Source organism: Streptococcus sanguinis (assembly GCF_003943735.1).
GTDB classification, from domain to species: Bacteria; Bacillota; Bacilli; order Lactobacillales; family Streptococcaceae; genus Streptococcus; species Streptococcus sanguinis_E.
In genome coordinates this window covers 1-115,343 of the sequence record NZ_RJMV01000001.1, presented here as the reverse complement: position 1 = coordinate 115,343, position 115,343 = coordinate 1, and the positions used below count along the sequence as shown (strand labels likewise).

The window sequence follows — 115,343 nt, the reverse complement described above, 5'->3', positions numbered from 1 at the left end:
CGAAGATGTGATTCGTTGGGTAGCTGATTTTGCTCCGCGCCCTTTGATTTTTGGGAAGCCCAACCTCTGGTTACTGTTCGCTTTGCTTTTGGTTTTGGCTTTAATCTATGACTTTCGGAGAAAGAAAAGCTGGCTTTTATCTTTTAGTTTGCTTGCTCTTCTCTTATTTTTCCTAACAAAGCATCCGCTGCAAAATGAGATTACAGTAGTGGATATTGGTCAGGGAGATAGCATTTTTCTCCGGGAATGGCAGGGCAGGACGATTTTGATTGACGTTGGGGGACGAGTCGAGATAGGAAAGAAAGAGGCTTGGCAGGAGCGACAGACTTCATCCAATGCAGAAAAGACCTTAATTCCCTATCTCAAAAGTCGTGGTGTTGCTAGTCTGGATGTATTGGTCCTGACTCATACCGATACCGATCACATGGGAGATATGCTGGAGGTAGCTAAGCATTTTTCCATCAAGGAAATCTATGTTTCCAAAGGAAGTCTCACTCAGCCTGATTTTGTTCAAAAGCTGGAGCAGATAGAAAGTTCTGTCCATGTCGTAGAAGTGGGAGATGAGATTCCGGTATTTGACTCAGCTTTGCAGGTTCTCTATCCTAGTGGGACAGGCGACGGTGGAAATGATGATTCGATTGTACTCTACGGGGAGTTCTTTCAGACAAAATTTTTGTTTACAGGTGATTTGGAAAGGCAGGGAGAAATTGAACTGCTGCAGCGATTCCCTCAGCTGAAAGCAGATGTCTTAAAAGCAGGTCACCATGGATCCAAAGGCTCTTCCAGTCCAGAGTTTTTAGAGCAAATTCAGCCGAAGCTGGCCTTGATATCAGCCGGCCAGAATAATCGTTATCGACATCCGCATCAGGAAACTTTGCAAAGATTTGAGAAATTTAATACTGCTATCTATCGAACTGACCAGCAGGGGGCCATTCGTTTGATTGGTTGGAATTCCTGGAGGATTGAAACGGTACGCTGATATCTAGACTGAAGATGCCAACTGATACTTTTTCTCATGTCCATGTAGCTTCAGTCAGGAAGTCATATTGATTTATTTATGCATTTGTGATAAGATAATGGGTATAAAAAATTATAGAGGAGAATTTTATGTTTGCTGCATATAAAAAATTCTGGACACACTATGCTGATTTTTCAAGCCGGTCTAGCCGGTCAGACTATTGGTGGGTAGTTTTATGCCATGTTATTGTTACTGCACCGCTATTTATCATTTTTTGGGCATCTGCTTTTGGAAGTATTCTTTCAGCAGCAGTTCAAGACTCAACTTATGGATATGAATCAGATCCATCAGCAATCTTGGCTGGAGCAGGATTCGCTGTAATCTTTATTTTCATCTTAATTCTCTATGCTCTGGCAACTTTTGTACCTAATTTAGCTATCATTGTCCGTCGTTTACGTGATGCTGGTTATCATTGGGCATTTCTTTTCTTGTATGTTGGTCCTTTTTTACTATCATTTATTCCAGTTCTAAATATTATTGCAGGAATAGTATCTCTTCCATGTAGTATTGCTTTGATTGTTTTGCTTTGTCAAGGATCTAAGCCTGAAATGGTTGGAAATTCATATGGTCAGCAAAACTTCCAAGGACAACAGTTTGGCCAACAGCCATACAATCAAGGTTTGAACTATGAAAAACAACCACAACAAGGCGGTTTCCAAGGTCAGCAGTTTGGCCAACAGCCACAGCAAGGCGGTTTCCAAGGACAACAGTTTGGTCAGTCACAACAACCTGTTCAAAATCAACAGTTTGGCCAACAGCCACAGCAAGGTGGTTTCCAAGGACAACAATTTGGTCAACAACCACAGCAACCAGTCCAAAACCAATCATTTGGTCAACAACCACAACAACCAGTTCAAAATCAACAGTTTGGTCAACAGCCGCAACAAGGTGGTTTCCAAGGCCAACAGTTTGGTCAACAACCACAGCAACCAGTCCAAAACCAACCATTTGGCCAACAGCCACAGCAAGGTGGCTTCCAAGATCAGCAGTTTGGTCAACAACCACAACAACCTGTTTCTGAACAAAGCCAGGCAGTGGAGCAAGCGGAATCAGTTCAAAATCCATTTACTGCTGAAACACCTGAGCAATCAACACCTCAGGATTTTGGAACTCAAGCACCTGTTCAAGATAATCCTTTTGTTTCATCAGTTCAAGAGGAGCAGACTTCTACTCCAGCTGAAAACAGTGTAGAGGATACAACTGAAAATCATGAATAAACAAAGAAAGAGTTGGAATATTTCCAGCTCTTTTTGCTCTGTCGTTCGCAGAAAAGTTTTAACAGAACGAGGCATTGATTGCTTTTCATAACAAAGAAAAATGAAGCAAATAACAGTTTCTATTTATATAGCAGATCTATTCAAAAATTAGATTTCGTTTGCAAAGAAAAAAGCAGACTTTCCGACTCTTTTTTGTTACAATCAATACATGAATAAAATTGACAAGAAATATAAAGCAGGGGAGACTTTCGGTGTTAGCTATTGAGGAAATTAAAAAAATCACGCCAAGCAATCTTCCTGCTTTGACCATTTTGGCTGGGGATGATTTGGGGCAGTTTGAGTTGTTGAAAGAGCAGTTTCTCCGCCAGATTCAGTTTCAACCGAGTGATTTGAACACTGCTATTTTCGATATGAAAGAAGCAAACTATCAGGATGTGGAATTGGACTTGGTCAGTCTGCCTTTTTTTGCGGATGAAAAAATCGTAATTTTGGACCATTTTGCTGATTTGACAACAGCCAAGAAGCGGTATCTGACTGATGAAGAACTCAAATCTTTTGAAAATTACCTAGAAAATCCAGCGGATACAACTCATCTGGTTATCTTCGCAGAAGGTAAGTTGGATAGCAAGCGCCGTCTGGTCAAGCTACTGAAACGGGACGGGAAAATTTTTGAGGCTGCAGAACTCAAGGAAGCAGATCTACGGGCTTATTTCAGTAAGGAAGCGCAGGCAGAAGGATTACAATTTGCTACGACAGCTTTCGATCAGTTGCTGCTGAAATCAGGTTTTCAGTTCAGTGAAGTTAGTAAAAATCTAGCCTTTCTGAAAGGTTATAAAGAGTCTGGTCAGATTGGTTTAGAAGACATTGCCGAGGCCATTCCCAAGACTCTTCAGGACAATATTTTTGACCTGACCCAGCTGATTTTGCAGCAGAAGATTGATGAGGTCAGAAGTTTGGTACGAGATTTGACTCTTCAAGGTGAGGATGAAATCAAGCTTATTGCCATTATGCTGGGGCAGTTTCGTATCTTTACGCAGGTTAAGGTTTTAGCAGAAAATGGCAGAGCTGAGAGTCAGATTGTGTCTGATTTGTCTGACTATCTAGGCCGCAAGGTCAATCCTTATCAAGTCAAGTTTGCTTTAAAGGATGCTCGCTCACTGAGTTTAGCCTTTCTTAAAAGGACCATGGCCTGTCTGATTGAAACGGATTACCAGATTAAGTCGGGGCTGTATGATAAAGATTACCTGTTTGATTTGGCTCTGCTCAAGATTGCGACGGGTGACTTACAAGCAAAATAGTTGAAAAATTCTAATGATTGCGTTATCATTTTTATAATCATATAGAAAAAGAGGTCTATCAAATGGCAATTATCTTACCTGATCTTCCTTACGCTTACGATGCGTTAGAGCCTTACATTGATGAAGAAACAATGCACTTGCATCATGACAAGCACCATAATACCTATGTAACGAATGTTAATGCTGCGCTTGAAAAACATCCTGAAATTGGTGAAGACTTGGAAAAATTATTGGCTGATGTGGAGTCTATCCCAGCTGATATCCGTCAAGCAGTCATCAACAACGGTGGTGGTCATCTTAACCACGCTCTTTTCTGGGAATTGATGACACCAGCAGAAACATCACCATCTGCAGAGTTGGCAGCGGATATCGAAGCTACTTTTGGATCATTTGAAGACTTTAAAGCAGCTTTCACTGCAGCGGCTACAACTCGTTTTGGTTCTGGCTGGGCTTGGTTGGTTGTCAACAAAGAAGGTAAGTTGGAAGTAACTTCAACAGCAAATCAGGATACTCCTATTTCAGAAGGTAAAACTCCAATCTTGGGACTGGATGTTTGGGAACATGCTTACTATGTGAAATACCGCAATCTTCGTCCGAACTACATCCAAGCTTTCTTCTCAGTTATTAACTGGAAAAAGGTTGACGAACTTTACGCTGCTGCTAAATAAACAGGCAGTTTCAATAGATAAAAAGGCGAATCGATTAATGATTTGCCTTTTTTGATGCTTAAAATGCCTTTTTTCTGGGTTTCACTTGTTATTTTCCTCATAATTTTTTATAATACAAATGCTAGGAGAAATGTTTTGAGTAAAAAAATTGTAACGATTATCGTAGCTGTCCTTTCTTGTCTTTGTCTGCTGGGCTTCATCTTCCTTTTTATAACCCAACGAAATAAGGCTATTGAAAAGAAAGCACAAGAGGCTGCCCAACTTGCAAAGTCTGGCGAGCAAGAACAGAAAGAAGAGAAAGTCAAGCCTGATTCCAAACTAGTTGAAGAAAAGCCGAAGCCTGTTGAGAAAAGTCCAGAGGAGAAGCAGAAGGTCATGGAGGCGGACGGCCCGACTATGGATGCTTTGGGGCTGCGATTTGACTATGCAAATTTGGATTTGACTCAGGTCATTCAGGCTTATATGACTGAAATGGGAATTGAACCCTCCCAGGTTGCATTTTCATATAAGGATTTGACGACTGGCAAGACCTTTGCAATGAATGATACCCAGCCTATGACTGCGGGATCGACCTACAAGCTCCCTCTCAATATGCTGGTAGTAGATGAGGTTGCTGCCGGCAAACTTTCTATGGACGAGCGGTTTGATATTACCAATACAAACTATGAATATAGGGGCGAGCATGATAACTATGTTGGTGCTTTCAACGGTGCTATGAGAATATCAGACATGCAGGAATATTCCTTGGTTTATTCTGAAAATACTCCAGCCTACGCTTTAGCAGAGCGTCTAGGCGGCATGGAAAAGGCCTATGATATGTTTAGTCGCTACGGTCAGTCCAAGGCTGATATTAAGACGATCAGCCGTGAGAATAATAAGACCACGACGGACTACTATATTCAGGTCCTTGAGTATTTGTCTAAAAATCAGGAAAAGTACAAGGATATCCTTTATTATATAGGCGAATCCTTCCCAGGTGAGTATTATAAGCGCTATCTGCGTGACATTACCATTTATCAAAAGCCAGGATATGTTCGTGAAGCGCTCAATGTGGATGCTCTAGTCATGGAAGAGAAGCCCTATATTATAGCTCTCTATACGGCTTATTTAGGTGGTAGCACCGAGGCCAGTGATGAGATCAGTGGTGTCGGAATTGAGCAAGTTGGTCAGTTAGCCTACGTCATCAATGAATGGCATCGGGTTAATATGAACTAATCTAATAGAAATCAGAAAAAATACGCTTTAGATGAAAATCTGGGCGTATTTTTTGTTTTAAAATGCAGTAAAGCTTGATGACTTTTAGATTGAAATCTATTTAGAAAAAAATCAAAATAGATTTGACAGAAAGAAAGGAAAGATGTATAATCTATTTAGAAAAAAATCTAAACAGTTCAGGAGAAAAACGATGATTTCCATTCATATCTTGATTGCCATGCTGCTGATTTTAGGGTCAGTCCTTGTTCCTTTGGTTTATTTTAAAAAGACCAAGCACATTTCTCTGCTAGTTTTCCTTTTAGGGGGAGTTGGCTTTTATCTGTCTAGTCAAGTTCTGGAAAATATTTTGCATCGTATCGTTTTACAGCCTCAGGCTGATGGAACTATCGCTTTGCAGACGGAAAATCCTTGGCTATACGTTCTTTATGCTATTGCTGCGGCAGCTATTTTTGAAGAAACAGCCCGCTGGGTCATCTTTTACTGGCTGCAGAAGAAGCGTCCACTGACCTTTAGGGATGGTGTGGCCTATGGCTTGGGGCATGGTGGTATTGAGGCTTTGTTTGTTGGTATTGTCAGTCTCTTAAACTTTTGGGTTATAGCTCAGGTAGTGACTCAGGGGAATGCTCAGACGCTGGCTCAAATTCCTCAAGCAGTTATTGACAATGTCCGTTCCATGAACGCTGGCAGCATCTATCTTTTGGCTTTTGAACGGATCTTGGCTATTCTCATTCAAATCCTTCTGACCTTCTGGGTTTGGAAAGCGGTCAAGGAGAAGGCTCCAGTGTATTTTTTAGCCGCTCTGGGACTTCACGCCCTGATTGACTTAGCGCCTGCTCTGGCTCAGGTAGGCGTTCTTCCGCCACTGGCTGTTGAGGCTCTGCTCTTAGTAGAAGTAGTGGCACTAGTCTTTCTGACCAAGAAAATTTTGAAAGTTTACCTGAAGGAAAGGTTCAATCATGGGCATCAGTCAAACGCTTAAAGCCCTAGCTGACCCAGTTCGAAGGGGGATTCTGGAAATGCTCAAGCATGGTCCGAAGTCAGCAGGGGAAATTGCTCAAGCTTTTGAGCTGACCCCTGCGACAGTATCCTACCACCTCTCTCAGCTAAAGAAAGCCGGTCTGCTCATAGAAGAAAAGCAGAAGAACTTTATATATTACAGCTTAGATGTCACTGTTTTTGAAGAAATTCTTGTCTGGTTTCAATCTCTTGGAGGAGGAAACGAAAATGAAAAAAAATAGTTTACAAGAATTAGGCTGGGCGCTTGGACTCATGCTCCTGCCAGTTTTATATGCCATCTGGGTCTATCAAACATTACCAGAAAACTTGGCTATTCACTTTGACTTATCTGGAAAAGGAAATGCTTTTTTACCTAAGTTTTTAGTAGTTTCGGCTTTTCCAATTGTCATGATGCTACTAGAAGTTATGATTTACTGGATAACCATTGCCAAAGATATCTTAAATAGAACCTTTAAGCACCTTATTCGCTGGATATTTCCTTTTACCTTTGTTTCGCTGTATCTAGCTACCATTTATCGGGGCTTAAATGAGAGTTTTGATGTGCGTAAAATTGTAACTATGCTAGTTGCTTTGGTTTTCATAATTGTAGGCAATTACTTGCCCAAAAAAGTACAAGCTGACAGAAATTCCATGAATAGAAAATGGGCACACCTCTTTGTTTTGTTAGGATTTCTTACTTTTATAGTCAGCATTTTCTATTTGTAAGCGGATTTATGCTATAATGGTATCAAGTATCAAATAAAAGGGTTATCATGATTACCAAGGAGCATTATCAATTTATCCGGCAGCACCCTGCCTTTGTCAATCTGCCAGTGGAGCTTTTCGATAAATTAGCAGTGGAGATTCAGTATCGCAAGATTCCTAAAGGGCAGATTATCTTTTTTGCGGGGGATCGACGTGAGCGACTTTTTCTCTTGTCTCAAGGCTATGTTCGGATTGAGCAGTATGATTCGACAGACACATTTTCATATATGGATTATGTCAAGAAAAACAGTGTTTTCCCCTATGGAGGTATGTTTTTTGATGAGTGCTACCATTATACAGCCAGCGCTGTCACCAATGTCGAATATTTCTCCATTCCTATTGATTTATTTGAAGAATATTCTAAGAAGAGTGTGGATCAGCTTTTGTTTATTACCAAGCGGCTGTCGCAAATTCTGGAATTTCAGGAACTTCGTTTGCGCAATGTTGTAGCAGCCAGTGCCAGCGAGCGTGTGGTTCAGTCCTTGTCTCTGCTCTGCATGGATTTGTGCAAGGTAGGATATAGCCTGCCCTTTCCTATCAGTATGAAAGAGTTGGCAAAACTAGGAGCCACGACTCGGGAAACGGTCAATCAAGTTCTGAAAAAGCTCTTAGATGNAGGTCGGATTGAATACCAACATAAAAAATTAACTTTTAAAGAGAAAGAGTATTTCATGAAATACCTTGCTGGAAGCTAATCGGTTCTGATTGGCTTCTTTTTTGCTTAATATATTCAAAATATTCTAATATTAACCGTGTATTGATTTTATTTTAAAAAATAAATATTCACAAAAATAATATAATGCATAAAATATTCAAAGAAAACGCTTTAAAGAAGAATATTATAAAAATAAAAATAGAAAAAAGCAAAGGATTTGGCATTTGCAATGTAGACTTTTTCTTGAAAGCGGTAGCATTAAATGCTAGAATAGTACATGTAAACGGGATTAGAAAAACCTAAACCGCAAAGAAAAAGGAGGATAGTAGATGTCTACACATCCAATTCGTGTTTTCTCAGAAATTGGAAAACTGAAAAAAGTTATGTTGCACCGTCCTGGCAAGGAGTTGGAAAACTTGCAGCCGGACTACTTAGAACGTCTTCTTTTTGATGATATTCCTTTCTTGGAAGATGCACAAAAAGAACATGATAACTTTGCTCAAGCGCTTCGTAATGAAGGAGTTGAGGTGCTCTATCTTGAGCAGCTAGCTGCTGAGTCACTGACTTCTCCAGAAATCCGTGAGCAATTCATCGAAGAATATCTGGAAGAAGCCAATATTCGCGGCCGTGAAACCAAGAAAGCTATTCGCGAACTGCTTCGTGGTATCAAAGATAACCGAGAGTTGGTTGAAAAAACGATGGCAGGGGTTCAAAAAGTTGAATTGCCAGAAATTCCTGAAGAAGCAAAAGGCTTGACGGACTTGGTGGAATCTGATTATCCATTCGCTATTGATCCAATGCCAAACCTCTACTTCACACGTGACCCATTTGCTACAATTGGTAATGCTGTATCGCTCAACCACATGTATGCAGATACTCGTAATCGTGAAACTCTCTACGGTAAATACATCTTCAAATATCACCCAGTATACGGTGGAAATGTTGAACTTGTATATAACCGTGAAGAAGATACACGTATCGAAGGTGGGGATGAACTGGTTCTTTCAAAAGATGTGCTGGCGGTTGGTATTTCACAACGTACAGACGCAGCTTCTATCGAAAAACTCTTGGTCAATATCTTCAAGAAAAATGTTGGCTTCAAGAAAGTTTTGGCTTTTGAATTTGCCAACAACCGTAAGTTCATGCACTTGGACACTGTCTTCACTATGGTTGACTATGACAAATTCACGATTCACCCAGAAATCGAAGGCGATCTTCGCGTTTACTCAGTAACTTATGTTGATGACAAACTTAAGATTGTTGAAGAAAAAGGTGATTTGGCAGAAATCTTGGCAGAAAACCTTGGTGTGGAAAAAGTTCACCTGATTCGCTGTGGCGGTGGCAATATTGTAGCTGCTGCGCGTGAGCAGTGGAATGACGGTTCTAACACCTTGACCATCGCACCTGGTGTGGTAGTGGTGTATGACCGCAACACCGTTACTAACAAGATTTTGGAAGAATACGGCTTGCGTTTGATTAAGATCCGCGGAAGTGAATTGGTTCGCGGTCGTGGTGGACCACGCTGTATGTCTATGCCGTTTGAACGTGAAGAAATTTAAGCATACAAGTGCTAACAAATACATAAAGAAAAGAAAGAGGAAATAATAGAATGACACATTCAGTATTCCAAGGACGTAGCTTCTTAGCAGAAAAAGACTTTAGCCGTGCTGAGTTAGAATACCTTATCGGTCTTTCAGCTCACTTGAAAGATTTGAAAAAACGCAATATTCAACACCATTATCTTGCTGGTAAGAATATCGCTCTCTTGTTTGAAAAAACATCTACTCGTACTCGGGCAGCTTTTACAACAGCAGCCATTGACCTGGGAGCACATCCAGAATACCTTGGTGCAAATGATATCCAGCTTGGTAAGAAAGAATCTACAGAAGACACTGCTAAAGTATTGGGCCGTATGTTTGATGGGATTGAATTCCGCGGCTTCAGCCAACGCATGGTAGAAGAATTGGCAGAATTCTCAGGTGTTCCAGTATGGAATGGCCTGACTGACGAATGGCACCCAACTCAAATGTTGGCTGACTACTTGACTGTTCAAGAAAACTTTGGCCGTCTGGAAGGCTTGACATTGGTATACTGTGGTGATGGACGTAACAACGTTGCCAACAGCTTGCTGGTAACAGGAGCTATCCTTGGTGTCAACGTTCACATCTTCTCACCAAAAGAACTCTTCCCAGAAAAAGAAATCGTTGAATTGGCAGAAGGCTTTGCGAAAGAAAGCGGCGCACGTATCCTCATCACTGAAGATGCTGACGAAGCGGTTAAAGGTGCTGATGTTCTTTACACAGACGTTTGGGTATCTATGGGTGAAGAAGACAAGTTTGCAGAACGCGTTGCCCTCCTTAAACCTTACCAAGTAAACATGGATTTGGTGAAGAAAGCTGATAACGAAAACTTGATTTTCTTGCACTGCTTACCAGCATTCCACGATACAAATACTGTTTACGGTAAAGATGTCGCTGAAAAATTCGGCGTAGAGGAAATGGAAGTAACAGACGAAGTCTTCCGCAGCAAATATGCTCGTCATTTCGACCAAGCAGAAAACCGTATGCACACAATTAAAGCGGTTATGGCTGCAACTCTTGGAAACCTCTACATTCCAAAAGTATAATCTTACCTAAGAAACCGTCTACCAACAGCTATGAGGGCTGCGACTAATAGCTTTAGTCCGGCCCTCTTTTATATGATAAGAAATGCTCATTTTCTTATTGAAAATTAAATAATCTACTAAAATAAATTGGAAGCGCATTCATTGAAGCGCATTTAAGGAGAATTTAATGGCAAATCGTAAAATCGTTGTAGCCTTGGGAGGAAATGCCATCCTTTCATCTGACCCATCAGCGAAAGCACAGCAGGAAGCCTTGGCGGAAACTGCTAAACACTTGGTGAAATTGATTAAAAACGGGGATGATCTTATCATTACCCATGGAAATGGTCCGCAAGTAGGGAACTTGCTGCTGCAACAGTTGGCAGCAGACTCTGAAAAGAATCCTGCTTTCCCACTAGACTCTCTTGTGGCTATGACAGAGGGCAGTATTGGCTTCTGGCTGCAGAATGCTTTGCAAAATGCTCTCTTGGATGAAGGTATCGAAAAGAATGTTGCTTCTGTTGTGACGCAAGTAGTAGTTGATAAGAACGATTCAGCCTTTGTCAACCTCAGCAAGCCAATCGGTCCTTTCTACTCAGAGGAAGAAGCAAAAGCGGAAGCTGAAAAGAGCGGAGCGACTTTCAAAGAGGATGCTGGCCGCGGTTGGCGCAAGGTCGTTGCTTCACCAAAACCAGTGGACATCAAGGAAATTGAAACGATTCGTACGCTTTTGAATCAAGGTCAAGTAGTGGTAGCTGCTGGCGGTGGTGGAATTCCTGTCGTCAAAGAAGACAATGGCCATCTTACTGGTGTTGAAGCTGTTATTGACAAGGATTTTGCTTCTCAGCGCTTAGCGGAGTTGGTTGATGCAGACCTCTTCATCGTCTTGACTGGTGTGGACTATGTCTTTGTTAACTACAACAAACCAGACCAAGAAAAATTGGAGCATGTGAATGTTGCTCAATTGGAAGAATACATCAAGCAAGAACAATTTGCACCAGGCAGCATGCTTCCAAAAGTAGAAGCAGCTATTGCCTTTGTCAATGGCCGTCCAGAAGGCAAAGCAGTTATCACATCTCTGGAAAATCTGGGCGCTCTGATTGAGTCTGAGAGCGGTACGATTATTGAAAAAGGCTAGGCATAGAACTGATTGAAAGTCGATAGCAGCTGAACTCTGTCGCTGCTGCAAGTCTTTTCCTGAAAATCTTTGATTATTTTCAAAAATACTGGCTTTTTCAATGTTAATATGGTAAAATAAAAACAAAGTAAGCGTTTTCTTGTTTGCTCATACAGGGAAATGTAGGTTCGTAACCTCGTTAAAAAATTTTTAGGAGGGAATACAAATGAGTGAAAAAACAAAAAAAGGGTTTAAGATGCCTTCATCTTACACCGTATTGTTGATAATCATTGCCATTATGGCAGTGCTGACTTGGATTATCCCAGCAGGGGCTTTTATAGATGGTGTGTATCAAAAACAAGCGCAAAATCCGCAAGGGATTTGGGATGTTCTGATGGCACCGATTCGTGCAATGCTGGGTACGCATCCAGAGGAAGGATCCTTAATCAAGGAAACTACTGCAGCGATAGATGTTGCCTTCTTCATCCTCATGGTCGGTGGTTTCCTTGGCGTTGTCAACGAAACTGGCGCTTTGGATGTGGGAATTGCCTCTATCGTTAAGAAGTACAAGGGTCGCGAAAAGATGCTGATTGTTGTCTTGATGCCTCTCTTTGCCCTCGGTGGTACTACCTATGGTATGGGTGAGGAAACCATGGCCTTCTATCCGCTTTTGGTGCCGGTGATGATGGCGGTTGGTTTTGACAGTCTGACCGGGGTGGCTATTATCCTGCTGGGTTCGCAAATCGGATGTTTGGCTTCCACACTAAATCCATTTGCAACAGGTATCGCTTCAGCGACTGCTGGTGTTAGTACCGGTGAAGGGATTGCTCTCCGTCTCATCTTCTTGTTTGTCATGACAGCTCTCAGTACTTGGTTTGTTTATCGCTATGCAGATAAAATTCAAAAGGATCCGACCAAGTCACTGGTTTACAGCACTCGCGAAGAAGATTTGAAACACTTCAACGTTGAAACTTCTTCATCTGTTGAGTCAACACTGAGCAAAAAGCAAAGAATTGTCTTAGTATTGTTCATTTTGACATTTGTCCTTATGGTATTAAGTTTCATTCCTTGGACAGGTCTCGGTATTACTATCTTTAAGGACATCAATGCCTGGCTGACTGGTCTTCCAGTTGTTGGTAAGATTGTTGGTTCATCTACTTCCGCACTGGGTACTTGGTACTTCCCAGAAGGAGCTATGCTCTTTGCTTTCATGGGAATCTTGATTGGTGCTGTTTACGGTCTCAAGGAAGATAAGATTATCTCAGCCTTTATGAACGGTGCAGCTGACCTGCTTAGCGTAGCCCTAATCGTAGCAATTGCCCGTGGTATCCAAGTTATCATGAATGACGGTATGATTACAGACACTATCCTCAACTGGGGCAAACAAGGACTCAGCGGTCTGTCATCACAAGTATTTATCGTCTTGACCTACATTTTCTACCTGCCAATGTCCTTCCTTATCCCATCATCATCTGGTCTGGCCAGTGCAACTATGGGAATCATGGCTCCTTTGGGAGAATTTGTCAATGTCAAGGCAAGCTTGATCATCACAGCTTACCAGTCTGCTTCAGGTGTGCTGAACCTGGTTGCTCCAACTTCTGGTATTGTTATGGGGGCTTTGGCACTTGGACGTATCAATATTGGTACTTGGTGGAAATTTATCGGTAAGCTGATTGTAGCTATCATTGCGATCAGTATTGGTCTCTTACTCCTAGGAACTTTCTTACCGTTCCTATAAGCTAGAAGCTGAGGTGATTCCATGAAAAATTTTATAACGGAAGAAGTTAAAGAAGATTTTCTTGAATCTTTGAAAAAAATCGTTTCCTATCCTTCAGTACTGAATGAAGGTCAAAATGGAACACCTTTTGGACAAGCTATCCAAGATGTCCTAGAAAAAACTTTAGAAATCTGTCGGGGGCTAGACTTTACAACCTACCTCGACCCTAAAGGTTATTACGGATATGCAGAAATCGGTCATGGAGCTCAGCTCCTGGCCGTTCTCTGTCATTTGGATGTTGTTCCATCAGGTGATGAGTCGGACTGGCAGACGCCGCCTTTTGAAGCCACTGTCAAAGATGGCTGGATTTTTGGTCGTGGGGTTCAGGACGACAAGGGACCTTCCATGGCCGCTCTTTATGCTGTAAAAGCATTGCTGGACAGTGGAGTGGAATTTAAAAAGCGGGTTCGCTTTATCTTTGGTACAGATGAGGAGACACTTTGGCGTTGTATGGGTAGATACAACCAGCTAGAAGAGCAGGCTACACTTGGCTTTGCACCAGACTCTTCCTTCCCTTTGACCTATGCTGAGAAGGGGCTTCTGCAGCTTAAGCTGGAAGGGCCTGGCTCTGACACTATAGAGCTCGAAGCTGGTCAAGCTTTTAATGTTGTTCCTGCCAAGGCTCCCTATTCGGGTGACTTACTGGAGTCCGTCGTTGCAGGACTGGAAGATTTAGGCTATGAATATGAGCGAACGGCAGAAGAAGTAACGGTTATCGGCTTGCCTAAGCACGCCAAGGATGCTGCCCGAGGAATTAACGCCATTATTCGCCTAGCTAAGGTCTTGCAGCCCTTGGATTCGCATCCGGCTCTTGTCTTTCTGGCTCAGGCGGTTGGTGAAGATGCGACAGGCAACCATCTCTTTGGGGCTGTGTCTGACGAACAGTCGGGCTTTCTTTCCTTTAGTGTTGCCGGTCTGACTTTAACCTCTGACCGCTCTGAGATTCGGATTGACATGCGGATTCCGGTCTTGGCAGACAAGGACAAGTTGGTTGAAAAGCTGGCAGAAATAGCCAGTCAATACGAGCTGACCTATCAGGAGTTTGATTACTTGGCTCCGCTCTATGTACCATTGGACAGTGAGTTGGTCAGCACCCTGATGGCAATTTATCAGGAGAAAACAGGAGACAACAGTCCAGCTATGTCTTCTGGCGGAGCGACCTTTGCTCGTACGATGCCTAACTGTGTTGCTTTCGGCGCTCTCTTTCCGGGAGCTGATCAGACAGAGCATCAGGTCAATGAACGATTGCTCTTAGATGATCTGTATCGGGCCATGGATATTTACGCGGAAGCTATTTATCGTTTGGCTACAACACCTTAAATGCTGACTTTTTAAAACCATCTTCAATTCTTATTGGTACTTCTTTACCCTAGTCAAGTATGGCTTGCTGATTTACTAATGGGTTTCATTTGAGGGAAAAATCGTAAATAGAAAAAACTGAGGCAATGTTGTCTCAGCTTTTATTTACTAAAGAAGAATGGTGGGGTGAATTCTTTGAGTTTCTCAAAGCAGTCCAGAGCCCCTTGGTCATCTTCGCAGATAATCAGACAGACGTCATCTCCACAGACAGTAGCTACAATCTGAGGCAGCTCTAGAGCGTCTAAGATTGCACCGAAAGACTGGGCCAATCCAGGCAGGGTTTTCATGACGACTTGATTTTGAACTGGCCGCAGCATGACCAAAGCATCCTCCATATAGAAACGAAGGCGTTTTTCCCAACGGGATGGTGCAATGCTGTTGATGATATAGTAGGAAGTATCGTTTTCACTGACCTTGACCAGATTGAGTGCTTTCATATCTCGTGAAAGAGTGGACTGGGTTACAATGACGCCGTTTGCTTCCAAATGCTCCTGAAGTTCTTGCTGGGTATGGATTTTCTTTTCCATGATTAAGGAGCGAATAAGACGGTGTCTGCTTTCAATTTTATTCATATATTTTCACCTATAGTTATTTGATAAACATAGCATCACCAAAGCTGAAGAAGCGATAGCGCTCAGCAATAGCGTGCTCATAAGCTTTAAGTGTTAAGGAACGTCCGGCAAAGGCAGAGACTAACATGACCAGAGTTGACTTGGGCAGGTGGAAGTTGGTTGAAAAAGCATCAACGACCTTCCAATCGTATCCCGGCTTGATAAAAATATTGGTCCAGCCAGAGTCAGCCTGAATCTGACCCTGAAATTTACTGCCAATTGTCTCCAAGGTGCGGATAGATGTTGTGCCGACTGCAATGACACGTCCGCCATTTGCCTTGACCTGACGGAGTGTCTGGGCAGCTTCCTCGGACAGACTGTAAAATTCGGAGTGCATCTCGTGATCATCTAAGCTGTCTACAGAAACCGGTCGGAAAGTTCCCAGTCCGACATGAAGGGTGAGATAGACCAGCTTGACTCCCTTGGCAGCAATCTGCTCCAATAGCTCTTCTGTGAAATGAAGTCCAGCAGTTGGCGCAGCAGCAGAGCCGTTTTCTTTAGCATAGACAGTCTGGTAGCGTTCGCGGTCTGCTAGTTTCTCGTGAATATAAGGCGGAAGCGGCATTTCTCCCAAACTTTCCAAGACTTCTAGGAAAATCCCTTCATAGCCAAAGCGTACGATTCGACCACCATGGTCAAGCTCCTCTACCACAGTAGCAGTTAAGCGGCCATCGCCAAAGGAAATTTGAGCACCTACTCTGAGGCGCTTGGCTGGCTTGGCTAGCACCTCCCAATCATCGCCCTGGGTATTTTTGAGTAGCAGTAGCTCGACATGGCCCCCTGTCTCAGGTTTGATACCATAAAGGCGGGCAGGCAGGACACGCGTATTATTCATCACTAGGGCATCGCCGGGCTGGAGCTGATCAATAATCTGGTCAAAGTGCTGGTCGGAGAAGGCTCCCGTTTCTTTATCAACCACTAGCAAGCGGGAAGCATCCCTTTTCTCCAAAGGTGTCTGAGCAATCAGCTCTTCGGGTAAGTCAAAATCAAAATCAGCGGTATTCATCGTATCTCCTTATATTGTTTTCATCAGCCAGAGTAGGTAGGCAGCGAGTAGGAAGGGACTGGCTATCAGCAAGCCTCCTAAAATCAAACTTACAATCTGCCAGCCTGGTTGTTTTTTCATGAGGAAACTCAAGCTGCAGAGTAAGACTCCGACTAAAAATAAAATCAATAAAACAATCAGTAAAAACATGTCTCTATTATAACACGATTTGCTGCAAAAGGAAGCGAGCATGACTGAAAAGTAGGTCAATTTTGATACTTTTTCTTGACAAAAATTGGTCTATACCATATAATGAAGTTAAGAAAAGAAGTGGAGGTAAAAAATGAAAATTATTCAAGTGGAAAACCAAGTAGAAGGTGGTAAAGTGGCTCTTGAGCTGCTCAAAGAAAAGCTGGCTCAGGGGGCAAAAACTTTAGGCTTGGCTACAGGTAGCAGCCCAGAAGGATTTTACAAGCAGATCGTTGAGAGTGACCTTGATTTTTCAGAGATGTTCAGTGTCAATCTGGATGAATATGTCGGTTTGCAGGAGGACAATCCTCAATCTTATCGCTATTTCATGAACCAGCACCTCTTTAACCAAAAGCCTTTTAAAGCAAGCTTCCTGCCTAATGGCGCAGCGAAAGATTTAGAAGCGGAAGTGGCGCGCTACAATCAGCTTCTAGCAGAGCATCCAGCTGATTTGCAGATTTTGGGAATCGGTACGAATGGCCATATCGGCTTTAATGAGCCGGGAACTAGTTTTGACAGCCAGACTCACTTAGTGGATTTGACACCGTCCACCATTCAGTCCAATGCTCGATTCTTCGACAAGATGGAAGATGTTCCGACTCAGGCTATTTCCATGGGGATTGGCAACATTCTCAATGCTAAGTCCATCATTCTCTTTGCTTATGGTTCTGCTAAGGCCAAGGCTATAGCAGGAACTGTTGAGGGGGAAGTGACAGAGGAGCTGCCAGGCAGTGCTCTCCAGAAGCATCCGGATGTTGTAATTATCGCTGATAAGGAAGCGCTTAGCTTGTTAAAACACTAAGATTTTGACATTGATGCTATAAAACTGGCTTTGCCAGATAAAAGTCTCTTAATTTCCTATCTATTTTTTAGGTAGGATTTTTAGATTTATGGTTGACTTTGCGTAAAATATGATATACTAGATAGGTATAATTGTTCTTTGGAGGATCCTGTGAAGAAAAAGCTTTTGTTATTGGGAATTGCGTTCCTGACCTCGTTAGCACCATTAGCTGCTAGGGCTGATGAATTGGTGGATATGGCTAAAAAGATGTATCCGCACGATAATGTTCAGGCGATTAATCGTCCCAAGTCTTCTCTCGTTATTGACGGCAGTACAGGTGATGTTGTCTGGGAGGATAATGTCGATGAGGTGCGTGATCCTGCTAGTATGAGTAAGCTCATGACGCTTTACTTGGTCTTTGAAGCGATTAAGGAAGGAAAAATCAGCGAAAAGACGGTCATTACAGCTACACCTCAGGATCAGGCCACCGCTAATATTTATGAAATTTCTAATAATAAAATTGTCGCTGGTGTGGACTATACTGTATCTGAGCTGATTACCATGACAATCGTGCCTTCATCCAATGCGACAACCGTTATGCTAGCCAATTATCTATCGGACAATGATCCAGATGCTTTCTTGGATCGGATGAATGCCAAGGCTCAAGAGCTGGGCATGACGAATACCAAGTGGTTCAATGCCAGCGGTGCAGCGGCTGTTTCTTTTAAGGGCTATTATAACCCTCAAAACTACGATAATTATGCCAGCAATCAGACAACAGCTCGTGATTTGGCGATTCTGGCTTACAATTTTGTCAATCACCATCCTGAGATTCTAAACTACACTAATAAAGCCAAGGTTACGGTTAAAGCTGGAACTCCTTACGAGGAAACCTTTGAAACTTATAATTACTCCCTGCCGGGTGCTAAATACGCACTCAAGGGCGTAGATGGTATGAAGACGGGCTCTAGTCCTAACGGTGCTTTCAACTATATCGCGACCATTAAGCGTGGAGATCAGCGCATGATTGCCGTGATTATGGGAGTCGGTGACTGGTCTGACCAAGACGGTGAGTATTACCGCCATCCTTTTGGTAATGCTTTGATTGAGAAGGCTTATGCGGATTATGAGTACAAAAAACTCTTATCCAAGGGTGAGCAGGAGATTGATGGACAGAAGTATAAGCTGCCTGAAGATTTCTACGCTACTGTTAAAAAGGGAACCAAGCCTAAAGTCAAGGTTGAAAACAATGTTCTCAAGGCTGAAAATGGCTTGAAGACCTTGTCTAGCAAGATCTCTGATGAAATGAAAGTCGAGAAAGTTGAGAATCCAGTTGCTCAGGCTATTGAAAATGTGACTGGCAGCAAGTCGGATAGCAAGCCTTGGTATGGTGTGTTCTTCAGCGATAAGATGTTAATTCTGCTGCCTGTTGGCATCCTGCTAATCATTCTGTACTTTGAATACCGCAGTCGCCAAAAACGCAAGGCTGCAAAGCAGGAACGTCGTAGAAATACAGATGTTGAATAAAGGGAATGTCCTCTGTCACATACGAACGGAATGACTTTCCAAGCTAAAACTCAGTGATTTTGCTGAGTTTTCTTTCTGTTTTAAGGAGATTTTCATGCGAAAAAAGTTTCACAACAGCTATCTGGCTCATTTTTTACTCTTTAATTTTTTCTTTCTAGCCTACTCTCTTTTTTCGACTCTGATATCAGTCTATATGCAGGACTTAGGCTATTCTAATGCTCAAGTATCGCTAGTAGTGTCGTCTTCCTTCTTTGCTTCTATGCTGGCTCAGCCAATCTTTGGAGTACTCAGCGATGCATTGGGCATTAAAAAGATCTTCCTTTTTAGCTTTCTGGTTATGATGGTTGGGGCTGTATTTTTCATGAAAGCGACTCAGCTTTGGCAGTTACTGGTCTGGTATAGCCTAGTTCTCATGTTGGTTAACGGGGCCAATCCAGTCATGGATGTTCTTGCGGCTCAAAGTCCTTATACTTATGGTAAGATTCGGATTTGGGGAACCATTGGCTATGCCTTAGGCTCTCAGCTGGCTGGTCTAATCTATCAAAGAGTCGCACCGCAGGCTATTTTCCCAGTCTTTATTGGTATGATGATTATCAGCAGTCTAGGACTTTTGGGAATCCAGCCCAAGCACGACCGAGCAGCCCTAGATAAAAAAGACATTCACAAGCAGACAGGTCTGGGGAAGCTCTTGACCAACAAAACTTATCTCTTTTACCTCCTTTTGGTCGCCCTATACTCTGGAGTGGGGAATACTGGTCATACCTATATCCCTGCCATGCTACAGCATAATGGTTTAGAAGTGGATATGGCTTCGACTGTCGTTGCCTTATCAGTTCTGGTTGAAGCGCCTTTTATCTTTTATTCCTATCTCTTTATGGACAAGATTTCGATGAAAAAGCTTCTGTATATCTGTCTGGGAATCATCTTTCTCCAGTACAGCGTTTATGCCTTGGACCTAGGTTTAATTTCGAAAATCGGGATGACTCTCCTTTCCAAGCATGTGACGGGCATGGTTTTGATTATGGTGACCCTGAAAATCGTGGCCAGCTTGGTCGATGAAAAATACCTGGTTACAGCCATTGCTTTGATCCAAACAGCCCGCAGTCTGGGCACTATTCTCATTCAAAATCTGGCCGGCCATTTTCTGGACAGTTGGGGTTACGAAGGAATGAACCTCTTTCTAGCAGCTGTTATCTGCCTAGTCTGTCTGCTGGCCCTCTTTCTAAAATTGCCAGAACGAAAAGGAAATCAATTATTTGGATAATGAAAAACGAGTCGGAGAGATGTTCTCTTGACCCGTTTTTTTGTCTAGATAGTTTCTCTTTCTTTTTGCGAATATTTTAGTAAATGAGATAAAATTTAGAGGGGACTAGGATATGTTTGTGGCGCGAAATCATAAGGGGCTTTTGTGTAATGCTCTGGAGGAGAAGATTGAAAAGGGGGCTGATTTCGTCTGCCCGGCTTGTTCAGGGGCAGTCCGTTTTAAAAAAGGGAAAGTTATGCAGCCGCATTTTGCGCATGTTTCGCTAGAGCAGTGTCGTTTTTACAGGGAAAATGAGAGCGCTGAGCACCTGAACCTTAAGGCGGAGCTTTTTCGCTGGGCTGTCCAGACAGAAGAAGTTGAGGTGGAGGCTTTTTTGCCTGCACTGCAGCAGATTGCTGATCTACTGGTTGATGAAAAACTGGCGCTTGAAGTCCAGTGCAGTCCCCTAAGTATAGAACGGTTGCAGGAACGGACGCTTTCTTACCGCCAGCATGGCTATCAGGTTCTCTGGCTTTTGGGACGAAAACTTTGGCTCAAGGATTCCCTAACTCGCCTGCAGAAGGATTTTCTCTATTTTAGTAAAAATATGGGCTTTCATCTTTGGGAGCTGGATCAAGAAAAGCAAGTTCTGCGTCTCAAATACCTGATTCACGAAGATCTGCATGGAAAAGTCCAGCACAAGACCAAGAACTTTCCCTTTGGTCACGGCCGGTTTTTGGATATTTTGCGTTTGCCCTTTCAAAAGCAGGAGATGAACAGCTTTCTGGCCCAGCAAGATCCGCAGATCTGTAATTATATCCGCCGTCAGCTTTATTACCAACAGCCTAGATGGATGCGGCTGCAGGCCAAGCTCTATCAAGCTGGAGATAATCTCCTGACCAAGTCAGCAGAGGATTTCTATCCACAGGTTCGGCCGATACAGGCAACCTCTTTCTGTCAGATAAGTACTGACCTGACAGACTATTATCAGCAGTTTGAGAACTATTATGCCAATCTCCAGCAAAAAAATCTGCAAATTGTTTATTCACCGGCTTTTTATGAGATGACAAGAGAAAATTGCTAAGTATCGTTAGTTTCCCATTGATGAAGCCATAAACTTTTAGTTATCCTTTCAGTTTTAGAATATTTGAGAATCCTGTATAATATAATAAAGTAATAAGTTAGATAGTTAAAAATTCTAAATCGTGCTAATTCAGCTAGCTTTAGCAAAGATGAGAAATGAAAGGAGCCACTATGAAAAAAATTTTTGTAATCTTTCTGAGTATCATCACGCTCAGTTCAGCTATGCTTTTAGGAGGTTGCAGTATGCTAAACAGTCGATCAGAAAAAGAAAAAATGATTCAAATTGCAGAAAGTAAAAAGATGAAGAGTGTTATTGAGGAAGGGCTGAAAAAGATTGACCCTCAAGCATTAACACCTGAAGGGAAAATTAAAAGTTATGAAATTAATAAAAAGTCACTAACTCAGAACCCAATGGGAGGATTAATGTTTGATTTAATCATTAATGGTGACGAGGAAGTAACACTAGGATATGTCATTACAGAGGACGAAAATGGGAAATTTCACAGAGATGGGACTGTGTGGTCACCGAAGCTTACAGAACTAATGGATGAAGAAAATGTAAATGGCAATGAAGAATAAGTTTTTCTAGATAACTTCCTAACAATGGTTGCGCTATTATGTTCTTTGGAAAAATAGTATAATAATTAATATAAAAAATTAATCTAAATTCGCCTTCTCGTTTTTGTTAAGGTATCGGTTTTATCAAAAATGAGAAGCGAAAGGAGCCATTATGAAGAAAATTTTTGTAATTTTTCTGAGTATCATCACGATTAGTTCAGCTATGCTTCTAGGAGGGTGTAGCATACTAAACAGTCGGTCGGAAAAAGAAGAAATGATTCAGATTGCGGAGAGCCAGAAATCTAAAAAGTTAATTGAGGAAATGTTAAGGAAAAAAGATCCTGAAGCATTGACAGAAAAGGGGATAATAAAAAAATATACAATAAATGAAAAAAATCTTAAATATAATCCTATGGGTGGCTTAATAGTTGAGCTTATAATAAACGATGACACGGAATTAACAATTACCACAACATTGATGGAAGACTCTGATGGGAAGCTAGAACATACAGGGTACGTAATTTCTGGCGAGCTTGCAAAGAAGTTGAGGGGAGAATGACATATAATAAAGCATTAAGTGATAACAAAAAAGTTGATATTGCATTGTAAGAATATGAAATTGAGAAAGTAAATCAAGAGGTCAAACTTAAAGATGGAGGTTATGTCAGCACCGTCTTTGTTAAGGCATCCGCTTTAGCAAAGACAAGAAACGAAAGGAGCTGTCATGAAGAAAAGTTTTGTAATATTTCTGAGTATCATCACGATTATTTCAGGCATTATTTTAGGAGGCTGCAGTATGCCAAGCAGTCGTTCAGAGAAAGAAAATGAAAATAGTCAAATGATTAAACTTGTAGAAAGTAAAGAGGCTGAAAAAGCATTTTATCATTGGTTCACTTATGTTGATCCTCAAGCATTTAAAAAAGAAGGCTTTATACAAAGTTATGAAATAGATAGAAACTCAATTTCAAAAAATCCAATGAGCGGGATAGATTTCGATATTATAATAAATGGAGATTCTGATTTTATTATTAGCTGCAATATAAATAAAAATAGTGATGGAGAGATAGAAAGCACAAGTGCCACTTATTCTGATAAGTTATCTCAAGCATTGGAAAGATAGGAGTTTAGCATGGTATTAATAGAGGACGAAAAATTAAATGATAACCAACATGTGGATTTTACATTAAGAAAATACCATATTGATTCGAAAACTAAAGATGAGGTAATTAGGGAAGAGGGGAGTGAAACCTAAGTTGGCACGGTCTCCCAAATTTACGACAATATTAAGGGTGAGAGAGAATGAGTTTTTGTCTTTACAACTCTTTATACGTAGCGTAGTCCTTGGAACTTTTAAAAAAATAGTATAACAATGATAATATAAACTTTGATTCAAATCCATTTTCCCATTTCGTTAAGGCATCAGCTTTAGTAAAAATAACAAGTTAAAGGAGCCACCATGAAGAAAATTTTTGTAATCTTTTTGAGTATCATCACGCTCATTTCTGCTATATTTTTAGGAGGTTGTAGTATGGTAAACAGTCGGTCAGAAAAAGAAGAAATGATTCAGATTGCGGAAAGTACAAAAATGAAGAAGGCGATTGAGAAAGAGTTGAGAGAACTGGATCCTAAAGCTCTGACACCAGAGGGGAAGATTAAAACGTATAAAATTGAAAAGAATAAATTAGATTTCAATCCGATGGGAGGATTAGACATCTATTTAATAATTAATGATGATAAGAAGTTTGAATTAGACATGACTTTTCAAGAAAATTCAACCACTGGCGAATATGAGACGGGTGGCTATGGCATGTCTCCGGAATTTAACGAGCTAATTAGAGGAGAAAAGTAATATGCCTGATTATAAAAACCCTATTGATGGTAGCGAATATAGAGATAAACAACATGTTGAGACTACTTTATATGAGTATAGGAGTATGTATGTTGGTAAACAATATGATGTAAAAAGGGGGAGGGATTATTTAGGCACCGTCTCCCAAATTTACGACAATGTACATGGCAATGAAGAACAATTTTTTATCTTTACAAATTTCTATCAATGATTCCGCTTTCTTATTCTCGATAAAAATAGTATAAAAATGATAATATCAAACATTAATCCAAATCCATTTTCCCATTTTCGTTAAGGCATCCGCTTTAGTAAAGATAACAAGCGAAAGGAGCTATCATGAAGAGAATTTGTGTCATCTTTCTGAGTATCATTACGCTCAGTTCAGCTATGTTCTTAGGAGGTTGCAGTATGCTAAACAGTCGGTCAGAAAAAGAAGAAATTCTTCAGATTTCAGAAAGTAAAAAGATGAAGAAAGCCTTGGAAAATTTTCTCAAAGGTTTAGATCCTAAAGCTTTGACACCAGAAGGAAAGATTAAATCCTATGAAATTCAAAAGGATAAGTTAGATTATAATCCTATGGGTGGACTAAATGTTTATATAATTATTAATGGGAATGAAGTTTTGAATATTGATATGACTGTTCAAGAAGAAGATACTGGAGAATATGAAGTTGTATCATATGGTATTCCACAAGAATTGAGTGAGTTATTAGGAGAGGATTAACATAGCTAATAATGCAGAGTACAATGATAAGCAGAATGTTGCAGTAGCTTTGGTAGAGTATCGTGAATTAGAATTTAGGAAAAATTACTCAATAGCAAGTAAGAATTGATACATTGGTAATCTTTCTCAGGTATACGATAATGTACATGACAATGAAGAACAATTTTTTATCTTCACGAACATCTAGCAATGATTCCGCTTTCATATTCTTTGGGAAAATAGTATAACAATTAATATAAGACGTTAATCTAAATCTAGTTTCCCATTTTTTTTAAGGTATCAGCTTTAGCAAGGATGAGAAACGAAAGGAGCTGTCATGAAGAAAATTTTTGTAATCTTTCTGAGTATCATTACGCTCAGTTCGGCTTTGTTTTTAGGAGGTTGCAGTATGCTAAACAGTCAATCAGAAAAAGAAGAAATGATTCAGATTGCGGAGAGTAAAAAGATGAAGAAAGCTTTAGACGACCTTCTTAAAGAATTAGATCCTAAAGCATTAACTCCAGAAGGAAAGATTAAATTTTATGAGATTCAAAAGGATAAGTTAAAGTATAATCCAATGGGAGGATTGATAATTAAGATTATCATAAACGAAGATGAAAAATTGAACATAAGTATGACTGTGCAAGAGGAAGAGCAAGGTAATTATAGGGTTGCTAGTTATTTTATATCAGAAGACCTAAATAAAATAGTTGAGTAGGTGTGAGTATGGAAGATTATATAAATCCAATTGATCGTACGGCATATAAGGATCGACAGCATGTTGATATTTCATTTTTTTAATTTGATGGGAACATGCATATTGGAGGGCTGGAATAGTTGAAGATGTTGCTTACATCGGCACTATCTCCCAAATTTACGAAACGTACACGTCAATGAAGAATAAGGTTTTTCTTTCACAACTTCCTAACAATAATTGTGCTATCATATTCTTTTGAAAAAACAATGATAATATAAAACATGAATCCAAATCCATTTTCCCATTTTTGATAAAGCATCAGATTTAGCAAAGATGAGAAGCGAAAGGAGCTATCATGAAGAAAATTTTTGTCATCTTTCTGACTATCATTACACTCAGTTCGGCGATGCTTTTAGGAGGATGCAGTATGTTAAACAGTCGTTCAGGACAAGAAGAAATTCTTCAGATTGCAGAGGGGAAGAAAGCGCAGAGAGCAATAGAAGAATTACTAAGACAGGAAGATTCTAAAGCATTGACAGAGGAGGGGATTATAAAAGAATATTCAATTAATAAAGATGAATTAGACTATAATCCCATGGGAGGATTAATCGTTGAACTTATAATTAATGATAATCCAGAACTAACGATTACCACAACATTGATGGAAGAGTCTGATGGGAAGCTAGAACATATGGGGTACGTGATCTCTGGTGAACTTGCAAAGAAATTGAGGGGAGAATGAAATATGATAAAGCATTAAGTGATAAGAAAAAAGTTGATATTGCATTGCAAGAATATTAGATAAAAAATGTTAATCAAGAGGTTGAACTAAGTGACGAAACCTATGTTGGAACTGCTTCCCAAATTTACGACAATGTACATGACAATGAAGAATAAGCTTATATCTTTACGAACTTCTAACAATGATTCCGCTTTCATATTCTTTGGGAAAATAGTATAATAATTAATATAAGACGTTAATCTAAAACTGCTTTCTCATTTTCGTTAAGGTATCAGCTTTAGCAAAGATGAGAAACGAAAGGAGCCACTATGAAGAAAATTTTTGTAATCTTTCTGAGTATCGTCACGCTCAGTTCAGCTATGTTTTTAGGAGGTTGTAGCATGCTAAGCAATCGGTCAGAAAAGGAAGAAATGATTCAGATTGTGGAGAGTGAAAAGATGAAGAGTGTAATTGAAAATTTTTTAAAAAAATTAGATTCTAAAGCTTTGACTTCGGAAGGGAAGATTAAATTCTATGAGATAAAAAAAGACAGGTTGAAATATAATCCAATGGGAGGGATAATGATTCAAATGTTTATTAACGGAGATAAGAATATAAGTTTAAGTGTAACAGTGGTAGAAGATTCAACTACTGGTAACTATGAAATTGCCACAAATTCAAGAAGTCCGAAACTTAGTGAACTATTGGAGGTGAATTGATTTGGCAAATAACGAAAAATATACGGATTATCAGCATGTCGAAACAGCCATGGTTGAATATGATGAAGATATGATGATTGGGACAGAAAAATATATTGATGAAACAGAATACATCGGCACCGTCTCCCAAATTTACGACAATGTACATGGCAATGAAGAGCAGGTTTATGTACTGACAAATAATGGAACGAATCGCGCCGCTGTCCCCTACTCCGCTTCGGATGCTGAGCGTGCTCAGGTGCAGGATGTGACAGTCATGATGCAGGGGTCACAGACTAAGACGCATACTCCTAAGTTAATCCACGATACTGTTACGGATTGGCTGCCTACAGACTTTGTGACGGCATCTCACCGTCTGGGACCTGTAGGTGCAGTAGAATATGCTACCCCTTTTGTTTATCGTCATTCAAAAAATATTATTACTCAAAAAAGCCGAGAAGAACTAGATAAGGCAGATCGAGACGTAAGTAATAAGATAGGAAATGTAGTCGGAATCTTTAATAAAGATGCTGGTCAAGCTGTGAAGCAGAGCCTTAATTCTCTCAATAAAAATCCCTTTAATGAGCTGAGGAAGAATGTTATATCAAATCTTGCAGGTGTTTCTGGCGGAACTTTCACGACAGGAATTGCTGCACCGAATATTTTGGTAGCTGCTAGTTATCTCAAAAAGACACAAGAGTTTCCTCCGGCTCAGTTTAAGGATGCGGCTAAGCATCTTAAGGAAACCATTCGTAAGTACCCTAATGCCAAGATTGATCTTTACGGACACTCTTTGGGTTCTATGGATATCCAGTATGCTCTATCCACCCTGACAGAGGAGGAGATGCGCCATATTGGCACAGTCCATATCTACAATGGCCCTAATATCTATCCTCTCTTGCCCAAGGAACAGCAGGCACGACTGGATAGCGCTAAGTATAAGATCTTTAATCATATCGACCATAAGGACATCGTCAGCTTAGGCTACAGCTTATCTGGCAGTGAAAATGCTGCTGGTATTGTACATCATATTGCGACTGTCGAAAAGGAAATAGGTGCTCAGCATATGATGGAGGGCTATATCTACGATAAAAATAAAAATTTTGTGCTTATGGATGGGACAGGAAAGACGACTATCAAGGATACCATCAAAGCCAATATGATTCCTTACCAGAATATGAAGAAGTATCTGTCTAAGGGTGGATTTAGCAGTAATGAAAAGATTTATCTGGACAGTGTTCAAGCCCAGGCAACTGTTAAAAATTTAGTAAATGTGATCAAACTAGGCTATGACACTTTGCAGCAGGCTAGAGATCGGGTTGTTAGCGAAGCAGAAAAGCTAGCAGAGCAGTTGGAAAAGGTGCCAGAGGGCTTCAGTCTTAGTCCAGATGAGGTGGCTGCAGCCTATCAGGCTGGAGGTGCAGATTATCAATCATTGGTCGCATCTTTGCAAGAGCACTTTTATATTCGATTGTCTAAATTTCAGATACTTCGAATTACCTTTAGCGTTTTGCAAGGTCAGATTGAAGCTGGTATTGAGTTGTTGCTGGCTAGGGATCAAACATTAGCAGGAGATTTTGAGCAATGGAACCAAATCAATCAATGAAGCAGGATATAGCTAAAAAAGAAAAAGAGATGGTGGAACTATACTCAGAACTTCAGAGGGAACGTTTGAAGATTGATAAAGAACGAGATATCATCCTATCTAAGAAAAAAGCTTTTTCCGACATGCTACAAGAAGAGTATGAAATGGCGACTGCTATTTTGCGGAAACAAGAAAGGGACACTAGTATCGAATGGCAGGCTCTAAATCAGTATATAGAATCCTATGATATATTGGCAGAAGGGGCTAGCAGCGAGGAACTGAAAAATCTTGATCTAAAAGATGAGAAAGTTTTGGAAACATTCTCTAAGCAGAGACGCCGTTTAGAATGGGAAATTGAAGATAGCTATTCTCATCTTCGTGATTCTAAATAAATCTGCTGTTTAGAGTAGAGGAAAGGAAAAAGTCTATGTTTATATCAGAAATAGCTTCAACACCAGTAAAAAGTTACTTTTCACCATCTAAAACATCTGATTTGGCAGAAATTAGAAAAGCAATAGAAAAGCAAATTATAACGAATGTTCTAGCTCCTCTTTTGTTAGCTCAAAAAAGCAGCCTTCAAAGCAATTATGATACTCTTTTTACTGATGTCGCAAAGACTGTTCAAGAGAGCGTGAAAGTAGCTGCAGATCAGATAGATAGCTCGATGAAAGGGCAATTTTCTAAAAAAGTTGTAAGCGTTATAGACAACAGCAGTACGAAATTTGAAGAAATTTAGCAATGAACTCTTTGGAATCTAATTTTTGTTTGGTCAGGAATTAGGTTCAAAGAGTTTTTTTATAAACTAAGTCAGTCTGCATAGCTACTAAGAGATTTTGGTACTTGAGTTTTATAAAAAGTGGAATTTTGTGATAGAATAGGGGAGTCGGAGGATTTTTTTATGGCAAAACAAAGAAATGAAATTGAAGAAAAATATACTTGGGATTTGAGTACTATTTTCCCAACAGATGAAGCCTTTGAAGCCGAGTTGGCGCAGGTTTCAGAAGAAGTGAAGAAAGCAGCTGGTCTGGCTGGGCATTTGCTGGATTCAGCGGATAGTCTCTTAACAACGACTGAAGTGCAGCTGGACTTGATGCGTCGTATTGAAAAGCTTTATTCTTATGCTCATATGAAGAATGACCAGGATACACGTGTGGCTAAGTACCAAGAGTATCAGGCCAAAGGCATGACTCTTTACAGCGATTTTGGTCAAAGCTTTGCCTTCTATGAGCCCGAATTTATGGCGATTACAGAAGAGCAGTACCAGGCTTTCTTGGCTGAGCAGCCACCCCTGAAGCTGTATCAGCATTATTTTGACAAGCTTTTGAAAAAGAAAGCCCACATCCTGACACAGCGCGAAGAGGAGCTATTGGCCGGTGCTGGTGAAATCTTTGGCGCAGCGGGCGAAACCTTTGCTATCTTGGATAATGCGGGTATTGTCTTTCCGATGGTGCATGACGAAGATGGAAATGAAGTTCAGCTCAGCCACGGCAACTATATCACCTTGGTCGAGTCTAAAAATCGAGAGGTCCGTAAGGAAGCTTATGAGGCTCTCTACAGCGTCTACGAGCAGTACCAGCATACCTATGCTAAGACTCTGCAGACCAATGTCAAGGTTCACAATTACAATGCGAAAGCCCGCAAGTTTTCATCTGCCCGTGAAGCAGCCTTGTCAGCTGACTTTATTCCAGAAAGTGTTTATGACAGCCTAGTTTCAGCTGTCAATAAGCATTTGCCTCTCTTGCAACGTTATATCGCTTTACGAGCGAAGATTTTAGGCATTTCTGACTTGAAGATGTATGATATGTACACACCTTTGTCAGAGACAGACTACAAGTTCACTTATGAGGAAGCCTTGGCTAAATCTGAGGAAGTTCTGGCTATTCTGGGTGAGGATTATTTGAGCCGAGTGAAGACAGCTTTTTCAGAGCGCTGGATTGATGTTCATGAAAATCAAGGTAAGCGCTCAGGAGCATACTCAGGCGGTTCTTATGATACCAATGCTTTTATGTTGCTTAACTGGCAGGACACACTGGACAATCTCTTTACCTTGGTGCACGAGACAGGCCACAGTATGCACTCCAGCTATACTCGTGAAACCCAGCCTTATGTCTATGGAGACTACTCTATCTTCCTAGCTGAGATTGCTTCGACGACTAACGAAAACATCCTGACAGAGAAGCTCTTGGAAGAAGTAGAAGACGATACGACCCGCTTTGCTATCCTCAATCACTTCTTGGATGGCTTCCGAGGAACGGTCTTCCGTCAAACCCAGTTTGCTGAGTTTGAGCATGCTATCCACAAGGCTGACCAAGAAGGTCAAGTTTTGACCAGCGAGTTTCTCAATGCACTCTACGCTGACTTGAACGAGAAGTACTATGGACTGAAAAAAGAAGATAATCCGCAGATTCAGTATGAGTGGGCTCGGATTCCGCATTTCTACTATGATTACTATGTTTTCCAATATTCGACAGGATTTTCAGCGGCTTCTGCCTTGGCTGAAAAGATTGTCCATGGCAGTCAGGAAGACAAGGATAAGTATCTGGACTATCTGAAAGCTGGTAACTCTGACTATCCGCTCAATGTCATCAAAAAAGCAGGTGTGGATATGGAAAAGGAAGACTACCTAAATGCTGCTTTTTCTGTCTTTGAGCGTCGTCTGGATCAATTTGAAGCCTTGGTAGAAAAGTTGGGACTGGCATAAGATGGTCGAGACTTATAATCAAAACTCTAATCCCAATATGCGTCGGCCAGTGGTCAAAGAGGAAATCGTTGACTTTATGAGACAGCGTCTCCAGCCGGTCGCTGGTGGACTCAAGGTACTAGAGGATTTTGCTAGAGTTGAAAATGTGCCCGTGATTCCTCATGAGACAGTGGCTTACTTCCGCCTGCTACTCGAAAGTCTTCAGCCAGAGAAGATTTTAGAAATCGGTACGGCTATTGGTTTTTCGGCCCTTTTGATGGCGGAGCATGCGCCTCGGGCTCAGATTACAACTATTGACCGCAATCCAGAGATGATTGAGTTGGCCAAGGCTAATTTTGCAAAATATGACAGCCGTCAGCAGATCACTCTGCTGGAAGGTGATGCGATGGATTTGCTTGAGACACTAGAGGATTCCTACGACCTTGTCTTTATGGACTCTGCCAAGTCCAAGTATGTGGTCTTTCTGCCCCAAGTTCTCAAGCGCCTCAATCCTGGTGGCCTAGTCCTCATTGATGATATCTTCCAAGGAGGAGATGTTGCCAAGCCTTTTGAGGATATTAAGCGTGGCCAACGGGCTATTTACCGAGGTCTGCATAGTCTTTTTGACGCAACTTTGGACAGTCCAGATTTAACTTCTAGTCTGCTTCCCTTGGGAGATGGACTGCTTATGATTAGAAAAAAATGACATCTCTGATTTTTTCCTAATTTCCAAAAATTTTTAGTAAAATTTAAGATATCAATTCAAATTTGTGCTACAATAGAAAACGTGAACTTTTAAGAATAAGGAGTCAATATAAAATGAAGAAAAAAATATTTGCAGGAGCTGTGACACTCTTGTCAGTCGCTGTATTAGCAGCATGTTCCAACTCAGAAGGCAAGGACATCGTGACCATGAAAGGAAACACGATTACTGTCAATGAATTCTATGATCAAGTGAAAAATAATGGTGCAGCTCAGCAGGTCTTGCTGCAGATGGCTATCAAAGACATCTTTGAAGAAAAATACGGCAAAGACGTCAAAGACAAGGATGTTAAGGATGCTTTCGAAAAGTCTAAAACGGCTTACGGTACAGCTTTTGCCCAAGTCTTGGCTCAAAACGGATTGACCGAAGATGCCTACAAGGATCAAATCCGCACCAATATGCTGGTAGAGTATGCCGTTAAGAAGGCTGCTGAAAAAGAGCTGACTGACGAAAACTACAAGGCTGCCTTTGAAAACTATACGCCAGAAGTAACAGCTCAAATCATCAAGGTTGACAGCGAAGACAAAGGTAAGGAAGTTCTCGAAAAAGCTAAAGCAGAAGGCGCAGACTTCAGTCAAATCGCTAAGGAAAACTCTACCGATGCTTCCACTAAGGAAAAAGGCGGAGAAATCAAGTTTGACTCTGGTTCTGCCGATGTTCCAGATGCTGTCAAAAAAGCTGCCTTTGCTTTGGAAGAAAATGGCGTTTCAGACCTTGTGACTGTGCCAGATTCACAGTATTCAGCAAGTTACTATATTGTTAAGCTGGTCAAGAAGTCAGAGAAATCTTCTAACTGGAAAGACTACAAAGATAAGCTGAAAAAGATTATCATTGCACAAAAAGAAAAAGATACTAGCTTCATCCAAAGCGTTGTGGCTAAAGAGCTGAAAGATGCCAACATCAAGGTTAAGGATAGTGCTTTCCAATCTGTCTTTGCTCAGTATATCGAAACGACAGGTTCTTCAACTTCTTCATCAAGTGCTGCTAGCAGCTCAAAGACTTCTGAGTCTAGCTCAGCAGCTGAAAGCAGTTCAGCAGAAGCTTCATCATCAGCCGCAGAATAAGGTTGACGAAAAGCGAATAAGCAAGTATAATAAGACTGGTGAGAATTGATTTTTCAAGTTCTTAGTTCAGAGAATTGGCGGTGCTGCGAGCCATCTGAGACGGAGAATCATGCTACTCATCTAGCAAAATAGAATACGAAATGAGAATGACAAGTTCATTGAATGAAGGTGGTACCGCGGTTTTTCGCCCTTCGGACAAGGAACTTGTCTTTTATGTTGGCTCTGGAGGTAATATAATGAAAACCTATCTTGTCAAACAGAAATTTCGCTTAGGCGGCGAACGCTTTGATATCAAGGACGATCGAGGGAATGTGGATTATCAAGTGGAAGGCTCTTTCTTCCAGATTCCTAAGACCTTTACTATCTATGATAATCAGGGTCAAATCGTCAGTCAGATTACCAAGACCCTTATAACCCTCTTGCCCCAGTTTGAAATCAAACTCAACAGCGGGCATAGCTTTTATATCCGTAAGAAATTCTCTTTTTTACGTGATAAATATAAATTTGATAATTTGGGTCTTCGGGTTGAAGGGAACATCTGGGATTTAAACTTTCGTCTGCTGGATGACAGCAATCAAGTCGTTGCAGAGATTACCAAGGAGCTTTTCCATCTAACCTCTACTTATCAGGTGAGTGTCTATGATGAGACTTATTCAGATTTGGTCATTTCCCTCTGTGTCGCTATTGATTATGTCGAAATGCTGGAAAGTTCGTCCTCATAATGCAATTATTTTTAGAAAAAATTTAAGGAGAAAAATAAATGAAACAAATGTCAAGTGCTCAGGTTCGTCAAATGTGGCTGGATTTTTGGGCAACTAAGGGTCATGCAGTAGAACCATCTGTCAGCTTGGTGCCGGTCAACGATCCAACCTTGCTCTGGATTAACTCTGGTGTAGCGACTCTCAAGAAATACTTCGATGGAACCATCATTCCGGAAAATCCTCGGATTACCAATGCTCAAAAGGCCATTCGGACCAACGATATTGAAAATGTCGGAAAGACTGCCCGCCACCATACTATGTTTGAAATGCTGGGTAACTTCTCTATCGGTGATTATTTCCGTGATGAAGCGATTGAGTGGGCTTACGAGCTTTTGACTAGCCCTGAGTGGTTTGATTTCCCTAAAGATAAGCTCTACATGACCTACTATCCAGATGACAAGGACTCTTACAACCGCTGGATTGCTATGGGCGTTGAGCCTAGTCATTTGATTCCGATTGAGGACAACTTCTGGGAAATCGGTGCGGGACCTTCTGGGCCGGATACAGAGATTTTCTTTGACCGGGGTGAGGCTTTTGATCCAGAAAATATTGGAGTTCGTCTCTTAGAAGAAGATATTGAGAACGACCGTTATATCGAAATCTGGAATATCGTCTTGTCACAATTCAATGCTGACCCTGCTGTACCACGTAGCGAGTACAAGGAATTGCCACATAAGAACATTGATACGGGCGCAGGTTTGGAGCGTTTGGTGGCTGTCATCCAAGGGGCTAAGACCAACTTTGAGACCGACCTCTTCATGCCAATCATTCGCGAAGTAGAGAAGCTGTCTGGCAAGGTCTATGACCAAGATGGCGACAATATGAGTTTCAAGGTTATCGCAGACCATATCCGCTCGCTCTCCTTTGCCATTGGTGATGGCGCTCTTCCTGGAAATGAAGGCCGTGGCTATGTCCTTCGCCGTCTGCTTCGTCGTGCTTCAATGCATGGTCAAAAGCTGGGGATCAATGAGCCTTTCCTTTACAAACTCGTACCAACTGTGGGCAAGATTATGGAAAGCTACTATCCAGAAGTTCTTGAAAAGCAAGAATTTATCGAAAAGATTATCAAGAGTGAAGAAGAATCTTTTGCTCGTACTCTGCACTCTGGTCAACATTTTGCAGAAACAATCGTGGCAGATTTGAAAGCTAAGGGACAAACTGTTATTGCTGGTCAAGATGCCTTTAAACTCTACGATACTTACGGTTTCCCGCTGGAGTTGACCGAAGAAATCGCTGAAGAAGCAGGCATGACTGTGGACCGGGCTGGCTTTGAAGCGGCTATGAAAGAGCAGCAAGATCGGGCACGTGCTTCTGTTGTCAAGGGCGGATCAATGGGCATGCAAAATGAAACCCTGCAGGCCATCACTGTAGAGAGTGTCTTTAACTACGAAAAAGAAGAGCTGACTGCTGAACTCCTTGCTATTGTAGCAGATGATGCAGCAGTGGAGTCTGTTGAGACAGGCTCAGCTGCCCTCATCTTTGCAGAAACGCCATTCTACGCAGAAATGGGTGGTCAGGTGGCCGACCGCGGTCAAATCTTTGATGGGGCAGGCAATCTGGTAGCGAAAGTAAGGGATGTACAAAAGGCACCAAATGGTCAGCCGTTGCATACTGTAGAAGTCTTGGCCCCTTTGGCTCTAGGTCAAAGCTATAAACTAGAAATTGACCACAGCCGTCGCCATCGTGTTATGAAGAACCATACGGCGACTCACCTCTTACATGCAGCCCTGCATAATGTTCTTGGTAACCATGCAACCCAGGCTGGTTCTCTGAACGAAGTAGAATTCCTGCGCTTTGACTTTACGCATTTCCAAGCGGTGACAGCAGAAGAGCTGCGTGCTATCGAGCAAGAAGTCAATGAGAAAATCTGGGAAGCCCTTGCCATAGAGACAGTAGAGACAGATATTGACGCGGCTAAGGAAATGGGTGCCATGGCGCTCTTTGGAGAAAAATATGGTAAAGAAGTTCGCGTCGTAACCATCGGCGACTACTCTGTTGAGCTTTGCGGAGGAACCCACGTAGGCAATACTTCTGAAATCGGTATTTTCAAGATTGTCAAAGAAGAAGGTATTGGTTCAGGTACTCGTCGTATCTTGGCAGTGACTGGTAAGGAAGCCTTTGAAGCCTACCGTGAGGAAGAAGAGGCGCTCAAGGCTATCGCTGCGACTCTCAAGGCACCGCAAATCAAGGAAGTACCTCACAAGGTAGAAGCGCTGCAAGAGCAGCTGCGTCAACTGCAAAAAGAGAATGCAGAGCTCAAGGAAAAGGCAGCAGCAGCGGCCTCTGGTGAAGTTTTCAAGAATGTTCAAGAAGCAAATGGACATAGCTTTATTGCTAGTCAGGTCTCTGTTTCTGATGCAGGTGCCCTGCGTACCTTTGCGGACACTTGGAAGCAGAAGGACTATTCAGATGTTCTTATACTGGTCGCAGCAATTGGTGACAAGGTCAATGTTCTTGCAGCCAGCAAGACCAAGGACATCCATGCTGGTAATCTGATTAAGGAATTGGCACCAATTGTAGATGGTCGAGGCGGCGGTAAGCCAGACATGGCTATGGCCGGCGGCGGCAAGCAATCAGCTATTTCAGACTTGCTAGCAGCGGTGGCTGAGAAGTTGTAATATTAGATAAAAGATAGATGAAAAGGTCTCCTCTTTGGGCAGATCTTTTTCTGTGCTCTTAGATTTCTTACTTCTCTATATGAGAAGCAAATAGGCCGCTTTTCGGCAAGAAATTATGAATTGTTTTAGAATAAATAATGATATTTTCAAAAATATTGCATAAAAATACAGAAAATACTTGACAAAGGGAAAATATACGAGTAAAATAAAACGCATATTTATACGGAGGTTTTTTAAAAATATGCGAATTTCGATTGTAGGAATTACTGGTTACTCAGGTATGGAACTCCTTCGTATTTTACTGCAGCATCCGCAGGCAGAAGTCGTTTCCCTTCATGCCAGCCAAGATATTGAGGCTCCTGTGTCAGAGCTTTATCCTCATTTGAAGGGAATTTGCGACCTGAAAATAGAAGCTTTCGACAGTCAGGAAATTATGCGACGAGCAAATCTTGTTTTCTTTGCAACGTCAAGCGGAGTGGCTAAAGATTTGTCAAAAGATTTTGTAGAAGCGGGATTTCCAGTTATTGACCTATCTGGCGATCATCGTTTGCCAGAGAATATTTATAAAAAATGGTATCAGAAAGAGCCGGCTGAAGATCATGTTCAAAAAGAGTTTATTTATGGGCTGTCAGAGTTTACAGATATCAGAGGGAAGCGATTTATTGCCAATCCTGGCTGTTATGCGACGGCTACAGAGTTGGCCTTGATTCCCTTGTTACAGGCTCGGGCTATTGAGCTGGACTCTATTATTGTCGATGCCAAGAGCGGTTTGACAGGGGCAGGGAAAAATCCAGCTGCATCCAGCCATTTTGTCCATGTGCACGACAACTATGTGACTTATAAGCTGAATCAACATCAGCATATTCCTGAGATTGTGCAGCAGTTACAGCGTTTTGATGAGGGATTGCAGCAGATTCAGTTTTCAACTTCCCTCATTCCCGTCAATCGTGGCATCGTAGCAACGGTTTACAGCAAGTTAAAAGAACCTTTGACTAGGGAAAAACTGACTGCTATTTATCAGGAATGCTATCAGGACAAGCCTTTTGTTCGTATCCAAGCTGCTCTGCCGAGTCTGCACCAGGTTGTTGGTACTAATCATACAGATATTGGTTTTGACTATAATCCTGTGACAAATATTTTAACTGTCGTAGCTGTGCTGGATAACCTAATCAAGGGGGCTGCTGGTCAGGCAGTTCAAAATATGAATCTGATGCTGGGCTTTCCTGAAACAGATGGCCTGCTCAGTCAACCGTCCTATGTCTAGATGAGAAAGGGTTAGATATGAAGATTATTGATGGAACAATTGCCAGTCCGCTAGGCTTTTCGGCTGACGGTTTACACGCTGGCTTTAAGAAAAAGAAGTTGGATTTTGGCTGGATTGTCTCAGAAGTACCAGCCAGTGTGGCAGGAGTCTATACGACCAATAAGGTCATTGCTGCTCCGCTTCTAGTGACTAAAGCATCGATCCAAAAGAGCCAGAAATTGCAAGCAATAGTAGTTAATTCTGGTGTTGCCAATTCCTGTACAGGTCAGCAGGGACTGGACGCCGCCTATGAGATGCAGCGATTGACTGCCCAAAAGCTGGAGGTTGAGCCCGAGTTGGTAGGTCTGGCTTCTACAGGAGTCATAGGCGAGCAGCTTCCAATGGATGCTCTGAAAAATGGCCTGTCAAAGATTTTGGTGAGTGGTAAGGCAGAAGATTTTGCTGAGGCTATCTTGACGACGGATACTTGTACCAAGACCTGTGTAGTCACAGAAGAGTTTGGCTCAGATCTGGTGACGATGGCGGGAGTAGCCAAGGGCTCGGGCATGATTCATCCGAATATGGCGACCATGCTGGCCTTTATCACCTGTGATGCTAATATTTCCAGTGCTACCTTGCAAGCGGCTCTCAGCCAGCATGTGGAGACAACTTTCAACCAAATCACGGTGGATGGAGATACATCGACTAATGACATGGTGCTAGTCATGGCGAATGGCTGCCGGCAAAATGAAGAAATTCTGCCAGATACGGAAGAATTTGAAAAGTTTTCTAAGATGCTCCACTATCTTATGGCTGACTTGGCTAAGAAAATTGCCAAGGATGGCGAGGGAGCGACCAAGCTGATTGAAGTCAATGTTCGGCATGCCAAGGATGAACAGAGTGGCCGTATGATTGCCAAGAGTGTTGTTGGCTCTAGCTTGGTTAAAACCGCCATTTTTGGTCAAGATCCCAATTGGGGTCGAATCTTAGCAGCTATCGGCTATGCGGGAGCAGATGTCTCGGTTGATGACATTGATATTTGGATTGAGGGGATTCCAGTTATGCAGACTTCTAGCCCTGTGGCTTTTGACCCAGAGGAGACTAGTGATGCCATGGCTGGGGAGCTGCTGACCTTGACCATTGACCTACACGATGGGGCCGCTGAAGCTCAGGCCTGGGGCTGCGATTTGTCCTATGATTATGTGAAAATCAATGCCCTCTATAGAACCTAAGGAGAAATGCAATGAAAGATGTGATTGTTATAAAAATTGGCGGTGTTGCTGCGCAAAAGCTGTCTACTAAGTTTATCAAGCAAATGCAAGCGTGGGTAGCAGCTGGTAAGAAAATTGTAGTCGTTCACGGGGGCGGTCTGGTCATTAACCAACTTATGAAAGAGCGCCAGCTGCCTACTCGCAAGGTTAAGGGGTTACGGGTGACAGCTAAGTCTGACTTGCCTATCATTGAGCAGGCCTTGCTAGGTCAAGTCGGCCGAACGCTGACACAAGAACTGAACGACTCAGATATTGAAAGTCTTCAGCTGGTTTCACATTTGGGAAAGACAGTTTCGGCAGATTTTATCGATAAAGACCTCTATGGCTATGTCGGTCAGGTGAAGACGATTCAAACTGCCTATCTAGAGCAGCTGCTGGCTGCGGACATGGTACCGGTGCTGGCTTCGCTGGGGGAAAATGATGCTGGTGAGCTCTTAAATATCAATGCAGACTATTTGGCTGCGGCAGTTGCTAGCAGCTTGCAGGCAGAGAAGCTAATCCTGATGACAGATATAGAAGGAGTTCTAGAGGACAAAAAAGTCCTGCCCCAGCTTCTGACCAGTCAGGTTTCCAAGAAGATTCAGACAGGTGTCATCAAGGGCGGCATGATTCCTAAGATCGAGAGTGCTGTTCAGACTGTGCTTTCCGGTGTCGGGCAGGTTTTGATTGGCGATAATCTTTTGACGGGCACCTTGATAGCAGAGGGATAACGATGACTTATTTATTTGAAAACTACAAGAGGGCACCCATTGAGTTTGTTAAAGCAGAGGGCTCCTATCTGATTGACAGTGAGGGAAAGGCTTATTTGGACTTTTCGTCGGGGATTGGCGTAACCAATCTTGGCTTTCAACCGCAGGTCCAGCAGGCTTTGATCCAGCAGGCCGGGCGCATCTGGCACAGTCCCAATCTCTATCTTAGCTCTCTGCAAGAGCAGGTGGCTCAGGAACTGGCTGGTTCTTATGATTATTTGGCATTTTTCTGCAATAGCGGAGCGGAAGCCAATGAAGCAGCTATTAAGCTAGCCCGCAAAGCTACTGGCAAGCAAGGCATTATCACTTTTCAGCAATCCTTTCACGGTCGGACCTTTGGCGCTATGGCCGCAACAGGACAGGATAAGATCAAGGAAGGATTTGGTGATGGGGTTCCCCATTTCAGCTATGCGGTTTACAATGATTTAGCCAGCGTAGAAAAGCTAGTCAATCAGGATACGGCAGCTGTCATGCTGGAATTAGTCCAAGGAGAATCGGGTGTTCGTCCAGCAGAAGATGCCTTTGTCAAAAACTTGGCTGATTTTTGCCAACGAGAGGGGATTTTGCTGATTGTTGATGAGGTCCAGACAGGTATGGGGCGCACGGGTCAGCTTTATTCTTTTGAGCACTATGGGATTATACCGGATATTGTGACCCTGGCTAAGGGTCTGGCCAATGGCCTGCCCGCTGGCGCTCTATTAGGAAAATCTAGCTTGGCTCCGGCTTTTGGACCTGGCAGCCACGGCTCCACCTTTGGTGGCAATAAATTAGCTATGGCAGCCGCCTTGGAGACCTTGCATATCATGAAAGAGGCAGGTTTTCTGGAAGAAGTCAGGTCTAATAGTGCCATCTTGATGGAGGAGCTGCAGCTTGCTTTTCAGAATCATCCAAAAATTTCTGCTGTTCGCGGTTTGGGCATGATGATTGGGATTGAAACAAGTGCCAGTCTGTCAAAGATTGTTGAAGCCGCTCGTCAGAAGGGCTTGATTATCCTGATAGCCGGAGAGAATGTTATCCGTCTCCTGCCGCCTTTGACTATCAACAGGGAGGAAATTCAGCAAGGGATTGCTATTTTAAAAGAAGTATTTTCAGAATTAGATGAATAAAGGAAAAGGATTCAGTTTGAGCTGGATTCTTTTTTGTCTATGATAATAGCACTTTTGACAATGATTATTATTTTTTTGACAAAGATACTTGTCAAAAAGAAAAGAATCTGTTACAATACTTTTGAACAGGAAATGGAGGGACGCTTATGAATGCATTCTTATGGTTCTTGCTTCCGATGACTTTTATGGTTTTTATCTTTGGGATTGATTCTTCCAATAAGCTAAAGCGGATGCAGGGACGGATAAAGTCTTTAGAAAGAAAAAGAAAGGGGAACAAAACAATGTCACAATTTTTAAAAGAAATGATTGGAAAGAAGCCGACAATTATGAGCGAGTCAATTGGAACCAATAACTGGCTGGTAAACTGGCTGGTAGTGGATGTGGATGAAGAATGGGTCAAGCTGAGCATGACAGATAAAAAAGGTCAGACCAAGACCAAGCTGATTCGTATTGAAGACATTCGGTCTATCGAGCTTTAGGAGAAGTGGGGGATTTTAATGAAATTAAGAAATCGACTCAAGGAGTTGAGGGCGCGTGACGGTCTCAACCAGACAGAACTGGCTAGGCTGGCCGGTGTTTCCAGGCAGACAATCAGCCTTATAGAGAGAGGCGAATATACCCCATCGATTGTGATTGCCCTTAAGATTGCCCATATTTTCAATGAAAATGTTGAGAATATCTTTCGGCTAGTGGAGGAAGCAGAATGAAGAACCGATTAAGATTCATTTCAAGAGGAGCTAAAACAGTCCTTCAGCCTCAGCATTCTTGTATCATCTATTGTAAAAAAATAAAGGAGAAGAAGTCGTGAAAGAGCAAAAACGTATATCTACACAGAAAAGAGTTTTATATAATGTCCTTATATTTCTAGCTGGAGCTTTAATAGGTGGTCTGTCTATTTTGTTTTCTGAAACTGGTCTGCTAAAAAACATCAGTTGGTCGACTATTTTTTCTGTTCAACTGCTGCGCCAGCTAGGTAGGGTCAGCCTTATCATCCTCTATCCTTTGGTCTTTTTCTTGATTTATCGGACTCGTAAATACAATGAAGCCTATGAAAAAGAAGCAGATGAGGATAAGAATTATGAATGGTACCGGCTAACCTTTAAAAATCTGGAATATGCGACTATTGTCTTTAATATCAGCAGTGCTATCGTTCTTTTTACGATTTTAGTTGGAGTTGTTTTTATTGGAAATATCACTAATCATAAGAGCCCTCTTCAGTGGAGTCTTATAGATTATGCGATTGCCTTTCTTTATATTATTTTGCAAGTTGTCTTTTTAAAGACAGTTCAGAAGGTACGGCACTATAAGTTATCAGCCTTTCCGACTACTGAGGAAATAAAAGAATTTGTGCTCTCTTATGATGAATCAGAGCTGCAAGCCAATTATGAACAGTGCTATCTTATTCTCTTTAATGTAAATCAGAGACTTCTGCCAGCCCTCTATGTTATTTTAGGGATAGTGGGAACTTTCACACCCCTCAATGTCGTTTCTGGTTTTGTCGTCCTAGTGGTGATCCATATCTATATCAATCTTATGTATTATCCAATGGTAAGAAAATATTTCAAATAAGCTTATTTCCCGATGAAAGGCGGAAATTATGAAACTACTGAAAGAACTTGATTTTATCCATAATAAAAAGGTCATTCTGGCTCTGAATATAACGGCCGTGCTGCTGATCTTCCCTTTTCTAGCCCTCTTTACTTGGATTGCTATTCTGATGTATGGCAAGGGTAGCGAAGTTTTTCATTTCTTTGACTTATTCTACCTCCTTGTTCTAATGGTCATTCATGAGCTGATCCACGGCTTTTTCTTCAAGGTCTTGGGGGATGAAAATACCAAGGTCAAGTTTGGTTTTAAGAGCGGCATGGCCTATGCGACCAGCCCAGGCAGTCGTTACAGTCGGAAAAGAATGCTCGTCATTATTCTGGCACCTTTCTTTCTGATTAGCCTAGCCCTGACCTTGATTTATGGTTTGCATATTCTGACTGCGGCTTCTTATATCGTTCTTGCTAGCTTCCATGCAGCTGGCTGTGCAGGGGATTTTTTCCTCGCTGCCGCTATTCTCCGGCAGAAAGGGGAAATCGCTGTTGAGGATACGGAGGTCGGTATTAATATTTATCAAAAGGAGAGTACAAAATGAACAACTTCAAATCAACTGCTTTAGGACTTGTAAAATGGATAGGCTTAATTGCTCTTAGCCTCCTTATAAATGTTGCTCCGATGCTATTCTTAAGGCTCGGGAAGAGTTTACCTATTTATGCAGAAATCTTATTGGTAGCCTTGTATCTGGTTTTAGTTTTCCTTATTTTTCGTAGCTTATGGCGGCGATACCAAAAGCATGTACCTGAAGAAAAGAAAAAATTTAAACTGTCTGGCAAGGACATCGGTTTTGCTTTTCTATTCTTTTTCCTTGCCAGAGTGGCTGCTATTGTTGGTGTTTATCTTAATCTCATCCTGAGCGGCAATTCCCAGACCAGTAATGACAGTGCCATACAAGGGCTAGGGGGAATGATGTCTTCGCAGCATATCTTCTTTGCCTTGCTCTTTGTTGCAACGATTGCTTTTATCGCTCCTATCATGGAAGAATTAATTTTCCGCGGTTTTGGGACTGCCTTCTTTTTCAAAAATAATCAAAAGGTTTTGCCTGCTATTGTGACTTCTGTGGTCTTCACCCTGCCTCATATCACCCAATTGACTGAGTTCCCAATTTATTTTGCACTTGGACTGGTTCTTTATTTGTCCTATGCTCGTCGGGGGAATATAAAAGATTCCATGTTGGTGCATATCCTGAACAATCTCCCCATGGCTATAATACTGCTGCTAGCTATGTTTCAGTAAAGCAAACTATAAGGAGTCACTATGAAATTAAAAACTTTCTTTACTAATTTTGGCCTTTATATTCTTGTCCTCTTGGCCTATTCCTATATCTTTTCGGCTATAGTTGTCTTCACTATAGGTTCTCTGACAGGGGGAGCTTCTCAACTATTGATTTTGCCGATTTTTGTCATACTTGCAAGTCTCTATTCTTTTGCCATGTGGAAATGGTACCAGAAAGATTTGAAACTGGAAATCAAAAATACCAAGCTGACCAGCTCTATCTGGCTTCCCAGCGTTCTCTTGCTTGCTTTTATCATCTTCCAGCAGCTCGTTCCTATTGAATCTTCTGCCAATCAGAATGCTGCTGTGCAGTTGATTCAGCAGCAGCCAGCCTTTGCCTTCCTATACATGGTAATCTTTGCTCCTATTCTCGAGGAGTTGCTGACGCGAGGATTTTTGGCTAAGTTTCTCTTTCCTGACCAAAATAGCTTGGCGAAAATCCTGCTCTATTTAACTGTATCTGCCAGCTTTTTCTCTCTTCTGCACATGCCGGGCAATCTAGTCCAGTTTCTGGTCTACTTCATCTTGGGAGCAATCTTTGGCTTAGGCTATCTAGCTAAGAAAGACCTGCGCTACTCAATGGGCCTACATTTGGCCAATAACCTCATTGCCTTTGTTCTCATTGTCTTCTTTTAATAGAAAAACGAAATATAAGACAGCACTTCTAAAGTTAGACAGAAAAATCTAACGCAAGAAGTGTTTTTCTGTAAAATTGAGTTTAAATACCAAGCTGCTTTTCTGGTCTTTCGAAAGCCAGCAGTTTCAAATAGTTGTGAAAGTGTTTTCCAGATGGTATAATGAGCTATCAAATGAAAAGAGGTTTCCTTATGTCTAAAGTCCTATTAATTGTCAACCCTAGCTCGGGAGGAGAAAAAGCCAAGTCCTATGAAGACTTGGCAAGAGAAAAGCTGGCAGAATGTTTCGATGAGGTAGTGGTTAAGCATACTGAAAAAGGCGGAGACGCAGCAGCTTTTGCTAAGCAAGCGGCAGAAGACCATTATGATAGCGTCTTTGTCATGGGTGGCGATGGAACGGTTAATGAAGGAATCAGCGGCCTGGCTGAACTAGACTATCGTCCGACCTTTGGTTTCTTTCCGCTTGGTACGGTCAATGACTTGGCGCGTGCTCTCGGCATTCCCCTAGACGCTGAAGAAGCCATCCAGAATCTCGATATCAACAAAGTCAAGCCACTTGATATCGGCAAGATTAATGACCAGTACTTTATGAATGTGGTTGCCATTGGAACTATTCCTGAGTCGATTAACAATGTAGATTCTGAAGACAAGACCAAGTGGGGTAAGTTTGCCTACTTTATCTCTGGCTTCAAGCAGTTGATGGATACTAGTTTTTACGAATTTCACTTGAACATTGATGGAGAAGAGCGTACAATAAAGAGCAGCACACTCTTGATTGGCTCTACCAACTCAATCGGAGGTTTCGAGAGCATTCTCCCTGAAGCTACTGTCAATGACGGCTTGCTGCATCTCTTGTACCTTAAGGATAAAAATCTCTTGGACACCTTGGTTTCTGTGCCGGATTTGATTTCTGGCAATGGAGAAGAAAGTGATAATATCGAGTACTTGACCTTTAAGGAAATCACAGTTGAGTTGGCTGATGCTGATGCTGAGCTTAGTGTCAACGTTGACGGAGATGAGGGCGACCAATTGCCAGTGACGATTCGTGTCCTGCCATCTCATTTGAATGTGTATTGCTAGTTTTTTGTGTTTAGGTTTAAAAAAAAGAATATGGTAGAAGGACTCCAAACTTTTAAGTTTGGGGTCCTTTAATACTTGTAATATACTAATTTTTAGATTTACATCCTTTTCTCAAGTGATGGCGGACGTCAGCGACCTCCTGCAGAGTTCCATGACTAGCTATTGAGCCTAAGGTCTCAATAGCTCCGCTCTACCTAACTGTTGCATCAGTTAGGTAGATTTCATCACTGAGAAAAGGAAGTAATCTTTTTGGAATTTTATTAGTAAAATCTCTCCAGTTATGCTATAATAAATCTAGAATAACATGATAACATAATCAAAAGTTTCCTGATTTATTTGGGAGGGGAATTGGCGATGCAAGGAAAAGAATTTGGACAGCATTTGAAACAGCTTCGATTAAATAAGGGCTGGACTAAGGAACATCTGTGTGGTGATGAGTCAAAGCTTTCTATACGGCAGTTAACGCGTTTGGAGTCAGGCATTTCCCAGCCGACTCTCTCTACTTTAGAATATCTGGCTTCCTGTCTAGAGGTCGATTTGGCAACCTTGATAGGAAACAAAAAAGAAGATGTAGCTCTACCTGCTGATTACCAGCGTTTGAAGTATAAGCTGATTCGGACGACCACTTATGGCAATCCCGAAGTCTTATCTGAATTGGAGCATATCATAGATGAGATCTTTGAAGTTTATTATGATGATTTGCCAGAAGCTGAGCAGAATATAATGGTTATTTTGCAGTCAAAGATTTATACCTATACTTCTGAGAATTTCCAGAAATATGGAATGACTCTCTTTGCCCAACATTTGGATGATTTACAGAGTAAAAAGCATTATGATGTAAATGATTTGCTCTATATTCAGCTCTATCAGATCTATGTGGGAGATGAAGAGGAGATTAGGTCAGCTAAGTTTGATAAGGAATTATATGCAAGAATCGCTCAGCGATTACTGCAGTCAGTTGACTATATTCCAAATGAATATCTCTTTCTCATGCGGGATGCTTTACTGACAATCCCAGGTATTGAGTGCGAGCGAAAAGAGTTCATTTATACAAAAGATACACTCAACAAACTTAATGTAATTATGGAATTGACAGAGGACTATCAAAAGAAACCGCTGATAAGAATGTTAGAGGGAGAATATGAGCTTTTTGTACACAAGGACGAGAAAAAGGCACAACAATACTATGAAGAGGGACTGACGCTGGCAAAATTGTTAGGTCATACTTTCCTATCTAAAAAAATGGCTGAGGAATGGAATAAAGAACTTCGGCTCTATCATCAAGGCTAGCAGGACATGGATGTCCTGTTTTGGCAAAATCTTTCGTGTTATAATTAGGCAAACCTAAAGGAGGTCCTTTTATGAAAAACGCAAAATTAATGTTTCTTGCGACTGCACTCACTTCTTCCATTATCTTGCTTGGTGCTTGCAGTAAACAGCAGGACAAGCAAACATCTCAAAGTAGTAGCTCTAGCCAAACAGTTCAAACTTCTAAATCAGATTCTAAGTCTGAAGCGAAAGCTGTTCCATCAGCTAGCCCAGATGAAACTGATGCAGCGTCAGTATCTTCTGAAGCTCAGCCTAAAAATGAAACAAAGTCTGACACGAAAGACCCAGCCACTCCAGCAGCGGGTATCGATGTCAATGCTTTGGCAGCAGGAGATTTTTCGACTGTAGCCGGTACTTGGCAAAATGATTTGGGGGATGCGATAGTATTGAATAATCAAGGGGTCGTTTCTCATACTCTGAATGGAAAAGAATCCAGCGATTATACTTTACTAAAAGGTCAAGTAAGCGATGGTAGTTATGTATCTACTCTTGCTTATACTGCTGGTAGCAGTAGCGCAACCTTTTTAGTAATTCCAGAAGGAGCTGTTTTGCCTGATACTGGAAACGAGAATCCTAAAGCACAGATTCGAGTTGGACAAGATGCTATCACTGCTTCCCAGCATCCGTATTATCGCGTATCTAATTAGTGACTGCATAAGTGGAGTTAGGGATGATGTTCCTAGCTCCACCTTTATTTGGATAAAAAACATGAAGGGAGGAAAAGATGGCTACTTTAATGATGAAAAAAATAGCTGAGGATTTAAATAAGACTAGAGTATTGGATGAAAATGGAGCTTTGGTAGCTTATTATGCCCTTCTGCCAGCTGACTTTTCTGGTGGTGACAGCAAGCTTTATCTTGAAAATCCAACGAGTCAAAGGCGGATGTATAGAATTTATCAAAATATGAAGCCCTTTTTATTTCCTATTGTCCCAGCTCATGACTGTACCGTGATTTATCTAACATCTGATGTTGGAGTTGAGATTACAGTCGCAGAACATCTGGAAGAATATATCTATGATAGTCAATAGATTAATAGTCAGTCAAAGACCCCCTCTTTCCGTATTTTGGAAAGAGGGGGTCTTTGTCTTATAAACCGTAATTATAGTCGTCATCCTGCATGGCTTCAACTTCGCCTAGCAGGTAGCCGTTACCCACTTGGGAGAAGAAGTCATGGTTGGAAGTACCGGTTGAGATACCGTTCATGACGATAGGATTGACATCGTCTGCTGAGTCAGGGAAGAGCGGATCTTGCCCTAGATTCATCAGAGCCTTGTTGGCATTGTAGCGCAGGAAGGTCTTGACTTCTTCAGTCCAGCCGACTGTGTCATAGAGGCTTTCAGTGTAGCCTTCTTCATTTTCATAGAGGGTGTAGAGCAGGTCGTACATCCATTCTTTGAGTTTTTCTTGCTCGTCTTCTGGCAGCTCGTTAAAGGCTAGCTGGAACTTGTAGCCGATATAGGTTCCATGGACAGACTCGTCACGGATAATCAGCTTGATAATTTCAGCAACGTTGGCCAGTTTGTTATTACCCAGATAGTAGAGCGGAGTGAAGAAACCAGAGTAGAAGAGGAAGGTTTCCAAGAAAACGCTGGCTATTTTCTTTTCCAGAGCTGTACCGTTCAGGTAAATCTCATTGATAATCTCAGCTTTCTTTTGCAGGTATGGATTGGTGTTGGTCCAGTCAAAGATTTCATCGATTTCTGACTTGGTGTTGAGCGTAGAAAAGATAGAAGAGTAGGACTTGGCGTGAACGGACTCCATAAATTGGATGTTGTTGAAGACAGCTTCTTCGTGGGCTGTGCGGACATCCTTGCGCAGGGCATCCACACCAGACTCAGACTGGAGGGTATCCAGCAGGGTCAGGCCACCGAAGACCTTGCCGACTAGGTCTTTTTCCTTGTGGGACAGCTTTCTCCAGTCATCCAGGTCATTGGATAAGGGAATCCGCGTATCCAGCCAAAATTGCTCAGTCAGTTTTTCCCAGGTGGACTTATCGATGACATCTTCGATAGCGTTCCAGTTAATGGCTTTGTAGTAAGTTTGCATTCTTTCTCCTTTAGTAGATGGTACGACCTGATGGGGTATCAGCTATCACTTCTTGGATACTACCCCAATACTCCACGATTTTACCTTCCTGTCAATGATGGGGAAGGTAAAATTGTGACATGGTCGAATTTCCTTTTCTTTTTCTAAAATCTCTTGTTAGATCACACAGCTTTCACAATGGTTGGCACCTACTTCGCCACCATCATCGGTGAAGGTGCGGACGTAGTAGATGGACTTGATACCCTTGTTGAAGGCGTAGTTACGTAGGATAGAAAGGTCGCGGGTTGTTTGCTTGCTTTCTTTTTTCCATTCGTAGAGACCTTTAGGGATATCGCTGCGCATAAAGAGAGTCAGGGAAAGTCCTTGGTCCACGTGCTCAGTTGCGGCTGCATAGACATCGATAACCTTGCGCATGTCCATGTCATAAGCACTGGTGTAGTAAGGGATAGTCTCAGTTGACAGACCAGCAGCGGGATAGTAGATCTTACCGATTTTCTTTTCTTGACGTTCTTCGATCCGTTGAGTAATTGGATGGATTGAAGCAGAAACGTCATTGATGTAGCTGATAGAGCCATTTGGTGCAACAGCCAGGCGGTTTTGGTGGTAGAGACCATCAGCCTTGATCTTGTCACGCAACTCTGCCCAATCCTCTGCAGATGGGACAAAGATGCCTGCGAAGAGTTCTTTGACACGGTCAGACTTAGGTACAAATTCACCTGTCAGGTATTTGTCAAAGTAAGTGCCGTTAGCATAGTCAGATTTTTCAAAGTTATGGAAGGTCACGCCACGCTCGCGAGCGATATTGTTAGACTCAACCAAGGTCCAGTAGTTCATAAGCATGAAGTAGATGCTGGTGAACTCTACAGCTTCCGCAGATCCATAATCGATCAACTGCTGAGCTAAGTAGCTGTGCAGTCCCATAGCTCCCAGACCAAAGGTGTGCGCCAGACTGTTACCATTGTCGATAGAAGGCACAGCTGTGATGTGCGAGCTGTCTGTGACAAAGGTCAAAGCGCGTGTCATGGTCCGGATGGATTTTCCAAAGTCAGGTGAAGTCATCATGTTTACAACGTTGGTAGAGCCTAAGTTACATGATACATCTGTTCCCAAGTGGAGATACTCTTGCGCATCATTCAAAAGGCTAGGCTCTTGTACCTGCAGGATTTCAGAGCAAAGGTTACTCATGACGATTTTACCGTCAATTGGATTTGAACGATTGGCCGTATCAATGTTTACGACATAAGGATAGCCAGATTCTTGTTGGAGTTTAGAGATTTCTGTTTCCAAATCACGGGCCTTGATTTTGGTCTTAGTGATATTTGGATTAGCGACCAACTCATCGTATTTTTCAGTGATATCAAGGTAGGCAAATGGCACACCGTACTCACGTTCAACAGAATACGGGCTGAAGAGGTACATTTCTTCATTTTTACGCGCCAACTCGTAGAACTTATCTGGAATGACGACACCGAGTGAGAGGGTTTTAACCCGAACTTTTTCGTCAGCATTTTCTTTCTTAGTAGAAAGGAAGGCGATGATATCTGGGTGGAAGACATTGAGGTAAACAACCCCAGCTCCCTGACGTTGGCCCAGCTGGTTAGAGTAGGAGAAGCTGTCCTCAAAGAGTTTCATAACAGGCACAACGCCAGATGCAGCTCCTTCATAACCCTTGATAGGTGCTCCAGCTTCCCGCAGATTGCTGAGGGAAATACCGACCCCGCCTCCGATACGAGACAATTGCAGGGCAGAGTTGATGGAGCGGCCGATTGAGTTCATATCATCGGTTACTTGGATGAGGAAGCAGGACACCAATTCGCCGCGACGAGCCCGACCAGCGTTAAGGAAGCTTGGTGTCGCCGGTTGATAGCGCTGGTGGATGATTTCATTAGCAATATCCTTGGCAATAGCTTCATCTCCGTTGGCAAAGTAGAGGGCGTTGAAGAGTACCCGATCTTCCATGCTTTCCAGATAGTATTCACCATCATTGGTCTTCAATGCATACTGGTTGTAGAACTTATAAGCAGCCATGAAAGATTTAAACTTGAAATCTTGAGCATGGATAAAAGCAGTCAGCTCCTCGATGTATTCCGGAGAGTAGAGCTGGATAAATTCCTTCTCCAAATAGTTTTCTTCTATTAAATATTCAATCTTTTCTGTAATAGAAGAAAATTGCTTGGTGTTCGGCTCAACATTTTCCTTAAAGAAAGCCTCCAGAGCTTCTTTGTCCTTGTGGAGCATAATCTGTCCGTTAATCGGACGGTTGATTTCATTGTTGAGTCGGAAGTATGTCACATCCTCTAAATGTTTGAGTCCCATGTTTTCCCTTTTCTATATAAGTAATGATTATTTAGCTGGCAGAAAAAGTTCCGCCTTACAAAAGAAACGGCTCCTATGAGCATAGGAGCTGCAGTTTGCCCTGATAATCTGTCTTTTAGTTTATCTCCCGATCAAGGCGCGCTGCCCTCAAAATAAACTACATTAAGACAGTTTTTTCAATTTACCAGGTTGGAAACCAGAAAATGCCTCAGTTGCTGTCTGAATCACAGGAGCAGCATTGAAACCAAGATCTTTGACATGGTCAATAAATTCTGGCTGCTCGTCCAAATTGATTTCGCGGTATTCTACATGATTAGTGTCTAAGAAGCGCTTGGTCATTTTGCACTGAACGCAGTTGTTTTTTGAGTAAATAGTTACCATTAAAAATTCCTCTAAACTTTCTTTTTTTCTTTTAAATAATACGAAACTAGTATATCTAAAAGAAAATAGAATGTCAATAGTTTTGAACTAAATATTGTGTGATATTTTGTTATAGGATAGATTACAATACAATATATAGTGTTTGTATAAGCGGTGAAAAGAAGTGAAAAATTGCAGAAAAGGAGCAAAATGCTGATGCGGCAATGCTTAAACAAGTCTTAAAATGTTAGAAAAATGACTAGTAGCTTTTCCGCCTAAAAACAAAAATCCAATATCTTGTGTTACAGAATTTAGGGAATCACTAGGAGGAGTGGAGGGAGGAGTTTATATTCTTAATTTATGGAAATTAACTACTATAAAAATAAGAAATTTATGATTAAAAACTTAGTGGAAGCCATTTTTGAATAAAGCTTGGGGAATGTGGGATTTAGCTCGAAAATTCTCTCTTCAATATAATAAGAAGAGTTTTCATTTCCTAAGAAATATTTTGTAAGCGGGCTATAAAATTCTTGAAAAAGATTTCAAAAGGTGATATAATATCAACTTGTAAGGGTTATCACAATAACTCAAAAAGAATTATTTAAAAGGAGAGTCTAACTATGGCTTCTAAAGATTTCCACATTGTAGCAGAAACAGGTATTCACGCACGTCCAGCAACTTTGTTGGTTCAAACTGCTAGCAAATTCGCTTCAGACATTACGCTTGAATACAAAGGTAAATCAGTAAACTTGAAATCTATCATGGGTGTTATGAGTCTCGGTGTTGGCCAAGGAGCTGATGTTAAGATCTCAGCTGAAGGTGCAGATGCAGACGATGCTATCGCTGCAATCTCTGAAACAATGGAAAAAGAAGGATTGGCTTAATATGACAGAAATGCTTAAAGGAATTGCAGCATCTGACGGTGTTGCCGTTGCTAAGGCATATCTATTAGTTCAACCGGATTTATCATTTGAGACTGTTTCAGTCGAAGATACGAATGCAGAAGAGGCTCGTTTGGATGCAGCTCTTGAAGCTTCACAGAACGAGCTTTCTGTTATCCGTGAGAAAGCAGTAGATAGCCTTGGTGAGGAAGCCGCTCAGGTGTTTGACGCTCACTTAATGGTACTTGCTGACCCTGAAATGGTTGGGCAAATCAAAGAAACAATCCGTGCGAAAAAGACCAATGCAGAAGCTGGTCTGAAAGAAGTAACGGACATGTTTATCACTCTCTTTGAAAACATGGACGACAATCCATATATGCAGGAACGTGCAGCAGATATCCGCGACGTGACAAAACGTGTTCTTGCTAACCTTCTGGGCAAGAAATTGCCAAACCCAGCGTCTATCAATGAAGAATCAGTTGTGATTGCTCATGACTTGACTCCTTCTGATACAGCACAGCTGGATAAGAAATTTGTTAAAGCTTTTGTAACTAATATCGGCGGCCGTACAAGCCACTCTGCTATCATGGCACGTACGCTTGAAATCGCAGCAGTATTGGGAACTAATAACATTACTGAGCTTGTAAAAGACGGCGATGTGATTGCAGCTAACGGTATCACTGGTGAAGTGATTATCAACCCAACTGAAGAGCAAATCGCAGCATTTAAAGCAGCTGGTGAGGCTTATGCTAAGCAAAAAGCTGAATGGGAATTGCTTAAAGATGCTCAGACTGTGACTGCAGATGGCAAGCACTTCGAATTGGCAGCTAATATCGGTACACCAAAAGACGTTGAAGGTGTCAATGCTAATGGTGCAGAAGCGGTTGGTCTTTACCGGACTGAGTTCCTTTATATGGACTCTCAAGACTTCCCGACAGAAGATGAGCAGTATGAAGCATACAAGGCTGTGCTTGAAGGAATGAATGGAAAACCAGTAGTTGTTCGTACAATGGACATTGGTGGAGATAAGGAACTTCCTTACTTTGATATGCCACATGAAATGAATCCATTCCTTGGTTTCCGTGCTTTGCGTATCTCTATCTCTGAAACTGGCAATGCTATGTTCCGTACACAAATCCGCGCTCTCTTGCGTGCATCTGTACATGGACAATTGCGCATCATGTTCCCAATGGTAGCCCTTCTGACAGAATTCCGCAAAGCTAAAGCGGTTTATGACGAAGAAAAAGCTAAGCTGCAGGCTGAAGGCGTTGCAGTAGCAGATAATATCCAAGTGGGTATCATGATTGAAATCCCAGCAGCAGCTATGCTGGCGGATCAATTTGCTAAGGAAGTAGACTTCTTCTCTATCGGTACCAACGACTTGATCCAGTACACTATGGCAGCTGACCGGATGAATGAGCAAGTCTCTTACCTCTATCAACCTTACAACCCATCTATCCTTCGCTTGATTAACAATGTTATCAAAGCAGCTCATGCTGAAGGCAAATGGGCAGGTATGTGTGGAGAAATGGCCGGCGATCAAACAGCTGTACCATTGCTCGTAGGTATGGGCTTGGATGAATTCTCTATGAGTGCGACTTCAGTTCTTCGGACTCGTAGCCTCATGAAGAAGCTGGATACGAAGAAGATGGAAGAACTGGCTCAGCGTGCACTGACTGAATGTGCAACGATGGAAGAAGTTCTTGAGCTTGAAAAAGAATATCTGGACTTCGATTAATCTGAAAAATTAAGATCAGGAAAATTTTCCTGGTCTTTTTTAGTTTTCTTCAGGGCATAGTGAAGTTCGTGCAGAAAGTTGAAATCAAAGAAAACAGAAAATAAGCAGACCTAATATGAACAAACTTAGATAATCTATCTTAATTGTGAAAAAATTCTTTAAATTTATAACTTTTGGTTGAAATTTTCAGAAAATTTGGTAAAATAATATTTAATAACATTTTGGAGGGGACACGTGACACAATATAAAAACTATATAAATGGAGAGTGGAAAGTTTCTGAAAATGAAATTACCATCTCATCTCCTATCAACAATGAGATTTTAGGAACTGTACCTGCCATGACTCAGGCAGAGGTCGACTATGCTATGGCGAGCGCTCGTGCGGCTTTGCCAGCTTGGCGAGCTCTTTCAGCAGTTGAACGTGCAGCTTATTTGCATAAGGTTGCGGATATTTTGGAGCGCGATCAGGAGAAGATTGGTGAAATCCTTGCAAAGGAAGTTGCCAAGGGTATCAAAGCGGCAATCGGAGAGGTAGTCCGGACAGCAGACTTGATTCGCTATGCGGCTGAAGAAGGCATTCGTATTCACGGTCAGGTTATGGAAGGTGGCGGCTTTGAAGCTGCCAGCAAGAAAAAATTGGCTGTGGTCCGTCGTGAGCCTGTAGGAGTTGTATTGGCTATTGCGCCATTCAACTATCCAGTTAATCTGTCAGCTTCGAAAATTGCTCCTGCGCTTATCGGCGGAAATGTCGTGATGTTTAAGCCACCTACTCAAGGTTCAATCTCTGGTTTGCTCTTGGCTCAGGCTTTTGCTGAGGCTGGTCTGCCTGCTGGTGTTTTCAATACCATCACAGGACGTGGTTCAGAAATCGGGGATTACATCATTGAGCATAAGGAAGTAAACTACATTAACTTTACTGGCTCCACTCCAATCGGTGAACGCATCGGTAAGTTGGCTGGTATGCGTCCAATTATGCTTGAATTGGGTGGTAAGGATGCTGCAGTTGTACTGGAAGATGCTGACTTGGAGCATGCAGCTAAGCAAATTGTTGGCGGGGCATACAGTTATTCTGGTCAGCGCTGTACGGCTATTAAACGTGTCATTGTCATGGAGAGCGTAGCAGATAAATTAGCGGCGCTGATTAAGGCAGAGGTAGAGAAATTGACGGTTGGTGATCCCTTTGATAATGCGGATATCACACCAGTCATTGATCATGCATCAGCAGATTTCATCTGGGGCTTGATTGAAGATGCTAAAGAAAAGGGAGCGTCAGCCCTGACAGAAATCAAACGTGAAGCAAATCTCATCTGGCCTGCCTTATTTGACCATGTGACACTGGATATGAAATTAGCTTGGGAAGAGCCATTTGGTCCTGTTCTTCCGATTATTCGTGTGACTTCCGTTGAAGAGGCTATTCAGATCTGTAACCAGTCAGAGTTTGGTCTTCAATCTTCAGTCTTTACAAATGATTTCCCGAAAGCATTTGAAATTGCTGAGAAACTGGAAGTGGGTACTGTACACATCAATAATAAGACCCAACGTGGTCCAGATAATTTCCCATTCCTTGGTGTTAAGGGATCTGGAGCAGGAGTGCAAGGGATTCGTTACAGTATCGAAGCGATGACACAAGTGAAATCCATCGTGTTTGATGTGAAATAATGAGAAAGGCGGCTTTGTGCGGCCTTTTTTCTTACCTTGATGAACTTGTAAATCTAACAAGATTAACGCATGATTTGATAAGAATTAATCATTTATATGTTTAATTGCTTATTATTTTAAAATGTAAATTTACATATTGGTCTATATCTTTATGAAAATTTTCATCTTTTTCTTGTTTTGGATAGCTCCTATATTTAGTGAAAAAGGAATTAAAACATATTGAGAGACACAAAATGCAGTGTTTTCTCTCTCATTTATTACTAATTTCAGCTAATGTTCGGTTTTAGTAATTTTCCGTAAGGATATTTGAAATTTACTTGAAAAAGAGATAAAAATAATGTAGAATAGTATTACAGAAAACGCTTACAAATAGAAAGGTGATTGCATGGATAAGAACGAAGCATTAAGAACCTTTACAACAGGTGAAAACTTTCATTTACAGCATTATCTAGGGGCGCATCAGGATGAAGTGGACGGCAAGTCTGGCTATTCTTTCCGCGTTTGGGCGCCTAATGCTCAGAGTGTCCATTTGATTGGAGATTTCACCAATTGGTATGAAGAGCAGATTCCTATGGTCCGAAATGAAGCGGGCGTTTGGGAAGTCTTCACAGAGCTACCTAAGGAAGGAGATATTTACAAGTACAATATCAAGCGTAGCAGTGGTCAGGAAATTTTGAAAATTGATCCGCTGGCTATCTATCTGGAAGAGCGCCCGGGCACGGGAGCAGTTATTCGCACTATTCCTGAGAAGAAGTGGAAAGACGGTCTCTGGCTGGCACGCCGGAAGCGCTGGGGCTTCTTCTCTCGGCCGGTCAATATCTATGAAGTGCATGCCGGATCTTGGAAACGTAATGAAGACGGCAGTCCTTATAGCTTTGCCCAGTTAAAAGAAGACTTGATTCCTTATCTGGTGGAGATGAACTACACACATGTGGAATTCATGCCGCTTATGGCTCATCCGCTAGGACTTAGCTGGGGCTATCAGCTTATGGGCTACTTCGCCTTTGAGCATACCTATGGCACACCTGAGGAATTTCAGGATTTTGTCGAAGAATGTCACTTGAACAATATCGGTGTCATTGTGGACTGGGTGCCAGGTCACTTCACTATTAATGATGATGCTCTGGCCTATTATGATGGGACACCGACTTTCGAGTATCAGGACCACGATCGGGCTCATAACTATGGTTGGGGTGCTCTCAACTTTGATTTGGGCAAGAATCAGGTTCAGTCTTTCTTGATTTCCAGTATTAAATTCTGGATTGATTTCTATCATTTGGACGGGATTCGGGTTGATGCTGTCAGCAATATGCTTTACCTGGACTATGACAGCGGTCCATGGCAGCCAAATAAAGATGGCGGCAATCGCAATTATGAAGGTTATTACTTCCTGCAACGCCTCAATACGGTCATTAAGCTAGCCCATCCTGATGTCATGATGATTGCAGAGGAAAGTTCCTCAGAGACCAAGATTACTGGTATGAGAGAGCTGGGTGGCCTTGGATTTGACTACAAGTGGAATATGGGCTGGATGAATGATATCCTTCGCTTCTACGAGGAAGATCCGATTTATCGTAAGTACGATTTTAATCTAGTGACCTTCAGCTTTATGTACGTATTCTCTGAAAACTTCCTCCTGCCATTCTCGCATGATGAAGTAGTTCACGGCAAGAAGAGTCTCATGCACAAGATGTGGGGTGACCGTTACAATCAATTTGCAGGGCTCCGCAACTTGCTGACCTACCAAATCTGCCATCCGGGCAAGAAACTGCTCTTTATGGGCTCAGAATTTGGTCAGTTCCTAGAATGGAAGTCAGAAGAGCAGCTAGAATGGTCTAATCTGGACGATCAGATGAACAAGAAGATGCAGGGCTTTACTGCTGCACTCAATGCCTTCTATAAAGACAATCGTCCGCTTTGGGAAATTGATCTGAGCTATGATGGCATCGAAATCATTGATGCGGATAATACTGATCAAAGTGTCCTCTCTTTTATCCGTAAGACGGAAAAAGGAGATATGTTAGTTTGTGTATTCAATATGGCGCCGGTAGAGCGGAAGAACTTTACCATTGGTGTTCCAGTGGAAGCCATTTATGAAGAGGTATGGAACACTGAATTAGAAGAATGGGGAGGTGTTTGGAAGGAACATAACGAAACAGTTCAGTCTCAAGAAGGACTTTGGAAAGATTATCCACAGACTTTGACCTTTACACTGCCAGCTCTTGGAGCCAGCATCTGGAAGATCAAGCGTCGGATTGCTCGTAAAAATGTTAAAAAAGATTCCACAAAGGAGTAATAGTCTATGAAGAATGAAATGCTAGCTTTGATTCTTGCCGGCGGGCAAGGAACTCGTCTTGGAAAGCTCACACAGAGTATCGCAAAACCAGCGGTACAGTTTGGCGGCCGCTATCGTATTATTGACTTCGCCTTGTCTAATTGTGCCAACTCCGGTATTCACAATGTCGGTGTCATTACTCAATACCAGCCATTAGCTCTGAACAGTCATATCGGAAATGGTTCTAGCTGGGGTCTCGATGGTATTAACTCAGGCGTGTCCATTCTTCAGCCTTATTCTGCGAGCGAAGGAAATCGTTGGTTTGAAGGTACCAGCCATGCGATTTATCAAAATATTGACTATATCGACAGTATCAATCCTGAGTATGTCCTGATTTTGTCTGGGGACCATATCTACAAGATGGACTATGATGATATGCTTCAATCTCACAAGGACAACAATGCCAGCCTGACAGTTGCTGTTTTGGATGTGCCTCTCAAAGAAGCCAGCCGTTTTGGTATCATGAATACAGATGCTAATAATCGGATTGTTGAATTTGAAGAAAAACCAGAACATCCTAAGTCCACCAAGGCTTCTATGGGGATTTATATCTTTGACTGGCAGCGTCTGCGCAATATGCTGGTAGCTGCTGAAAAGAGCAATGTGGATATGTCTGACTTTGGTAAGAATGTTATCCCTAACTACCTTGAATCTGGCGAAAGCGTTTATGCTTATGACTTTGAAGGCTATTGGAAAGACGTTGGTACAGTAGAGTCTCTCTGGGAAGCCAACATGGAATACATCAGCCCAGAAAATGCTCTGGATAGCCGCAATCGTCGCTGGAAGATTTATTCTCGCAACTTGATTTCTCCGCCAAACTTCATCAGTGAAAATTCCCATGTAGAAGATTCGCTGGTCGTTGATGGCTGTTTCGTTGACGGTACAGTAAAACACTCTATTCTTTCTACTGGTGCTCAAGTCAAAAAGGGCGCAGTCATTGAAGACTCTGTCATCATGAGTGGAGCTGTTATTGGCAAAGACGCTAAGATCAAGCGGGCCATTATCGGTGAAGGGGCTATCATCTCTGATGGTGTAGAGATTGATGGTACAGAGGAAGTATATGTTGTTGGATACAACGAGAAAGTGGGGGTACCAAAAGATGAAGATTGATAAATACTCAGCAATTTTAGGAAATACAGTCGGCTTTCATGATATGTCAACTCTGACAAATCATCGTCCAGTAGCCAGCTTGCCATTCGGTGGGAAATACCGTTTGATTGACTTCCCGCTTTCAAGTCTTGCCAATGCTGGTATCCGCAGTGTCTTTGGTATCTTCCAGCAGGACAATATCAGCTCTGTTTTTGACCATATTCGTTCAGGTCGTGAGTGGGGTCTGTCTACCTTGCTTAGCCACTATTACCTGGGAATCTACAATACTCGTGTAGAAAGCTCTACAGTCGGTGAGGAATACTATAAGCAGCTTTTGACCTACCTCAAACGTTCTGGTTCCAACCAAACTGTTGCACTTAACTGTGATATCTTGGTTAATATTGACCTCAATCAAGTTTTCCACTTGCATAATACAACAGAGCAGCCGATTACAGTTGTCTACAAGAAATTGCACAAGGAAAATATCTCGGATGTGAATGCTGTCCTAGATATTGACGAAACAGACCATGTCAGAGGGCATAAACTCTTTGATGGCCGAGAAGATGCTGAGCTCTTCAATATGTCTACAGATATCTTTGTAGTGGATACTCCTTGGCTGATTGAAAAGCTGGAAGAAGAAGCTAAGAAAGAGCATCCACAAAAACTGCGTTATGTCCTGCGTGATTTAGCAACTCAGGAAGGGGCATTTGCCTACGAATATACAGGCTATCTGGCAAATATCTATTCTGTAGAGACCTACTACAGATCCAACATCGATATGCTTGAAAGCAAAAAATTCTACTCTCTCTTCAGTCCGAACCAAAAGATTTACACAAAGGTTAAGAATGAAGAGCCAACTTACTATGCTGAGTCTTCAAAAGTATCTCGCTCCCAGTTTGCGTCAGGAAGCATTGTGGAAGGTGAGGTCATCAATTCTGTAATTTCACGGAATACCAAGATTAAGACTGGAAGCAGTGTCAAACACAGTGTTCTCTTCCCTCGAGTGAAGGTTGGAGAAAATGCAACTGTCGAGTACGCGATTGTGGACAAGGGTGTTGAAATTGGCGAAGGAGTGGTGATTCGCGGAACAGCAGAAGACCCAATCGTAGTCAAGAAGGGCCAAAAAGTTACAGAGGACATAATTCGATGAAGATTTTATTTGCAGCAGCAGAAGGAGCCCCATTTTCTAAGACAGGTGGTTTGGGAGACGTTATCGGTGCTCTCCCCAAATCACTGGTCAAGGCTGGCCATGAAGTTGGTGTCATTCTGCCATACTATGACATGACCCATGCCAAATTTGGCGACCAGGTGGAAGACCTTTTCTACTTTGAAGTCAGTGTTGGCTGGCGCCGCCAGTACGTTGGGGTCAAGCGACTGGTCTTGAACGGTGTGTCCTTCTATTTTATTGACAATCAGCATTATTTCTTCCGCGGCCATGTTTACGGGGACTTTGATGACGGTGAGCGCTTTGCTTACTTCCAGTTAGCAGCAGTAGAGCTGATGGAGCGGATTGATTTTATTCCAGATGTTCTGCATGTTCACGATTATCATACAGCTATGATTCCTTTCTTGGTTAAGGAAAAATACCATTGGATTCAAGCATATCAGAATATCAAGACTGTCTTGACCATCCATAATCTGGAGTTCCAAGGTCAGTTCCCTGACAGCATGCTTTGGGAACTATTTGGAGTGGGCTATGAGCGCTATGCAGACGGAACCCTGCGTTGGAATGACTGTCTCAACTGGATGAAGGCTGGCATTCTCTATGCGGACCGAGTGACAACTGTATCACCAAGCTATGCAGGTGAAATCCGTACACCAGAATTTGGCTGTAATTTGGATCAGATCCTGCGGATGGAGTCCGGTAAGCTGGTCGGAATTGTCAACGGTATAGATACAGATATCTATAACCCAGAAACGGATCCGCTCTTAGCTCATCACTTTGACAAATCTGACTTATCTGGTAAACTAGAAAACAAGCGAGCTTTGCAAGAGCGAGTTGGTCTGCCTGTGCGTGATGATGTGCCGGTAGTTGGGATTGTTTCCCGTCTGACCCGTCAGAAAGGCTTTGACTTGGTAGTGGAAGAGCTACACAATCTCCTGCAGGAAGATGTGCAGATTATCCTCTTGGGAACAGGGGATCCAGCTTTTGAACAGGCTTTCGCTTGGTTTGGTCATGCCTATCCTAATAAGCTTTCAGCCAACATCCTCTTTGATGTGACCTTGGCTCAGGAGATTTATGCAGCCAGCGATATTTTCCTCATGCCAAGCCGCTTCGAGCCTTGTGGCCTGTCACAAATGATGGCTATGCGCTACGGAACTTTGCCTTTGGTGCATGAAGTGGGCGGTCTGCGTGATACCGTAGAGCCTTACAATGTCTATACAGGACAGGGAACTGGCTTTAGCTTCAATAACTTTTCTGGCTACTGGCTGACTTGGACCTTCAAGGAGGCACTCAAGCTCTATGCCGATGATAAGGAAGCTTGGAAATCTCTGCAAGAGCAGGCGATGGAGAGAGACTTCTCTTGGGATACAGCCAGCAAGGCATACAGTGATTTGTATCAATCACTTCTATAACATTTACTTCGGAATCAGTGTAAACAAATCCTCTCTTGCCCATGGGACAAGGGAGGATTTCCGTGAGAATTACATTTTTATATATTATCATACTGTATTGGAGCCCTGTTTTTAGTTTGTGGCTGAAGCGAGTGCTTCCCATCTTGATTGAAAAAAGTATTCCTGCGTTTAAAAACTGTTTCCCGCTATTAAGAAAGGGAGATAACCACCCACCATGGAACTGACAAAAGAAAGTTTTATTCGAGATTTTAAGGATATTCTACATGAAAGACAGCTGATTAAGGTTGCTGATGCGACTTCAGTGGAGCTTTTTCAGGCTCTGGCCAGCACTGTCCGTAAGTATATCACGCCCCTGTGGCTGGAGCGCCGTAATCAGTTGATTGAGCAGCAGCAAAAGACAGCTTATTACTTTTCTATCGAGTTTCTTCCAGGACGCATGCTGGAAACCAATCTGCTCAACTTAGGTATCCTTGATACGGTCAAGGAAGGCTTTGCCGAGTTGGGCGTTGACTTTGAGGATGTTAAGAATGCTGAGTATGACATGGCCTTGGGGAATGGCGGTCTGGGCCGCTTGGCGGCCGCCTTCATGGACTCGCTGGCAACCACTGGCTATCCAGGATTTGGAAATGGGATTCGTTATCGCTATGGACTCTTTAAGCAACGCATCGTAGATGGCTATCAGGTAGAAATTCCTGATGCTTGGTTTGGCAGTCTGGGCAATGTCTGGGAAACCCGTAAGGACCATGATATTGTTGACGTTAAAATCTTCGGAAATGTTTCCCTCCATGCCAATGAAAAAGGCCGGATTGTGCCTCTTTATGAGAATTCCAAAACCTTGCGGGCCGTTCCTTACGATGTGCCGCAGATTGGCTTTGGCAATGACAATGTCAACAATCTCCGTCTTTGGGATGTTGAAATTCCAGAGGAGTATGAATTGGACTATCCGACCATTGAAGCTCGTCGCCGGGTGCAAGACATCACTGCCATTCTCTATCCAGACGACTCTAGCTACGAAGGAAAAGAGCTGCGCTTGATTCAGGAATACTTCATGACCAGTGCAGGTCTGCAGACCATTATCAAATCCTACCTCAAGCAAGGTCGTCCGCTCAAGGATATTCATGAGAAGGTCTCTGTCCATATTAACGATACTCACCCAGCTGTCGCACCGGCTGAGTTTATGCGCCTCTTGGTGGATGAGTACGACCTGGAATGGGCAGATGCTTGGAATGCTACGGTTAAAACCATGAGCTACACCAACCACACCATTTTGTCTGAAGCCTTGGAAAAATGGGATGCAGAGCTCTTTAAGAATGTCCTACCGCGGGTTTATCAGATTATCCTAGAAATCGACAACCGCTATGTAGCTGAAATGGCTGGACGCAGCCTTGATCCGCAAGTTATCGAAAATACTCGAATCGTCAAGGACAATCAAATTCACATGGCTCACTTGGCTATCATTGGCGGTCATTCAATCAATGGTGTTGCCAAACTCCACACAGAACTGCTCAAAGAAGATACTTTGCGTGATTTCTATAGCATTTACCCAGAGAAGTTTAATAACAAGACCAACGGGATTATCCAGCGCCGCTGGCTGCAGATTGCGGACCAGCCTCTGTCAGCTGAGATTGATAAGCTTATTGGTAAGGGCTGGAGAAGTGATATCCATGAGCTGCGTAAGCTTTTGGAATTCAAGGATGATCCGCAAGTGCTGGGCGATTTTTATCGAGTGAAGCAAGAAGCTAAGGCTCGTCTGGCTGACTTCATCAAGGAATCAACAGGAGCAGAAGTTTCTACAGAAGCCATCTTTGATGTGCAGGTGAAACGTCTCCACGCCTACAAGCGTCAGCTGCTTAACCTGCTTCATATCATCAAGCTCTACTGGGACCTCAAGGACAATCCTAATAAGGATATGGTGCCACGCGTCTTTATCTTCGGTGCCAAGGCTGCTCCAGGCTACCACTTTGCCAAGTCGGTCATTAAGCTGATCAATGAAGTGGCTAATCTGGTCAACAAGGATGAAAGTCTGCAAGGTAAACTCAAGGTTGTTTTCCTAGAAAACTACCGGGTCAGCCTAGCTGAGCTCATCATTCCTGCGGCAGATGTATCAGAGCAGATTTCTCTGGCTTCCAAGGAGGCTTCTGGTACTTCCAACATGAAGTTCATGATGACAGGTGCCATTACTCTGGCTACATTGGACGGAGCCAATATCGAAATCAAGGACGAGATCGGTGACGACAACATTGTTATTTTCGGGATGGACAAGGACCAAGTTTACGAGCACTATGCCCGCCATGATTATTACTCACGAGGTGTCTATGAAAGCAATCCAGATATTCGCCGAGTGGTCGATACCTTTGTCAACGGCACCATTCCAAATGTTCGTGAAGAAGGCTCTGAAATCTACGAAGCCCTCATCACCCACAATGACGAATACTTCCTCTTGGAAGACTTCCACTCCTATGTAGAAGCTCAAGAGAAGATTGATGCTCTCTATCGTGACAAAGAAAAATGGGCTCGCATGAGCTTGATTAATATCGCTACATCTGACAAGTTTACCTCAGACGATACCATTGAGCAATATGCCAAGGAAATCTGGAACTTGGAGAAATAATACTCCTGAGAAAACATAAACAATAAGAGATTGGGGCCTGGGTCTCAGTCTCTTTTGCTATCAAACTACCATCTTGTCTAGAAATATGCTATAGTAGAGAAAGTATGAGTGTCCAATTTTTAGAAAAGCAGGGTAAGCAAGCATGAAAGACTACACGATTTTTTATCAACAATTAACGACTCCCTTTCGCAGTCGCCCTCAGTGGCTGAAAGGGCTGGTTTACTTCAATCGGGGAATGACCCTCTTCATACCTATTGTTTATGGCCTCGTTCTAATCAGCGCCTTTCTGACAGAAGGCTGGAAAGGGCTGCTTGCTTTTTTCTTCCTGCCAGCGATTGGATTTGGTCTGTTGTCAGCTATTCGTAAACGGCTGAATCAAGCACGCCCTTACGAGAAATGGGCTATTCAGCCCTTGCTGGCCAAGGATACATCAGGTAAATCCATGCCCAGCCGCCATGTCTTTTCGGCGACAGTGATTTCCATGGGCTTGCTCTACTTTTTCTGGCTGCCGGGGCTTATCTGCCTCTTACTTTCAGCAGGACTGGCCGTAGTGCGCGTGATTGGCGGCGTGCACTATCCAAAGGATGTGCTGGTAGGTTATCTTTGCGGCATTTGCTGGGGAGCTTTACTTTTTTTATTATAAAGGAATTGCTTTCAGCAGATAGTAGACAAAGTGCCTATGCTATATTATAATGAAAGCAGTAACAACCGTTTCGACACCAAGGGGTATTCCTTGCTGGATGTAAAAAATATTTAAGGAGTCTACTATGTCAGAACCATTATTTCTACAGTCTGTGATGCAGGAGAAGATTTGGGGCGGAACCAAGCTGCGGGATGTCTTTGGCTATGAGATTCCCAGCGACCATGTAGGGGAATACTGGGCTATCTCGGCTCATCCCAATGGTGTGTCAACCGTCAAGAACGGGCGATTTGCCGGCCAGAAGTTAGATGTTCTCTATGCCAAGCACCGTGAGCTTTTTGGCAATCGCCCAGAGCCAGTCTTTCCGCTTTTGACCAAGATTTTAGATGCCAATGACTGGCTCAGTGTTCAGGTCCATCCTGATGATGCTTATGGACTAGAGCACGAAGGGGAGCTTGGTAAGACTGAATGCTGGTATGTCATTGCTGCAGACGAAGGAGCAGAGATTATCTATGGTCACAATGCTAGGAGCAAGGAAGAGCTGCGCCAGCAGATTGAGAGCAAGGACTGGGACCATCTTCTGACCAAAATCCCAGTCAAGGCTGGTGACTTCTTCTATGTACCAAGTGGCACCATGCATGCCATTGGATCGGGGATTCTGATTTTAGAAACTCAGCAGTCCAGTGACACGACCTACCGTGTCTATGACTTTGATCGTAAGGACGATGCTGGTAATCTTCGCGAGCTGCATTTGGAGCAGTCTATTGATGTTTTGACTATCGGTGAGCCAGCCAATAGCCGTCCTGTTACCATTCAGGCAGATAGTTTGACTTCAACTCTTTTGGTGGCCAATGACTTCTTTGCTGTTTACAAGTGGGATATCGCTGGTTCGGTCAATTTTAAAAAGACAGCAGACTATAGCTTGGTCAGTGTCTTGGAAGGTGTCGGTAAGCTAGAAGTTGGTGGGGCAGTTTATCCTCTTGAAAAAGGGGAGCCTTTCATCCTGCCTAGCGATGTTACAGAATGGACCTTGTCTGGAGATTTGCAGCTGATTGTCAGCCATCCATAACTATAGGAAAATCAAGAGCAAATAATCACTTTGCTCTTTTTTCTTTAAAAAATATATGAAATAAGTGAAATTTTAATCACTTTCTTCTTATTTATATAGCAGAATAGTTTGTATATCAATAATAATTCAATTGTTTTGACAGGAAAATTTATAAATCAAAAGAATGAAACAAAAAACGCTTACAATGGTGGCAAAAGATTGACTATTTGATATTTTAGGAGTAAACTAAGGAAGTAAATTTTAAAATATAAAGGAGAAGTCATCATGAATTTAACATATTTAGGACTTTGTTTGGCCTGCTTGGGCGTATCAATTGCTGAAGGTATGATTATGAGTAATCTATTTAAGGCGGCAGCTCGTCAGCCAGAAATTATCGGTCAATTGCGAAGCCTCCTAATCTTGGGAGTAGCCTTTGTTGAAGGTACTTTCTTTGTAACGCTGGCTATGTCCTTTGTTATCAAATAAGAAAGGATTCTCTTTAGAAAAGGGGGTGTCATCTGTTGGAAGAAAGTATCAATCCAACTATCAATATAGGTCCTGTGACCTTTGATTTGACCCTGCTGGCCATGACTCTGCTGACGGTGTTTGTAACTTTTGGACTTGTTTATTGGGCAAGTCGAAAGATGACAATTAAGCCGTCAAGAAAGCAGAATGCTTTGGAATATATCTATGACTTTGTCATAGATTTTACCAAGGGAAACGTTGGCGAGCATTATATGAAGAATTACTCGCTTTTTCTATTCTCCCTCTTTCTTTTCGTAGCTGTGGCGAATAACTTGGGATTAATGGCTAAGGTCCAGACAACCAATGGTTTTAATCTTTGGACATCGCCGACAGCCAATCTCGCTTTTGACTTGGGCTTCTCTCTTTTAGTGACGGTATTCTGTCATGTAGAAGGAATTCGTCGTCAAGGTATAAAAGGATATCTAAAAGGTTTTGTGACTCCAGGTATCATGACACCCATGAATATCTTGGAAGAATTTACCAATTTTGCTTCGCTAGCCTTGCGGATTTATGGAAATATTTTTGCAGGTGAAGTATTGGCTGGTTTGCTCTTGACTTGGGCACATCAAGCAGCGTATTGGTATCCGATTGCCTTTATTATGAACATGGTTTGGACTGGTTTTTCCATCTTTATTTCCTGTATCCAAGCCTATGTTTTTACCATGCTAACATCTATGTATCTTGGTAAGAAAATTAATGGTGAGGAAGAATAAAAAGAAAGGATAGATAAAATGAATATAACCGTAGGTGAAATTATTGGCAACTTTATCCTGATTGCTGGCTCCTTTCTTCTTTTAGTATTTCTCATTAAGAAGTTTGCTTGGGGCAATATTATCGGGATTTTAGATCAGCGTGCTCAAAAGATTTCAGACGATATTGATGGTGCAGAAGCTGCCCGTAAGAAAGCTGAAGACTTGGCGCAAAAGCGTGAGGAAGCTCTGGCAGGCAGTCGGGTCGAAGCAGTTTCTATCGTTGAGACAGCTAAGGAGACAGCTGAGAAGAATAAGGCTGGAATCCTAGCTAATGCAGCAGAAGAAGCAGGGCGCTTGAAGGCTAAAGCCAATCAGGAAATTGCCCAAAACAAGGCAGAGGCTATGAGCAGCATCAAAGGAGAAGTGGCTGACTTGACAGTGGCTCTGGCTAGTAAGATTTTGAGCCAGGAACTGGATAAGGAAGCTCAGAGCGAGCTCATCGACCGCTATATCAAACAGTTAGGAGATGCCTGATGGATAAGAAGCAATATGCAATCATTGAGAAATATGCTTTGCCTTTTGTTCAGACGGTCTTTGAAAAAGGTCAGCAAGAAGATGTTTTTGAAAAACTGAGTCAGATTAAGGCTGTTTTTGCGGAGACCGGCCTTGCTGACTTTTTGTCACATATCGGCATCAGTGACCATGAGAAAGAGAAGAGTCTGAGACTCTTTCAAAACTCTGGTTCGCAATTGCTTGATAATCTGATTGAAATCGTCATTCTCAATCATCGTGAGGACCTCTTTTATGAGATTGTGCTGGAGAGCCAGCACCAGCTTGAAAAGATTAGCAATGAGTTTGAGGTGACGCTACGCTCTGTTCAGCCTTTGACAGCCAGTCAGAAGGAGAAGATTCGGCCGATTATTGAGCAGAAGATGGGCCTAAAAGTCCGTTCGCTCAAGGAAGAATTGGACAGCAGCTTGATTGGTGGCTTTGTCATCTCTGCCAATAACAAAACAATTGATGCAAGCATAAAACGTCAATTACAAGTCGTAAAAGAAAAATTGAAATAGAAAGTGGTGTGAATTTTGGCGATTAACGCACAAGAAATCAGCGCTTTAATTAAGCAACAAATTGAAAATTTCCAGCCAAATTTTGACGTCACAGAAACAGGGGTCGTCACTTATATTGGTGATGGAATTGCGCGTGCTCATGGTCTGGATAAGGCTATGAGCGGAGAGCTGTTAATCTTTGAAAATGGCTCTTATGGTATGGCGCAAAATCTAGAGTCGACCGATGTTGGGATTATCATCTTGGGAGACTTTACAGACATTCGTGAGGGAGATACCATTCGTCGGACTGGTAAAATCATGGAAGTTCCTGTGGGAGAGGCCTTGATTGGACGGGTTGTTGATCCGCTGGGTCGTCCTGTTGATGGACTTGGTGACATTGTCACGGACAAGACACGTCCGGTTGAAACACCGGCTCCTGGTGTTATGCAGCGTAAGTCAGTATCTGAGCCTTTGCAGACAGGTCTCAAGGCTATTGATGCCTTGGTTCCGATTGGCCGCGGCCAGCGGGAGCTGATTATCGGGGACCGTCAGACTGGGAAGACGACCATTGCCATTGATGCCATCCTGAACCAGAAAGGTCAGGATATGATTTGTATCTATGTGGCGATTGGTCAGAAAGAATCTACCGTTCGTACGCAGGTAGAAACGCTCCGTCAGTATGGTGCTTTGGACTATACCATTGTCGTGACAGCCTCTGCTTCACAGCCGTCGCCTTTGCTTTTCCTAGCGCCTTATGCTGGTGTAGCGATGGCAGAAGAGTTCATGTATAATGGCAAGCATGTTTTGATTGTCTATGATGACTTGTCTAAGCAGGCTGTAGCCTACCGTGAACTGTCCCTCTTGCTCCGTCGTCCGCCAGGCCGTGAGGCCTTTCCAGGAGATGTTTTCTATCTACATAGCCGTCTCTTGGAACGTTCAGCCAAGGTTTCTGATGAGCTGGGCGGTGGTTCAATTACAGCTCTGCCATTTATTGAAACGCAGGCAGGAGATATTTCGGCCTATATCGCGACCAACGTGATTTCAATCACTGACGGACAAATTTTCCTCAGCGACAGCTTGTTCAATGCTGGGGTACGTCCGGCCATTGACGCAGGTTCTTCTGTATCACGGGTTGGGGGTTCTGCCCAAATCAAGGCTATGAAGAAAGTAGCTGGAACCCTGCGTATCGACCTGGCTTCTTATCGGGAGCTGGAGGCCTTTACTAAGTTTGGTAGTGATTTGGATGCAGCAACGCAGGCCAAGCTCAATCGTGGCCGCAGGACTGTAGAAGTCTTGAAACAGCCAATTCATGAGCCGCTGCCGGTTGAAAAGCAGGTCGTGATTCTCTATGCTTTGACCCATGGTTTCTTAGACAGTGTGCCAGTAGATGATATTCTGCGCTTTGAGTCAGAATTATTCGCCTACTTTGATGCACATCAAGAAAGCATTTATGAAACCATTCGGACAACGAAAGACCTTCCAAGTGAGGAAGTCTTGGATGCTGCCATTACTGAGTTTATTGACCAGTCTAGCTTCAAATAAGGATCGAGGTGTCAGATGGCAGTTTCATTAAATGATATTAAAAATAAAATTGCATCCACGAAAAACACCAGTCAAATCACCAATGCCATGCAGATGGTTTCTGCTGCCAAGCTGGGAAAATCTGAGGAGGCAGCTAAGAACTTTCAGGTCTATGCCCAGAAAGTGCGTAAGTTAGTTACGGATATGCTACATGGCCACGAGGCAGAAAATGCCCGTCATCACTCGATGTTAATCAGTCGGCCAGTTAAGAAATCAGCCTATATCGTCATTACTTCTGACCGCGGTCTGGTAGGCGGTTATAACGCAACCATTCTCAAGGCTTTGATGGAGCTGAAAGCTGAGTACCATCCGACTGGAGAGGACTTTGAAGTCATCTGTATCGGAAGTGTTGGTGCTGATTTCTTCCGAGCTCGGGGGATTCAGCCAGTTTATGAACTGCGTGGTCTAGCCGACCAGCCTAGCTTTGATGAGGTCCGTAAAATCATTAGCAAGACCATTGAGATGTATCAGAATGAGCTCTTTGATGAGCTCTATGTCTGCTATAACCACCATGTCAACAGTCTGACCAGTCAGATGCGGGTGGAGCAGATGCTGCCAATCATTGACTTGGATCCCAATGAAGCTGATGAAGATTATACGCTGAATCTGGAACTGGAGTCCAGTCGGGATTCTATCTTGGATCAACTGCTGCCCCAGTTTGCAGAGAGCATGATTTACGGTGCCATTATTGATGCTAAGACGGCTGAGAATGCTGCCGGTATGACTGCTATGCAGACAGCAACAGACAATGCTAAAAAGGTCATCAGTGATTTGACTATTCAGTATAACCGCGCTCGGCAAGCTGCCATTACGCAGGAAATTACTGAAATCGTGGCGGGTGCAAGTGCCCTAGAATAAGGCCACAAATGAATTAGAAATTAAACGAGGGAAAAAACATGAGCTCAGGCAAAATTGCTCAGGTTATCGGGCCGGTCGTAGACGTTGCGTTTGCTGCCGGAGACAAACTACCTGAGATAAATAATGCACTTGTAGTCTATAAAAATGATGAGAAAAAATCAAAAATCGTCCTTGAAGTAGCTCTTGAGCTTGGTGACGGTGTGGTGCGGACCATTGCCATGGAGTCGACCGATGGTTTGACACGTGGTTTAGAGGTCTTGGATACTGGTCGTCCGATTTCTGTGCCGGTCGGCAAGGAAACTCTGGGCCGGGTCTTTAATGTCCTAGGAGACACTATCGACTTGGATGCGCCTTTTGCAGAAGATGCAGAGCGCCAGCCGATTCATAAAAAGGCACCGACCTTTGATGAACTATCAACCTCATCAGAAATCTTGGAAACAGGGATCAAGGTTATCGACCTTCTGGCACCTTATCTGAAAGGTGGGAAAGTTGGCCTCTTTGGTGGTGCCGGAGTAGGGAAGACTGTCCTGATTCAGGAATTGATCCACAACATTGCCCAAGAGCATGGAGGGATTTCTGTCTTCACAGGTGTTGGTGAACGGACGCGTGAAGGGAATGACCTCTACTGGGAAATGAAAGAGTCTGGCGTTATCGAAAAGACCGCTATGGTCTTTGGTCAGATGAATGAACCGCCAGGAGCTCGGATGCGGGTTGCTCTTACCGGACTGACTATCGCGGAATATTTCCGTGATGTGGAAGGTCAGGACGTGCTGCTCTTTATTGACAACATCTTCCGCTTTACGCAGGCTGGTTCGGAAGTGTCTGCCCTTTTGGGCCGCATGCCGTCAGCCGTTGGTTACCAACCAACACTTGCAACAGAAATGGGACAGTTACAAGAACGGATTACCTCAACCAAGAAAGGTTCCGTTACTTCCATCCAAGCTATCTATGTTCCAGCCGATGACTATACTGACCCAGCACCAGCGACAGCTTTTGCTCACTTGGACTCTACAACTAACCTAGAACGGAAATTGGTTCAGCTAGGGATTTATCCAGCCGTGGATCCACTCGCTTCCAGCTCTCGTGCCCTTTCACCAGAGATTGTCGGAGAAGAGCACTATGCAGTGGCAGCAGAGGTTAAGCGGGTCTTGCAACGTTATCATGAATTGCAGGACATCATTGCTATCCTTGGTATGGACGAGTTGTCAGATGATGAGAAGACTTTGGTTGCACGTGCGCGGCGGATTCAGTTCTTCCTGTCACAGAACTTCAACGTGGCGGAGCAATTTACCGGCCAGCCAGGTTCCTATGTGCCAGTAGCTGAAACGGTTCGTGGCTTCAAGGAAATCCTAGAAGGTAAACACGATAAGTTGCCAGAAGATGCCTTCCGTGGTGTGGGCTCCATCGAGGATGTATTGGCCAAGGCTGAGAAAATGGGATTCTAAGAGGTGAATGATGGCTCAAATGACAGTACAAATCGTGACACCGGATGGTCTTATTTATGATCACCATGCTGCATTTGTTTCCGTAAAGACCATTGAGGGTGAGCTGGGGATTTTGCCCCGCCACATCAATACCATCGCTGTTTTAGAAGTGGATCAGGTTAAGGTGCGCCGGGTTGATGATGACAAGCATATCGACTGGATTGCGGTTAATGGCGGAATCATTGAAATTGCAGATAATGTCATTACCATTGTGGCGGACTCAGCTGAGCGTGAGCGAGATATCGACATTAGTCGGGCTGAGCGGGCTAAGCTCCGAGCTGAGCAAGAAATCGAAGAAGCACATGATAAGCATTTGATTGACCAAGAACGCCGGGCTAAGATCGCCCTGCAGCGGGCAATCAACCGGATCAATGTCGGAACAAGATTATAAGAAGCTATTTTACATAGATTGATGGAGGTCGTTCATCATCTGGTAATATGCTTTCTTGAATACAAACTGAATACGCAAAACTGAGGCAAATCTGTCTCAGTTTTCTTTTCCAAAGAAAAAGGGCGGGATTGTTTAGTTCGTCCTTGACTGGAGTCTTGTGGTATAATAAAAGTTATGGTAGAAGTTGTTTTTAAATTATGCAGTCATTTGCTCTTTATTTTCTTTGCCTTTCATCTGCTGTCAACGGTTGTTGAGTGGGAGAGGTTTTTCAAGGTTAATGCTGATAATGCGATGAAGATTCGCTTTTTGATTCTCTTGTTCAGTATTGCCTTGGGCTATTTAGTCAGCCTTTTCTTCATTGGTATTTACGATATGAGCCGGGCGATTTTTAACGGTACTTTATAAGGTCATATTTTTGATTTTATGGTATGATAGTATGGATGATTTTAAAAATTTAGAGTAAGGAATCGGTATGGAAAAAATTATTATTCAAGGTGGAGATAATCGCTTGGTCGGAAAGGTCAAGATTGAAGGAGCAAAAAATGCGGTGCTGCCTCTCTTGGCAGCGACAGTCTTGGCTAGTGAAGGCCAGTCTGTTTTGAAAAATGTTCCGGTCTTGTCTGATGTCTTTACCATGAACAATGTGGTCCGCGGTTTAAACACTCAGGTGGATTTTAATCAGGAAGAAAATACAGTTGTTGTGGATGCCACTCAGCCTTTGTCCGAGGAAGCACCTTACAAATACGTCAGCAAAATGCGAGCGTCTATCGTTGTTTTGGGGCCAGTTCTAGCTCGTAATGGTCATGCTAAGGTTTCCATGCCAGGCGGCTGTACGATTGGCAGTCGGCCCATTGACTTGCACCTGAAGGGCTTAGAAGCCATGGGCGCTCAGATTACCCAAACAGCGGGTTATATCGAAGCGAAGGCAGAGCGACTCAAGGGTGCCCACATTTACATGGACTTTCCTAGTGTGGGAGCAACGCAAAATATCATGATGGCTGCGACGCTGGCTCAAGGTACGACAGTGATTGAAAATGCTGCTCGGGAGCCTGAAATCGTTGACCTAGCCCTCTTTTTGAATGAAATGGGAGCCAAGGTCAGAGGAGCAGGTACTGAGACTCTGACTATTGTCGGAGTGGACCAGCTGCGCGGGGCTAAGCATAATGTGGTTCAAGACCGTATCGAAGCAGGAACTTTTATGGTTGCTGCAGCTATGACCAGTGGTGACTTGCTGATTGAGGATGCCATTTGGGAGCACAACCGTCCCCTGCTTTCCAAAATGCAGGAAATGGGAGTGGAAGTGACAGAGGAAGATGAAGGGATTCGGATTCGTTCCGATGTTTCGAAGTTGAGACCAGTTTCGGTCAAGACCCTTCCTTATCCGGGCTTCCCTACCGACATGCAGGCTCAGTTTACGGCGCTCATGGCTATGGCCAAGGGCGAATCTACGATGATTGAGACTGTTTTTGAGAACCGTTTCCAGCATCTGGAGGAAATGCGTCGGATGGGGCTGCACTCTGATATCATGCGTGATACAGCTCGCATCTGGGGCGGTGGCAGTCTTCAGGGGGCTGAAGTCATGTCAACAGACCTCCGAGCCAGTGCGACTTTGATTCTGATGGGCTTGATTGCTGAAGGCGAGACCAAGGTCAGCAAGCTGGTACACTTAGATCGAGGCTACTATAAATTCCATGAAAAATTGGCAGCTTTGGGAGCCAAAGTGAAGCGTGTAAAGGAAGAAGACGATGAGTGAAAATCTTAAATATTTAGGTCGGCAGATTGGCCTTGTTTTACTGGTTCTGTTGGTAGCCGTGATTCTCTTTTTCGTGTCTCTGATGATTGGCTATAACATTATCGGAAACGGTAAGGGCTCAGTTTTTTCACCAGAAACCTGGCAAGAATTAATCGGGAAGTTTACTGGAAACTAGCTCCTAGTCGAACAGACTGGCTGAAATGAATCCAGTTTGCTAAGTTGAAAGAAAGAAGATGAAAAGAAAGACTAGTCAGAAAAGGAATTCTAAGAGCCTGCAAGGCTGGGCTGGGCTGACTCTGGCCTTGATTTTGGCGCTGGCTGGCTATTTCTGGGGACAGGATGGTCAGCAGCCACTTCAGAGTCCAAATTCAGAAATAAGAGTTGGGCAAGTTCAAGATCAGGGCACCCCTAGTCGGGAACTGGCTGAGAGCGTTCTGACGGATGCTGTCCGAGCTCAACTCAAAGGCAGCATTGAATGGAATGGAGCTGGCGCCTTTATTGTGAATGGAAATAAGACAGACTTGGATGCGGGGATTTCTAGTAAGCCCTACGCTGACAATAAGACCAAGCTTGTACAAGGGCAAACCCTTCCGACAGTAGCGAATGCCTTTTTATCCAAGTCTACCCGCCAGTACAAAAAACGGGAAGAAACTGGAAATGCCAACACTTCATGGGTACCGGCAGGCTGGCATCAACTCAAGAACCTCCCTGGTGAGTACAATCATGCTGTGGACAGAGGACATCTCTTGGCCTATTCGCTGATTGGTGGTTTGAAGGGCTTTGATGCTTCTACTAGCAATCCTGCCAATATCGCTGTGCAGACGGCCTGGTCCAACCAAGCCAATGAAGCGGATTCGACAGGGCAGAATTACTATGAGACAAAGATCCGTAAGGCTTTGGATAAGAACAAGCGAGTGCGCTACCGGGTAACCTTGATTTATGCCACGGAGACTGATTTAGTACCGGTTGGGTCACATTTAGAGGCTAAGTCCAGCGATGGCAGTTTGGAATTTAATGTCTTTATCCCGAATGTGCAAAAAGGGATTCGCCTGGACTATAATAGTGGCAGGGTCAGTCAGGAGACGGGTTCTTAATTTTATACTCAAAAATGATTTTGCAAAGAGTATTCAACAGTATGAAAAGAAATGGTTGCAGATTTGTAGTCATTTTCTTTTATACTAATAGATGAAAGAAGGCGAATTTTTCAGTCTTCTTTAAGAAAGCGGTGGTAAAATCAACGTTCTCTTACAATCTAGTAAAGGAGGTTGCGATGAGACTTATTTTTAAAAGCATCCGGTTCCTCATGCGTCTGATTGGGCGCGTGGTTTGGGGACTTGCCTGGTCCTTTGTCCTGAGCTTTATGGTTATTGTCGGAATTTTGTATTTTACCACTTCAACAAAACCAGGTACAGAGGGACTGACGCAGGCTGTTCAGACAGCTGTTGGCAGAGTGGATCAATTTTTAAATCATCAAGGAATTTCCACAGGGCTTCACAGCAGTGAGGAGACACAGACGGATCAGCTGACAGATGAGCATGCAACAACAGGGGCTCGTTGGGATCAGCCAAGCGCCACAATTTACATCGATACAAATAATGAAACCTTCCGTTCAGCCTATAAGGAGGCCATTGATTCTTGGAATCAAACAGGTGCCTTCACCTTTCAAATCATCAATGACAAAGACAAGGCGGACATTGTTGCGACGGAGATGAACGATGGCAACGTCAGTGCAGCTGGTGAAGCTGAGTCGCAGACCAATCTCCTAACCAAGCGGTTTACCCATGTCACGGTTCGCCTTAATAGTTACTACCTGCTGGACAGTCGTTATGCTTATTCTCATGAGCGAATTGTCAATACAGCAGCGCACGAATTGGGCCATGCTATCGGATTAGACCATAATGAGGAGGAATCAGTGATGCAGTCAGCAGGCTCATTTTACAGTATCCAGCCGACAGATATCCAGGCTGTAAAAGACTTGTATCAATCGTAAGCCTATGTTAAAATCTATTTTTTACTTGATTCGACACTTTCCAGAGCAAGTTTTTCTCTTTGTTTTTAACTCAGGAATCTTTGTCTGGTTATGGAAAAGCGGCAATGAGATTGCCAACCAGCTAGGAGTGACAGCGGCTTGGGAAAATCATGTTCCGGCGCCCATTCAGGTCTTCTTCGGCCAGAATATTGAGGCAGTTCAGGGATTTTTTCACAATTCCGCCTTTATGTGGTTAGTTGGATCCATGATTATCCTTTTGGTTATTCGTCTGATCAAGGGAATGATTAAATTTGTTGTCTTTGTGGTTCTGATTCTGCTGGGAATTTATCTGATTTTGCAGAATCAATCCATTCTCAATAGTTTTATGTAAGGCAGTCTGATATGACTGCCTTTTTTCTTTTGGGGAGCTGAGTTCGCTTTCTCTCGAATTCTGATAGCTGTGCTTCTGGAAATCTGCTATAATGGTCTTATGATTATTTTACAAGCAAGCAAGATTGAGCGCTCTTTTGCAGGGGAGCTTCTTTTTGACAATATTAACCTGCAGGTGGATGAGGGCGATCGGATTGCCCTCGTTGGTAAAAATGGAGCTGGGAAGTCAACCCTGCTCAAGATTTTGGTGGGTGAGGAAGAGCCTACTTCTGGTCAGATCAATAAAAAAAGAGACCTGTCTCTGTCCTATCTGGCTCAGGACAGCCGCTTTGAGTCGGAGAATACCATCTACGACGAGATGCTGCTGGTCTTTGATAGTTTACGTCAGCAAGAGAAGCGCTTGCGGCAGATGGAGCTACAAATGGGAGAATTGTCAGGGGAAGACCTGACTGCTCTCATGACCCAGTACGACCAGCTGTCAGAGGACTTTCGCCAGAAAGGTGGTTTTACCTACGAGGCCGATATTCGAGCGATTTTGAATGGCTTCAAGTTTGACCAGTCCATGTGGCAGATGAAGATTTCTGAGCTTTCAGGAGGGCAGAATACCCGGCTGGCTCTGGCTAAGATGCTTTTGGAAAAGCCAGAACTGCTGGTACTGGACGAGCCGACCAACCACTTGGATATCGAGACCATTGCCTGGCTGGAGACTTACTTAATCAACTACAGCGGTGCCCTGATCATCGTCAGCCACGACCGCTATTTCCTAGACAAGGTTGCGACCATCACGCTGGACTTGACCAAGCATTCCTTGGATCGCTATGTGGGCAATTACTCTACCTTCGTGGTCCAAAAGGAGCAAAAGCTGGCCACTGAAGCCAAGAACTATGAAAAGCAACAGAAAGAAATCGCTGCGCTGGAGGACTTTGTCAATCGCAATCTGGTTCGGGCTTCCACTACCAAGCGGGCTCAGTCCCGTCGTAAGCAGCTGGAAAAGATGGAGCGTTTGGACAAGCCGGAGACCGGCAGCCGCTCGGCTAATATGACCTTCAAATCTGATAAAGTTTCGGGCAATGTTGTTCTGACCCTGGAAGATGCGGCTATTGGCTATGGCGAGGAAGTCCTGTCGGAGCCGATTAACCTTGATATTCGCAAGTTCAATGCGGTAGCTATTGTCGGGCCAAATGGGATTGGAAAGACGACCTTGATTAAATCACTAATCGGGCAAGTGCCCTTCATCAGAGGCAAGGAGCAGCTGGGGGCTAATGTGGAAGTGGGCTACTATGACCAGACCCAGAGCAAACTGACTCCCAGCAATACGGTTCTCGATGAGCTATGGAATGACTTCAAGCTGACGCCAGAGGTCGAAATTCGCAATCGCTTAGGCGCTTTCCTCTTCTCGGGGGACGATGTCAAGAAGTCTGTCGGCATGCTATCAGGTGGAGAGCGAGCACGCCTGCTTCTAGCCAAGCTGTCTATGGAAAACAACAACTTCCTCATCCTAGACGAGCCGACCAACCACCTGGACATTGACAGCAAGGAAGTGCTGGAAAATGCCCTGATTGACTTTGACGGCACCCTGCTCTTTGTCAGCCATGACCGTTACTTTATCAATCGCGTGGCCACTCAGATTATCGAGCTCTCTGAGACAGGCTCCACCCTTTATCTGGGTGATTATGACTACTATCTGGAGAAAAAGGCAGAGCAGGAAGCCTTGCGTGAGGAGACGGAGCAGGTTGATTTAGATAAGCCTGCCCCTGCCAATGACTATCAGCTTCAAAAGGAAAACCAGAAAGAACAGCGCCGGCTGGCCCGCCGCCTAGAGCAATTGGAAGCGCAAATCGAGGACTTGGACAGTCAGATTAGTCAGCTTCAGGAAGCCATGCAGGCTACCAACGACGCCAGTGAACTCATGGAGAGCCAGCAGCAAATCGACCAGCTGACCGCCGCCCAAGAAGAAGCCATGCTAGAATGGGAAGAACTGGCGGAGAAGGTGTAGGAGTATGCAGTTTCTGTGAGAAATGAGCTTCTTAGAGCTCAAAATGCTTAATTCACATGTGAAATCAGCCAAAAAAGAGTAAAAAACGAATTTTTACATGTGTTCTGAGATTTTTTCGAGGAAAATAAACTATTCTTCATGCAATCTAAGTTCTTTTAGAGAAAAGTCAGTCCGTCAGATTTTCTGAAAAGCTATTTTGGAGCAAAATGACTCTGTCAGATTTTCTGACGGTTGGTCTGAGAGCAAATCCCGAACTTTCTATTTTCTGACGAGTTCTTTTAGCAGAATCTGCTTTTTCCGATTTTCAGCCAATAAGATTTTGCCGAAAAGAGCCTCGTCTGAAAATAAAATCCGAACAAGGGGCGGTGAAGGTAGTTTTGAAAGAGCGACTAGGGAAGCGAAACAGTAATTAAAGGAATTGAAGTGGTAAACAAATGGAAGATTTAGGCAAAGTTTTTCGTGATTTTCGTTTAAATGGACATTATTCATTGAAGGAAGCGGCTGGTCAGGTTTGCTCGACCTCTCAGCTGTCTCGTTTTGAGCTGGGTGAGTCGGACATGACCCTCTCGAAATTTTTAGATCTCTTGGATAATATTCATGTGACTCTTGAAAATTTTATAGACAAGGCACGGAATTTCCAGCAGCACGAGCACGTGGCCATGATGGGTAAAATTATCCCTCTTTACTACTCAAATGACATCAAGGGATTTCAAGACTTGCAAGCGGAGCAGTTGGAAAAGGCCAAGGTCAGCAGTGCGCCTCTTTACTATGAGCTGAATTGGATTTTGATGCAGGGCTTGATTTGTCAGCGAGACAGCCAGTTTCGCATGAGGCAAGAGGATTTAGATAAGGTGGCTGATTATCTTTTCCAAGTGGAAGACTGGACTATGTATGAGCTGATTCTTTTTGGCAATCTCTATAGCTTCTATGATGTGGACTATGTCTACCGTCTGGGCAAGGAAGTTATGGAGCGGGAGGACTACTACAAAGAAATCGGTCGCCATAAGAGACTAGTCTTGATTTTAGCCCTCAATTGTTACCAGCATTGTTTGGAAAGTTGTTCTTTTGATAAGGCTAGTTATTTTGAGGCTTACGTAGAGAAAATCATTGGCAAGGGCATCAAACTCTATGAACGCAATGTGTTCCTCTATCTCAAGGGTTTTGCGGCTTATCAGAAGGGACAGAAGAAGCAGGGAATCAAGCAAATGCAGGAAGCCATGCACATCTTTGAAGTGCTGAATTTACCTGAGCAAGTCGCCTATTATCAAGAGCATTTCGATAAGTTTGTAAAAGTATAATTTCCCAAATATGGGAAAAATAAAGAACCTCCCTCCATTCCTGATACAATAGTTTCAGAAATGGAAGGAGGTATTTTTATGAATCGACAGGCAGCACAGCTGATTACACGGGCTGCTATTAATAAAATTGGGAATATGCTTTATGACTATGGAAATAGCATCTGGCTTGCTTCTTTGGGAGCTCTGGGACAGACGGTCTTGGGCATTTACCAGATATCGGAGCTAGTCACTTCTATCTTATTTAATCCTTTGGGTGGGGCCATTACGGACCGCTTTTCCAGACGTAAGGTGCTGATGGTAGCAGATTTGATTTGTGCCGGTCTTTGTCTATTGATTTCTTTTATTTCAAATGACCAGCTCATGATTGGAGCGCTGATTTTTGCTAATGTGGTTCAGGCTATAGCCTTTGCTTTTTCTCGGCCAGCTAATAAGTCTTATATTACCGAAATTGTGGACAAGGAAGACATTGTAACCTACAATTCTCATCTGGAATTGGCCTTGCAGGTTATCAGTGTCTCAGCTCCAGTTTTGTCTTTTATCGTGATGCAGTATGCAAATCTGCGCGTGACTCTTCAGCTGGATGCTCTTAGCTTCTTTCTGGCTTTTGCCTTGGTTTACTTTCTGCCTAATCATGAGCCAAGCAAGCAGAAGTCTCCCATCAATTTTGGAAATATCCTGAGAGATATCAAGGAAGGTTTAGTTTATATCCGTCAGCAAAAAGAAATCTTCTTTCTGCTTTTGGTAGCTTCTGCAGTCAACTTTTTCTTTGCGGCCTTTAATTATCTATTGCCTTTCACCAATCAGCTCTACGGTAAGACCGGCTCTTATGCAAGCATTCTGAGTTTGGGTGCTATAGGCTCAATCATCGGAGCCATTCTAGCCAGCAAGGTTAAGGCCACTATGGGAAATCTACTCCTAGCTCTGCTATTGACTGGTGTTGGAGTCGCAGTCATGGGCATCTCTGCCTTGCTACCGGTTCATCCATATTTCTCCTATTCTGGTAATCTTATCTGCGAGCTCTTTATGACTGTTTTCAATATTCATTTCTTCAGCCAGGTTCAGACCAAGGTGGACAAGCAGTATCTAGGCCGCGTTTTCTCAACAATCTACACGCTGGCAATTCTTTTCATGCCTCCTGCGACTTTTCTGATGACTGTTCTGCAGAGTGTCCATACCTTTTCCTTTCTCCTAATTGGTTTTGGAGTGATGGGATTGGCTTTGATTTCCTACCTTTATCAAAAGAAAATACAAAAAAACTAGGCTGGAGTGATTTCCAACCTAGTTTTCTGTATGGGAATTTTTAAGTGCTTCTTTAGTTTTCTTAAGCTCTTTTTTCAGCGAGAAGTTTTTCACCATGCTGATGAGAAAGGTCGTGACGGATCCTAGGAGCACTGAAACCAAAATCAATATGATTAAGGGAAGTTTGAAGCTAAACAAGATAAAGCTAACATTGACACTCTGCATATTGGCCAAGGAAATACCAGCAACCAATAGAATGGTAATTAAAAGTAGGATATAATGCAATTTTTCTTTCATAGTGATTCTCCTTTTTATCTATTCAAACTCAGCCTTGCTCTTGATATCTCCGTATTCTTCTGGGATTTCTTGGACTAGGATATCTTCATAAACGGCCAGTTTAATATCTGAGCCATACTTGTTTTTCAGAGCAGTGGTCACCAGACGGTAGGCCAAGTTCGCATTGCGGGACAAGATAGGACCGTGGAAGTAGGAGCCAAAGACATTTTTATAATGAACGCCTTCGCAACCATCCTCTTGGTTGTTGCCATTTCCATAGACGACTTTGCCCAGAGGTTTTTCATTGTCAGCGAGGAAAGTCCGTCCTTGGTGATTTTCAAAGCCATAGTAGGTTTCATCGAATTCTTCGTTATGAATCTTGATGTCACCGATATAGCGGTTTTTGGTCTGGTTGAGGGTATAGTGACCCATGATGCCCAGACCTTCAATTCGACGGCCAGAAGCCTCGATATAGTATTGGCCTAAAAGTTGGAAGCCACCGCAGATAGCTAGCACTACGCCGTTTTCATTAATAAAGCTTTCCAAAGCTTCTTTTTTAGCTGGCAAGTCACGAGCCACGATCGTTTGCTCATAGTCTTGACCTCCGCCAAAGAAGACGATGTCGTAGCTGTCCTTGTCAAAGTCATCTTCTAGAGAGACGATATCGACTTCAACTCTAGCGCCTAGCTTTTCAGCCACATACTTGAGCATGAGGACATTGCCGTTGTCACCGTAGGTATTCATGAGATTGCCATAGAGATGAGCAATCTTTATATCATAGCAATAGTCCTGGTTTTCAGGAGAAGTGAGGGATCTGTATACCATTAGTTCATCTCCTTTCTGACCACTTGTCGTTCTGCCAGCAACTCGCGGAATTCCAGCATGGCAGTATAAGTTGCTAAGATATAGGCATGCTTGGTTTCTTGCTGTTCAATGGTCTTAAACACTGCTTCCAAATCCTTGACTTCGGTAATCTGATCTGCTGGATAGCCCGTAACCCGCAGTCGACGAGCAATCTCAGAGTGGCGGACACCGCCTGCAATGACATGAGGAATCTCCATGTCTAGAATTTTCTCAAAGTCAGCATCCCAAATCCAGCTGGTATCAATGCCGTCCGCATAGTTGGCATTAAGGAGGACGGACAAACTAAAGTCAAAGGGCGCAAGTCCAATCATATCTAAAGCTTGGGTCGCACCGACTGGATTTTTAATCAAGACCAAGGTACATTCCTTATCGCCAATTTTGAAGGTTTCCTGACGGCCAAAGACAGCTCGGCTCTTGTCAAAGCCAGCCTTGATAGTAGCCGGCTCGACACCAAAGAATTGAGCTACTGATACAGCGGCCAAGGCATTGTAGATATTATAAAGGCCTCCGATATTGATTTGATAGTCTTGACCATCAATGGTAAAGGCCGAGCGGTTATGCTCAAGCGTTTTGAGAGCGGTCAGGCTGTAGTCAAGCTTAGGACGCTTGAAGCCACAGTCCTCACAGGTATAAGCTCCCAGATTGGCATAAGTGTTGAGCTCATACTTGAGGATATGCTCGCACTTGGGACAGAGGATGCCTTCTGTATTGTAATGAGCAAGCTGAGCCTGTCCTTTCTCGGTATCAAATCCATAGTAGCGGACAGGATTCTTCAGGCTGACCGAGTTAAAGAGAGGACTGTCCCCATTCATCAGTACAGTTGCTTCTGGCACTTTAGCTGCAGCATCCAGAATCATCTGGTAGGTCGTGTAAATCTCACCATAGCGGTCCATCTGGTCGCGGAAAATATTGGTAAAGACGAAGAGGCTAGGCTTGATATAATCACAAATCCGAGATAGGCTGGCTTCATCGATTTCCAGCACAGCGATTTTCTTACCAGATTTGCCTTTTTTAGCAGTCAGGAAGGTTGTCGTAATCCCCGTAATCATGTTGGCACCGCTGGGATTGGTCACCACTTCTCCGAAGGCTTCCTTGAGAATGCCTACTGTCAGAGCTGTAGTCAGAGTTTTCCCATTGGTTCCGGTAATAACCACGACCTCATAGTTCTTTGCTAGATTTTGTAAAATATTCTTATCAAATGTCAGGGCAACTTTCCCCGGCAGAGTCGAGCCGCGTCCCATTTTGCTGAGAACAAAGTGGGAGGACTTGCCTGCCAAGAGGCCCAAGGCTGTATTTATCTTCATAAGAAATATTTTATCATAAAAAAGTAAAGAAGGTTACAGAAAAATATTGACAAACGTGATATAATGGGTTGGTAAGTCTTTAAGCATTAAGACCCACTGTAAAATAAAAAGAGAGAAGTTAATTGAGTAAACTCTAATTACAAGATAAAATCAGGCTGTGACTAGATTTAATAAGTTCGATTTGTTGCTACAGCTGTTTGACTTTGCTTGTAGAGGAGTAGGAAGTCTAAGTATGAATTTTCAACAACTAACCAATCTCCAATATTGGGCCAGTTTGTTTTCGGACCCTTGGAGGATTGTAATTAATATTATTGACGTCGCTATCGTCGCATGGATTTTATATTATCTAATCAAGGCCATTGCCGGTACCAAGATTATGATTCTGGTCCGCGGGGTGCTCTTCTTTATCTTGGCACAGTTTTTTGCCAATATCATCGGCTTGACCACCATTTCTTGGTTGATTAATCAGGTCATCACTTACGGGGTTATTGCGGCTGTGGTGATTTTCTCGCCTGAGATTCGGGCAGGATTGGAAAAGCTGGGTCGAGCAACAGATATTTTTTCTACAACGCCCATCAGTAACGAAGAAAAAATGGTTCAAGCCTTTGTCAAGTCTGTTGCCTATATGAGTCCGCGGAAAATCGGGGCTTTGGTGGCCATTCAGGGAACCCGCACCTTGCAGGAGTACATTGCAACAGGAATCCCCTTGGATGCAGATGTATCCGGAGAGCTGCTAATCAACATTTTTATCCCAAATACGCCATTGCACGATGGAGCTGTCATCATAAAAAACAATAAGATTGCGGCTTCCTGTGCCTACCTGCCTCTGACAGAAAGCAGCGGCATCTCTAAAGAGTTTGGAACCCGGCACCGCGCAGCTATTGGCCTGTCTGAAGTATCCGATGCTTTTACTTTTGTCGTTTCAGAAGAAACCGGCGGGATTTCCACTACGCACAATGGGATTTTCAAGCATGATTTGACTTTGGATGAGTTTGAGATAGAGCTGAGAAAGGTCTTCTTATCAGAGCAGGACAAGCCAGCGGATTTGAAAAAACGCTTCATGGGAGGATGGAAGAAATGAAAAAACGTAAAAAAATTCTTTATATCATCTCTTCGTTTTTCTTTGCCCTAGTACTTTTTGTCTATGCAACCTCTAGCAGTTATCAAAACAATACAGGAGTTCGACAGGTCACATCTGAAACTTATACCAATACGGTTTCCAATGTGCCGATTGACATCAAATATGACAGCGAGAATTACTTTATCAGCGGCTTCACTTCTGAAGTTTCTGTCGCCCTGACAGGCTCCAACCGTGTCAATCTAGCCAGTGAAATGCAGGAAAGTACTCGGAAGTTTCGAGTTGTAGCTGATCTTTCCAAGGCTACAGAAGGCACAGTAGAGATTCCGCTAAAAGTGGAAAACCTGCCGAGCGGTCTGACTGCTACAGTGACTCCGCAGAAGATTTCTGTTAAGATTGGTAAAAAGGCCAGCAAGAAAGTTGAGGTCCGCTACCTCATCACAGACAGCCAGGTGGCTGAAAATGTGTCTATCAGCGGTGTGACCTTGGAAAATAAGGAAGCTACTGTAACTAGTGACGAGGAGACCCTGTCTAAGATTGAGTCTGTCGTAGCCATTCTCCCGACCAATGTCATTATCACTGGCAACTACAGCGGGACAGTACCGCTGCAGGCTGTTGATGGGCAGGGAAATGTTATGCCAAGCGTGGTGACACCATTTGAAACGACTATGCGTGTCAACACTAAAACAGCAGACAGCTCTGGCTCGTCCTCCTCTAACAGCAGCTCAAATACGAGTTCATCAAATAAAAACTAAATAAAATTTTGAAAATAAACTTGGATTAAAGCGGTCTGCCTTGCTTGCAGCCTAAATCTTTACATCCAGGTCTTATGAAAGGAAACTATTTATAATGGGTAAATACTTTGGAACCGATGGTGTTCGCGGAGAAGCAAATGTGGAATTAACGCCGGAATTGGCCTTTAAACTCGGCCGCTTTGGTGGTTATGTTCTGAGCCAGCACGAAAGTGAAGTTCCTCGGGTCTTTGTTGGCCGGGATACTCGAATTTCAGGAGAAATGCTGGAAAGCGCCTTGGTTGCAGGACTTTTGTCCGTTGGGATTCATGTCTATAAATTGGGTGTCATTGCAACGCCTGGTGTGGCTTATCTGGTCAAGTCAGAGAAAGCCAGCGCCGGAGTCATGATTTCTGCCAGCCACAATCCAGCTTTGGATAATGGTATCAAATTCTTTGGTGGTGATGGTTACAAGCTGGATGATGAGCGTGAGTTGGAAATCGAGGCTTTGCTGGACGCAGCGGAAGACACCTTGCCACGTCCAAGCGCCGAAGGTTTAGGTGACTTGGTGGACTATCCAGAAGGGCTGCGCAAGTACCAACAATACTTAGTTTCAACTGGCTTAGAACTAGAAGGAATGCATGTGGCCTTAGATACGGCTAACGGTGCGGCTTCAACCAGCGCCCGTCAGATTTTTGCAGACCTTGGAGCACAGCTGACGATTATCGGAGAAAATCCAGACGGCCTTAATATCAATCTGAATGTTGGCTCTACGCATCCAGAAGCTCTGCAGGAAGTTGTCCGTGAGTCTGGTGCAGCGATTGGTCTGGCCTTTGATGGCGATAGTGACCGCCTCATTGCTGTGGATGAAAATGGCGAACTGGTAGATGGTGACAAGATTATGTACATCATCGGTAAGTACCTGTCTGAAAAAGGTGAGCTGGCGCAGAATACCATTGTTACGACTGTCATGTCCAACCTAGGCTTCCATAAGGCTTTAGACCGGGAGGGCATTCAAAAGGCTGTGACAGCAGTTGGTGACCGCTATGTAGTAGAGGAAATGCGCAAGAATGGTTATAATCTAGGTGGCGAGCAGTCTGGACATGTTATCATCATGGACTACAATACAACAGGTGACGGTCAGCTTTCAGCTGTGCAATTGACCAAGGTCATGCAGGAAACAGGTAAGAAACTATCCGAATTGGCTGCTGAAGTAACCATCTATCCGCAGAAACTGGTCAATATCCGTGTGGAAAACAGCATGAAGGATAAGGCGATGGAAGTCCCTGCTATCAAGACGGTGATTGAGAGAATGGAAGCCGAAATGGCTGGTAATGGCCGGATTTTGGTTCGTCCGAGCGGAACTGAGCCTCTGCTGAGGGTCATGGCAGAAGCACCAACTGACGAAGAAGTTAATTACTATGTAGATACCATTGCCAATGTTGTTCGAGATGAAATTGGGATAGACTAATAAATGTAAAGAAACTGAGACATAATGTCTTGGTTTTTTTATATTCGTATGATTTTTTAAACACTTTGAATAAAAATGTTGATAAATTGCAATACTCTTGGTATAATAAGCTACGAAAGGAGTATAAGATGAAAAATAAGAAAACACTTATTCTTAAAATTTTAATCTTGTTAACGGCCATTGTTACAGGTCTTGGTTTGGCTGCTAGGACACAGGCTGCTGAGGTAACAGATTATACCCAGCAAACAAGCATTACCAAAGATGGTGTGCCATTAACAAGTGACTCAACAGTTATGACCAATGAAACTCTGTCTGTAACAACTAGTTTCACATTCCCGTCATCTCAAACTATCGCTGAAGGAGATACCCTGACTTTTAAACTTCCGGAAGAGTTAAGTCTGATTACTGCCTTAAACTTCGATGTCTATGATGTTGTTAATCATACGGGAGAGTTAGTCGGTACAGCTCAAACTGACCCGGCGACTCAGTCAGTTACAGTGACTTTCAGTAACTACTTTACAAACTATACCCAAAAGAAAGAGCTATCTTTGGGCTTTAACGTTCGCATCAATAACGAAAAAGTCAAAGAAACAGGTCCTGTTTCCTTCAAATTTGGCCAGACAAACTTTTCTTTCCAATACCAGAAAGAAGAAGGAACTGCTGGTGAGTATGAAATGAAATATGGCTACCAGGACAGCACTGATCCGAGTATTGTTAAATGGCGTATTATCCTGAATGCAAGACAGGACATGCTTCGTAACATGGTAATTTCAGACACCTTTGGTGATGGTCTGACACTGGTTCCTGGTACGCTGCGTGCTGTCCGCTATGCTCCTGTAGAAGGTGGTATCCGCAATGAAGCTCATATCCTGACTCTGCCTGTAATTGATAACTTTACTAACAAAGCAGTCCTAACCCAAAACGCTAATGGCGATGCTAACGGTTTTACCATCAACTTTGGTGATAACTATAACTGGCCAATGTACATCGAGTACTCTACTCGCGTACCAGAAGGTACAAAAGTGGGAGATGTGGTTAATAACAAGTTATCTTGGACAGCAAAAGGCTTCCCAGAACGCACTATTACTAAGTCAGTCCGCTTGGAAGAGGGCTCTGGTAAAGGAAGCGCTGTGCTAGCAAAAGATGTGAAGATTCAGGCACAGAAAAAACTTGTCAATAAAGTGTTAGAGAAGGGTCAATTTACCTTTGGTCTCTTTGACGAAAACGGTGTTTTACTTCAAACAGCTACCAATGAAGCTGATGGTTCTATCAATTTCAAAGCCTTGAACTATAATGCAGCTGGTGACTACCGCTACAGCATTAAGGAAATTCCGGGCAATGATGCTAACTACATCTATGATGACAAGGAAGCTCAGCTGACAGTTACTGTTAAAGATGTGAATGGTGAGTTTTTGGGCTCTGTTAAATATGATTTGGATCCAGTCTTTACAAATACCTATAGAGGTAATGATCCAGGCAAGGCAGTTCAGCCACCTAACCCTGGAAATAACAACAATCCAAACAATCCAAATAACAACCCTAACAATAACCCAAATAATAATCCAAACAACAACCCAAATAATACCCCAGACAATGGTAACAATACCCCTGGTAACAGTTCCGACAATCCAAAGGGCGGAACAGACAATCCAGGTAATGGAAATAACAATTCAAACAATGGTACCAATGATCCAGGTGCTGCAGGAGGCAACAAAAAAGTTCTGCCTAAGACTGGTCAAGAAACGACGCTTTGGCTGTCAGTTGCAGGTTTGGCAATCTTAGTTGGCTTTGGAAGCTATGTCTTTCTTCAAAAGAAGACTAGATAAGATTCAAAGGTTTTAAGAGTTTTCTCTTAAAGCCTTTTTGCATGCTTTTCCATTTGAAAAAACGGAGCAATCGTGTTAGAATAGACCTAGAAATTTTTATAGGATAGGGGTATTATCGTGGCTTTTGGTGACAATGGACAACGCAAAAAAACAGGATTTGAAAAATTGACGATGCTGGTCGTGATTATCATGCTCATCGTGACAGTTGGAGCTATCTTTGCTTCTGCTCTCAGCGCAATCTTTTAATCCAAACGCTTCAGGGCGTTTTTTTAGACTAGAAAAAGAGAATAGAAAAAATGAGTATGTTTTTAGATACAGCCAAGATTCAAGTTAAGGCTGGCAATGGTGGCGATGGCATGGTGGCCTTTCGCCGTGAAAAATATGTTCCTAACGGCGGTCCTTGGGGCGGTGATGGTGGTCGTGGCGGCAATGTTGTTTTTGTCGTAGACGAGGGTCTTCGTACTCTGATGGATTTTCGCTACAATCGCCACTTCAAGGCTCAGTCTGGTGAAAAGGGTATGACCAAGGGAATGCATGGCCGAGGGGCTGAGGACTTGATTGTTCGAGTGCCGCAGGGGACGACAGTTCGTGATGCAGAGACTGGCAAGGTGCTGACGGACCTGGTAGAAAATGGCCAAGAATTCATCGTAGCGCGTGGTGGCCGAGGCGGTCGCGGAAATATCCGCTTTGCAACGCCTAAAAATCCTGCTCCGGAGATTTCTGAGAACGGAGAACCAGGTCAAGAGCGAGAGCTTCTGCTGGAGCTCAAGGTCCTAGCAGACGTTGGTTTGGTTGGCTTCCCTTCTGTCGGGAAATCCACTTTGCTCAGTGTTATCACAGCAGCTAAGCCTAAGATTGGTGCTTATCATTTTACGACCATCGTGCCTAATCTAGGCATGGTTCGCACTCACTCTGGAGAGTCCTTTGCAGTAGCAGATCTACCAGGTTTGATTGAGGGGGCCAGCCAAGGGGTTGGACTGGGAACCCAGTTTCTCCGTCATATTGAGCGGACACGGGTTATCCTGCATGTCATCGATATGTCAGCAAGTGAGGGACGTGACCCTTATGAGGATTATTTGGCGATCAATAAAGAGTTGGAATCCTATAATCTTCGTCTCATGGAGCGCCCGCAGATTATTGTCGCTAACAAGATGGATATGCCAGATAGTGCTGAAAATCTCAAGGTATTCAAAGAGAAATTAGCGGCTAATTATGACGAATTTGCGGAACTACCGCAAATCTTCCCGATTTCTAGCTTGACCAAGCAGGGACTTGCGACCCTCTTGGATGCGACCGCAGAATTACTGGATAAGACGCCAGAGTTCTTGCTTTACGATGAGTCTGAAATGGAAGAAGAAGCTTACTATGGCTTTGACGAAGAAGCACCAGCTTTTGAAATCTCTCGTGATGATGATGCGACTTGGGTGCTGTCAGGTGACAAGCTTGAGAAGCTCTTTAATATGACCAACTTTGACCGCGATGAAGCAGTCATGAAATTTGCCCGTCAGCTTCGTGGTATGGGAGTTGATGAAGCCCTTCGCGCTCGTGGAGCCAAGGATGGTGACCTGGTCCGCATCGGCAAGTTTGAGTTTGAATTCGTTGACTAAGGAGGCAAGCAATGGGTGATAAACCAATATCCTTTCGCGATGAAAATGGAAATTTTGTCTCTGCAGCTGACGTCTGGAATGCGGAAAAGCTAGAAGAGCTCTTTAATAAACTCAATCCCAAACGCAAGTTGCGTTTAGAAAGAGAAGCATTAGCGAAAGCTGAAGAGCAATAAGATTTTATTTTGAGAATCATAAACGCTGGGAAAGATTTCTCAGCGTTTTTAAATCTTAAAAAGTGGGTTCTGATAGGTAAGAAGATTTCCTTTTAGCTTCTAAGGTCCCATCAATGAAAAAATGGAAAAAGGCAAGGCTTATCAATCTGTCGTGGCCATTGCTTGCTATTTTATGGTATAATGAAAAAAATAAGTAGGAGAAGTGATAATTATGGCAAAAACGATTCATACAGACAAAGCACCAGCAGCGATTGGACCTTATGTTCAAGGAAAAATTGTGGGCAATCTTTTGTTTGCGAGCGGGCAGATTCCTCTGTCTCCTGAAACTGGAGAAATCATTGGGACGACTATTGAAGAGCAGACCCAGCAGGTACTGAAAAATGTTTCAGCCATTTTGGAAGCTGCTGGAACTGACTTTGACCATGTGGTCAAGGCTACTTGCTTCTTGAGTGATATCAATGATTTTGTGGCCTTTAATGAAGTTTACAAAACAGCCTTTACAGAAGCATTTCCAGCTCGTTCAGCAGTCGAAGTGGCTCGCCTGCCTAAAGATGTGAAGATTGAGATCGAGGTTATTGCCGAGATTCTCTAAAAAAGAGCAGGGGAAAACAGCTCTTTGACAGATTCTATCTGATGAAAGGATTATAATGTCTGAGAAGAAAATTCAGCTTGTCATTGTGACTGGAATGAGCGGGGCGGGGAAAACCGTAGCTATCCAGTCCTTTGAAGACTTAGGTTATTTTACCATTGATAACATGCCGCCAACTCTGGTGCCGAAGTTCTTGCAGCTAGTCGAAGGGACTACTGACAATGATAAATTGGCTCTGGTTGTCGATATGCGGAGCCGTTCCTTCTTTTTGCAAATCCAGAACGTTTTGGATGAATTAGAGCAGAATGAGAACATTGATTTCAAGATTCTTTTCCTAGATGCGGCGGATAAGGAGTTAGTGGCTCGTTACAAGGAAACGCGTCGCAGCCATCCGCTGGCAGCTGATGGACGGATTTTAGATGGGATTAAACTGGAGCGTGAACTCTTAGCCCCTCTGAAGAATCTCAGCCAAAATGTTGTGGACACAACAGATTTGACACCACGAGAGCTCAGAAAGACCATCTCTGAGCAATTTTCAAATCAGGCTGACATGCATAGTTTCCGCATTGAGGTCATGAGTTTTGGTTTCAAATACGGTCTGCCTTTGGATGCAGACTTGGTCTTTGATGTGCGCTTTCTGCCCAATCCCTACTATAAACCTGAACTGCGCAATCAAACTGGCTTGGACAAGGATGTCTTTGATTATGTCATGAACCATGCCGAGTCAGAAGAATTTTACCAGCATCTGCTGGGCTTGATTGAGCCCATTTTGCCGGGCTATCAGAAGGAAGGCAAGTCTATCCTGACCATTGCTGTAGGCTGTACGGGCGGTCAGCACCGCAGTGTAGCCTTTGCTCAGCGCTTAGCAGATGATTTGGCTAAAAATTGGCCGGTCAATGCTAGTCACCGCGACAAAAACCGTCGGAAAGAAACGGTGAATCGCTCATGAGAAAGCCACGAATTACAGTCATCGGCGGCGGAACAGGAATTTCAGTTATTTTAGACAGCCTGCGTAAAAAAGACGTAGAAATTACAGCTATTGTCACAGTAGCAGATGATGGAGGCAGTTCTGGTGAGCTGCGGAAAAACATCCAGCAGCTGACTCCGCCAGGTGACTTGCGAAATGTCCTGGTAGCTATGTCTGACATGCCAAAATTCTATGAGAAGGTCTTCCAGTATCGCTTTGCTGAAGGAGACGGTGTTCTAGCGGGGCATCCCTTGGGCAATCTGATTATTGCCGGTATTTCCGAAATGCAGGGCTCAACCTATAATGCCATGCAGCTTTTGACCAAGTTCTTCCATACGACAGGAAAAATCTACCCTTCTAGCGACACTCCCCTAACTCTGCATGCTGTGTTTACAGATGGGACAGAAGTTGTCGGTGAAAGCAATCTGACCAGCAAGAGTGGAATGATTGAGCGGGTCTATGTGACCAATACTTATGATGACAAGAAGCCTGCGGCCAGTAAAAAGGTAGTCGAGAGCATATTGGAGAGCGATATGGTGGTTCTGGGGCCTGGTTCACTATTTACCTCTATCTTGCCTAATCTCGTTATCGAGGAAATCGGCCAGGCTCTTTTGGATACTAAAGCAGAAGTGGCCTATGTTTGCAATATCATGACCCAGCGAGGCGAAACAGAGCATTTTTCAGACAGCGACCACGTCCAAGTCCTACACCGCCATCTAGGCAGGAAGTTTGTAGATACAGTCTTGGTTAATATCGAACCTGTCCCTCATGAGTATATGGACAGCAACCAGTTTGACGAATATCTGGTACAGGTGGAGCATGATTTTCAAGGCTTACAAGAGCAGGTTCCACGCGTTATTTCTTCGAATTTTCTGCGTTTAGAAAATGGCGGAGCTTTCCATGATGGTGAGCTGGTCGTTGATGAATTGATGCAGATTATACAGGTACGTAAATGAGCTTTACAGTAAAAGTAAAAGAAGAACTGCTGAGTCTGGCGAGCAGAGATAAAAATGAGCTGTCAGCCATGATCAAGATGTCTGGCAGTCTGGGCTTGGTCAGTAGTGGTTTGACCCTGTCTATCATAACAGAAAATGCCAAGATTGCCCGCCATCTCTATGAGTTGCTGTTGGACCTTTATCAGGTCAAGTCAGAAATCCGTCACCATCAGAAGACCAACTTGCGCAAGAATCGAGTTTATACAGTATTTCTGGATCAGAAAGTGGAAGAAATCCTTTCTGACCTGCACTTGGCTGACTCCTTTTTTGGTATCGAGGCCGGGATTGACCAGGCCATTTTGTCAGATGATGAGGCCAGCCGAGCCTACCTACGGGGAGCCTTTCTCTCAAATGGCAGCATGCGGGAGCCTGACTCAGGCAAGTACCAGCTGGAAATCCTGTCCGTTTATCTGGATCATGCTGAGGATTTAGCTGCCTTGATGTGTCGTTTCCTACTGGATGCCAAGACCATCGAGCGTAAGAAGGGGGCTGTCACTTATCTGCAGCGTGCTGAAGACATCATGGATTTTCTCATTGTCATCGGGGCTATGGAAGCCATGGCTGAGTTTGAGTCTCTTAAGCTCATGCGGGAAGCGCGTAATGACCTCAATCGCGCTAATAATGCGGAGACAGCGAACATCGCCCGTACGGTCACAGCCAGTATGAAAACCATCAATAATATTGCCAAAATCAGCGATAATATTGGCATTGAGAGTTTACCTGTAGACCTGCAGGAGGTAGCCCAGCTTCGTATTCAGCATCCAGACTACTCCATCCAGCAGCTAGCTGATAGTCTTAGCCGACCTCTAACTAAGAGCGGTGTTAATCATCGCTTGAGAAAAATCAATAAAATCGCAGATGAATTATAAAAGCTGCCGAGCTCAAGCTCGGCAGCTTTTTTTATAGGCTTGTAGAATGTTTGGGTTGGACTTTTTGCTCAGGATAGATATGGTTAATGGCATTGTTGACAGCAGTAGGCGCCTCACCTAGCCCAGTCGCAATCAGGTCAATTTTCCCCTCGTAGCTGCAGCAGTCTCCAGCTGCATAGATACCTAGCATGGAAGTTTCTTGCTTGCTGTTGACCAAAATCTTGTGACGGTTGAGCTCCAAGCCCCAATCTTTGAGATTGCCGACAGAGGATTTAAAACCGTAGTTGACAAAGAGATGATCTAGAGGCAGGTTCTGGCTTTCCTCTCCCTTGACTTGGCTGATTTCCAAGTGGGTTATCTTGCCATTTTCGCCGACCAATCGACTAGGTACAAATGGTGTCTTAATCTCAACGCTAGAAGCCTTGAGTTCTTCCACGCTATGCTCTAAAGCCCGGAAGTTATCCCGACGATGAACCAGACTAGTTTCTGCGATTTTTTCAAAAGCTAACGCCCAGTCAACAGCCGAGTCGCCGCCGCCCAGAACAACAACCTTTTTGCCAGCGTACTGGCTGATATTTGAAACATGATAGTGGAGGTTATTGTAGCTTTCAGCATCGTCTAGTTCCAAAGCTCTCGGTTTGAAAGCACCACCTCCCATGGCGATGATAATGGTTTTGGTCTGATGCTGAGCTTGAGAAGTCGTTATGGTGAAGCCATCATCAGATTTAACGATATCCAGAACCGTTTCATTGAGGCAAATCTCAGTCTGGAAAGTTTCCAGCTGCTCAATCAGACGCTGAGTCAATTCTTCGCCACTTAGATTGGTAAAGCCTGGTACATCCAGAATCTTCTTCTCTGGATAGAGAATGGCCGGCTGACCGCCCAGCTGAGGCAGGGAATCAATGATTTTAACCTTGGCTTGGCGCAAATGAGCGTAAAAAGCTGCGAATAGGCCAACTGGACCGCCGCCGACAATCGTAATATCATACAGTTCAGACATAATCTTCCTCAATCTTTTTAAAATAAACTAGCATTATTGTACCACAAAAAGGGGTTGAAATGTAAGCAAATGTTTTGAAGACATCTTAAAAGCCCCTGCTGGGGCTTAAAATTAGATAGCAAATAAATCATTGAGGTTTTCAGCCAGTGTTGGGTGGGTGAAGATTTGCTTGCTCAAGTAGGTGTAAGGAATCTTATTATCCATGGCTACAGTCAGGATATTGATAATTTCCTGAGCCCCTGCTGAGAAGATTGTTGCCCCAACAATTTCCTTGGTCTCTGTATTGACAACAGCCTTGAAGGCACCGCGTAAGTCAGCATTGACATGTCCGCGAGGCATAGCTGCAACTGGAATCTCCTTAATTGCAATCGGCAATCCTTGCTCTTGGGCTTCCTTTTCAGTCAATCCGATTTGAGCCAAAGGCGGTGTGATGAACATGCTGGTAGGGACGTTTTTACGGTCTTCCAGTGTGTAGCTGCCGTCGCCAGCCAGATAGCTATAAAGGATACGGAAGTCATCCAGTGAGATATAAGTAAACTGCAGACCGCCATTGACATCGCCCACTGCAAATACACCAGGTACAGATGTTTCCAAGTGCTTATCGACCTTGATCGCTCCTCGCTCTGTCAGCTCGATATCTGTATTTTCCAACTGCAGTGGCTCAACATTCGGCTTGCGGCCAGTAGCATAGAGCAGGGCGTCAAAACGAAACTCTCCATCCTCTGTCACAACTACAACTTCAGCACCATCATTTTTAATCTGCTTGGTTTGTACATTTTGCAGGAGCTGGATTCCGTCTTCTTCCATGTACTGCTTAGCTAGAGCAGCGATAGAAGGCTCTACTCGAGGGAGAAAGACAGGAGCAGCATCCAGTACAGTTACCTGACTGCCCATTTTATTGTAAAGTCCAGCAAATTCTAGGCCAATGTTACCGCCACCTAGAACTCCCAAGCGTTTAGGAAGTTCTTTCAGATTTTGGATGCCAGTTGAGTCATAGACATGCTCGGTTTCAGTCAGTCCAGGAATTGGCAGGACATTGGAAACAGCACCAGTATTGATGACAATAGTCTCAGCAGTCAGTTCCTCTTTTTCATCACCAGCTGTGATTTCGATGACTTTATTTGAAAGGAAATGAGCTTCCGCATCGATAATGTCGACACCAGCGCTACTGATTGCTGCGTAGTTCTTTCCATTGAGACGGCTGGTTACAGCGTTCTTCTCAGCCATGACTTGATCGAAAGCCAGGCCTTTTTCAGCTGCGACAAGCAAGGTCTTGGTTGGGATGCAGGCGATATTAATACAGGTTCCCCCGTACATAGCCTTGCTTCGCTCAATCAAAGCAACTTTTTTTCCTTGGGCCGCCATTTTGGCTGCCAATGTTTTACCGGCCTTCCCAAAGCCGATGACAATTAAATCATAGGTTAACATAATTTACCTCCATTTTTCAAAAAAGATTGTATCACATCTAGTCAGAAATTGCTGATTTCTGCTACGCTTTTTTTCTTCAGTATTTTTAGTGTTTGATTTTATACATAATGTCCATTTTTGAGCATGATTTTCGCAGTTCCAGTCAGTCTGTGTTATACTAAGTTTCGTTATTTATTTTAGGAGGGCAAAATGTCTATTATTACACTGATTTTGGCAAGCTTGGTTGCCTTGGAATTTTTCTACATCCTGTACTTGGAGACCATTGCGACGACTTCTGCGGCGACAGCTCGGGTTTTCGGTATGTCACAAGAGGAGTTGGGGCAGCAGTCGGTCAATACTCTTTTCAAAAACCAAGGAGTCTATAACGGATTGATAGCTGTTTTAGTGCTGATTGCGGCCTTTGTGCAGTCTAGTCCGGTTTGGCTGGGAATTTTTATGGTTTATATCATCTTGGTGGCAGCTTACGGTGCGGTGACCAGTGACCCCAAAATCCTGTTCAAGCAGGGAGGGCTGGCTATGCTGACCCTGCTTAGTTTATTTTTCTAAATAGAGTGGGGAAAATTGATTTCCCACTCTTTTTTATATAATGATTGACTTTTTTATTAGACAAGTGTAGAATAAAATTAGAAATAGCATTAATTTAGAAAGCGCGTGGGAACGATGAAAAGATCTATTAAACGTTTACCAGACGGGGAATTTACTATTTTAAAGGTAATTTGGCAGCTGCCTACCCCGACGACCTCTGCCCGTATCATGGAAAAGCTGGGACCAGATAATCACTGGAAGCCCCAGACTTTGCTGACAGTATTGGCTCGCTTGACTGAAAAGGGCTTTTTAGAAAGTGTCCGCAAGGGGCGTGAAAGGCAGTATACAGCCTTGATCTCAGAAGATGAGTATCTGGAAGTTGAGGCTTCGGATTTCTTGAAGCGTCACAGCGGCCGTTCAATGGGCGGTTTTGTCAAAACACTCTTTTCTTCTAACTCCTTTTCGGAAAATGAACTGGATGAGCTGCGTAGTTTGCTCAACCAAGGAAAGTAGGATGGAGGGATAAGCATGAAACAGTTCCTTCTTTCTTTTCTTCTGACCAGTTTGTCGACATCCATTTTGGTGCTTTTGCTTAGTCTGCTTTTTACGGCCTTTAAGACCAAGATTTCGGTCAGAGTGAAGTATTTTATTTGGTTTCTGATATTGCTAAGTTTTCTGTTTCCGTTCCGTCCTCAGTTTGGCTCAGGCCTGATTAGGCTGAATACAGGATCGGTAGTTCAGACAGCAGTGACTGCTACCCAGACAGGTGGAGCTCAGGGTGCTTCTCCAGCAGTTGAAAAAGCTGCTCAGCCAAATCTGTGGGAGGCTTTTCTAGGTCTACCTTGGTTTGAAATTCTCTTTGCCATCTGGCTGATTGGCTTTGTCTTTAGTATTGGAAGATATGCTTATTCTTATATTCGCTTCAGAAAGATGCTGAAGCGCTGGGGCACGGAATTTCAGGACGAAGAAGCGATGGCTCAGCTGCGGGCTGTTCAGCAGGAGATGGGAGTTAAGGGCCGGATTCGTCTGCTCCACTATCCTATGTCCCAAAGCCCCATGCTGCTAGGTTTCAGAGATATTTTAATCGTGCTGCCAGAGTTGGACTACACAGAAGAAGAGCTGCAACTGATTTTTAAGCATGAGCTGACCCACTATAAGCACCGCGATGTTTTAATCAATCTCTTGGGGATTTTTGCCAAGAGTCTGCATTGGTTTAATCCGGTTGTCCGCTTTGCCTGCCGGGAAACCCAGGAAGCAGGAGAAATGTACTGTGACTACGATGTTCTGAGCAGTAGAGATACAGAGTATCGGACTTTCTACGGTGAAACGATTTTGACCATGATAGACCGCAGTAAGAAGACCCCAATTGCTCTGACGACCTGCTTTTACTCTGACAAGTTTAATCTCAAGCGGCGGATTGTCGGGATCATGGATAACCGCCTGCCTAAGAGGTTTCTGTCTGCTGCCTTTGTAGTAGCAGTCCCTCTCCTTTTGCTCTTGACTAGCTCGGTCTTTGCCTTAGAAAGCCCAGCTGCCCAACAAAGCAAGCCTGTGACGGGACAAAAACAGTCTCAAGGGCTCAGTCAGCATCAGGCTCTAGCGTCCGTCTTAAAAGAGCTGTCTCTTTCTGAAAAAGATATTAAAGATTTACAAATTTCGCGTGAGAAAGACAGCTATAAAATTCGCTTCTCGCACGGGCAAACAGCTCATGAAACCATTGTCAATGCTAAGGATGGAAAACTGATCCAATCCAAGCAGCATACCATTGTCGAAAAGACGGTAACGGTTGAAAAAGAAGTCAATCCATCCTCGTCTGCTGCATCAACTCCAGCTGATAACAGCTCTACTGCAGGTACAGGAAATACGGGAGCAGCGGGCTCTACAGGGGCTAATACAGCGACAGTTCAAACTCCGTCTCAGAACAGTTCCTCTCATACGACAGACACTGATGATCCGGACGATGATGATGACCATGATGACGATTAAATAGAGGATTCTGCCAGTTTAAGTTTCTTAAAAGCTTAGACTGGTAGAATTTTATTATCTTCTCAAAGGGGGATTTGACAATCCTCCAAGAGCAGTTTGTCATCAGTTTATCTTTATTTTAGGTCGATTTTGCTTACAGTTTGTACTTCGTTTCCTAATGCTAAAAAAACTGAAAGATTATTTATCTTTTTTCTTGACATTCACAAACGACAATTGTAGAATATGTTTATAAACTACATTTGTAGAATGTTTTTGAAAAATACTGCTTGGAAAGGAGAAGAAAGCAAAGCTTATCCAGACGCTTGTAGGATGCAGAGCGGAAGCTCTATTTCTTTTAAAAGCACAAACTACATTTGTAGAATCAAAGGAGAATTCAAATGAAACAAAAGCAAATCCAAACAAACTTCCAACGAATCGAAACGAAGTATATTCTTGACCGAGCAATGCTAGCTCGTCTTGAAGCTGATATGAGACCTTACCTCACCGCAGATGATTATGCGACATCCACCATTTCTAATGTGTATTTTGATAATGATGAGTTCCAGATGATTCAAGATTCCATTGCCAGAAAAGGCGGTCGTGAAAAGATGCGGATGCGGACTTATGCTGAGCAGCCGAATGATGATAGTCAAGTTTTCTTGGAAATCAAGAAGAAACGCGATGAAGTAGGTTTCAAATACCGTTTGGTTTCGAATCCTCTCTCTGTGACCAACTATATTGTGAACGGTGTGGCAGACCATACTATTTTTGATGATCGGGTCAAGGCAGAAGTGGAGCAGTTGCAGGAGCGCTATATAGATTTGAAGCCAAAAATGGTGATTAGCTATGACCGCTACTCTATGAGAGGATTGGAAGATAAAAAGGTACGTGTGACAGTTGATTCCAACATCCGCTACCGAGATTATGATGTAGACTTGGCTTTAGGCCGCTATGGACTGCCCTTGCTGGAAGACGACAAGGTGATTATGGAAATCAAGGTTCCTGGTCAATATCCTCAGTGGCTGGCCGATATTCTGAACAAATACGGTCTTGAAGATCAATCCTTCTCAAAATACGGCAATGCCTACCTGAAAACTAAAGAAAGGCTGACTCAAACAGTCAAGGCCTAAGGAGGTAGTCTATGCTCAATCAGTTATTTAACAGTATCTACTCTTCTACGGAAGTCAAGATAAATCCTTTAGCATTGATTTTTTCACTAGCAACTAGTGTGGTTTTAGGAATTATATTGGCCAAGGTCTATAAGCGCCAAACCATTTATACCAAGGAATTTGTCGTCACCCTCTCCCTTTTGCCAGCCATTATTTCCATTATCATCTTCTTGGTTAATGGAAATCTGGGTACCAGTGTCGCCGTAGCAGGGACTTTCAGCTTGATTCGCTTCCGGTCGGCCGCAGGTGGCTCCAAGGAGCTTCTAGCCATCTTTATGGCGACAGCTATCGGGATTACAACGGGGATGGGCTTTGTAGCATTGGGAATTGTCTTTACTCTAGCTATTTCAGGCATCTGGATGCTCTTTGAAAAGATGAGCTTTACTTCAGTCAGTCCGACCAGACGTTATGTCCAGGTTCAGGTTCCAGCTGATTTTGACTACGAAGTACTCTTTGATGCTATCTTTGAAACGACTTGTAAATCAGCCGAACTGACATCTCTCAAGTCGGCTGAAAAGAAGTCTATCAAGCTGGACTATGTTGTTGACTTGAATCCTGACATGAGCGACAGAGAGCTCATTCAGCAGTTCCTGTTCTATGATAAGGTACAGGATATTTCCCTTTCCAAAGCCGCTAAGAAGCGTAAAACCCTCTAAGCAAAAGAAGACCAGCTGCATCAGAGCAGTTGGTCTTCTTGTTTGTATCATAAAAAGGGGATACATCATACTTACAGAAAATACTTGACACTCTTTTCTATATGTGGTATGATTATATAGATTTTGGACTTGAAGGGAGTGAAAAAAATGTCAAAAACAGTAGTACGCAAGAATGAATCACTTGATGATGCACTTCGTCGTTTCAAACGTGCGGTTACTAAAGCTGGTACTCTTCAAGAAACACGCAAACGTGAATTCTATGAAAAACCTTCTGTAAAACGCAAACGCAAATCAGAAGCAGCTCGTAAACGTAAAAAATTCTAATTGAACAAAAAAGCAGACTCCGGTCTGTTTTTTGTTTTCACTCTTTGGAGAGAAGGGGATGATTGTGAGCAATAGGCAAGAAAAAAACACTGATTTTCATCAGTGAATTCTCTTTATTTTTTCTCAGCCAACAAAGCTTTGATTTCTTGCAGGACTTCCAATTCAGTTGGTCCAGCTGGCGCTTCTTCAGCTTCTTCCTTCTTCTTAGCAAGGCTTTGTGCTTTTTCAGCAGACTTAACGATGAAGAAGAGAACAGTACCGATTACCAAGAAGTTAATTACAGCGCTCAAGAAGTTACCATAGGCAATCCCGTTCCATTTCAGATCAGCAATTTGATTCAAGTGTGCAGCATCCAAAATTGGTTTGAGGAAGAGAGGAGTGATTACGTCAGTAATNAATGAAGTGACGATTGCTCCAAAAGCGTTGGCGATGATCACACCGACTGCCAAATCAATCACGTTCCCGCGCAGCAAGAATTCTTTAAGATCCTTTAACATTCTTTCTTTCCTTTCAAGAATTTATTAATGAGATTATATTATAGCTTATTTATATGACATCTACAAGATATTTGTTTGTCAAATATTTTACATTTGCTTCATTTTAGTATAAAATATAGAATGATATTCTATGATAAATTGGAGGTATTGTCTCTTGATTGATAAAGAAATCATTTCTGAAATTAAAAACAGCGTCAATATCGTTGATGTCATAGGAGAAACGGTGGCCTTGACCAAGGCTGGGCGGAATTTCCTGGGACTCTGTCCCTTTCACGGTGAAAAGACGCCCTCTTTTAACGTTGTAGAGGACAAGCAGTTTTATCACTGTTTTGGCTGCGGCAAGTCGGGCGATGTCTTCAAATTCATTGAGGATTATCGAGGCGTTTCCTTTATGGATGCTGTGCAGATTGTAGCAGATCGGGCAGGGATTCCCTTGGCTGTAGAGACAGCGGGCAATGACCGACTGAGACAAAGCCATCCGCACCAGGCTCTCTACGATATCCATACCGAGGCAGCGAAATTTTATCATGCGGTTCTGATGACGACCAAGATGGGAGAGGAAGCGCGGGCTTATCTCTACCAGCGGGGTCTGACAGATGATGTTCTTAAGCATTTTCAAATCGGCCTGGCTCCAAATGAAGGCAATTATCTTCATAAGAGTATGGCTGGAAAGTTTGATGAGAATACCATCATGAACTCGGGCCTCTTCAATCTGGCGGAGAATAATCTGGTCTATGATGCTTTTCAGAACCGGATTATGTTTCCCCTGACCAATGACAGCGGGCAGGTTGTGGCCTTTTCCGGGCGGATTTGGCAAGAAGCGACTTCAGACGGTCATCAGGCCAAGTACAAAAACAGTCGTAGCACCGCTATTTTCAATAAAAGCTACGAGCTCTATCATCTGGATAAGGCCAAGCCGGTTATCAAGAAGAGCCATGAGGTTTATCTAATGGAAGGCTTCATGGATGTGATTGCGGCTTATCGGGCCGGGATTGAAAATGCTGTAGCTTCTATGGGAACAGCTCTGACACCTGAGCATGTCCAGCATCTGAGTAAGTATTGTAAGAAGATTATCCTGTCTTACGATGGAGATCGGGCAGGGCAAGCAGCGACTGCTAAGGCTTTGGATGAGCTGAGAGATATGACGGTGGAAATTGTTCGGATTCCTGATAATTTGGACCCCGATGAATTTCTCGCTAAAAATTCTGAGGAAGACTTGCAGCATTTGCTGAGCAAAACGCGAATAAGTAATGTGGAGTTTCTGCTGCATCATCTGAAACCAGATAATATTGAAAATCTGCAGGCTCAGATTGAGTTTGTAGAGAAGATGGCACCGATTATTGCGAAGACCAAGTCCATCACAGCTCAGAACTCCTATATTTACATGCTGGCTGAGTTGCTGCCGGACTTTGACTATCAGCAGGTGGAGCAGACGGTAAATAACAGTCGGCTGGCTGAGCGCTCTAGTCGCAGTCAGGAGGTGCCCACTCAGCAGTCTCAACCAGTCGTCATGCAGTTTTCGCCTTCAAACCGGCTGAGTCGGCTCATGAGGGCGGAAAATCATATCTTCCACCGCATGATACATCATCCTTTGATTTTGAACCAATACCGGCTGAGAGAAGACTTTGCCTTTGACTCGGAAGAATTGCAGATCTTGTATGAGATTTTACTGGCAAATGGCGAAGTGACACCGCAGGATTTGTCCCAGCTGCCAGATCATGTCCAGCAGGCTTGGTACCGAGTCTTGGAAGAAGACTTGCCGGATGAGGTTTTGGAAGATGAGTTGAAAGAAGTGGAAGAAACCAGAGAGCGGGAGATTTTGCGCAAGCATAATCAGTTTATTAGTAAGAAGATTCGAGAAGCTTCTCACAGCGGAGATACGGATACAGCCCTGTCCGAGCTGGAGCGCTTGATTGAGCAAAAAAGAAGAATGGAGTAGGAATGGCTACAAAACAAAAAGAAGTAACAACATTAGACGTTCAAATTGCAGAATTCATCCGCAACCACAAGCAGACAGGGGTTGCGACAGATGATGAAATCAATGACCAACTGGTTATTCCTTTCACTTTGGACGCTGATGGGATTGAGGATTTGCTGCAGCGTATCCAGGATGCTGGTATCTCGATTACAGATAAAGAAGGAAATCCCAGCGCGCGCGTCTTAAATAACGAAGAGGAAGAAGCAGAGCTGACGGATGAAGAGCTCTTGGGCAGCAATTCAGCCAAGGTCAATGACCCAGTCCGCATGTATCTGAAAGAAATCGGGGTTGTGCCCCTTCTCAGCAATGAAGAAGAGCAGGAGCTGGCTATCTTGGTAGAGCAGGGAGACTTGGAAGCCAAGCAGCGTCTGGCTGAGGCCAATCTTCGTCTGGTTGTTTCCATTGCCAAGCGCTATGTCGGCCGTGGTATGCAGTTCCTTGACTTGATTCAAGAAGGAAACATGGGGCTGATGAAGGCTGTTGATAAGTTTGACTACACCAAAGGATTTAAGTTTTCAACTTATGCGACTTGGTGGATTCGTCAGGCCATTACCCGTGCGATTGCTGACCAAGCTCGGACTATTCGGATTCCGGTTCACATGGTGGAAACCATTAACAAGCTGGTTCGCGAGCAACGTAATCTCTTGCAGGAATTGGGTCAAGACCCGACGCCAGAGCAAATCGCTGAGCGTATGGATATGACACCGGATAAGGTTCGTGAGATTCTCAAGATTGCTCAGGAGCCGGTTTCTCTGGAGACCCCTATTGGTGAGGAAGATGATAGCCATCTGGGTGACTTTATCGAAGACGAAGTGATTGAAAATCCAGTTGACTATACAACTCGTGTCGTCCTTCGTGAGCAGCTGGATGAGGTCTTGGATACGCTGACAGACCGCGAGGAAAACGTCTTGCGTCTGCGCTTTGGTCTAGACGATGGGAAAATGCGGACACTGGAAGATGTCGGCAAGGTCTTCAATGTAACCCGCGAGCGGATTCGCCAGATTGAAGCCAAGGCCCTGCGTAAACTCCGCCATCCAAGTCGCAGCAAACCACTCAGAGACTTTATTGAAGATTAAGAACAGAAGAGCGCAACGAGGGGGCAGAGCAGGAAAACGTCAAGCCGGCAATCCTAGCTGAAAACAAAAGCCCCCTCAAGATAACTTGAACTTTTGCCATATCTATAAGGAGGATATTGCATGTCAGAACAAAAATACAGCCCTGAAGAAGTTGAAAAGATTAAAACACGTATTTTAGAGAGCTTGGAGCAGGTCATCGACCCAGAGCTGGGGATTGACATTGTCAACCTGGGCCTAATCTATGAAATCCGTTTTGACGAGACCAATGGAGAAACGGAAATCGATATGACCCTGACAACCATGGGATGCCCTCTGGCGGATCTTCTGACTGACCAGATTTATGATGCCATGTCAGATGTTCCAGAGGTTACCAAGACGGATGTTAAGTTGGTTTGGTACCCAGCTTGGACGGTGGAAAAGATGAGCCGTTATGCTCGGATTGCTTTGGGGATTCGTTAAGAACAGATAGTAAGTGCTGGCCTGCTGCATGCAGGCTTTTGCTTTTTTTGGTGGATTCTGTTATAATATTCCTATTGTCTTGCTATTGTTTTGGGGTCGTTACGGATTCGACAGGCATTATGAGGCACATTTTGCAACCCATCTAGCGGATGTAAAACGCCAGTTAAATATAACTGCAAAAAATAACAATTCTTACGCTGTAGCTGCCTAAAAACCAGCCAGCGTGACCCGATTCGGATTGCTTGTGTCTGATGACAGGTCTTATTATGAGCAAGCTACGGCAAAGTCTAGTCTAGGGATTTTGCAAGAGATTGATAGACTCGCTTGACTTGGGCTTGAGCTATGTGTCAAAGTGAAGTTAAATCAATACATAGCCTATGGTTGTAGACAAATGTGTTAGCAGGTGTTTGGACGTGGGTTCGACTCCCACCGGCTCCATTATTATTTCTTAAAACTTCTTAAACCGTTGAATTATCAACGGTTTTTATTTTATATTTTTTATTATTTTCTAAACCTTTTTGAAAAAAGGAGTTATAAAAGGAGTTACAAAAAGGAGGTGTCCCTCCTAAAAGTCTATATAGTTCGCAAATCTTTCGCCGATGTCGTCTTTTGCTTGCTTGGTGATGTGAGTATATATGTTCATGGTCGTTTTTAAATCAGAGTGACCGAGCCTATGCTGTACCTGTTTCAAGGTCATGCCTGCTTCAAAACATAGACTGGCATGCGTATGTCTAAAGCCATGTATCTTGATTGGCCTGACCTTGCTATCCTTGACTATGTCTAACAGCCATTTTCTTGGTAGTGTGCTAGGGATTGGCTTGTTTAATTCGTTACCGAAAATATAATCTGAGCCAGTCGAACTTTTCTTGTACTCAGATAGCAGTTTTTGAGTTTTTGGATCAAGACTTATCAATCGCTTGCTGATAGCTGTCTTTGTAGAGCCTATTTCTTCGCCCGCAAAACCTCTTGTGACAGCTTTGTTTATGTCTAGGGTATATCCGTCCAGTCTTCCCATTTAAGAGCTAAAATCTCGCCTTTTCGTGCCCCTGTGAATGACAGAAGACGAAACAGAGTAATCTTTCTAATGTCCCCCGTCTTATCTACTAGCTTTAGAAACGATTTCAGCTCTTTCTTGTCATAAATTTCACTAGTGCTATCATGTTGCTTCTTGATTGTAGTTACTACGCTATCTATTGGCTTGCTGCTTGTGTAGCCGTGCCGAAAGCATACTTAAAAATATTGTTCATCACCCCTTTTAACTTGAGGCTATTTACGAGCTTTTTCGGCCAAACGTTGACTTGCTCTTGAATTCTATAGGGCTTATACTTGCTATCTTCTGGCTGCCTAATTCTGGGTAGATATGGTTCTTAATATTTCTATAGGTCTTAATATGTGTGCTTTCTTGCACAGTATCATAGTATTCTTTGAGCCATTCTTCAGATATTTTATAGACCGTTTTTTCTGTCTTGTTTTCCTCTGCCTTTTCTAGTTCCTTTTGCTTTTCCAATGTAGACATGGATCATATAAGCCTTGTCGCCATTTTTCTTCTTGTAAGACTTAATTTCCATTGATTTTGCCTTCATTATTTGGTAGAATGAGCACAAGAAAACGACCTTTTGAATGGTTGTTTCTTATACAAGTTTCTTCATGCTCTAAGTATTGCGATAGCGAGCATGGGGATTTTTATTGTCTTGGCGGAGTATTATGCCAATCATCAGGAAAGCCTAATGACTGATTGATAACATTAATGTCTATAGAATGTAGTTTTTCCTCTAGTTTTTTAACTTTTTTCCTAAGAGTATCCAATAAAATGCTGAATTTAGCTCCACTGATGAAGCATTGAAGGCTAATAATCGTTGAATATACAGTTTTTCTACTGTCATCCCCCATCAAAATTTCTTCATTATGGATTATCTCCCAAAATGTACTATTAGAACGACATTTGAAGTTTAGCAAACGATTATTATGAGCGCATTTGTTTCGTACTTCATTGATATTTTTTAGAAACGATATCAACGTTTCAGGCGGGAAAACATTGTTGAAGTCAGGTACGTTTGATTTTATAAAACTCGCTAACTCCCTTGCTATATCATTTTGAAGGGAAGTCGGTAGATTTTCTATAATCATTCGTAAATCCCCAAAGTCTAGATAATCAGTCAATACCCAGATAGGCACATCGGAATGAGTGCGTGCATAGTGATAAATAGAAGTCCCTGAGTATTTTTTGTTCTTGTTTATAATTTTAGATAGCTTCGACACAATAAATCCTACATCTAATATTTTGTTGTTGGCATAAGAATTTGTATTTAGATAAGCATATCTTTGGTTGGGATAGGTCTTTGAAAATATATGAGCAGTGATTGATTTGATATGGTGTTCAGCTTCAAGAATAGCCTGTAGTATTGCTTGTTTTACATCTTTATCAAATATATAGAGAGTTGAAACTTCGTTAAATGTGACTCCGTCAATATAAGTGTCTGTATTAGGAAGTTGAAAAAATTTACTGTATCCATTGATAATGTTGTAGTAATTGTTGCTTAACAGATATTTAGCTGCCTTTGACTCATCTCTAATGATTAGACCTCTATCTTTTAGTATCACAATCTGTTCTTCAATTGTTTTAAAAGTCTTCAAAAAAACTCCCCCATTCTATTTAGAATGAAGGAGTTTCTCCGTATCGGTCCCCGTAGAGATACCGACTCTTTTTTCTCTAATGACATCATTCTAAATTATTTTTTAAAAAAAGTCAATATCTTTTTTGGCGTTTTTTACGCTTTGTCAACTTTTTTTTGCACTCATACGTGATTCTGTGCAAAAGTTTACAAGGATTAATCAACCAATCAACTCAAAATATTCATCAATAACCATCATTTCATCTGTTACTGTTTTTAGCTTATGCTTTTGCATAAAGCGCAAGAAGTTAAATGATTGATGGTCGTCTGATGATGCGAGTTCTTCTAATAGCTTATGGATCATGTGCCTATTAGCTTCATTCTCGCAGCGCATGGCAGAGTGACGATAGATAGAGCAGATATGCTCTAAGTGCCCTAATTCGTGTAGCAATACTCTGTGGCGCTCTGCAGGCGATAAGGAGCTGTTCAAGAAAATAGTCCTTGTCTCTGCGTCATAGAAACCACGCCCAGCCCATTGGTCAGGCTCAAAAGTTTGGAGTGATACCTGGTATTGCTCCAAGAGTTCTTTTTCTTTATTCATAATCTCCCCTACCTAAACTTATTTCTTGCTATTGAGATAACCCTCTATGATGCCTTTTATGGCTCGCTTGTCGTCATCAGACAAAGGCTTGCCGTCAAACAGCATGATGCGGCCGTCCAAGTCGTCGAGTTCTATTTCGTGCTCTGGAGCTTTTTCTCCTGCGATAGCTGGGTTATCTGTCCGACCTAGTAGATAGTCGGTAGATACTCCGAAATAGTCTGCGATTTCTTGAAGACGGTCAGATTTTAAAGTTTTTTCTTTTAGTGAATAAAAATAATTTACACTATAACCTAAGTCTTCGGCAACTTTTTGTAGATTTATGTGCCGTTTATAGGATAGTTCTTTTATTTTTTCAAGTGTAGAAAACATTGTTGCAAAGCCCTTTCTTGGGTATGATAAAAAATATTTTATAAAAAGGTATTATTTTCTGTTAAAAAACAATGCTCTAGCGCAAAATAGTTTTTGCAAGTTTAAGATTTAGTAAAAATTTATCTAAAAATTAAATAGCTTTGACGAGCGCTTTTAATTGATAGATGTATTGTTTTATCAAGTCTTTTAATTATGCTTACATTTTATGCCTTAGTGTAAAAACTGTCAAGCGATATAACAAAAAAATTTTCTATTTCTTTAATTTTTAAATTAAGAAAGGAGAAAGTCCATGAGACCAAAACATTATTCGTCTAGCCAAAAGACTACACAGAGAGTAGAAAGAACAACAGTCGCTGAAGCTGTAGAAGCCGTCAAAAAAGCCCTGACATTGGTAGAAGTGGGGCTTTACTTACCTACTGGAGCAATGAGCGATCGAAATTTAATCGAGGAAGAGTTAGAAGACATGTGTGTTAAAGGAATATGTGAATAACTTCCTGAACCGCTACCTTATCATTCTCAAAAACCGAGTCTTTCCAAGCATTCAGAAAGGCACGAAAGTCTTTTAAGCCGTATAAATTTCTTAATTTCGGCAAAGTTTGGAAAAGATTAGGTTTTTGAGAAAGATAGGGAAAAGCAGCGAAGCTAAAAATCTATTTTTCTCACGATCGATTGAATTGTTCTTCATGTAGAGAGTAATGTCTGAGTCATAGAAAATCAATTTTTTGTAATCGAAAGCCTCGCTATGGTTTTTAAACATCATAGCACTGTATGCGTCGTATCGCATTGTTTGATTATCAGTCGGCCAAACGGTATGAAGATTATATTGATGCAGAAAATAATGTGAAGACACTTCGCAGAGCACCTCTTCAAACCAAAACATATCATTGTTGATTTGATTGGCTTTGATATAGAAATGGCAAAGTTCGTGACCTATCTGAAAAACTGTTTGGGCAAGGCATTGATCTCCGCCAGTCGATAGAAAAATGATATGATTTTCCGGGAAAACCATTGGGACGCCGGATAGTGGGCCGTTTACTATGATCAGTTTTTCCTTGGAAATATCCGGAAAAACTAAGTCGGCAATTGCAGCTGACTTCTTCGCTACTAGAGGAGTTGGTTTTTCATCAACGCCGTAAAAATAGAGCCAATCATTGCTATCTGGAATATTAAAACGGTACATATTAAAAACCTCGTTTTTATTTAATTATACCACGAAAAGAAAAGAGAATATATGAGCCAACAACACAAAAAATGAATCGAGTTGGTTAAGTAGCGGTTTAATGAAAAAGGTTGAAGTCATTCAGGCTCCATTATTTTAAAGTCTTTCTAAAACGTTGAGAAATCAGCGTTTTTTGCTTTTGCGATGTTCAGGAAATCTTGATTTCTGTCTGAAAAAGTAATACAATGATGTTAGTGATGACAAAGGAAATATTTGTATTTCTATTGGGTTGGTTTCATAAGTATTAAGGGAAGTTTGATATGAGTTTTTTTAAGAATCTGTTTGGTAAGAAGCAAGAGGAAGAGAAAGTAGAAAAGGTTGAAGAAGCAGTGCTTGATGTGCCTTCTGAAGATCCTTTTCCTAGTGAGTGGGGCTCTTTCTCAACCTATATAGATGACAAGTTGGCTAGTATCCGTCTGAATCTTGCTTTGGCTGATGAGGCACCCTATCCTCTATACGCCTATGCTATGAGGCTCAAGGTAACGCTCCTCCAGTACGATGGGGAGACAGGTTTTCCATCTAGTGATGAGTTTAAAGAGCTGAATGTGATTGAGGACCGGCTTTCTGAGGCTTTAGGGCAGGTCGGTGGCATTCATGTTGGTGTGATTACGACAGATGGAAATATTGAGTTTTACTATTATCTGCAAGACAAGAAAAGCCATCTAGAGCCAATTGCGAACGTGATGCGCGACTTTCCAGATCGCCGCTATGACTCGGCAACCCTAGAAGACGAGGAATGGAATCAGTACTTTGACTTTCTCTATCCTAATGAATACGAGTATCAGACCATTCTTAACCAGAGGGTCTGGTACAAACTGGAGCAGGACGGCGATGATCATAGTCAGGAGCGCGAGATTGACCATTGGGCCTATTTTGCGTCTGAGGAAGATCGAGATGGTTTCCTAAAGGAAGTCGAAGAACTGGGCTATAGCCTCGTATCAGCTGAAAAGATAGAAGATGCTGACAAACCATATCAGCTGCATGTGATTCGTATGGATACGACAGAAATCTTTGATTTGAACCAGAATGTTTGGACTTTAGTCGAATTTGTGAAAAAATTTAACGGAAACTATGGCGGTTGGGGCTGTAATGTGGTATAATGGTTAAAGTTTTGAGAAAGCTGGGCTTTCTCTTTTGTGGAAGATTACTCAAGAGGCTTAAGAGGCTGTGTTGGAAACGCAGTAGGCGTGTAAAAGCGTGCGTGGGTTCGAATCCCATGTCTTCCGTCATAAGATGCAAGAAACGCTGTTTGGCGTTTTTTCTATTTGTAAAAGAGGCATGAAAGTAAGGCGATTCTTTTTGAATATGAATATCTTTGGAAATACTTGAAAACAATTTCAGCAAAAAAAATAAGTATTTTATTGTTCATTTTATATAATAGTGTGGTAAAATGGGATTAATGGATTTTTAAAAAGGATATAAATTAAAGGGAGAATTATGTTTTTTAAACGTCAAAAAGGTAAGTACCACGAAGTAGAGCGTGTGACTCGTTTTAAGCTGATTAAATCGGGCAAGCATTGGCTGCGTGCTGCGACATCACAGTTCGGCCTTTTTAGATCAATGAGAGGGGGAGGCCTTTCATCGATCGAGCTCAAGGTAACGGAAGAACAAGTTACCGATAAGAAGAGCGGCATAGACTTTTTGAGGGGCATTATCGCCACGGGAGCCGTGCTGGGCGGAGCTGTTGTGACAAACACAATCGTCCATGCGGAAGAAGAGCAGGCTCTGGAAAAAGTCATCGACACGACAGACGTTTTAGCGACACGTGGTGAAACAGTTTTAGGAGAAGAAAGCAGTGCTGCTGAAGCAGCGACCGCAACAGCAAGCTCACATACTGAGTCAGAGTCTGTATCAGATACATCCTCAGCCAGTGCCAGTGCTTCTGTCAGTGCGTCTATCTCTGCCAGCATTTCAGCTTCAGAGTCAATGTCACAGTCTAGCTCTGCTTCTATCAGTGCCAGCACATCTCAAGCAGTCTCAGATTCCTTAAGTGTATCTGAGTCTCTTTCAGTGTCTTCAAGTACATCTGATTCAGTCAGTGCATCTCAGCCAGCATCTACCTCAGCTAGCTCCAAGTCAGAATCTACTGTAAATAGTCAAAGTGCATCATCTGAAACCAATAGATCTTCGACTAATAATGCCTCAACCAGTACCTCAAGTGAAACTGCTCGTGTTCGGAAACGTCGTGATGTAGCAAATGCAGTTGATACAGAGAGACCTGTTGTTAATGTTCCAAGTGAAATTACAGTTTATAGAGGAGAGTCATTCGAATATTATGCGACTGTTACAGATAATTCGAATGCTTTTGATATATCCAGAACACGATATCGTTGGCTATATAATAATGGCGATGATAGAGCTACTAATTGGGTGCAACATTCAGTTCAACAAGAGGGTAATCAGCTAAGGATACGAATTTATGGAAATGTTCCTGTTGATACAGCTATTGGTGACTATACGCGTTATATTGTTGCTACCGATGCTGCAGGTAACGTGAATGTGACGCAACAAGAAATGAACGCTGCGGTTAGAAAAAGAGAAGTTAATGGTCAGTTTATGTTAATTATTCGATACAGACCAAATCTTCCTGAGAATACTGTATTAGTCAACAATCCTAATCAATTATCTGAAACTGAAAAAAATCAGGTCAGAGAAGCGATTAAGCAGAGTAATCCAAACTTAAGAGCGATAGATGTAGAAAATAAAAACTTAAATACAGCTATTTCGGTTTCTAATAATGGTGATGCTACTATCACATTCAGAGATGGCAGAACGGCCACAGTTGATGGTGGCAAGTTAGTAGATACAAGAGAAGGAAGTACTTCTAAATCTGCAAGCACCTCCGCATCCGTCAGCGCCTCTACCTCAACAATCGCATCTATTGCTGAAAGTAAGTCAGCCTCTGCTAGTGCCTCAACTTCAGCAAGTAGTTCCGCATCTATAAGTACTTCTGTGTCAATTAAGACCTCTGCGTCCACTAGCGCATCGGTAAGTGCAAGTACGTCCGCGTCGACAAGTGCATCAGTTTCAGCAGGTACATCTGCTTCCTCGAGTGCCTCAGTGAGTGCCAGCACGTCAGCGTCGACAAGTGCATCAGTATCTGCAAGTACGTCAGCTTCAACGAGTGCGTCAGTATCCGCAAGTACGTCAGCGTCTACGAGTGCGTCAGTGTCTGCCAGCACGTCAGCCTCGACCAGCGCGTCCGTATCAGCAAGCACGTCAGCCTCGACTAGCGCATCAGTGTCTGCCAGCACGTCCGCGTCCACTAGTGCGTCTGCGTCCACCAGCGCCTCTGTAAGTGCAAGTACGTCTGCGTCCACCAGTGCCTCAGTATCCGCAAGTACGTCAGCATCGACTAGTGCATCTGTATCAGCAAGTACGTCAGCATCGACTAGTGCATCAGTTTCTGCAAGCACGTCAGCATCGACTAGTGCGTCAGTGAGTGCAAGTACATCTGCATCAACGAGTGCGTCCGTATCCGCAAGTACGTCTGCATCGACGAGTGCATCGGTAAGTGCAAGCACCTCAGCTTCAACCAGCGCATCCGTATCAGCAAGTACCTCAGCCTCGACTAGCGCATCAGTGTCTGCCAGCACGTCCGCCTCAACGAGCGCGTCAGTGTCAGCAAGCACGTCGGCATCGACCAGCGCGTCCGTAAGCGCAAGTACGTCAGCGTCCACAAGCGCATCAGTATCCGCAAGTACGTCAGCTTCAACGAGTGCGTCAGTATCCGCAAGTACGTCAGCGTCTACGAGTGCGTCAGTGTCTGCCAGCACGTCAGCCTCGACCAGCGCGTCCGTATCAGCAAGCACGTCAGCCTCGACTAGCGCATCAGTGTCTGCCAGCACGTCAGCGTCCACTAGTGCGTCCGTATCCGCAAGTACGTCTGCGTCCACCAGCGCCTCTGTAAGTGCAAGTACGTCAGCCTCGACTAGTGCATCTGTATCAGCAAGTACGTCTGCATCGACGAGTGCATCAGTTTCTGCAAGCACGTCAGCCTCGACTAGTGCGTCCGTATCAGCAAGTACGTCAGCATCAACAAGTGCATCAGTAAGTGCCAGCACGTCCGCGTCAACCAGTGCATCAGTAAGCGCAAGCACGTCAGCGTCGACGAGTGCATCAGTAAGCGCAAGCACGTCAGCATCGACGAGTGCGTCAGTGAGTGCAAGTACATCTGCATCAACGAGTGCGTCCGTATCGGCAAGTACGTCTGCATCGACGAGTGCATCGGTAAGTGCAAGCACCTCAGCTTCAACCAGCGCATCCGTATCGGCAAGTACCTCAGCCTCGACTAGCGCATCAGTGTCTGCCAGCACGTCCGCCTCAACGAGCGCGTCAGTGTCAGCAAGCACGTCGGCATCGACCAGCGCGTCCGTATCAGCAAGTACCTCAGCCTCGACTAGCGCATCAGTGTCTGCCAGCACGTCCGCCTCAACGAGCGCGTCAGTGTCAGCAAGCACGTCGGCATCGACCAGCGCGTCCGTAAGCGCAAGTACGTCAGCGTCCACAAGCGCATCAGTATCCGCAAGTGAATCAGCGTCAACCAGTGCGTCAGTGTCTGCCAGCACGTCCGCCTCAACGAGTGCGTCAGTGTCTGCCAGCACGTCAGCGTCGACCAGCGCGTCCGTATCAGCAAGTACCTCAGCCTCGACTAGCGCATCAGTGTCTGCCAGCACGTCCGCGTCAACAAGTGCGTCAGTAAGTGCAAGTACGTCAGCGTCCACCAGCGCCTCCGTAAGTGCAAGTACGTCTGCGTCAACGAGCGCATCAGTAAGTGCAAGCACCTCAGCATCCATGAGCGCATCCGTAAGTGCAAGCACCTCGGCCTCAACGAGTGCATCAGTCAGCGCAAGTACCTCAGCTTCAACTAGTGCTTCAGTGAGCGCAAGCACATCAGCATCGACAAGTGCGTCAGTTTCAGCAGGCACATCAGCCTCCACGAGTGCGTCAGTGAGTGCAAGTACATCTGCCTCCACGAGTGCCTCAGTGAGTGCAAGTACATCAGCCTCCACGAGTGCGTCTGTATCTGCAAGCACCTCGGCTTCAACGAGTGCATCGGTAAGCGCCAGCACGTCCGCTTCAACAAGTGCGTCAGTGAGTGCAAGTACATCTGCCTCGACGAGTGCGTCGGTATCTGCAAGTACCTCAGCCTCAACAAGTGCATCTGTATCTGCAAGTACGTCCGCGTCAACAAGTGCTTCAGTCAGCGCTAGCACGTCCGCGTCGACGAGTGCATCAGTCAGCGCAAGTACCTCAGCCTCGACTAGCGCATCAGTGTCTGCCAGCACGTCCGCCTCAACGAGCGCGTCAGTGTCAGCAAGCACGTCGGCATCGACCAGCGCGTCCGTAAGCGCAAGTACGTCAGCGTCCACAAGCGCATCAGTATCCGCAAGTGAATCAGCGTCAACCAGTGCGTCAGTGTCTGCCAGCACGTCCGCCTCAACGAGTGCGTCAGTGTCTGCCAGCACGTCCGCGTCGACCAGCGCGTCCGTATCAGCAAGTACCTCAGCCTCGACTAGCGCATCAGTGTCTGCCAGCACGTCCGCCTCAACGAGCGCGTCAGTGTCAGCAAGTACGTCAGCATCAACCAGCGCCTCAGTTTCCGCAAGTACGTCAGCGTCCACAAGCGCATCAGTATCCGCAAGTGAATCAGCGTCAACCAGTGCGTCAGTGAGTGCAAGTACATCAGCCTCCACGAGTGCGTCAGTATCAGCAAGTACCTCAGCCTCAACTAGCGCGTCGGTAAGCGCAAGTACCTCAGCATCGACGAGTGCGTCGGTATCCGCAAGTACCTCAGCGTCCACGAGTGCATCAGTTTCAGCAAGCACCTCAGCGTCTACTAGCGCGTCAGTCAGCGCAAGCACCTCAGCCTCCACGAGCGCGTCGGTAAGTGCAAGTACCTCAGCATCGACGAGTGCGTCGGTAAGCGCAAGCATGTCCGCGTCCACGAGTGCATCAGTAAGTGCAAGTACGTCTGCTTCGACGAGTGCGTCAGTATCTGCAAGCACCTCAGCCTCGACGAGCGCCGACGAGCGC

Annotated in this window: 118 protein-coding genes, 1 tRNA gene and 1 other RNA gene (1 of these 120 running past the window's edge); 102 read left to right on the top strand and 18 right to left on the bottom strand. The window is 43.3% G+C overall.

Annotated features, from left to right (window positions below; all coding sequences use genetic code 11):
* The 14 genes from D8877_RS00605 to D8877_RS00540 form a co-directional block, all read left to right on the top strand.
* Positions 1 to 979, top strand: the end of a protein-coding gene (locus D8877_RS00605; protein ID WP_002900837.1) for a DNA internalization-related competence protein ComEC/Rec2. Its footprint begins 1,262 nt before the window's first position; 979 of the gene's 2,241 nt are visible here — the last part of the coding sequence; its start codon lies beyond the left edge, outside the window; its stop codon occupies positions 977 to 979.
* A 128-nt stretch (positions 980 to 1,107) separates the two neighbouring features.
* Complete coding sequence (locus D8877_RS00600) at positions 1,108 to 2,235, top strand: DUF805 domain-containing protein (RefSeq protein ID WP_004191883.1); 1,128 nt, start codon at positions 1,108 to 1,110, stop codon at positions 2,233 to 2,235.
* A gap of 251 nt (positions 2,236 to 2,486) precedes the next feature.
* Positions 2,487 to 3,533, top strand: a complete 1,047-nt coding sequence (holA, locus tag D8877_RS00595) for a DNA polymerase III subunit delta (RefSeq protein ID WP_048771588.1) — start codon at positions 2,487 to 2,489, stop codon at positions 3,531 to 3,533.
* Positions 3,534 to 3,595: 62 nt separating this feature from the next.
* Positions 3,596 to 4,201: a superoxide dismutase SodA gene (sodA, locus tag D8877_RS00590; RefSeq protein ID WP_002896081.1), complete on the top strand. Its 606-nt coding sequence runs from the start codon at positions 3,596 to 3,598 to the stop codon at positions 4,199 to 4,201.
* A 135-nt stretch (positions 4,202 to 4,336) separates the two neighbouring features.
* Positions 4,337 to 5,416, top strand: a complete 1,080-nt coding sequence (locus D8877_RS00585) for a serine hydrolase (RefSeq protein WP_293826298.1) — start codon at positions 4,337 to 4,339, stop codon at positions 5,414 to 5,416.
* A gap of 190 nt (positions 5,417 to 5,606) precedes the next feature.
* Positions 5,607 to 6,395, top strand: a complete 789-nt coding sequence (locus D8877_RS00580; RefSeq protein ID WP_048771598.1) for a YhfC family glutamic-type intramembrane protease — start codon at positions 5,607 to 5,609, stop codon at positions 6,393 to 6,395.
* Complete coding sequence (locus tag D8877_RS00575) at positions 6,373 to 6,654, top strand: autorepressor SdpR family transcription factor (protein ID WP_002896078.1); 282 nt, start codon at positions 6,373 to 6,375, stop codon at positions 6,652 to 6,654. Before D8877_RS00580 ends, D8877_RS00575 begins: the two co-directional genes overlap by 23 nt.
* Complete coding sequence (locus D8877_RS00570; protein WP_004187746.1) at positions 6,641 to 7,138, top strand: DUF1648 domain-containing protein; 498 nt, start codon at positions 6,641 to 6,643, stop codon at positions 7,136 to 7,138. The genes D8877_RS00575 and D8877_RS00570 overlap by 14 nt, the downstream gene beginning before the upstream one ends.
* A 47-nt stretch (positions 7,139 to 7,185) precedes the next feature.
* Complete coding sequence (locus D8877_RS00565; RefSeq protein ID WP_125352122.1) at positions 7,186 to 7,872, top strand: Crp/Fnr family transcriptional regulator; 687 nt, start codon at positions 7,186 to 7,188, stop codon at positions 7,870 to 7,872.
* Positions 7,873 to 8,161: 289 nt separating this feature from the next.
* Positions 8,162 to 9,391 carry an arginine deiminase gene (gene arcA / locus D8877_RS00560; protein WP_002912023.1) on the top strand — a complete coding sequence of 410 codons (1,230 nt, stop codon included), beginning with the start codon at positions 8,162 to 8,164 and terminating at the stop codon, positions 9,389 to 9,391.
* A gap of 50 nt (positions 9,392 to 9,441) precedes the next feature.
* Positions 9,442 to 10,458, top strand: coding sequence for an ornithine carbamoyltransferase (argF, locus tag D8877_RS00555; RefSeq protein ID WP_002900826.1), 1,017 nt, complete (start codon positions 9,442 to 9,444; stop codon positions 10,456 to 10,458).
* 166 nt (positions 10,459 to 10,624) lie between these two features.
* Entirely contained in the window at positions 10,625 to 11,572 is a 948-nt protein-coding gene (gene arcC / locus D8877_RS00550; RefSeq protein ID WP_125352120.1) for a carbamate kinase, read from the top strand.
* 205 nt (positions 11,573 to 11,777) lie between these two features.
* Positions 11,778 to 13,289 carry a YfcC family protein gene (locus tag D8877_RS00545; RefSeq protein WP_002925462.1) on the top strand — a complete coding sequence of 504 codons (1,512 nt, stop codon included), beginning with the start codon at positions 11,778 to 11,780 and terminating at the stop codon, positions 13,287 to 13,289.
* 21 nt (positions 13,290 to 13,310) lie between these two features.
* Positions 13,311 to 14,648 (top strand): dipeptidase, encoded by a 1,338-nt coding sequence (locus tag D8877_RS00540; protein WP_125352117.1) that lies wholly within the window; start codon positions 13,311 to 13,313, stop codon positions 14,646 to 14,648.
* Between the two features lie 140 nt (positions 14,649 to 14,788).
* Here the strand turns inward: D8877_RS00540 and D8877_RS00535 are convergent, their stop codons facing one another.
* Genes D8877_RS00535 through D8877_RS00525 form a run of 3 tightly spaced genes read right to left on the bottom strand, consistent with a single transcriptional unit; the run spans position 14,789 to position 16,493 of the window.
* Positions 14,789 to 15,259, bottom strand: a complete 471-nt coding sequence (locus D8877_RS00535; protein WP_002896068.1) for an arginine repressor — start codon at positions 15,257 to 15,259, stop codon at positions 14,789 to 14,791.
* A 16-nt stretch (positions 15,260 to 15,275) separates the two neighbouring features.
* The gene (gene queA, locus D8877_RS00530; RefSeq protein ID WP_032916004.1) at positions 15,276 to 16,304 is read right to left on the bottom strand and encodes a tRNA preQ1(34) S-adenosylmethionine ribosyltransferase-isomerase QueA; all 1,029 of its coding nucleotides are present in this window, start codon (positions 16,302 to 16,304) and stop codon (positions 15,276 to 15,278) included.
* A 9-nt stretch (positions 16,305 to 16,313) separates the two neighbouring features.
* A complete protein-coding gene (locus D8877_RS00525; RefSeq protein ID WP_185760133.1) occupies positions 16,314 to 16,493 on the bottom strand; it encodes a hypothetical protein in 180 nt (59 codons plus the stop codon).
* A 133-nt stretch (positions 16,494 to 16,626) separates the two neighbouring features.
* Here D8877_RS00525 and nagB point away from each other — a divergent pair, with 133 nt between their 5' ends.
* The 36 genes from nagB (at position 16,627) to D8877_RS00340 (ending at position 47,182) form a co-directional block, all read left to right on the top strand.
* Positions 16,627 to 17,334 (top strand): glucosamine-6-phosphate deaminase, encoded by a 708-nt coding sequence (nagB, locus tag D8877_RS00520; protein ID WP_125352115.1) that lies wholly within the window; start codon positions 16,627 to 16,629, stop codon positions 17,332 to 17,334.
* 150 nt (positions 17,335 to 17,484) lie between these two features.
* Positions 17,485 to 18,840: a DUF1958 domain-containing protein gene (locus D8877_RS00515; protein ID WP_125352113.1), complete on the top strand. Its 1,356-nt coding sequence runs from the start codon at positions 17,485 to 17,487 to the stop codon at positions 18,838 to 18,840.
* A gap of 94 nt (positions 18,841 to 18,934) precedes the next feature.
* Positions 18,935 to 20,104: an MFS transporter gene (locus D8877_RS00510; protein WP_125340737.1), complete on the top strand. Its 1,170-nt coding sequence runs from the start codon at positions 18,935 to 18,937 to the stop codon at positions 20,102 to 20,104.
* Between the two features lie 112 nt (positions 20,105 to 20,216).
* The gene (locus tag D8877_RS00505; protein ID WP_125340739.1) at positions 20,217 to 21,167 is read left to right on the top strand and encodes a competence protein CoiA; all 951 of its coding nucleotides are present in this window, start codon (positions 20,217 to 20,219) and stop codon (positions 21,165 to 21,167) included.
* A 170-nt stretch (positions 21,168 to 21,337) separates the two neighbouring features.
* Positions 21,338 to 21,745 carry a DUF1310 family protein gene (locus tag D8877_RS00500; RefSeq protein WP_125340741.1) on the top strand — a complete coding sequence of 136 codons (408 nt, stop codon included), beginning with the start codon at positions 21,338 to 21,340 and terminating at the stop codon, positions 21,743 to 21,745.
* A 151-nt stretch (positions 21,746 to 21,896) separates the two neighbouring features.
* On the top strand, positions 21,897 to 22,283 hold the full coding sequence (locus D8877_RS00495) for a DUF1310 family protein (RefSeq protein ID WP_125340743.1): 387 nt from the start codon (positions 21,897 to 21,899) through the stop codon (positions 22,281 to 22,283).
* Between the two features lie 165 nt (positions 22,284 to 22,448).
* Positions 22,449 to 22,844 carry a DUF1310 family protein gene (locus tag D8877_RS00490; RefSeq protein WP_125340745.1) on the top strand — a complete coding sequence of 132 codons (396 nt, stop codon included), beginning with the start codon at positions 22,449 to 22,451 and terminating at the stop codon, positions 22,842 to 22,844.
* A gap of 9 nt (positions 22,845 to 22,853) precedes the next feature.
* A complete protein-coding gene (locus D8877_RS12365; RefSeq protein ID WP_260468626.1) occupies positions 22,854 to 22,976 on the top strand; it encodes a hypothetical protein in 123 nt (40 codons plus the stop codon).
* Between the two features lie 204 nt (positions 22,977 to 23,180).
* A complete protein-coding gene (locus D8877_RS00485; RefSeq protein WP_125340747.1) occupies positions 23,181 to 23,573 on the top strand; it encodes a DUF1310 family protein in 393 nt (130 codons plus the stop codon).
* Position 23,574: 1 nt separating this feature from the next.
* Complete coding sequence (locus D8877_RS00480) at positions 23,575 to 23,784, top strand: hypothetical protein (protein WP_125340749.1); 210 nt, start codon at positions 23,575 to 23,577, stop codon at positions 23,782 to 23,784.
* 125 nt (positions 23,785 to 23,909) lie between these two features.
* Positions 23,910 to 24,296, top strand: a complete 387-nt coding sequence (locus D8877_RS00475; protein ID WP_125340751.1) for a DUF1310 family protein — start codon at positions 23,910 to 23,912, stop codon at positions 24,294 to 24,296.
* 316 nt (positions 24,297 to 24,612) lie between these two features.
* Positions 24,613 to 24,993 (top strand): DUF1310 family protein, encoded by a 381-nt coding sequence (locus D8877_RS00465; protein WP_125340753.1) that lies wholly within the window; start codon positions 24,613 to 24,615, stop codon positions 24,991 to 24,993.
* 334 nt (positions 24,994 to 25,327) lie between these two features.
* A complete protein-coding gene (locus D8877_RS00460; RefSeq protein WP_125340755.1) occupies positions 25,328 to 25,714 on the top strand; it encodes a DUF1310 family protein in 387 nt (128 codons plus the stop codon).
* Positions 25,715 to 26,022: 308 nt separating this feature from the next.
* Positions 26,023 to 26,412, top strand: coding sequence for a DUF1310 family protein (locus tag D8877_RS00455; RefSeq protein ID WP_125340757.1), 390 nt, complete (start codon positions 26,023 to 26,025; stop codon positions 26,410 to 26,412).
* A 1-nt stretch (position 26,413) separates the two neighbouring features.
* Positions 26,414 to 27,997, top strand: a complete 1,584-nt coding sequence (locus D8877_RS00450; RefSeq protein ID WP_125340758.1) for an alpha/beta hydrolase family protein — start codon at positions 26,414 to 26,416, stop codon at positions 27,995 to 27,997.
* Positions 27,994 to 28,368 (top strand): hypothetical protein, encoded by a 375-nt coding sequence (locus tag D8877_RS00445; RefSeq protein ID WP_125340821.1) that lies wholly within the window; start codon positions 27,994 to 27,996, stop codon positions 28,366 to 28,368. Before D8877_RS00450 ends, D8877_RS00445 begins: the two co-directional genes overlap by 4 nt.
* A gap of 35 nt (positions 28,369 to 28,403) precedes the next feature.
* A complete protein-coding gene (locus tag D8877_RS00440) occupies positions 28,404 to 28,712 on the top strand; it encodes a hypothetical protein (RefSeq protein WP_002929842.1) in 309 nt (102 codons plus the stop codon).
* 162 nt (positions 28,713 to 28,874) lie between these two features.
* Positions 28,875 to 30,677, top strand: a complete 1,803-nt coding sequence (gene pepF / locus D8877_RS00435; RefSeq protein ID WP_125340760.1) for an oligoendopeptidase F — start codon at positions 28,875 to 28,877, stop codon at positions 30,675 to 30,677.
* Position 30,678: 1 nt separating this feature from the next.
* Entirely contained in the window at positions 30,679 to 31,362 is a 684-nt protein-coding gene (locus D8877_RS00430; RefSeq protein WP_125340762.1) for an O-methyltransferase, read from the top strand.
* 113 nt (positions 31,363 to 31,475) lie between these two features.
* A complete protein-coding gene (prsA, locus tag D8877_RS00425) occupies positions 31,476 to 32,483 on the top strand; it encodes a peptidylprolyl isomerase PrsA (RefSeq protein ID WP_125340764.1) in 1,008 nt (335 codons plus the stop codon).
* A 140-nt stretch (positions 32,484 to 32,623) separates the two neighbouring features.
* On the top strand, positions 32,624 to 33,205 hold the full coding sequence (locus tag D8877_RS00420) for an LURP-one-related/scramblase family protein (protein ID WP_185760131.1): 582 nt from the start codon (positions 32,624 to 32,626) through the stop codon (positions 33,203 to 33,205).
* A 38-nt stretch (positions 33,206 to 33,243) separates the two neighbouring features.
* Positions 33,244 to 35,862 carry an alanine--tRNA ligase gene (gene alaS, locus D8877_RS00415; RefSeq protein WP_125340768.1) on the top strand — a complete coding sequence of 873 codons (2,619 nt, stop codon included), beginning with the start codon at positions 33,244 to 33,246 and terminating at the stop codon, positions 35,860 to 35,862.
* Between the two features lie 241 nt (positions 35,863 to 36,103).
* Positions 36,104 to 37,126: an N-acetyl-gamma-glutamyl-phosphate reductase gene (gene argC / locus D8877_RS00410; RefSeq protein WP_061592681.1), complete on the top strand. Its 1,023-nt coding sequence runs from the start codon at positions 36,104 to 36,106 to the stop codon at positions 37,124 to 37,126.
* 17 nt (positions 37,127 to 37,143) lie between these two features.
* A complete protein-coding gene (gene argJ, locus D8877_RS00405; RefSeq protein ID WP_061592682.1) occupies positions 37,144 to 38,337 on the top strand; it encodes a bifunctional glutamate N-acetyltransferase/amino-acid acetyltransferase ArgJ in 1,194 nt (397 codons plus the stop codon).
* Between the two features lie 11 nt (positions 38,338 to 38,348).
* A complete protein-coding gene (gene argB, locus D8877_RS00400; RefSeq protein ID WP_061592683.1) occupies positions 38,349 to 39,086 on the top strand; it encodes an acetylglutamate kinase in 738 nt (245 codons plus the stop codon).
* A 2-nt stretch (positions 39,087 to 39,088) separates the two neighbouring features.
* The gene (locus D8877_RS00395; protein WP_061592684.1) at positions 39,089 to 40,231 is read left to right on the top strand and encodes an acetylornithine transaminase; all 1,143 of its coding nucleotides are present in this window, start codon (positions 39,089 to 39,091) and stop codon (positions 40,229 to 40,231) included.
* A 146-nt stretch (positions 40,232 to 40,377) separates the two neighbouring features.
* The gene (locus tag D8877_RS12485; protein WP_002921810.1) at positions 40,378 to 40,710 is read left to right on the top strand and encodes a hypothetical protein; all 333 of its coding nucleotides are present in this window, start codon (positions 40,378 to 40,380) and stop codon (positions 40,708 to 40,710) included.
* A gap of 18 nt (positions 40,711 to 40,728) precedes the next feature.
* Positions 40,729 to 40,938, top strand: coding sequence for a helix-turn-helix transcriptional regulator (locus tag D8877_RS00385; protein WP_061592685.1), 210 nt, complete (start codon positions 40,729 to 40,731; stop codon positions 40,936 to 40,938).
* A gap of 97 nt (positions 40,939 to 41,035) precedes the next feature.
* The gene (locus tag D8877_RS00380) at positions 41,036 to 41,800 is read left to right on the top strand and encodes a DUF3169 family protein (protein ID WP_061592686.1); all 765 of its coding nucleotides are present in this window, start codon (positions 41,036 to 41,038) and stop codon (positions 41,798 to 41,800) included.
* A gap of 28 nt (positions 41,801 to 41,828) precedes the next feature.
* Positions 41,829 to 42,371, top strand: coding sequence for a DUF3267 domain-containing protein (locus tag D8877_RS00375; protein ID WP_002896029.1), 543 nt, complete (start codon positions 41,829 to 41,831; stop codon positions 42,369 to 42,371).
* Entirely contained in the window at positions 42,368 to 43,069 is a 702-nt protein-coding gene (locus tag D8877_RS00370) for a CPBP family intramembrane glutamic endopeptidase (protein WP_125340776.1), read from the top strand. The genes D8877_RS00375 and D8877_RS00370 overlap by 4 nt, the downstream gene beginning before the upstream one ends.
* A 21-nt stretch (positions 43,070 to 43,090) precedes the next feature.
* Complete coding sequence (locus tag D8877_RS00365) at positions 43,091 to 43,744, top strand: CPBP family intramembrane glutamic endopeptidase (protein WP_125340778.1); 654 nt, start codon at positions 43,091 to 43,093, stop codon at positions 43,742 to 43,744.
* A gap of 161 nt (positions 43,745 to 43,905) precedes the next feature.
* A complete protein-coding gene (locus D8877_RS00355; RefSeq protein ID WP_185760130.1) occupies positions 43,906 to 44,823 on the top strand; it encodes a diacylglycerol/lipid kinase family protein in 918 nt (305 codons plus the stop codon).
* 354 nt (positions 44,824 to 45,177) lie between these two features.
* Complete coding sequence (locus tag D8877_RS00350; RefSeq protein WP_002919373.1) at positions 45,178 to 46,113, top strand: helix-turn-helix domain-containing protein; 936 nt, start codon at positions 45,178 to 45,180, stop codon at positions 46,111 to 46,113.
* 71 nt (positions 46,114 to 46,184) lie between these two features.
* The gene (locus tag D8877_RS00345; RefSeq protein WP_002904134.1) at positions 46,185 to 46,799 is read left to right on the top strand and encodes a DUF6287 domain-containing protein; all 615 of its coding nucleotides are present in this window, start codon (positions 46,185 to 46,187) and stop codon (positions 46,797 to 46,799) included.
* A gap of 77 nt (positions 46,800 to 46,876) precedes the next feature.
* Positions 46,877 to 47,182, top strand: coding sequence for a hypothetical protein (locus D8877_RS00340; RefSeq protein WP_002900763.1), 306 nt, complete (start codon positions 46,877 to 46,879; stop codon positions 47,180 to 47,182).
* A gap of 58 nt (positions 47,183 to 47,240) precedes the next feature.
* Here the strand turns inward: D8877_RS00340 and nrdF are convergent, their stop codons facing one another.
* From nrdF to nrdH, 3 genes are all read right to left on the bottom strand, one after another.
* Entirely contained in the window at positions 47,241 to 48,200 is a 960-nt protein-coding gene (nrdF, locus tag D8877_RS00335; RefSeq protein ID WP_002910202.1) for a class 1b ribonucleoside-diphosphate reductase subunit beta, read from the bottom strand.
* Positions 48,201 to 48,356: 156 nt separating this feature from the next.
* A complete protein-coding gene (gene nrdE, locus D8877_RS00325) occupies positions 48,357 to 50,516 on the bottom strand; it encodes a class 1b ribonucleoside-diphosphate reductase subunit alpha (protein WP_125352108.1) in 2,160 nt (719 codons plus the stop codon).
* Positions 50,517 to 50,678: 162 nt separating this feature from the next.
* Entirely contained in the window at positions 50,679 to 50,897 is a 219-nt protein-coding gene (gene nrdH / locus D8877_RS00320; protein ID WP_002897920.1) for a glutaredoxin-like protein NrdH, read from the bottom strand.
* A 599-nt stretch (positions 50,898 to 51,496) separates the two neighbouring features.
* On the opposite strand from nrdH, the gene D8877_RS00315 reads away from it, so the two are divergent.
* From D8877_RS00315 to D8877_RS00185, 27 genes are all read left to right on the top strand, one after another.
* The gene (locus D8877_RS00315; protein WP_002896017.1) at positions 51,497 to 51,760 is read left to right on the top strand and encodes a phosphocarrier protein HPr; all 264 of its coding nucleotides are present in this window, start codon (positions 51,497 to 51,499) and stop codon (positions 51,758 to 51,760) included.
* A gap of 1 nt (position 51,761) precedes the next feature.
* On the top strand, positions 51,762 to 53,495 hold the full coding sequence (gene ptsP / locus D8877_RS00310; protein WP_061592689.1) for a phosphoenolpyruvate--protein phosphotransferase: 1,734 nt from the start codon (positions 51,762 to 51,764) through the stop codon (positions 53,493 to 53,495).
* A gap of 234 nt (positions 53,496 to 53,729) precedes the next feature.
* Positions 53,730 to 55,154, top strand: a complete 1,425-nt coding sequence (locus D8877_RS00305; protein WP_125340787.1) for an NADP-dependent glyceraldehyde-3-phosphate dehydrogenase — start codon at positions 53,730 to 53,732, stop codon at positions 55,152 to 55,154.
* 385 nt (positions 55,155 to 55,539) lie between these two features.
* Positions 55,540 to 57,450, top strand: coding sequence for a 1,4-alpha-glucan branching protein GlgB (glgB, locus tag D8877_RS00300; RefSeq protein ID WP_002900750.1), 1,911 nt, complete (start codon positions 55,540 to 55,542; stop codon positions 57,448 to 57,450).
* 6 nt (positions 57,451 to 57,456) lie between these two features.
* Positions 57,457 to 58,599, top strand: coding sequence for a glucose-1-phosphate adenylyltransferase (locus D8877_RS00295; RefSeq protein WP_002912070.1), 1,143 nt, complete (start codon positions 57,457 to 57,459; stop codon positions 58,597 to 58,599).
* Entirely contained in the window at positions 58,589 to 59,728 is a 1,140-nt protein-coding gene (gene glgD / locus D8877_RS00290) for a glucose-1-phosphate adenylyltransferase subunit GlgD (protein WP_002896012.1), read from the top strand. The genes D8877_RS00295 and glgD overlap by 11 nt, the downstream gene beginning before the upstream one ends.
* The gene (gene glgA, locus D8877_RS00285) at positions 59,725 to 61,155 is read left to right on the top strand and encodes a glycogen synthase GlgA (RefSeq protein ID WP_125352106.1); all 1,431 of its coding nucleotides are present in this window, start codon (positions 59,725 to 59,727) and stop codon (positions 61,153 to 61,155) included. The genes glgD and glgA overlap by 4 nt, the downstream gene beginning before the upstream one ends.
* 214 nt (positions 61,156 to 61,369) lie before the next feature.
* Positions 61,370 to 63,766 carry a glycogen/starch/alpha-glucan phosphorylase gene (locus D8877_RS00280; protein WP_125352103.1) on the top strand — a complete coding sequence of 799 codons (2,397 nt, stop codon included), beginning with the start codon at positions 61,370 to 61,372 and terminating at the stop codon, positions 63,764 to 63,766.
* 142 nt (positions 63,767 to 63,908) lie between these two features.
* The gene (locus D8877_RS00275; protein ID WP_002919361.1) at positions 63,909 to 64,409 is read left to right on the top strand and encodes a phosphatase PAP2 family protein; all 501 of its coding nucleotides are present in this window, start codon (positions 63,909 to 63,911) and stop codon (positions 64,407 to 64,409) included.
* A 124-nt stretch (positions 64,410 to 64,533) separates the two neighbouring features.
* Positions 64,534 to 65,475: a mannose-6-phosphate isomerase, class I gene (gene manA / locus D8877_RS00270; protein WP_125352101.1), complete on the top strand. Its 942-nt coding sequence runs from the start codon at positions 64,534 to 64,536 to the stop codon at positions 65,473 to 65,475.
* Between the two features lie 264 nt (positions 65,476 to 65,739).
* A complete protein-coding gene (locus tag D8877_RS00265; protein WP_002896005.1) occupies positions 65,740 to 65,940 on the top strand; it encodes a F0F1 ATP synthase subunit C in 201 nt (66 codons plus the stop codon).
* A 35-nt stretch (positions 65,941 to 65,975) separates the two neighbouring features.
* The gene (atpB, locus tag D8877_RS00260; protein ID WP_002910186.1) at positions 65,976 to 66,692 is read left to right on the top strand and encodes a F0F1 ATP synthase subunit A; all 717 of its coding nucleotides are present in this window, start codon (positions 65,976 to 65,978) and stop codon (positions 66,690 to 66,692) included.
* Between the two features lie 18 nt (positions 66,693 to 66,710).
* Positions 66,711 to 67,205 (top strand): F0F1 ATP synthase subunit B, encoded by a 495-nt coding sequence (gene atpF / locus D8877_RS00255; protein WP_002910185.1) that lies wholly within the window; start codon positions 66,711 to 66,713, stop codon positions 67,203 to 67,205.
* Positions 67,205 to 67,741, top strand: coding sequence for a F0F1 ATP synthase subunit delta (locus tag D8877_RS00250; protein ID WP_002904151.1), 537 nt, complete (start codon positions 67,205 to 67,207; stop codon positions 67,739 to 67,741). The genes atpF and D8877_RS00250 overlap by 1 nt, the downstream gene beginning before the upstream one ends.
* A 15-nt stretch (positions 67,742 to 67,756) precedes the next feature.
* Positions 67,757 to 69,262, top strand: coding sequence for a F0F1 ATP synthase subunit alpha (gene atpA / locus D8877_RS00245; RefSeq protein WP_002895997.1), 1,506 nt, complete (start codon positions 67,757 to 67,759; stop codon positions 69,260 to 69,262).
* A gap of 15 nt (positions 69,263 to 69,277) precedes the next feature.
* On the top strand, positions 69,278 to 70,159 hold the full coding sequence (locus D8877_RS00240) for a F0F1 ATP synthase subunit gamma (protein ID WP_002895995.1): 882 nt from the start codon (positions 69,278 to 69,280) through the stop codon (positions 70,157 to 70,159).
* 38 nt (positions 70,160 to 70,197) lie between these two features.
* Positions 70,198 to 71,604 (top strand): F0F1 ATP synthase subunit beta, encoded by a 1,407-nt coding sequence (gene atpD, locus D8877_RS00235; RefSeq protein WP_002895993.1) that lies wholly within the window; start codon positions 70,198 to 70,200, stop codon positions 71,602 to 71,604.
* A gap of 7 nt (positions 71,605 to 71,611) precedes the next feature.
* Positions 71,612 to 72,034 (top strand): F0F1 ATP synthase subunit epsilon, encoded by a 423-nt coding sequence (locus tag D8877_RS00230; protein ID WP_002895991.1) that lies wholly within the window; start codon positions 71,612 to 71,614, stop codon positions 72,032 to 72,034.
* A 174-nt stretch (positions 72,035 to 72,208) separates the two neighbouring features.
* The gene (locus tag D8877_RS00225; RefSeq protein ID WP_002895990.1) at positions 72,209 to 72,439 is read left to right on the top strand and encodes a DUF1146 family protein; all 231 of its coding nucleotides are present in this window, start codon (positions 72,209 to 72,211) and stop codon (positions 72,437 to 72,439) included.
* 67 nt (positions 72,440 to 72,506) lie between these two features.
* Positions 72,507 to 73,787, top strand: a complete 1,281-nt coding sequence (gene murA, locus D8877_RS00220) for a UDP-N-acetylglucosamine 1-carboxyvinyltransferase (protein WP_002917491.1) — start codon at positions 72,507 to 72,509, stop codon at positions 73,785 to 73,787.
* Positions 73,780 to 73,962: a DNA-directed RNA polymerase subunit beta gene (locus D8877_RS00215; protein ID WP_002895988.1), complete on the top strand. Its 183-nt coding sequence runs from the start codon at positions 73,780 to 73,782 to the stop codon at positions 73,960 to 73,962. Before murA ends, D8877_RS00215 begins: the two co-directional genes overlap by 8 nt.
* A 58-nt stretch (positions 73,963 to 74,020) precedes the next feature.
* Complete coding sequence (locus tag D8877_RS00210; protein WP_125352099.1) at positions 74,021 to 74,881, top strand: DNA/RNA non-specific endonuclease; 861 nt, start codon at positions 74,021 to 74,023, stop codon at positions 74,879 to 74,881.
* A gap of 176 nt (positions 74,882 to 75,057) precedes the next feature.
* On the top strand, positions 75,058 to 75,777 hold the full coding sequence (locus D8877_RS00205; protein WP_125352097.1) for a matrixin family metalloprotease: 720 nt from the start codon (positions 75,058 to 75,060) through the stop codon (positions 75,775 to 75,777).
* Between the two features lie 4 nt (positions 75,778 to 75,781).
* On the top strand, positions 75,782 to 76,147 hold the full coding sequence (locus tag D8877_RS00200) for a hypothetical protein (protein WP_002895985.1): 366 nt from the start codon (positions 75,782 to 75,784) through the stop codon (positions 76,145 to 76,147).
* A gap of 99 nt (positions 76,148 to 76,246) precedes the next feature.
* On the top strand, positions 76,247 to 78,142 hold the full coding sequence (locus D8877_RS00195) for an ABC-F family ATP-binding cassette domain-containing protein (RefSeq protein ID WP_125352095.1): 1,896 nt from the start codon (positions 76,247 to 76,249) through the stop codon (positions 78,140 to 78,142).
* 434 nt (positions 78,143 to 78,576) lie between these two features.
* Positions 78,577 to 79,440 (top strand): Rgg family transcriptional regulator, encoded by an 864-nt coding sequence (locus D8877_RS00190; RefSeq protein ID WP_125352093.1) that lies wholly within the window; start codon positions 78,577 to 78,579, stop codon positions 79,438 to 79,440.
* A gap of 78 nt (positions 79,441 to 79,518) precedes the next feature.
* The gene (locus D8877_RS00185) at positions 79,519 to 80,700 is read left to right on the top strand and encodes an MFS transporter (protein ID WP_048774418.1); all 1,182 of its coding nucleotides are present in this window, start codon (positions 79,519 to 79,521) and stop codon (positions 80,698 to 80,700) included.
* Positions 80,701 to 80,718: 18 nt separating this feature from the next.
* Here D8877_RS00185 and D8877_RS00180 read toward each other — a convergent pair whose 3' ends face one another.
* From D8877_RS00180 to murT, 3 genes are read right to left on the bottom strand one after another with little or no spacing between them, the layout of a single operon-like run.
* On the bottom strand, positions 80,719 to 80,976 hold the full coding sequence (locus D8877_RS00180) for a LapA family protein (RefSeq protein ID WP_002897889.1): 258 nt from the start codon (positions 80,974 to 80,976) through the stop codon (positions 80,719 to 80,721).
* A gap of 18 nt (positions 80,977 to 80,994) precedes the next feature.
* The gene (gatD, locus tag D8877_RS00175) at positions 80,995 to 81,780 is read right to left on the bottom strand and encodes a lipid II isoglutaminyl synthase subunit GatD (protein ID WP_125352091.1); all 786 of its coding nucleotides are present in this window, start codon (positions 81,778 to 81,780) and stop codon (positions 80,995 to 80,997) included.
* Complete coding sequence (gene murT, locus D8877_RS00170; RefSeq protein ID WP_002921748.1) at positions 81,780 to 83,123, bottom strand: lipid II isoglutaminyl synthase subunit MurT; 1,344 nt, start codon at positions 83,121 to 83,123, stop codon at positions 81,780 to 81,782. Before murT ends, gatD begins: the two co-directional genes overlap by 1 nt.
* Positions 83,124 to 83,355: 232 nt before the next feature.
* On the opposite strand from murT, the gene cdaA reads away from it, so the two are divergent.
* The 11 genes from cdaA (at position 83,356) to whiA (ending at position 93,429) form a co-directional block, all read left to right on the top strand.
* Positions 83,356 to 84,204 (top strand): diadenylate cyclase CdaA, encoded by an 849-nt coding sequence (gene cdaA / locus D8877_RS00165; protein WP_042762935.1) that lies wholly within the window; start codon positions 83,356 to 83,358, stop codon positions 84,202 to 84,204.
* Entirely contained in the window at positions 84,192 to 84,956 is a 765-nt protein-coding gene (locus tag D8877_RS00160) for a CdaR family protein (RefSeq protein ID WP_185760129.1), read from the top strand. Before cdaA ends, D8877_RS00160 begins: the two co-directional genes overlap by 13 nt.
* Before the next feature lie 94 nt (positions 84,957 to 85,050).
* Positions 85,051 to 86,403 carry a phosphoglucosamine mutase gene (gene glmM / locus D8877_RS00155; RefSeq protein WP_002902729.1) on the top strand — a complete coding sequence of 451 codons (1,353 nt, stop codon included), beginning with the start codon at positions 85,051 to 85,053 and terminating at the stop codon, positions 86,401 to 86,403.
* 65 nt (positions 86,404 to 86,468) lie between these two features.
* Positions 86,469 to 88,229 carry an Ig-like domain-containing protein gene (locus D8877_RS00150; protein WP_185760128.1) on the top strand — a complete coding sequence of 587 codons (1,761 nt, stop codon included), beginning with the start codon at positions 86,469 to 86,471 and terminating at the stop codon, positions 88,227 to 88,229.
* Between the two features lie 117 nt (positions 88,230 to 88,346).
* Entirely contained in the window at positions 88,347 to 88,475 is a 129-nt protein-coding gene (locus tag D8877_RS00145) for a DUF4044 domain-containing protein (RefSeq protein WP_002895969.1), read from the top strand.
* A 50-nt stretch (positions 88,476 to 88,525) separates the two neighbouring features.
* The gene (gene obgE / locus D8877_RS00140) at positions 88,526 to 89,836 is read left to right on the top strand and encodes a GTPase ObgE (RefSeq protein WP_048774407.1); all 1,311 of its coding nucleotides are present in this window, start codon (positions 88,526 to 88,528) and stop codon (positions 89,834 to 89,836) included.
* Between the two features lie 11 nt (positions 89,837 to 89,847).
* A complete protein-coding gene (locus tag D8877_RS00135) occupies positions 89,848 to 90,009 on the top strand; it encodes a hypothetical protein (RefSeq protein WP_125352087.1) in 162 nt (53 codons plus the stop codon).
* A 211-nt stretch (positions 90,010 to 90,220) separates the two neighbouring features.
* On the top strand, positions 90,221 to 90,601 hold the full coding sequence (locus D8877_RS00130) for a RidA family protein (protein ID WP_002895964.1): 381 nt from the start codon (positions 90,221 to 90,223) through the stop codon (positions 90,599 to 90,601).
* Between the two features lie 55 nt (positions 90,602 to 90,656).
* The gene (gene rapZ / locus D8877_RS00125) at positions 90,657 to 91,547 is read left to right on the top strand and encodes an RNase adapter RapZ (RefSeq protein WP_002906915.1); all 891 of its coding nucleotides are present in this window, start codon (positions 90,657 to 90,659) and stop codon (positions 91,545 to 91,547) included.
* Complete coding sequence (locus tag D8877_RS00120; RefSeq protein ID WP_002900703.1) at positions 91,544 to 92,521, top strand: YvcK family protein; 978 nt, start codon at positions 91,544 to 91,546, stop codon at positions 92,519 to 92,521. The genes rapZ and D8877_RS00120 overlap by 4 nt, the downstream gene beginning before the upstream one ends.
* Positions 92,518 to 93,429: a DNA-binding protein WhiA gene (whiA, locus tag D8877_RS00115; RefSeq protein ID WP_125352084.1), complete on the top strand. Its 912-nt coding sequence runs from the start codon at positions 92,518 to 92,520 to the stop codon at positions 93,427 to 93,429. Before D8877_RS00120 ends, whiA begins: the two co-directional genes overlap by 4 nt.
* A 31-nt stretch (positions 93,430 to 93,460) precedes the next feature.
* Here whiA and D8877_RS00110 read toward each other — a convergent pair whose 3' ends face one another.
* Positions 93,461 to 94,429 carry an NAD(P)/FAD-dependent oxidoreductase gene (locus D8877_RS00110; RefSeq protein WP_125352082.1) on the bottom strand — a complete coding sequence of 323 codons (969 nt, stop codon included), beginning with the start codon at positions 94,427 to 94,429 and terminating at the stop codon, positions 93,461 to 93,463.
* A 111-nt stretch (positions 94,430 to 94,540) separates the two neighbouring features.
* Positions 94,541 to 95,857, bottom strand: a complete 1,317-nt coding sequence (locus D8877_RS00105) for an FAD-containing oxidoreductase (protein ID WP_125352080.1) — start codon at positions 95,855 to 95,857, stop codon at positions 94,541 to 94,543.
* Positions 95,858 to 96,046: 189 nt separating this feature from the next.
* On the opposite strand from D8877_RS00105, the gene D8877_RS00100 reads away from it, so the two are divergent.
* The 6 genes from D8877_RS00100 (at position 96,047) to rpsU (ending at position 100,496) form a co-directional block, all read left to right on the top strand.
* A complete protein-coding gene (locus D8877_RS00100; protein WP_002897877.1) occupies positions 96,047 to 96,403 on the top strand; it encodes a DUF1304 domain-containing protein in 357 nt (118 codons plus the stop codon).
* 114 nt (positions 96,404 to 96,517) lie between these two features.
* Positions 96,518 to 96,895, top strand: coding sequence for a BlaI/MecI/CopY family transcriptional regulator (locus D8877_RS00095; RefSeq protein WP_002895954.1), 378 nt, complete (start codon positions 96,518 to 96,520; stop codon positions 96,893 to 96,895).
* A gap of 15 nt (positions 96,896 to 96,910) precedes the next feature.
* Positions 96,911 to 98,368 carry a M56 family metallopeptidase gene (locus D8877_RS00090; protein WP_125352077.1) on the top strand — a complete coding sequence of 486 codons (1,458 nt, stop codon included), beginning with the start codon at positions 96,911 to 96,913 and terminating at the stop codon, positions 98,366 to 98,368.
* 377 nt (positions 98,369 to 98,745) lie between these two features.
* Positions 98,746 to 99,477, top strand: coding sequence for a polyphosphate polymerase domain-containing protein (locus tag D8877_RS00085; protein ID WP_002897873.1), 732 nt, complete (start codon positions 98,746 to 98,748; stop codon positions 99,475 to 99,477).
* A gap of 11 nt (positions 99,478 to 99,488) precedes the next feature.
* Positions 99,489 to 100,172: a DUF4956 domain-containing protein gene (locus D8877_RS00080; protein WP_002895949.1), complete on the top strand. Its 684-nt coding sequence runs from the start codon at positions 99,489 to 99,491 to the stop codon at positions 100,170 to 100,172.
* 147 nt (positions 100,173 to 100,319) lie between these two features.
* Positions 100,320 to 100,496, top strand: coding sequence for a 30S ribosomal protein S21 (rpsU, locus tag D8877_RS00075; protein WP_000048054.1), 177 nt, complete (start codon positions 100,320 to 100,322; stop codon positions 100,494 to 100,496).
* A gap of 113 nt (positions 100,497 to 100,609) precedes the next feature.
* Here the strand turns inward: rpsU and mscL are convergent, their stop codons facing one another.
* Complete coding sequence (gene mscL / locus D8877_RS00070) at positions 100,610 to 100,993, bottom strand: large conductance mechanosensitive channel protein MscL (RefSeq protein WP_125352075.1); 384 nt, start codon at positions 100,991 to 100,993, stop codon at positions 100,610 to 100,612.
* A gap of 154 nt (positions 100,994 to 101,147) precedes the next feature.
* On the opposite strand from mscL, the gene dnaG reads away from it, so the two are divergent.
* The 4 genes from dnaG to ssrA all read left to right on the top strand — a co-directional run bounded on the left by dnaG (position 101,148) and on the right by ssrA (position 104,947).
* Positions 101,148 to 102,932, top strand: coding sequence for a DNA primase (gene dnaG, locus D8877_RS00065; protein ID WP_312023219.1), 1,785 nt, complete (start codon positions 101,148 to 101,150; stop codon positions 102,930 to 102,932).
* A gap of 2 nt (positions 102,933 to 102,934) precedes the next feature.
* Positions 102,935 to 104,047 (top strand): RNA polymerase sigma factor RpoD, encoded by a 1,113-nt coding sequence (gene rpoD, locus D8877_RS00060; protein ID WP_002897871.1) that lies wholly within the window; start codon positions 102,935 to 102,937, stop codon positions 104,045 to 104,047.
* A 120-nt stretch (positions 104,048 to 104,167) separates the two neighbouring features.
* Positions 104,168 to 104,506: a metal-sulfur cluster assembly factor gene (locus tag D8877_RS00055; protein ID WP_002897870.1), complete on the top strand. Its 339-nt coding sequence runs from the start codon at positions 104,168 to 104,170 to the stop codon at positions 104,504 to 104,506.
* Positions 104,507 to 104,598: 92 nt separating this feature from the next.
* Positions 104,599 to 104,947: a transfer-messenger RNA gene (gene ssrA, locus D8877_RS00050) on the top strand.
* A gap of 124 nt (positions 104,948 to 105,071) precedes the next feature.
* Here ssrA and D8877_RS12355 read toward each other — a convergent pair.
* From D8877_RS12355 to D8877_RS00030, 5 genes are all read right to left on the bottom strand, one after another.
* On the bottom strand, positions 105,072 to 105,521 hold the full coding sequence (locus tag D8877_RS12355; RefSeq protein ID WP_260468619.1) for a site-specific integrase: 450 nt from the start codon (positions 105,519 to 105,521) through the stop codon (positions 105,072 to 105,074).
* A 255-nt stretch (positions 105,522 to 105,776) separates the two neighbouring features.
* Entirely contained in the window at positions 105,777 to 106,022 is a 246-nt protein-coding gene (locus D8877_RS12350; protein WP_260468618.1) for a tyrosine-type recombinase/integrase, read from the bottom strand.
* 167 nt (positions 106,023 to 106,189) lie between these two features.
* On the bottom strand, positions 106,190 to 107,140 hold the full coding sequence (locus D8877_RS00040; protein WP_125352071.1) for an Abi family protein: 951 nt from the start codon (positions 107,138 to 107,140) through the stop codon (positions 106,190 to 106,192).
* A 198-nt stretch (positions 107,141 to 107,338) separates the two neighbouring features.
* Entirely contained in the window at positions 107,339 to 107,719 is a 381-nt protein-coding gene (locus D8877_RS00035) for an ImmA/IrrE family metallo-endopeptidase (RefSeq protein WP_125352068.1), read from the bottom strand.
* Positions 107,720 to 107,737: 18 nt separating this feature from the next.
* On the bottom strand, positions 107,738 to 108,088 hold the full coding sequence (locus D8877_RS00030) for a helix-turn-helix domain-containing protein (RefSeq protein ID WP_125352066.1): 351 nt from the start codon (positions 108,086 to 108,088) through the stop codon (positions 107,738 to 107,740).
* A 289-nt stretch (positions 108,089 to 108,377) separates the two neighbouring features.
* On the opposite strand from D8877_RS00030, the gene D8877_RS00025 reads away from it, so the two are divergent.
* Positions 108,378 to 108,578, top strand: coding sequence for a hypothetical protein (locus D8877_RS00025; RefSeq protein ID WP_125352064.1), 201 nt, complete (start codon positions 108,378 to 108,380; stop codon positions 108,576 to 108,578).
* A gap of 90 nt (positions 108,579 to 108,668) precedes the next feature.
* On the opposite strand, the gene D8877_RS00020 is transcribed toward D8877_RS00025, so the two are convergent.
* A complete protein-coding gene (locus D8877_RS00020) occupies positions 108,669 to 109,268 on the bottom strand; it encodes a hypothetical protein (RefSeq protein WP_125352062.1) in 600 nt (199 codons plus the stop codon).
* Positions 109,269 to 109,567: 299 nt separating this feature from the next.
* Here D8877_RS00020 and D8877_RS00015 point away from each other — a divergent pair, with 299 nt between their 5' ends.
* From D8877_RS00015 to D8877_RS12560, 3 genes are all read left to right on the top strand, one after another.
* Positions 109,568 to 110,407: a DUF695 domain-containing protein gene (locus tag D8877_RS00015; protein WP_125352060.1), complete on the top strand. Its 840-nt coding sequence runs from the start codon at positions 109,568 to 109,570 to the stop codon at positions 110,405 to 110,407.
* Between the two features lie 38 nt (positions 110,408 to 110,445).
* A tRNA-Ser gene (locus D8877_RS00010) sits at positions 110,446 to 110,533 on the top strand.
* Positions 110,534 to 110,744: 211 nt separating this feature from the next.
* On the top strand, positions 110,745 to 115,343 hold a 4,599-nt coding region (locus tag D8877_RS12560; protein WP_125352335.1), incomplete at its 3' end, for an accessory Sec-dependent serine-rich glycoprotein adhesin.

Bases quoted from the DNA above. Each gene is read 5' to 3' on its own strand.
- queA (WP_032916004.1), bottom strand. From the start codon at position 16,304: ATGAATACCGCTGATTTTGATTTTGACTTACCCGAAGAGCTGATTGCT.
- nagB (WP_125352115.1), top strand. From the start codon at position 16,627: ATGAAAATTATTCAAGTGGAAAACCAAGTAGAAGGTGGTAAAGTGGCT.
- D8877_RS00225 (WP_002895990.1), top strand. From the start codon at position 72,209: ATGGTAGAAGTTGTTTTTAAATTATGCAGTCATTTGCTCTTTATTTTC.
- D8877_RS00495 (WP_125340743.1), top strand. From the start codon at position 21,897: ATGAAGAAAATTTTTGTAATTTTTCTGAGTATCATCACGATTAGTTCA.
- rpsU (WP_000048054.1), top strand. From the start codon at position 100,320: ATGTCAAAAACAGTAGTACGCAAGAATGAATCACTTGATGATGCACTT.
- arcA (WP_002912023.1), top strand. From the start codon at position 8,162: ATGTCTACACATCCAATTCGTGTTTTCTCAGAAATTGGAAAACTGAAA.
- D8877_RS00500 (WP_125340741.1), top strand. From the start codon at position 21,338: ATGAAAAAAATTTTTGTAATCTTTCTGAGTATCATCACGCTCAGTTCA.
- rapZ (WP_002906915.1), top strand. From the start codon at position 90,657: ATGTCTGAGAAGAAAATTCAGCTTGTCATTGTGACTGGAATGAGCGGG.
- D8877_RS00030 (WP_125352066.1), bottom strand. From the start codon at position 108,088: ATGTTTTCTACACTTGAAAAAATAAAAGAACTATCCTATAAACGGCAC.
- D8877_RS00230 (WP_002895991.1), top strand. From the start codon at position 71,612: ATGATGGCTCAAATGACAGTACAAATCGTGACACCGGATGGTCTTATT.
- D8877_RS00350 (WP_002919373.1), top strand. From the start codon at position 45,178: ATGCAAGGAAAAGAATTTGGACAGCATTTGAAACAGCTTCGATTAAAT.
- D8877_RS00365 (WP_125340778.1), top strand. From the start codon at position 43,091: ATGAAATTAAAAACTTTCTTTACTAATTTTGGCCTTTATATTCTTGTC.
- D8877_RS00535 (WP_002896068.1), bottom strand. From the start codon at position 15,259: ATGAATAAAATTGAAAGCAGACACCGTCTTATTCGCTCCTTAATCATG.
- D8877_RS00275 (WP_002919361.1), top strand. From the start codon at position 63,909: ATGAAAGACTACACGATTTTTTATCAACAATTAACGACTCCCTTTCGC.
- whiA (WP_125352084.1), top strand. From the start codon at position 92,518: ATGAGCTTTACAGTAAAAGTAAAAGAAGAACTGCTGAGTCTGGCGAGC.
- argC (WP_061592681.1), top strand. From the start codon at position 36,104: ATGCGAATTTCGATTGTAGGAATTACTGGTTACTCAGGTATGGAACTC.
- D8877_RS00475 (WP_125340751.1), top strand. From the start codon at position 23,910: ATGAAGAGAATTTGTGTCATCTTTCTGAGTATCATTACGCTCAGTTCA.
- ptsP (WP_061592689.1), top strand. From the start codon at position 51,762: ATGACAGAAATGCTTAAAGGAATTGCAGCATCTGACGGTGTTGCCGTT.
- D8877_RS12350 (WP_260468618.1), bottom strand. From the start codon at position 106,022: ATGTCTACATTGGAAAAGCAAAAGGAACTAGAAAAGGCAGAGGAAAAC.
- D8877_RS00180 (WP_002897889.1), bottom strand. From the start codon at position 80,976: ATGAAAGAAAAATTGCATTATATCCTACTTTTAATTACCATTCTATTG.
- argB (WP_061592683.1), top strand. From the start codon at position 38,349: ATGAAAGATGTGATTGTTATAAAAATTGGCGGTGTTGCTGCGCAAAAG.
- D8877_RS00200 (WP_002895985.1), top strand. From the start codon at position 75,782: ATGTTAAAATCTATTTTTTACTTGATTCGACACTTTCCAGAGCAAGTT.
- D8877_RS00025 (WP_125352064.1), top strand. From the start codon at position 108,378: ATGAGACCAAAACATTATTCGTCTAGCCAAAAGACTACACAGAGAGTA.
- arcC (WP_125352120.1), top strand. From the start codon at position 10,625: ATGGCAAATCGTAAAATCGTTGTAGCCTTGGGAGGAAATGCCATCCTT.
- alaS (WP_125340768.1), top strand. From the start codon at position 33,244: ATGAAACAAATGTCAAGTGCTCAGGTTCGTCAAATGTGGCTGGATTTT.
- D8877_RS00485 (WP_125340747.1), top strand. From the start codon at position 23,181: ATGAAGAAAATTTTTGTAATCTTTTTGAGTATCATCACGCTCATTTCT.
- nrdE (WP_125352108.1), bottom strand. From the start codon at position 50,516: ATGGGACTCAAACATTTAGAGGATGTGACATACTTCCGACTCAACAAT.
- glgA (WP_125352106.1), top strand. From the start codon at position 59,725: ATGAAGATTTTATTTGCAGCAGCAGAAGGAGCCCCATTTTCTAAGACA.
- cdaA (WP_042762935.1), top strand. From the start codon at position 83,356: ATGAATTTTCAACAACTAACCAATCTCCAATATTGGGCCAGTTTGTTT.
- D8877_RS00035 (WP_125352068.1), bottom strand. From the start codon at position 107,719: ATGAATAAAGAAAAAGAACTCTTGGAGCAATACCAGGTATCACTCCAA.
- D8877_RS00315 (WP_002896017.1), top strand. From the start codon at position 51,497: ATGGCTTCTAAAGATTTCCACATTGTAGCAGAAACAGGTATTCACGCA.
- nrdH (WP_002897920.1), bottom strand. From the start codon at position 50,897: ATGGTAACTATTTACTCAAAAAACAACTGCGTTCAGTGCAAAATGACC.
- sodA (WP_002896081.1), top strand. From the start codon at position 3,596: ATGGCAATTATCTTACCTGATCTTCCTTACGCTTACGATGCGTTAGAG.
- D8877_RS00575 (WP_002896078.1), top strand. From the start codon at position 6,373: ATGGGCATCAGTCAAACGCTTAAAGCCCTAGCTGACCCAGTTCGAAGG.
- argF (WP_002900826.1), top strand. From the start codon at position 9,442: ATGACACATTCAGTATTCCAAGGACGTAGCTTCTTAGCAGAAAAAGAC.
- D8877_RS00510 (WP_125340737.1), top strand. From the start codon at position 18,935: ATGCGAAAAAAGTTTCACAACAGCTATCTGGCTCATTTTTTACTCTTT.
- rpoD (WP_002897871.1), top strand. From the start codon at position 102,935: ATGGCTACAAAACAAAAAGAAGTAACAACATTAGACGTTCAAATTGCA.
- atpD (WP_002895993.1), top strand. From the start codon at position 70,198: ATGAGCTCAGGCAAAATTGCTCAGGTTATCGGGCCGGTCGTAGACGTT.
- D8877_RS00205 (WP_125352097.1), top strand. From the start codon at position 75,058: ATGAGACTTATTTTTAAAAGCATCCGGTTCCTCATGCGTCTGATTGGG.
- D8877_RS00195 (WP_125352095.1), top strand. From the start codon at position 76,247: ATGATTATTTTACAAGCAAGCAAGATTGAGCGCTCTTTTGCAGGGGAG.
- D8877_RS00525 (WP_185760133.1), bottom strand. From the start codon at position 16,493: ATGTTTTTACTGATTGTTTTATTGATTTTATTTTTAGTCGGAGTCTTA.
- D8877_RS12365 (WP_260468626.1), top strand. From the start codon at position 22,854: ATGGTATTAATAGAGGACGAAAAATTAAATGATAACCAACATGTGGAT.
- D8877_RS00545 (WP_002925462.1), top strand. From the start codon at position 11,778: ATGAGTGAAAAAACAAAAAAAGGGTTTAAGATGCCTTCATCTTACACC.
- D8877_RS00085 (WP_002897873.1), top strand. From the start codon at position 98,746: ATGAAACAAAAGCAAATCCAAACAAACTTCCAACGAATCGAAACGAAG.
- glmM (WP_002902729.1), top strand. From the start codon at position 85,051: ATGGGTAAATACTTTGGAACCGATGGTGTTCGCGGAGAAGCAAATGTG.
- argJ (WP_061592682.1), top strand. From the start codon at position 37,144: ATGAAGATTATTGATGGAACAATTGCCAGTCCGCTAGGCTTTTCGGCT.
- D8877_RS00250 (WP_002904151.1), top strand. From the start codon at position 67,205: ATGGATAAGAAGCAATATGCAATCATTGAGAAATATGCTTTGCCTTTT.
- D8877_RS00100 (WP_002897877.1), top strand. From the start codon at position 96,047: ATGTCTATTATTACACTGATTTTGGCAAGCTTGGTTGCCTTGGAATTT.
- D8877_RS00265 (WP_002896005.1), top strand. From the start codon at position 65,740: ATGAATTTAACATATTTAGGACTTTGTTTGGCCTGCTTGGGCGTATCA.
- D8877_RS00570 (WP_004187746.1), top strand. From the start codon at position 6,641: ATGAAAAAAAATAGTTTACAAGAATTAGGCTGGGCGCTTGGACTCATG.
- D8877_RS00580 (WP_048771598.1), top strand. From the start codon at position 5,607: ATGATTTCCATTCATATCTTGATTGCCATGCTGCTGATTTTAGGGTCA.
- D8877_RS00280 (WP_125352103.1), top strand. From the start codon at position 61,370: ATGGAACTGACAAAAGAAAGTTTTATTCGAGATTTTAAGGATATTCTA.
- D8877_RS00465 (WP_125340753.1), top strand. From the start codon at position 24,613: ATGAAGAAAATTTTTGTAATCTTTCTGAGTATCATTACGCTCAGTTCG.
- atpF (WP_002910185.1), top strand. From the start codon at position 66,711: ATGAATATAACCGTAGGTGAAATTATTGGCAACTTTATCCTGATTGCT.
- D8877_RS00120 (WP_002900703.1), top strand. From the start codon at position 91,544: ATGAGAAAGCCACGAATTACAGTCATCGGCGGCGGAACAGGAATTTCA.
- D8877_RS12355 (WP_260468619.1), bottom strand. From the start codon at position 105,521: ATGGGAAGACTGGACGGATATACCCTAGACATAAACAAAGCTGTCACA.
- D8877_RS00135 (WP_125352087.1), top strand. From the start codon at position 89,848: ATGGGTGATAAACCAATATCCTTTCGCGATGAAAATGGAAATTTTGTC.
- D8877_RS00455 (WP_125340757.1), top strand. From the start codon at position 26,023: ATGAAGAAAATTTTTGTAATCTTTCTGAGTATCGTCACGCTCAGTTCA.
- D8877_RS00185 (WP_048774418.1), top strand. From the start codon at position 79,519: ATGAATCGACAGGCAGCACAGCTGATTACACGGGCTGCTATTAATAAA.
- murT (WP_002921748.1), bottom strand. From the start codon at position 83,123: ATGAAGATAAATACAGCCTTGGGCCTCTTGGCAGGCAAGTCCTCCCAC.
- gatD (WP_125352091.1), bottom strand. From the start codon at position 81,780: ATGGTATACAGATCCCTCACTTCTCCTGAAAACCAGGACTATTGCTAT.
- D8877_RS00240 (WP_002895995.1), top strand. From the start codon at position 69,278: ATGGCAGTTTCATTAAATGATATTAAAAATAAAATTGCATCCACGAAA.
- manA (WP_125352101.1), top strand. From the start codon at position 64,534: ATGTCAGAACCATTATTTCTACAGTCTGTGATGCAGGAGAAGATTTGG.
- D8877_RS00015 (WP_125352060.1), top strand. From the start codon at position 109,568: ATGAGTTTTTTTAAGAATCTGTTTGGTAAGAAGCAAGAGGAAGAGAAA.
- D8877_RS00110 (WP_125352082.1), bottom strand. From the start codon at position 94,429: ATGTCTGAACTGTATGATATTACGATTGTCGGCGGCGGTCCAGTTGGC.
- D8877_RS00095 (WP_002895954.1), top strand. From the start codon at position 96,518: ATGAAAAGATCTATTAAACGTTTACCAGACGGGGAATTTACTATTTTA.
- D8877_RS00385 (WP_061592685.1), top strand. From the start codon at position 40,729: ATGAAATTAAGAAATCGACTCAAGGAGTTGAGGGCGCGTGACGGTCTC.
- D8877_RS00130 (WP_002895964.1), top strand. From the start codon at position 90,221: ATGGCAAAAACGATTCATACAGACAAAGCACCAGCAGCGATTGGACCT.
- obgE (WP_048774407.1), top strand. From the start codon at position 88,526: ATGAGTATGTTTTTAGATACAGCCAAGATTCAAGTTAAGGCTGGCAAT.
- D8877_RS00210 (WP_125352099.1), top strand. From the start codon at position 74,021: ATGAAAAGAAAGACTAGTCAGAAAAGGAATTCTAAGAGCCTGCAAGGC.
- D8877_RS00340 (WP_002900763.1), top strand. From the start codon at position 46,877: ATGGCTACTTTAATGATGAAAAAAATAGCTGAGGATTTAAATAAGACT.
- murA (WP_002917491.1), top strand. From the start codon at position 72,507: ATGGAAAAAATTATTATTCAAGGTGGAGATAATCGCTTGGTCGGAAAG.
- glgB (WP_002900750.1), top strand. From the start codon at position 55,540: ATGGATAAGAACGAAGCATTAAGAACCTTTACAACAGGTGAAAACTTT.
- D8877_RS00375 (WP_002896029.1), top strand. From the start codon at position 41,829: ATGAAACTACTGAAAGAACTTGATTTTATCCATAATAAAAAGGTCATT.
- D8877_RS00505 (WP_125340739.1), top strand. From the start codon at position 20,217: ATGTTTGTGGCGCGAAATCATAAGGGGCTTTTGTGTAATGCTCTGGAG.
- D8877_RS00370 (WP_125340776.1), top strand. From the start codon at position 42,368: ATGAACAACTTCAAATCAACTGCTTTAGGACTTGTAAAATGGATAGGC.
- pepF (WP_125340760.1), top strand. From the start codon at position 28,875: ATGGCAAAACAAAGAAATGAAATTGAAGAAAAATATACTTGGGATTTG.
- glgD (WP_002896012.1), top strand. From the start codon at position 58,589: ATGAAGATTGATAAATACTCAGCAATTTTAGGAAATACAGTCGGCTTT.
- D8877_RS00105 (WP_125352080.1), bottom strand. From the start codon at position 95,857: ATGTTAACCTATGATTTAATTGTCATCGGCTTTGGGAAGGCCGGTAAA.
- D8877_RS00600 (WP_004191883.1), top strand. From the start codon at position 1,108: ATGTTTGCTGCATATAAAAAATTCTGGACACACTATGCTGATTTTTCA.
- D8877_RS00420 (WP_185760131.1), top strand. From the start codon at position 32,624: ATGAGAATGACAAGTTCATTGAATGAAGGTGGTACCGCGGTTTTTCGC.
- D8877_RS00055 (WP_002897870.1), top strand. From the start codon at position 104,168: ATGTCAGAACAAAAATACAGCCCTGAAGAAGTTGAAAAGATTAAAACA.
- D8877_RS00355 (WP_185760130.1), top strand. From the start codon at position 43,906: ATGAGCTATCAAATGAAAAGAGGTTTCCTTATGTCTAAAGTCCTATTA.
- D8877_RS00020 (WP_125352062.1), bottom strand. From the start codon at position 109,268: ATGTACCGTTTTAATATTCCAGATAGCAATGATTGGCTCTATTTTTAC.
- D8877_RS00540 (WP_125352117.1), top strand. From the start codon at position 13,311: ATGAAAAATTTTATAACGGAAGAAGTTAAAGAAGATTTTCTTGAATCT.
- D8877_RS00480 (WP_125340749.1), top strand. From the start codon at position 23,575: ATGCCTGATTATAAAAACCCTATTGATGGTAGCGAATATAGAGATAAA.
- D8877_RS00295 (WP_002912070.1), top strand. From the start codon at position 57,457: ATGAAGAATGAAATGCTAGCTTTGATTCTTGCCGGCGGGCAAGGAACT.
- D8877_RS00490 (WP_125340745.1), top strand. From the start codon at position 22,449: ATGAAGAAAAGTTTTGTAATATTTCTGAGTATCATCACGATTATTTCA.
- D8877_RS00440 (WP_002929842.1), top strand. From the start codon at position 28,404: ATGTTTATATCAGAAATAGCTTCAACACCAGTAAAAAGTTACTTTTCA.
- D8877_RS00345 (WP_002904134.1), top strand. From the start codon at position 46,185: ATGAAAAACGCAAAATTAATGTTTCTTGCGACTGCACTCACTTCTTCC.
- D8877_RS00460 (WP_125340755.1), top strand. From the start codon at position 25,328: ATGAAGAAAATTTTTGTCATCTTTCTGACTATCATTACACTCAGTTCG.
- prsA (WP_125340764.1), top strand. From the start codon at position 31,476: ATGAAGAAAAAAATATTTGCAGGAGCTGTGACACTCTTGTCAGTCGCT.
- D8877_RS12485 (WP_002921810.1), top strand. From the start codon at position 40,378: ATGAATGCATTCTTATGGTTCTTGCTTCCGATGACTTTTATGGTTTTT.
- D8877_RS00395 (WP_061592684.1), top strand. From the start codon at position 39,089: ATGACTTATTTATTTGAAAACTACAAGAGGGCACCCATTGAGTTTGTT.
- D8877_RS00080 (WP_002895949.1), top strand. From the start codon at position 99,489: ATGCTCAATCAGTTATTTAACAGTATCTACTCTTCTACGGAAGTCAAG.
- D8877_RS00445 (WP_125340821.1), top strand. From the start codon at position 27,994: ATGAAGCAGGATATAGCTAAAAAAGAAAAAGAGATGGTGGAACTATAC.
- D8877_RS00160 (WP_185760129.1), top strand. From the start codon at position 84,192: ATGGAAGAAATGAAAAAACGTAAAAAAATTCTTTATATCATCTCTTCG.
- D8877_RS00430 (WP_125340762.1), top strand. From the start codon at position 30,679: ATGGTCGAGACTTATAATCAAAACTCTAATCCCAATATGCGTCGGCCA.
- nrdF (WP_002910202.1), bottom strand. From the start codon at position 48,200: ATGCAAACTTACTACAAAGCCATTAACTGGAACGCTATCGAAGATGTC.
- D8877_RS00190 (WP_125352093.1), top strand. From the start codon at position 78,577: ATGGAAGATTTAGGCAAAGTTTTTCGTGATTTTCGTTTAAATGGACAT.
- D8877_RS00090 (WP_125352077.1), top strand. From the start codon at position 96,911: ATGAAACAGTTCCTTCTTTCTTTTCTTCTGACCAGTTTGTCGACATCC.
- D8877_RS00215 (WP_002895988.1), top strand. From the start codon at position 73,780: ATGAGTGAAAATCTTAAATATTTAGGTCGGCAGATTGGCCTTGTTTTA.